The organism is Micromonospora alfalfae, assembly GCF_022230925.1.
Lineage (GTDB): Bacteria > Actinomycetota > Actinomycetes > Mycobacteriales > Micromonosporaceae > Micromonospora > Micromonospora alfalfae.
In genome coordinates this window covers 115,344-230,686 of sequence record NZ_JAKKFH010000045.1, presented here as the reverse complement: position 1 = coordinate 230,686, position 115,343 = coordinate 115,344, and the positions used below count along the sequence as shown (strand labels likewise).

Genomic DNA, 115,343 nt, shown 5'->3' with positions numbered 1-115,343 from the left:
TCGACCTCGCCCCGGTAGCGCGGCGCCGCCCGTACGTCGAGCAACGCGGCGTCGTCCGCGGCGGCCAGCGCGGCGGCCTGCCCGGCGTCGAGCACCGGGAGATCACCGGGGCGCACCACGACGTCACCGGGGGGTGGGGCGGGCGCGTCGGTGGAGACGGGCCGGCCGGCGGCCACCCAGGCCGGGTAGCCGCCGTGCAGCAGGCGTACCGGCCGGTGACCCGCCCAGCGCAGCGTCCACCAGGCCCGTGCGGCGGCCATGCCGTCGCCGCCGTCGTACACCACCACTGGGTGACCGGCGCGGACGCCGGCGGCTCGCAGCGCGGCCTGCAACGTGGCCGGGTCGGGCAACGGGTGCCGGCCGCCGGCGCCCGGCGCCCCACAGAGCGCGGTGTCCAGGTCGACGAAGACCGCCCCGGGCAGGTGGCCGGCGAGGTAGTCGTCGCGCCCGGGCGGGCCGACGAGCCGCCAGCGGACGTCGAGCAGGGTGGGCGGATCGACCTGGTCGAGTTCGGCGACGAGCCGATCGACCTCGACCAACGGCTCCTGGGTACCGGACATGGCGACCATCCAACACCATTCGCGTGGAGGGCACGCGGTTCGGCGAAGGTCACCAGCCGTTCTCCGAGGTAACATCGTGCACCGGAGGGCCGCTGACCTTATGAAGTCTCACGACCTGGTCGATACGACCGAAATGTACCTGCGCACCATCCTCGAATTGGAAGAAGAGGGGGTGCCACCGCTGCGTGCCCGGATCGCCGAGAGGCTGCAGCAGAGTGGCCCCACCGTGAGTCAGACCGTCGCCCGGATGGAGCGCGACGGCCTGCTCACAGTCGAGGGAGACCGGCACCTGACGCTCACCGCCCTGGGTCGCGGCAGCGCCGTGTCCGTGATGCGCAAGCACCGCCTCGCCGAGCTGCTGCTGGTCAACGTCATCGGAATGCCCTACGAGGAGGCCCACGAGGAGGCCTGCCGCTGGGAGCACGTGATGAGCGACGCAGTGGAGAAGCGGGTCTACGACCTGCTCAACCGGCCGACCCGTTCCCCGTACGGCAACCCGATCCCCGGGCTTCAGGAGCTGGGTTCGCCGGCGGCGGAGACCACCGAGGCCGCCGAGGGCGAGCGCAACCTGGCCTTCCCCGGCCTCTCCGGGTCGGTAGTGGTGCGCCGCATCTGCGAGAGCGTGCAGAAGGACGCCGACGTGCTGCGCCAACTCCACGCCGCGGGTGTCGACCCGGGTGCCACAGTGACAGTGGCCCAGGAGCGCGACGGGGTGTCGATCGACCGCTCCGGTGACCGGGTGCGGCTGCCCCGCGAGGTCGCTTCCCGGGTCTTCGTCGCCGCCAACTGACCAACCGGGCACCCGGGCGTCACAACGCCCGGGTGTCCACCTTTTTGGCCAACGCGGTCAGGTCGCCGGTCAGCTTCTCCACAGCCGAACGCGCACTGCCGCGGGCCGTGGTCCAACTCACAGTGGCCAGCCGTCCGTCGCCGGCCAGCCAGCCCACCTCGGCGACCGGGCCGTGCCCGCTCGCCGCGGCGGTGGTCCGCTTGTACGCCTGCTGACCCAGCCCGGTGACCTTCGCCGCCTTGTCCGGCACCACGTCCGCGCCGAAGCTGGCTTTGTCGATCGTGGTCTCGGTCACGGTGAGCGTCAACTCCGGCAATGTGGCACCTGCGGCCCGGACCACACAGGTGTGGGTGTCGCCCTGTTCACTGGCCGCCGCCACGTCGAAGCGGACCTTCACCGTCTGCTCGATCACCGCGAAGTCCAGCAGGCGGCAGGCGCCGCCCGAGGAGGCAGCCGCCACGTCAACAGCTATCGGCACCGGCGGCGGCACCGCCGCCGGTTCCGCCTCGTCGGCGCAGCCACTCACCAGCAGCCCGGCCAGCCCGGCGACCACGATCCGCCCGCGCACACTCCACCCTCTCGCCGACCGACGGCGGAAGGTGCCCGCCAAGTGTCCGTCGGACACCGTACGGGGTGTCGGTGTCGCACGGAAGTCCCCGTTTACGCCTGTTCCGAGGGTGGATCGTCCACGTACGGACAGTGCCGGCAGCCGCGCCCGCAGCACGTTCCACGGCGGGCCAGGAAATTGGCGCTGAGCACGAACAGCCCGCTCGCCGGGTCGAGGTAACCGGCCTCACCGGCGGCCAACGCGGCGGTGTGCGCGGCGAGGATCCGGGCCCGGTCGGGGTGTTCGGACGGCAGCCGGGACGGGTGCGGCTCGGTGAGCGGCCGGTCGGCCAGGGGTGGTCGCTCTCCGGTCACCGCAGCAGTCTAGGGACCGGTCGTGGTCAACCTCCCGCTGCCCGGATGCCCGACATGCCTCTGCGTCGTCGCGGCGACCGGTCGTTTCGTCGTACGGTCCGACGACGATCGGGTTCGACATCCATCGACGCATATGGAGGAGACACGGTGCGGAAGATCGTTGTGCAGATGAGCCTGTCGTTGGACGGGTTCTTCGAGGGCCCGGGTGGCGACATCGGCTGGCACCAGGTCGACGAGGAGTTGCACCAGCACTTCAACGACGTGATCGCCCCGATGGGTGGGTTCCTCAGCGGCCGGGTCAGCCACGAGCTGATGGCCTCCTACTGGCCGACCGCCGATCAGGACCCGACCGCCAGCGGCCCGGAGCGCGAGTTCGCCCGGATCTGGCGGGACATGCCGAAGATCGTCTACTCGCGCACCCTCGACCACGCCGACTGGAACGCCACAGTCGTGCGCGAGGTCGACGTCGAGCAGGTCCGCAAGCTCACCGCCGAACCGGGCGGCGACCTGGCGCTCGGCGGGGCCGACCTGGCCGCGACGTTCGCCCGGCACGACCTGATCGACGAGTACCGGATCTACGTCCACCCGGTGCTGGTCGGTAAGGGCCGCCGACTCTTCCCCGACGCCGAGACTCCGACCGGTCTGCGGCTGGTGGAGAGCCGGGTCTTCGGCAACGGGGTGGTTCTGCTCCGCCACCAGCGGGTCCGCTGACCGATGGCCACCACATTCGACGCGATCGACGGGACCATCCTCGCGTACCGGACGGTCGGGGTTGGGGATCCGCTGGTCTGCCTGCCGGGCGGGCCGATGCGTGACTCCGCGTACCTCGGTGACCTCGGCGGTCTGGGCGCGCACCGGACGCTGGTCATCCTCGATCCGCGGGGCACCGGTCGCTCGGCGGTCCCGGCTGACGTCTCGACCTGCCGCTGCGACCGCATGGTCGACGATGTGGAGGCGCTGCGCGGCCACCTGGGCCTCGACCAGCTGGATCTGCTCGGGCACTCAGCCGGCACCAACCTGGCTCTGCGGTACCTGACCCGGCACCCCGATCGGGTGGGCCGACTCGCGCTGGTGAACCCGAGCATCCGAGCGGTAGGGCTGCAGGTGACCGACGCGCAGCGCCAGGAGGTCACCGATGCCCGGGCCGGCGAGCCATGGTTTCCGGTGGCCGCCGCGGCGGTGGAGTCCATCCTCGCGGGCCGGGCCGGGCCGGGCCCGCCTCCCAGCAGGAGATCGCTCCGTTCCTGTACGGCCGGTGGGACACTGCCGCTCAGGTCCACCAGGCCGCCGAGTCCGGCCAGCGCAACGAGGAGTTGGCCGGGATCTTCAGCTCCGAAGGCGCCTTCGATCCGCCGGCCACCCGTGCGGCCCTCTCCGCCCATCGAGGCCCGGTGCTGCTGCTCGCCGGCGCTGTCGACCTGGCCGCACCGCCGGGCCTGGTGGCCCAGTTCGCCGAGCTGAGTCCACGCGCCGAGCTGGTCGTCCAGCGGGGCGCCGGGCACTACCCGTGGCTCGACGACCCCGAAGCGTTCACCGCGACGGTCGCGGCGTTCCTCGCCGGCCCGGATGGTGCTTGAGTCTCCACCGGGGGGAGACGCGAGGGTGGGGGCATGAGCGGGCAGACGTTTCACACGATCGGCGACCTGGCCCGACGGACCGGCCTGAGCGTCAAGACCATCCGGTACTACGCCGACAGCGGGGTGGTGCCGCCGACGGACCGGAGCCCGGCCGGCTACCGGCGGTACGGCAATGCGGCAGTGGCCCGGTTGGAACTGGTCCGGACGCTGCGTGACCTCGGCCTGGACCTGGCCACCATTCGGCGGGTGGTGGACCAGGAGGTATCCCTGCCCGAGGTGGCCGCCGCACACGCCGAGGCGTTGGCCGTGCAGATCCGGGTGCTGCGGCTGCGCCAGGCGGTGCTCACCGTCGCGGCGAGGCGCGGGTCGGGCCCGACCGAGGTGGACGAGCTGCACCGACTGGCCCAGCTCACCGCCCGCGAACGCGGGCAGTTGGTGGCGGACTTCCTGGACGGCGTCTTCGCCGGCCTCGGCGACCAGCCCGCGTACCGGGGTGCGGTCGTCTCGTTGACACCGGAGCTTCCCGACGATCCCGACACCGCGCAGGTCGAGGCGTGGCTGGAGCTGGCCGAGCTGAGTCGGGAGCCGGAGTTCCGGGCCCGGATGCGGCGGCTGGTGCGGCAGCACGCCGCCGACAACGACGTCCCGGGGCTGCCCCGCCCGGACGCCGTCGCGATGGTCCGGGACGCGGTGGCCCCCGCCCTCGCGGCCGGTCTCGACCCGGCCAGCCCGGACGCCGATCCGGTGGTCACAGCCGTCACCAACCGGTACGCGAACCTGCACCATCACTCCGACGAGGCCGACGTGCGTCGACGGCTGCTCGATCGGCTGGAACCGGCCAACGACCCCCGCCGGGACCGCTACATCGACCTGTTGGCGGTGCTCAACGGCTGGGCGACCGGCGACGCGACGGCGCCTGCGGTGGACTGGTTCATCCGAGCCCTGCGCGCCCGGATGCCCGAACCGGCTCGTTGAGCTGGCCGGCGTCCAACCAGCGGCCTGGTGACGTCAGCCGAACCAGGTCAGCGCCTGGCCGTGACCTCTGGCCCAGGCCAGCGGCTTTCCGTCGAGCGCGAGGACGTTGTGCAGCACGTCGCTCGGTGGGGCGGGCAACCCGTCGTACCGGAGCACCTCCGGCCCCTCGTTCGCCACCCAGTGCCCCGGCAGCTCGCGGACCAACCGGACGAACGCGTCCCGGCGCGGCTGCGGCACCTGGTAGAGCACTGACGTGTGGAAGACCACAAGCGTCGCGTCGGTCGGCGCCCGCGCGGCCAGCGCCGGCAGGTCGTCAACCAGGTCGCCGCGGACCAGCAGCGGCGGGTCGGCCGCGGCAACCGCCGCCGCCGCGCGCAGCCGGGCCCGCCGGTGGGCGTGCTCCGGCCAGATCAGGGCGTCCAACCAGGACACGTCGTCGCTGTCGGTCACGTCGAGCGGGTTGAGGTCCAGGCCGGCCCGCCACACCACCTGGGGTACGCCTGCCGGCGGTGCCAACCCGTTGGCCGCGCAGTCGAGGACCAGCTCACCGGAACCGACCCGATGGTCGCCGTAGCGGTACGCGTACCGGTCGGGGTAGAGGCAGAGCCCGGCCGACGCACCGACCTCCAGCAGGGCGAGGGGCTGCGGCAACGCGGCGAGCACCGGCAGCAGGACCGCGCACCGACCGGCCTCGTTCGTCTGGGTGGCCCGGGTGAGCATCTGCGTCTCGATGGCCGGCCAGTGCGTCATCACGTAGTCGTGGAACGCGGCCGGGTCGTCGACAGGGCCACCGAGCCAGCGGACGACGCCGAACAGCAGATTCGGCTGGCGTTTGGCCGGCGGTAGCCCGTCGAGCACTGTGAGCAGGTCGTCGTCGCGGGCCACGGCCTGCGACAGGCGCTCATACGTGGGCGACACCCCGCGCGCCTCGCGGCTGCCGAACTCGGCGTACGTCTCAGCTGTCGTCATGCCTCATCGTCGCAGCCCATTCCTCGGTATTTCAGCCCCCGTTCCCGTGCGCTGACTCACCCGCCTCGTAGAGTGCTGCGGCGGCTGGACCGTTGAGCAGCAGCTCAGCGGGGTCGCGCAGGGGCAACGGGGAGGAAAGTGTCGTGCGGGGTGACGGTGTCCGGGTACTGATCGTCGGCGGAGGTGTCGCCGGACTGGCGACGGTGGCCGCGCTACGCGAGTGGGGTGCCACTGTCGACGTGGTCGAGCGGGCATCCGGGCCGACCGACTCCGGCACCGGGATCTACCTCACCGGCAACGCGACCCGGATGCTCGACGTACTCGGTCTGGCCGAGCCGGTCTCCGACGTCTCCGTGGAGATCACCCGGCAGCGCAGCGCGAACCAGCGCGGGCGTCGCCTCTTCGACATCGACGTGGCCGCGCTGTGGCGGGGCGTCGGACCGTGCGTGTCGCTGCCCCGGGCCCACCTGCACCGGGCACTGCTCGCCGGCGTCGGCGACACCCCGATCCGCTGGGGCCGCCAGCCGGTCGCGCTCCTGCCAGAGGGCGACCGGGTCGCCGTCGAGTTCGACGACAACAGCACCGGACGGTACGACCTGGTGCTCGGCGCGGACGGGGTGAACTCGACGGTCCGCCGGCTCGCCTTCGACGGTCAGGCGGCCCGCGACCTCGGCCAGTACGCGTACCGGTGGGTCGCACCCCGCGTCGACGACGAGCCGGTCTGGTCGGTGCAGTTGGGGCGCGGTCGGCAGTTCCTGACCATCCCCATCAGCGCTGAGCACACGTACTGCTACTACAACGACGGCCCGGTGGCCGACCGGCCCGGCTGGCGCGACGAGCTTGCCGCGACGTTCACCGAGCCGGTGGCCACCATGCTCAAGGCCCTCGACTACGACGACAGCACCCTGCACGCCGGGCCGAACCAGGAGGTCGTGCTCGACTCCTGGTCCCGGGGCCCGGTGCTGCTGATCGGCGACGCCGCCCACGCCACCTCGCCGAACATGGCCCAGGGCGCGGCGATGGCCCTGGAGGACGCCGTCGTGCTCGCATCCTCGTTGGCCGCTGCCGGGTCCATCGCCGAGGCCCTGCGCGGGTACGAGGCGCGACGCCGCCCGCGTACCGACTGGGTGCTCAGCCAGACCCACCGCCGCGACAAGGCCACCGGGCTCCCGCCCGCGCTGCGCGACCTGGTGATGCGCCGCCTCGGCGAGCAGATGTTCCGCTCGAACTACGGCCCGCTGTTCGCCCAGCCCTGACCGGTCCGACGTGACCGGCCGGCCACGTCCGGGGCGGTGCCAGCGCCGCTCAGGGCAGCTGGCCCGGCCGGTCGACGATTGCGATGCGGAGTAGCGCGACAGCCGTGTGCAGGGACTCCTTGCCGTCGCGCACCACCGACCCACGGCGGCCGAGGAAGACGTGGGTGTCGCGGTCGAAGAGCAGGTCCTCGTTGCCACCGATCACACCGGGCATCCGGATCGCCACCCCATGCCGACCGGCAGCGTCCACCACGTCGCCCGATATGACGACCGCCCCGGGCTCCCGTGCCAACAGTTCGAACAGCGCCGCCAGCGATCGGGGTGGCACGTAGCCCTGGAGCATCAACCGCGCGGTGGTGTACGCCATGCTCTCGTCCCCGTAGACGGCCTCCTCATCGGCTCCTTCCGGGAGGTGCAGGTCGACCGGGTTTTCCCGAAGGTATCGAAGCAGCTCGTCCGGGTCGGTGGGCAGGTCGCCGTGGTATGCCGGCGGCTGGAACGCGTCGAGATCCTTCGTGGGATCGGTGGCATCGTTGATCCGGAGCTCCCGCAGCTCGCCCCACCCGTTCGGGTCGCTCTCCGGTCGGTAGCGTCCCTGCGTGTACGCGACTCCACCGGCCGACTGCCACAGCTGGTTCCGAATGGTCTGGTAAGGCCCGCTGGCCGGCAGGTCCCGGATCGTCGCCAGGTTTTCCGTGAAGACGTACTGATCGGGTCGGGCGGTGAGCTCCGGCTGCTGCCGGGCTGCTTCGGCCGCCAGATGGAAGATCTCCGACGCGCTGGCAGTCGGCGGCTGGTCGCCCACCCTGATCGTCTGCACCACCAGCGCACCGGCGGTCAGCGTCACCGCCAGCCCGAACGCTCCGGCCAGGCGCCAACCGTGGAGGAACCGGGCGCGGCGTCCGGCGGGACGGGCCTCCGACGCCGCCTCGGCCCGTTGGGCCACGTGTGCGGTCAGATCCCGCAGGAGCTGCTCCTCGAAACCCTGCGGCGACGGTTCGGTCTTGTTCATGGCGTCATCTCCGTCTCATCAGGCGAGGGTGGTGACCGGGCGGGCGAGCACGGCGCGGACGACGCGGCGGGCACGATGCAGGCGGACCCGAGCGGCGACAGGTGACACCCCGAGCACTGCCGCCGCCTCCGCGACGGTGAGGCCGTCCACGGCGACGAGTTCGACGAGCGTTCTGGTGCCCTCGGGTAGCTCGCGCAGCGCCCTGTGGGTGCGGCGGGCCGCCGACTCGGCGTCGATCCGCTCCTCGATGCGGGCGATGTCGTCGGGGCTCAGGTCCCGTCGCCCGGCCAGTCGGCCGGTCACCCGCAGCCGTTGAGCCGCCCGACGCCGCTCGTCGCCGATGACGTTGCGGGCCACCCCGTACAGCCAGCCGATCTGACTCCCCCGGTCCGGCCGGTAGCCGGCCGCCGACTCGATCACCGCCAGGAACACGTCGGCGGTGAGGTCGGCGGCGAGATGCGGGTCGTCGACCCGCCGCGCCACGAACCGGCCCACCGCCTCCAGGTGCCGCCGGTAGAAGACCTCGAAGGCCACCGGATCGGCTCCGATGCCGGAAATGTCGTCATCGGCTCGGCTCGGCTCATTCACAGGCCGTCCTCCCTCGTAGCCCTCACACCCCTTCTTCGTAAGGCGGAGCACGAGTGTTACCGAACCATCCCGGCGCGAGTCCGCCGGCGCTGCTGGCCCAACTGGGCAATCGCCCTGCTGATGCGGCATCATCGGATCACCGGCGACTGGCGGCACGGGGATGGTCAAACCATCGGGGAGCCTCTCGCGGGCGTCGACCGCCTGGGCGCCTGCGTCGAGGGACCGTCATGACCACAACCAGCGCATCCGCCGAGCACCACACCCCGTCCGGCACCGCCCGGCTCCTGCCGGGCGCACCGGTCGCCGAAGCCGTCCTGGCCGAGACCGCCGCCGCAGCCGCCCAGCTGCGCAGCCGCGGGATCACACCGAGCCTCGCCACCATCCTCGTCGGCGACGACGACGCCAGCGCCGGTTACATCGCCATCAAGCAGCGCCAGGCCGCCGCGCTCGGGTTCGACTCCCCGCACGCGCACCTGCCTGCCACAGTCACCCAGGCCGAACTGCACCAGACCATTGCCCGGTTCAACAACGATCCGGCCGTACACGGGCTGCTCGTGCAGTACCCAGTTCCGGGGCATCTGGACTACGACGCGGCGTTGCAGACCATCGACCCGGACAAGGACGTCGACGGCATGCATCCGCTGAACATGGGGCGTCTCGCCGTCGGCCTGCCCGGCCCGTTGCCGTGCACCCCCGCCGGCATCGAAGCCCTCCTGGCGTACTACGAGATCCCCGTCGCCGGTCGTGAGGTAGTCATCCTCGGCCGGGGCGCCACCCTGGGCCGCCCCCTGGCCATGCTGCTCGCCCAGAAGCGCCCGACCGCCAACGCCGCCGTCACCGTCGTCCACACCGGGGTGCCCGACTGGGCCCGCTACACCCGCCGCGCCGACATCCTCGTCGCCGCCGCCGGCGTACCCCGGATCGTGCAGCCTGAGCACGTCAAGCCCGGCGCCGTCGTCATCGGCGCCGGCGTCCGCTACGAAGGCCGGCGCCTCCTGCCGGACGTGGACGAAGCGTGCGCCGAGGTCGCCGGCGCCATCACGCCCCGGGTCGGCGGGGTCGGCCCGACCACAGTCGCGATGCTGTTCCGCAACGCCGTACGCGCCGCCGAGCGAGCCAGCCAGTAACCCGGCCGCCGAGATCACTTGATGCTGAGTAGCCCGGTTGTCCACAGCTACTCAGCATCAAGTGATCGAGGCGGCTTCACCTGAGAGAGTGATCATGGATACCTCTGATCACCCGATCTGGCGCAAGTCGAGCGGCACCAGCCAGAGGTCATCCCCGGAGTTCTTCTGCATGATCGACTCGGGTTGCATGAAGCCGCGGTATCCGGGCGAGATTGATACGCCGGTTTCACGGAAGTCGAGTTGATCATGCGGTGAGCGGGCAGGTCCATCGACCCTGCCACGAGCGGAACGCCGCGAGCGCGGCAGGTGATCCCTGCCGCGCTCGCGGGTGGTTCGGTGATACGCGTACGTCAGCTGCAGCCGCTGGTGGAGCCGCAGCCCTCGCAGACGTAGCAGCTACCGGCGGGGCGCATCTTCGTACCGCAGGTGAAGCAGAGCGGTGCGTCGGCGGCCTTGCCGATCACGGCCTCCAGCAGTTCGGTGCTGGAACCCACGCTCGGAGCCGGCTTGGCGGCGGCCACGTCGGCCATCTCCTGGGCCGGCTGGGCGACAGCCTCCGGCTTGGCCGGAGTCTCCACCGGAGCGGACGACGCCATCGCGGTCAGCTCGGCGCCGGTGACGCCGGCGGCCTCCGCGTCGGCCTCGGCCCGCAGCTGCGCGGCCCGCTCCGAGGCGGTGAAGATGCCCAGCTCGGCGCGGCGCTCGTAGGGCAGGAAGTCCAGCGCCAGGCGACGGAAGATGTAGTCCATCACCGAGGCCGCCATCCGCACGTCCGGGTCGTCCGTCATGCCGGCCGGCTCGAAGCGCATGTTGGTGAACTTGCTGACGAACGTCTCCAGCGGCACGCCGTACTGAAGGCCGATGCTGATGGCCACCGAGAAGGCGTCCATCACGCCGGCCAGGGTGGAGCCCTGCTTGGACATCTTCAGGAAGACCTCACCGAGGCCGTCGTCCGGGTAGGACGACGCGGTCAGGTAACCCTCGGCGCCACCGACGGAGAAGCTGACCGTCTCGGACGGGCGCTTCTTCGGCAGGCGCTTGCGCACCGGCCGGTACTCGATGACCTTCTCGACTGCGGCCGGCGCGGCCTCGACGGCGGCCGGCTCGGTGGCCTTGTTGGACTTGCCCACCGAGAGCGGCTGGCCGACCTTGCAGTTGTCCCGGTAGATCGCCAGCGCCTTGAGGCCGAGCTTCCAGCCCTCGAAGTAGATCTTCTCGATGTCCTCGACGGTGGCCGCCTCCGGCATGTTGACCGTCTTGGAGATGGCGCCGGAGACGAACGGCTGGATGGCCGCCATCATCCGCACGTGACCCATCGGGGCGATCGACCGCTCGCCCATGGCGCAGTCGAAGACCGGGTAGTGCTCCGGCTTGAGGCCGGGGGCGTCCACCACGTGGCCGTGGTCGGCGATGTGCTCGACGATCGCCTCGACCTGCTCCTCGGGGTAGCCGAGGCTGCGCAGGGCGCGCGGCACCGTCTGGTTGACGATCTGCATCGAGCCGCCGCCGACAAGCTTCTTGAACTTGACCAGCGCCAGGTCCGGCTCCACGCCGGTCGTGTCGCAGTCCATCATGAAGCCGATCGTGCCGGTCGGGGCGAGGACGCTGGCCTGCGCGTTGCGCCAACCGAACTTGTCACCGATCTTGTTGCCCTGGGTCCACTGCTTGGTCGCCTCGCGGACGATAGCGGTGGCCACCGGGCTGGTCGGCTTGATCTCGTCGTTGGCCGCGGCGTGCTTGCGCATGACCCGCTTGTGCGGCTCCGCGTTGCGGGCGTAGCCGTCGTACGGGCCGACGACGCCGGCCAGCTCGGCCGAGCGGCGGTAGGCGGTGCCGGTCATCAGCGAGGTGATCGCCGCGGCGACCGAGCGGCCCTGGTCCGAGTCGTACGGCAGGCCGGTGGCCATCAGCAGGGCACCGAGGTTGGCGTAGCCGATGCCGAGCTGCCGGTAGGCGCGGGACGTCTCACCGATCTTCTCGGTCGGGAAGTCGGCGAAGCAGATCGAGATGTCCATCGCGGTGATGACGAACTCGACGGACTTGACGAACTTCTCCACCTCGAAGCCACCGTCGGCGCGGAGGAACTTCATCAGGTTGAGCGAGGCCAGGTTGCACGAGGAGTTGTCCAGGTGCAGGTACTCCGAGCACGGGTTCGACGCGGTGATCCGCCCGGTCTCCGGGCAGGTGTGCCAGTCGTTGATCGTGTCGTCGTACTGCAGACCGGGGTCGGCGCACTCCCAGGCGGCCTGGGAGATGGAGCGGAACAGGTTCTTGGCGTCGACGGTCTCGATCACCGAGCCGTCCAGCCGGCCGCGCAGGTCGAAGCCCTTGCCGTTCTCCACCGCCGACATGAACTCGTCGGAGACCCGAACCGAGTTGTTGGCGTTCTGGTACTGCACGCTGACGATGTCGGAGCCGCCGAGGTCCATGTCGAACCCGGCGTCACGCAGCGCGCGGATCTTGTCCTCCTCGCGCGCCTTCGTGACCACGAACTCCTGGATGTCCGGGTGGTCGACGTCGATGATGACCATCTTGGCCGCCCGGCGGGTCGCACCGCCGGACTTGATGGTGCCGGCGGAGGCGTCCGCGCCGCGCATGAAGCTGACCGGGCCGGAGGCGTTGCCGCCGGAGGAGAGCAGCTCACGGGACGAGCGGATGCGCGACAGGTTGACCCCGGAGCCGGAGCCGCCCTTGAAGATCAGCCCCTCCTCCTTGTACCAGTCGAGGATCGAGTCCATCGAGTCGTCGACGGCCAGGATGAAGCAGGCGCTGACCTGCTGCGGCGACGGCGTGCCGACGTTGAACCAGACCGGCGAGTTGAAGCTGAACACCTGGTTGAGCAGCATCCAGGTCAGCTCGTGCGCGAAGACCTCGGCGTCGGCCGGGTCGGCGAAGTAGCCGTACTCCTCACCCGCGGTGCGGTAGGTGGTGACCACCCGGTCGATCAGCTGCTTGAGCGACCACTCCCGCTCCGAGGTCCCCACCGCACCCCGGAAGTACTTGGTGGTCACGATGTTGGCCGCGTTGACGCTCCACGACTCCGGGAACTCCACCCCACGCTGCTCGAAGTTGATCGAGCCGTCCCGCCAGTTCGTCATCACGACGTCACGGCGCTCCCAGGAGACCTCGTCGTACGGGTGGACCCCCTCGGTCGTCCACACCCGCTCGATCTTCAGCCCCGCGCCTGCCTTGCTTCGTGAACGGCTAGTTGTCACGCCGTCGCCCCCCTCGTCTGCGCGGTCACCCACCGCGCGTCCCAATCTCTTGAAAAACTGTGAAGATTCAGCTGGTACGGCCGGCGGCCTCAACCGCACCGGCCCGGCCCTGCTCCCGCGCTTGCGCCGCGGCCCGCAACGTCTCGATCTCGCGCTCGAAGTCGGCGAGCGAGTCGAACGAGCGGTAGACGCTGGCGAACCGCAGGTAGGCGATCTCGTCCAGGTCGCGTAGCGGACCCAGGATCGCCAGGCCCACGTCGTGGCTGGGGATCTCGGCGGCCCCCTTGGCCCGGACGGTCTCCTCCACCCGCTGCGCGAGCAGCGCGAGTGAGTCGTCGTCCACCGGCCGGCCCTGGCACGCCTTACGCACCCCGCCGATGATCTTCGTGCGACTGAACGGCTCGGTCACCCCGCTGCGCTTGACGACCGCGAGGACCGCCTCCTCGACGGTGGTGAACCGTTTGCCGCACTCCGGGCAGGACCGCCGCCGTCGGATGAGCTGGCCGTCGTCGGCCTCCCGCGAGTCGACCACCCGGGAGTCAGCGTGCCGGCAGTACGGACACCGCATTCGCCAACCTCCTAATAATGATCAACTGCGAGCACTCCGGACACCCTCGGACACGACTCACCGCGACGGTGCCATCCTCGGATGACGCCGCCGTGATCGACGTTACGGGAGTGCGGTCGGTAGTCAGACCCAACCTGTAGGCAACTTACGCCCGTGTCACTACTACATCTAGGGGTCGACCGTATGTCGCTGCGGAAGCCGGGTCAAGTTGGCCGGCGTGTCCGGCGCGTCACGGACCATCCGGTCACCCACGCACCGCACAGCGCCCGAAGACCCAACGTCACGATGCCGCCCGGGTTACCGGCCAACCGGCCGGACACGGCCGGAAAATGGTCCAGGATCGAACACCAGTGCTACCTGACGTACCATTTATCAGAACATCCGTACGACCGGAGCGCTTTTTCACCCCGACACGCCGGTGAGAGGTCGTACAGATGTTTGAAAATGACTGATCTCACCTATACGGTCATGAACAACGTGGCACCACCGCACGCACCACGAGCCGACGAGGCACCCAGCGCCGACCAGGGAGGACGGACGTGACCGAGGACCGGGCCAGCCGGCCGAAGAGCCCGCAGCAGATCACCGAGGCGGGCCCGCCAGCCACCCGACGCCGCAGCGCCGCGCGCAGCCGGACGGGTCAGCCCGCCGTGCGCCCGGTCACCCCGGTGGTCAGCACCTTCCCCGACCCGGCGACAGTCGACCTGACCGCCCGCCAACGGCGCATCCTGGAGTTCATCCGCACCTGGGTGGAGCGCCACGGCTACCCGCCGAGCGTCCGCGAGATCGGCGAGGCGGTCGGCCTGGTGTCGCCGTCCAGCGTCGCCTACCAGCTCAAGGAGTTGGAGAAGAAGGGCTTCCTGCGCCGCGACCCGAACCGGCCGCGCGCGGTGGACGTGCGCGCCCCCAGCGAGGCGATCGACGACGAGCTGTCGAGGGCACAGCGGCCGACCCCGGCGTACGTGCCGATGCTCGGTCGGATCGCCGCCGGTGGGCCGATCCTCGCCGAGCAGGCCGTGGAGGACATCTTCCCGCTCCCCCGCGAGCTGGTGGGTGAGGGCGAGGTCTTCATGCTCCAGGTCAAGGGCGATTCGATGCTCGACGCGGCGATCTGCGACGGCGACTGGGTGGTCGTCCGGCAGCAGCCGACCGCCGACTCCGGCGAGATCGTGGCCGCCATGCTCGACGGCGAGGCGACAGTGAAGACCTACCGGCGGCGCGACGGGCACGTCTGGCTGATGCCGCAGAACCCGGCCTTCGACCCGATTCCCGGCGACGACGCCACCATCATGGGCCGGGTCGTGGCGGTGCTACGCCGGATCTGACCGATCGGCGGGTGGGTGCCAACGGCGCTCACCCGCACCGCTCGTCAGGGCAAATGAGCGGCTCAGCGTCCGATCAGTAACGGTCGCCTCGGGGACCGCGACCGCCCCCGGGATACTGCCCGTACGGGTCGACGGGCGAGTCGTCGTCACGTCGCCGGCTGGGCCGCTGGCCCCGGTAGTCGGGCTCCTGCCCGCCGCGCCGGGGAGGCTCCGCCCGACCAGGCTGACCGCCGTCGCCGCCGTACACACCACCGCCAGGACGGCCACCGCCGCCCTGCGGACGACCACCGCCACCGGCCGGAGGACGGCCACCGCCGCCAGCCGGAGGACGGCCACCGCCGCCAGCCGGGGGACGACCACCGCCGCCAGCCGGGGGACGACCACCGCCATCGGCCGGGGGACGACCGCCACCACTGGCCGGGGGGCGACCGCCGCCGCCGTAAACGCCAGCACCGCCGCCGTCCGGGCGCGGCGCACCGTAGCCACCGTCAGCCGGAGCCGGCCGGCGGGCACCGCCGTACACGGCACCGCCCGCCGGGGCCGGGCCACCGCGACCCGCACCACCCGCCGGGGCCGGGCCACCGCGACCCGCACCACCCGCCGGGGCCGGGCCACCACGACCCCCACCGCCGCCGTAGACCGCGCCGCCGGCCGGCGCGGCGCCCCCGTAGACACCACCCCTGCGGTCATCGTCGGCCGGGAAGCCGTCGACGGCACGGCTTCCGCGCGGGCCGAACGGCTCACCATCCGGATCCGACAGGTCGGACGCGTCAGCGGTCGGCGGCCGGCGGCGCGCGCGAACGATGCCGAAGATCCCGGCGGCGACCAGCAGCAGGCCGATCAGCCCGACCGCCCCGACCAGGTACGTGATGTCGTCGAGGCTCAGCCCAGCGGTCCAGGACTTCGAGGCGGCCGGCTTGGCGCCGTCCTCGGCGGCCAGTGGCACGGCTGTCGACGTGGACGGGGTGTAGCCGAGGATGTCGAGCGGCTCGTCCTCGGTGAACCGGCCCGCGTCGGAGACGGTGACGAACGACTTTCCGTCCGAGGTGTAGCTGATGGCCTCGCCGAACGGGTCGGCCAGCGGCGTCACCCGCGGCTTGCCGGTGGTGAGCGCGCCCACGATGTCGCCATCGGTCACGTCGAACTCGAACGCGTCCGCGTAGGTGCGCAGGACCACCCGGGAGCCGTCCGGCGCCCGGGACGCGCCGGTGATGGCGATCCGGCCGAACGTGTTGAGGGTGTTCTCCGTCTGGGTCTTCGGCAGCGTGAGCTCGCCGGCCTTACGCATCGGCACCGGGTCGGTGTCGCCGCTCTTGAGGGCCGCCGACGGCGTGTAGATCTCCGCCTTGCCGCTGGTCACCTTGGTGATGATCAGCGGTTTCCCGTCGTCGCCGATGAGCAACGCCTCAGCGTCGTGCGGCTTGGCCTCGGGGTAGGAGAGCCGGTGCAGCGTCGGCTTGGAGCCGGTGACCGGCATCGACCAGAGCGCGACGCGGCTGCGGCGCTCCTTCGAGTCGGGGTTGTCACCGGTGTCGGCGATCCAGAGGGTGCGGCCGTCCTTGGACAGGGCGAGATCCTCGGTGTCGAACGGACCCTGCCCCGAGTAGTGGACCGGCTCCTTCGAGATCTTGCACTTGCTGTCGAGGAAGAACACCCGCTTGCGCGCCGCGACGTCGGTGCCGTCGTTGATGACGATGTAGCCACTCTTGGTGGCTACCAACCCGGAGAGCTCCCGTAGGCGCTCGTCGGTGATCGTGCATCGCTTCTGGCCAGGGTTCGCGGCGGGCGGCCCGGACGCCCCAGGGGCGGGAGCCGCTGCGGCGACTCCGGCGAGCGCCACGGTTGCCCCGAGCAGGCCGAGGGCAACCGTGACCGAGGAAACAACGCGGCGCATTCGGCCAGTGTCGCATGCCGCGCGTTTCCGGTGGATGACGCCGTGGCCGCTCAGGACCGGCTGCCGGCCGCCTGCCCCTGCCGCTCCACGTCGAAGGCCGTCAGCTCCGCCGCCAGCTCCGCACCGACGCGGACGTGCAGCAGAGTCCCCTCCGGCAGGTGCGACGTGCTGAGCACCTCTCCCGTGCGGTGCGCCCGAGCGACCAGGTCACCCCGGTCGTACGGCAGCACGACCCGGACCTCCACGGCCGGGCTCGGCAGCCGCTCCTCGATCGCCGCGCGCAGCTCGTCCATGCCCCGACCGGAGTACGCGGACACGAAGATCGCGTCCGGCCAGAGCCGCTTGAGCCGCAGCAGAGTGTCCTCGTCGGCCGCGTCGGTCTTGTTGACCACCAACAGCTCGGGGAGCCGGTCCGCGCTGACCTCGGCAAGCACCGCGTGGACCGCCCGGACCTGCTCCTCCGGATCCGGGTGGGTGCCGTCCACGACGTGCACCACCAGATCGGCCTCCGCGACCTCCTCCAGCGTCGAGCGGAACGCCTCGACGATCTGGTGCGGAAGGTGTCGGACGAAGCCGACCGTGTCGGAGAGGGTGTAGAGCCGCCCGTCCGAGGTGGTGGCCTTGCGGGTCGTCGGGTCCAGCGTGGCGAACAGCGCGTTCTCCACCAGCACGCCCGCGCCGGTCAGACGGTTGAGCAAGCTGGACTTGCCGGCGTTGGTGTAGCCGGCGATGGCGACCGCGGGCACGGCGTTGCGGGAACGCCGGGCGCGCTTGGTGACGCGTACCGTCTTCATGCTCTTGATCTCGCGACGCAGCCGGGAGATGCGGTGACGGATGCGCCGCCGGTCGGTCTCCAGCTTGGTTTCACCGGGGCCACGAACACCCACACCGCCGCCGGCGCCGCCGCCCCGGCCGGAACCACCGGTCTGCCGGGAGAGCGTCTCACCCCAACCGCGCAGTCGGGGCAGCAGGTATTGGAGCTGGGCCAGCTCGACCTGCGCCTTACCTTCCTTGCTCTTGGCGTGCTGGGCGAAGATGTCGAGGATCAGCGCGGTGCGGTCGACGACCTTGACCTTGGTGCGCTGCTCCAGGTTGCGCAGCTGCGACGGGGAAAGCTCACCGTCACAGATGACCGTGTCGGCGCCGGTGGAGAGCACCACAGCACCCAGATCGTCGACCTTGCCACGGCCGATGTACGTGGCCGGGTCGGGTCGGGTACGACGCTGGATGAGCCCTTCGAGCACCTGCGAACCGGCCGTTTCGGCCAGCGCGGCGAGCTCGGTCAGCGAATTTTCCGCGTCGGTGACGGTGCCTTCGGTCCAGACGCCCACCAGGACGACCCGCTCCAGCCGCAGCTGGCGGTATTCCACCTCGGTGACGTCGGTGAGCTCGGTTGACAGGCCCGGGACGCGTCGGAGGGACTGCCGCTCCGACAGATCCATCTCGCCGGTGGTGACGTCGTCGAGCTCGTCCTCGACGGGGACAAAGCTCTCCTGGTCTCGCAAGCGGTTCTCCTGTCCGTTTTGATAAGTAGAACGTAATCCTGACATGACACAACGCCGAACGCACCTGCTATATGCCCATGGTGAAGGTCGCCAAAAGTGGGGGCGAATGCTGGTCGGCCGCGACAACCCGGTAGAAATGCGGGCGGCGGCCGATCGGCCGCACAGCCGTTACGGAGGGATCCCGTGGCCATCACCCGACTGCCCAGCGCCGGATTTTCGATCACCATCCGGATCGCCGTCACCGCGGACGCCTCCTCGATCGGCCGGCTCACCACCTCCGTCGGCGAGGCCGGGGCGATCGTCACGGCGCTGGACGTGGTGGACTCGGACCCGACCCACGTGATCGTCGACCTGACCTGCGACACCGCCGACGCCGGCCACGCCGACCAGGTGGTCGACGCGCTGACCGCGCTGGACGGCGTGGACGTGCGCAAGGTGTCGGACCGGACGTTCCTGCTGCACCTGGGCGGCAAGATCGAGGTGACCTCGAAGGTCGCGCTGCGCAACCGCGACGAACTGTCCCGCGCGTATACCCCGGGGGTGGCCCGGGTCTGCATGGCGATCGCCGAGAACCCGGCCGACGCCCGGCGACTGACCATCAAGCGCAACACGGTCGCTGTGGTCAGCGACGGCTCGGCGGTGCTCGGTCTGGGCAACCTCGGCCCGGCCGCGTCCCTGCCGGTGATGGAGGGCAAGGCCGCGCTGTTCAAGCGCTTCGGCGGGGTGGACGCCTGGCCGGTGGTGCTCGACACCCAGGACACCGACGAGATCGTGCAGATCGTCAAGGCCATCGCGCCGGCCTACGGCGGCATCAACCTGGAGGACATCGCCGCGCCGCGCTGCTTCGAGATCGAGGCCCGGCTGCGCGAGGCGCTGGACATCCCGGTCTTCCACGACGATCAGCACGGCACCGCGATCTGCGTGCTGGCCGCGCTGACCAACGCGTTGCGGGTGGTGGGCAAGCGGCTCGAGGACGTCCGGGTGGTCGTCTCCGGAGCCGGCGCGGCCGGCACCGCGATCATGAAGCTGCTGCTGCGCCAGGGCGTCGGCGACATCATCGCGTACGACCGGGAGGGCGCCCTGCACCGCGGCCTCACCGGGCTCAACTCGGCGTGGCAGTGGCTGGCGGAGAACACCAACAAGGAGAACTACTCCGGCGACCTGCCCGGCGCGATCCGTGGCGCCGACGTGTTCATCGGGGTCAGCGCGCCGAACCTGCTCACCGGCGACGACATCGCACAGATGGCGAAGGACTCGATCGTCTTCGCCCTCGCGAACCCGGACCCGGAGGTCGACCCGCGCGAGGCGCGCAAGCACGCCGCAGTTGTCGCCACCGGCCGTTCCGACCAGCCGAACCAGATCAACAACGTGCTCGCGTTCCCTGGGGTGTTCCGCGGCATGCTGGACGCGCACGCCGAGGAGTTCACCGAGGAGATGGCCATCGCGGCCGCCCGTGCCATCGCCGACGTGGTCGGCGAAGAGAAGATCAACCCGACGGTGATCGTGCCGAGTGTCTTCGACTCCCGGGTCGCCCCGGCGGTCGCCGCCGCCGTGCGCGCCGCCGCGAACAACCCCAGCCCGCTCCCGGCCGCCGACCCCGGCCCGGCCGACCTCCCCGAGATAGCGGCAAACGCCAGCGCCACCCCGTAACCCCCACCCAGGCCCCCCGGCCCCGCCCTCTCCCCCGTCGATCATGAAGTTATTGCCGTGACACGCCGAGCTGGCTGGCAATAACTTCATGATCGACGCGGTGCACCTGGGGGGTGGGTGGGTCGGGGTGGGGGTGGCGTCAGGGGCGGAGCTTGGTTGGGTCCAGCTCGCCGGTCGCCACCAGGACGGCGGGGCCGGAGAGCCAGCAGGAGTTCTCGGTGACGGTCACCGTCAGGCGTCCGCCGGGCACGTCGACGGCTACCACTCCGGTGTCCCGGCCGAGGTCGCGCAGGGCCACCGCGCCCACCGCGCAGGCACCGGTGCCGCAGGACAGCGTCTCGGCGCTGCCGCGCTCGTACACCCGCATCACTGAGTGCTCGTCGGTGCCGTCGACCGGGTCGCCCGCCACGATGAACTCGACGTTCACCCCGCTCGGGAAAACCGTCGGGTCGAACCCGGGCGCGACGGTCAGGTCCAGCGCCGACAGCTCCACACCGGCCGGCAGGACACAGACCAGGTGCGGGTTACCGACGTCCACCACCGCACCGGTCACTGTCAACCCGCCCACGGTGGCGGCGGAGCTGTCGTACACCTGGGGTCGGCGCATCTCGACGGACACGGCGTCGCCCTCGACCAGCGCACGCACGACGCCGGCCCGGGTGGCCACCGGCAGCGCCGCGCCGGCGGGCGTGGCCAACCCGGTGTCGAGCAGGTAGCGCACGAAGACCCGGGCGCCGTTGCCGCACATCTCGGCGAACGAGCCGTCGGCGTTCCAGTAGTCCATGAACCACTCGGCCTCGCCGGCCAGACCCGCGCCGTCCGGGTGCTTGGCCGCGCGGACCACCCGCAGTACGCCGTCCGCGCCGATGCCCCGACGCCTGTCGCAGAGCGCCGCGACCAGCTCCGGGGTCAGGTCGAGCTGACCGTCCGGGTCGGGAAGGAGGACGAAGTCGTTGCCGGTGCCGTGGCCCTTGGTGAACTCCACAGCCCCATCATCGCGCAGCCGCCGGCACCAGACGCAGGGCGGCCCCGATCAGGTCTGGTTCCGCCGAGTCCAGCCAGTGGATCCGCGGGTCACGGCGGAACCAGGACCGCTGCCGGCGGACGAAGCGCCGGGTAGCCCGGACCGTCTCGTCGTGCGCCTGCGCCTCGGTCAGCTCACCGGCGAGCAGGCGCAGCACCTGCTGGTAGCCGAGCGCCCGACTCGCCGTCCGCCCCTCGGGCAGCCCGCGCCCGACCAGCTCACGGGTCTCCGGCACCAGGCCGTCGGCCCACATCCGGTCGACCCGCAGCGCGATCCGCTCGTCCAGCAGGCCGGTGTCCAGGTCGACGCCGAGTTGCACCGACGGGTAGTACGGCGTGGGTTGCGGCAGCGAGGCGGCGAACGGCGCGCCGGTCAGCTCGATCACCTCCAGGGCCCGGACGATCCGCCGGCCGTTGGCCGGCAGGATGCTCTCGGCGGCGACCGGGTCGGCGGCGCGCAGCCGCGCGTACAGCGGGGCCGGGCCAACCTCGGCCAACTCCCGTTCCAGCCGCTCCCGCAGCGCCGCGTCCGTGCCGGGGAACTCGAAGCGCTCCAGCACCGCCCGCACGTACAGGCCGGAGCCACCGACCAGCAGCGGCACCCGCCCCCGGGACAGGATGTCGTCGATGGCCGTGCGGGCCAGTCGCTGGTACTCCGCGACGCTCGCCGGCTCGGTGACCTCCCAGATGTCCAGCAGGTGATGCGGCACCCCGTCCCGCTCGGCGACTGTCAGCTTGGCGGTGCCGATGTCCATGCCCCGGTAGAGCTGCATCGAGTCGGCATTGACCACCTCCCCGTCCAGGGCATGCGCCAACGCGATGCTCAGCGCTGACTTGCCGGCCGCGGTCGGACCGACCACAGCCACCACCAGGCCCGTCACGCCCGCTCCCAGGACGCCACGAAGTAGGCCACCCCGTAGGGCACGGAGTCGTGCAGCAACTCGCCGCGCCACCCACCACCGGCCGCCCGGGCCGCGCCGGCGAGCACCTGCCACGGGGCGCGACCGGCGGCCTTCAGCTCCGTCGACACCACCGGGTCGAGGTCGAGCAGGGCGTCCAGGTCCGCGTCGGCCAGCGCCGCGGCAACCCTCTGGTCGTACGGAAGAGCGCGCGCGTCGTCGTACCCGGGTGCTTTCTCTCCCCGGCAGGCCGACCCGTCGCCGAGCACCAGCGACGCCACCCGGTCACCGGCGGCGCCGACCTCGTCGGCGAGCGCGGCCAGCTCGGCCGGACCGGCGTCGGCGGCCACCTGCACGGCGGTCACCGGCGGTCGGGTGTCATGACGGGCCAGCAACCACGCGCCGATGGTCAGGCTCAACGGCAGCACCGCGCCCCGGTCCGGTTGGTCCGGCACCAACGGCACGTCCAGATCGACACCCCAGGGCTGGAGGGAACCGGTCGCCGGGGTGCGGATCGGGCCGGTCACCGGGCCGGTGCCCAACAGCACCACAATGTCCGGATCGGTGGCCAACAGCCGGCGTACGGCGGTGTCACAGGCCGCCCGCAGATCGTCCAGCTCCGGGGCTGCGGAGCCGGCCACATCGGGCACGAGCAGGGGCGGATGCGGGCAGACGGCGGCGGCGACCAGTGGCACCCGTCCACCGTAGCGGGAATCCCCGGTGCGTCTCCGCGCCGATCCGGTCATTCGGCCCCTAGGACACCGTATGGTCACGGTCGGCGATAGGCGCTCGACGCGGACCGGGTCGGACCTGTGACAATGCCGGAAGCAACTTGGCTGCGCCGTGGCGGCGACGGGGGATCGATCCCTCGACGCCGGGAGAACGAGGATGGGCACATGAGCGACTGGACTGCCTTCGGACGGGTGGACGCGGACGGCACCGTGTACGTCAAGACCACCGAGGGAGAGCGGGTGGTCGGATCCTGGCAGGCGGGAGCACCGGAGGAGGGCCTGGCGCACTTCGCGCGTCGCTTCGCCGACCTGGTGACCGAGGTGGACCTGACCGAGGCGCGACTCAAGTCGGGTGCGGCGGACGCCGGGCACTCGTTGAGCACGATCCGGCGGATCCGTGCCACGCTGCCCGAGGCCAACGTCGTCGGCGACATCGACGCGCTGGCCACCCGCCTGGACAAGCTGGCGACCCTCGCCGAGGAGAAGGCCGGCGAAGCGCGCGCCGCCCGGGACGCCGCTCGCGGCGAAGCCCTGGCCCGCAAGACCGCGCTGGTCGAGGAGGCCGAGAAGCTGGCCGCCGAATCCACCGGGTGGAAGACAGCCGGGGACCGGCTCAAGGAGATCCTCGACGAGTGGAAGACCATCCGCGGGGTCGACAAGAAGGCCGACGGTGAGCTGTGGAAGCGGTTCGCCGCCGCCCGGGACGGCTTCACCCGCCGCCGCGGCGCCCACTTCGCCTCCCTTGACTCCCAGCGCAAGCAGGCCCAGACCGCCAAGGAGGAGCTGGTAGCCGAAGCGGAGAAGCTCTCGGACTCCACCGACTGGGCCGCCACCGCCAACCAGCTCAAAGACCTGATGACCCAGTGGAAGGCCGCGCCGCGCGCCTCCAAGGAGGCCGAGCAGAAGCTCTGGGAACGATTCCGGGGTGCGCAGGACGCCTTCTTCAGCCGGCGCAGCGAGGTCTTCTCCGCACGGGACAACGAGCAGCGCGGCAACCTTGAGCGCAAGCAGGCCCTGCTCGCCGAGGCCGAGGCGTTGGACATCGACGCCGACCCGAAGGGCGCCCAGGCCAAGCTGCGGGAGATCCAGGCCCAGTGGCACGAGGCCGGCCGGGTGCCCCGCGAGGCGGCCGCCGGGCTGGAGCGTCGACTGCGCGTCATCGACGACAAGGTCCGTGACGTGATGGACTCGGCGTGGCGCCGCACCACCAAGGAGGACAACCCGCTGCTCGCCCAGATGCGGGCGCAGGTGGCGGAGGCCGAGGACCGGCTGGCCCGGGCGCAGAGCGCCGGGGACGCACGCCGGATCAAGGAGGCTGAGCAGGCCCTCGCCTCCAAGCGGCAGTTCCTCCAACTCGCCGAGCAGGCCGGCTGAGCTGACCACGTCCGGAGCCCTCGGTCCCCAGCGGGACCGGGGGCTCCCGCGTGTCCGGCCTCAGCCCCCCGCGCCCGCCTCCAGGCGCCCCCGCCGAGCCCGCGGCCTCGCACCACCGCGTCCCACGCCACCGCGTCCCGCGCCACCGCGTCCGCGTCCGCGCCCGTGTCCAGGCCCGCGCCCGCGCCCGTCAAGGTCATGCTCGATCCTGGATGTAGTGGCATCGGCACGCCTACAGACCACTACATCAATGTTCCAGCGCGATCATGGAGGGCGCACGCGACGCAAGGCGGGCAGCGCGAGCGGGGACCGCACACCAGGCGCGCGGGGGACCGCACCAGGCACGCGGGCGAGCGGGGACCACACACCAGGCACGCGGGCGAGCGGCAGGACCCGGACGGCAGGGGCGCAGCGAGGGTCAGGTTGACGCATTGACGTGGGCTGATCAGAATGAGCGACGGAGCCAGGTAGGGCCACCGGCGCGAGGGCGACGAAGGCGGAACATCCGCCGTCGAGGGTCGCCGGTGAGCTTCCGCGAGTGACCACGTCCGCGTGACATGGGCCGTTGTGTGCTGTCCGCGTACCCCTGGGGACCGTGACGTGCCGACGGCCGCCCGCCGGCGTCGTTTCTGGACGACGTCGGACCTCCGAAGTGGAGCTCGAATTGTTCCGTCCTAAAGCTCTCGGCGGCGCGCTCACCGCGCTCGTCACCGTCGCGGCTGGCGTGTTCCTCGCCGCCGCCGTCAGCACCAGCCCGGCCGTTGCCGCCGGTACCGGTACGGGTTATCTGCACACCAGCGGCAACCAGATCGTTGACAGCACCGGTGCGACTGTCCGGTTGACCGGCATCAACTGGTTCGGCATGGAGACCGACAACAAGACCTTCCACGGGCTGTGGTCGAACAACCCGTGGCGGGGACAGCTCGACACGATGGCCCGGTTGGGTTACAACACGTTGCGGGTGCCGTACTCGAACGACGCGCTGAAGTCGGGTGCGACAGCAAGTGGGATCAACGACTTCGTCAACCCGGACCTGATCGGGCTGTCGCCGTTGCAGATCCTGGACAAGGTGATCAACTATGCCGGCAGCAAGGGCATGCGGATCATTTTGGACCGGCACCGGCCGACGGCCGCCGGGCAGTCACCGCTCTGGTACACGTCGACGGTTTCCGAGGCGACCTGGATCAACGACTGGAAGATGCTCGCCCAACGGTACGCGGGCAACCCGACGGTGATCGGCGCCGACCTGCACAACGAGCCGCACGCGGAGGGAACCAACCCGGCGGCCACCGGTGCGTGCTGGGGCTGTGGCGACACCACCCGGGACTGGCGGCTCGCCGCCGAGCGGGCCGGGAACGCCATCCTCGGTGTCCAGCCCAACTGGTTGATCTTCGTGGAGGGGGTGAGCTGCCCCAGTGGTGGCCTCTCCAACGTCTGGGACGGCGACACCAGCAACGACGAGGACTGCGGTTGGTGGGGCGGCAACCTGTCGAAGGCGGGTCAGTTCCCGGTGCGGCTGAGCGTGGCGAACCGGTTGGTCTACTCGCCGCACGAGTACGCCACCTCGGTGTACCGGCAGACCTGGTTCGACGCCCCGGACTACCCGGCGAACATGCCGGCCATCTGGGACAAGTACTTCGGTTACCTCTACAAGCAGAACATCGCCCCGATCATGATGGGCGAGTTCGGCAGCACCCTTGTCGACCCGAAGGACAAGGTGTGGCTGGAGAAGCTGATGGCGTACACCGGGACCGGGGTGACCGGGATGTCCTTCACCTACTGGTCGTGGAACCCCAACTCGGGTGACACCGGCGGTATCGCGCTTGACGACTGGACCAATGTCAACACCGCCAAGCAGGCGATCCTCCAGCCGTACCTGATCGCGCCGTCCGGTGGCGGCACCAGCGGGCCGCCGACCGGTGGGCCGACGGACCCGCCGACGGATCCGCCGGCGGGCGCCTGCACGGCCACCTACCGGCAGGTCAACGCCTGGCAGGGCGGCTTCCAGGGCGAGTTGACGGTGAAGAACACCGGCTCTGGCGCTGTGAACCCGTGGTCGGTCACCTGGAGTTGGCCGTCCGGGGTGACGTTGGGCAGTGGCTGGAACGCCACAGTCACGCAGTCCGGTACGACTGTCACGGCGGCGGCTCCGAGTCACGCCCCGTCCCTGCCGGCGGGCGGGTCGGTCACAGTGGGCTTCACCGCCAACGGCACGGCCAGCGCGCCGGGCACTGTGAAACTCAGCGGCACCGGCTGCTGATCCACCGGGACGGCCGGCACGCAGCCACCGGGACGGCCGGTGCGCAGCCACCGGGACGGCCGGTGCGCAGCTACCGGGACGGCCGGTGCGCAGCGCATCGGCCGTCCCGGCCATTTACATTCAGGGTCTTCTATGTTCTTATCGGGAAAGCGCTTGCCTCTTTGTTGGTGGGCGCGAGCGCGGGAGCCGCTTTCCTTCACGAACCTGCACTGGCGGGCCCGAGGACCACTGGTCCCGGCCGAGATTCGCCGCCCACGGGCATGGGCGTCGCGACACCTCCGTCCGCCTCACCGAAAGGAAGCAGCATGCGCACAGGACGGCGTCGAATGACGCTGATCGCCACCACGGCCGCAGCCACCGCCACACTGGTCACCGCCGGGCTGTTGACCTCCGTGTCCGCCCAGGCGGCCGCCGGCTGCCAGGTGGCCTACTCGGTCGCCAGCCAGTGGCCGGGCGGATTCACCGGCAACGTCACCGTCACCAATCTCGGCGACCCGGTCTCCGGGTGGACGCTGCGCTGGTCCTACGGGGCCGGTCAACAGGTCAGCCAGGCGTGGGGTGCCACCGCCTCGCAGAGCGGCAGCCAGGTCTCCGCCACCAACGTCGACTACAACGGCAACCTGGCGACAAACGCCAGCGCCACGTTCGGCTTCAACGCGAGTTGGAACAGCTCCAGCAACCCGGCTCCGAGCAGCTTCAGCCTGAACAACGTCGCCTGCACCGGCAGCACCGCACCGACCACGCCGCCGCCGACCGACCCGCCACCGTCGAGCACTCCCCCGCCCAGCACGCAGCCGCCGTCGACACTGGTCGGCTGGGCCACCCAGAACGGCGGCACCACCGGTGGCGGCAACGCCGCCACCACCACAGTCACCACGGCCTCCGCGCTGACCAGCGCGCTGAACGCGACCGGCGCCGCGGTGATCCGGGTGTCCGGAACGATCACCTGCTCGGGCATGCTGCGGGTCCGGTCCAACAAGACCATCCTCGGCAACTACGGCGCGACCATCGTCGGCTGCGGGCTCAACGTCAGCGGTGACCGCAACGTGATCATCCGCAACCTGACCTTCCGCAACTGGAACGACGACGCGATCAACGTGCAGGAGTCGGCCACCAACATCTGGATCGACCACAACAGCTTCAGCAACGGGTACGACGGCGCCGTCGACATCAAGCGCGGCTCGGACTTCGTCACCGTCTCGTGGAACCGGGTCTTCAGCCACGACAAGACCATGCTGCTCGGTCACAGCGACGACAACGCCAGCCAGGACGTCGGTCACCTGCGGGTGAGCTACCACCACAACTGGTTCGACGGCAGCAACCAGCGCAACCCCCGGGTGCGCTTCGGCAACCCGGTGCACGTCTACAACAACTACTACCGCGCCAACGGCGGCTACGGCGTGGCGTCCACCGAGAACGCCGGCGTGCTCGTCGAGGGCAACTACTTCGAGAACGTCGACGACCCGTACCACCTCGGTGAGGGGGATTCCGGGCCCGGCCGCCTGGTCGCCCGCAACAACCACTTCGTCAACTCACCCACCGGCCAGGCCGGCGGCAGCGTGGCCAGCATCCCGTACTCCTACCAGCTGGACACCGCGAGCAACGTCAAGTCCATCGTGACGGCGGGCGCCGGCGCCGGCAAGATCACCGTCTGACCACGGAGGGGCCCCTCGTCGAGGGGCCCCTTCCGTGCGGTCAGTGGGTGGCGCAGCCAGCGACGGGAGCGGGCGCGACCGGCGGTGCGCCGATCGTCGGCAGACCGAGCAACACCCCAGGGGTACGCGGGGAGCGACCCGCCTCGGCCGCGTCACCGGCCCGGGTGCGACGGTGCGCCACCGGCGGTCCGTCGGCGTTCAGGTGGTGCGGCGCGGCGTACGTGACAGTGGTGTGCACGATGTCCCCCGGCCGGATCTGCCCAGCGAGGGACTCCCCGTCGGCGGTCTCGGTCGCGAAGTGCACCAGTCGACCGTCGCGGGCCCGACCGGACATCCGGCCGGTCCGCTCGTCCTTGCGGCCCTCGCCGACAGCGACCAGCACCTCGACGGTCTCACCGACGAGGCGCTTGTTCTCCGCCCAGGTGATCTCCTCGACGCAGGCGATCAACCGCTCGTAGCGCTCCTGCACGACCTGCTTGGGCAACTGGTCGTCCATTGTCGCGGCGGGGGTGCCGGGCCGCTTCGAGTACTGGAAGGTGAAGGCCGAGGAGAACCGGGCCTCCCGGACCACGTCCAGGGTGCGCTGGAAGTCGGCCTCGGTCTCACCGGGGAAGCCGACGATGATGTCAGTGGTGATCGCCGCGTCCGGCATCGCCGCGCGGACCTTCTCGATGATCCCCAGGTAGCGCTCGGAGCGGTAGGACCGGCGCATCGCCCGCAGCACCTCGTCGGAGCCGGACTGCAACGGCATGTGCAGCGAGTGGCAGACGTTCGGCGTCTCGGCCATCGCCGCGATCACGTCGTCGGTGAAGTCCTTCGGGTGCGGGCTGGTGAACCGGACGCGCTCCAACCCGTCGATGTCGCCGCAGGCCCGCAGCAGCTTGCCGAACGCGTACCGGTCGCCGAACTCCACGCCGTACGAGTTGACGTTCTGCCCGAGCAGGGTCACCTCCAGCACGCCCTCGTCGACGAGCGCGCGCACCTCGGAGAGGATGTCGCCGGGGCGTCGGTCCTTCTCCTTGCCGCGCAGCGCCGGCACGATGCAGAACGTGCAGGTGTTGTTGCACCCCACCGAGATCGACACCCAGCCGGCGTACGTCGACTCGCGGCGGGTGGGCAGCGTGGACGGGAAGACGTCGAGGGACTCCAGGATCTCCACCTCGGCTGCGGCGTTGTGCCGGGCCCGCTCCAACAACACCGGCAGCGCGCCGATGTTGTGGGTGCCGAAGACCACGTCCACCCAGGGGGCCTTGCGGACGATGTCGCCCCGATCCTTCTGGGCGAGGCAGCCGCCGACCGCGATCTGCATCCCGGGGTGCTTGTCCTTCACCGGGCGCAGCCGACCGAGGTTGCCGTAGAGCCGGTTGTCCGCGTTTTCCCGCACCGCGCAGGTGTTGAAGACCACGATGTCCGGGGTGTCGTCGCCAGCCTGTGCACGCTCGTATCCCGCCTGCTCAAGCAGGCCGGAGATGCGTTCGGAGTCGTGCACGTTCATCTGGCAGCCGTACGTGACGACGTTGTAGGTCCTAGCCACCCTGTTGGTGCCCCTTCCCCTCGGGCTACCAGGGTAGCGGCCCGGTCCGGGGGGACCTCCGACCGGCATTGTCCGGTCCTGCGGCGTCGACCCGGCGACCTGGCGACCCGTGGTGAGGGTCGACGGCCCCGGCTGGCGCGCCCGACCCGGACTGGCGTCTTCGATCAGAACAGGTGCGGGTTGATCATCCGAACGATGAGCCGCTCTTCGCGCAGGTCCTGCACGCTGGGGTGCTCCGGGCCGATGACCTCGGCCAGCCGGTCCGCCACCGCCCCGACGTCCTCCACGGGAGCGCCGCCGCCGACGTGCCTCGACACCAGGGCGAGATCACCGAGGCAACGCAGCGTGTCGGGGTGGTCCGCGCCGAGCACCGCCGACAGCCGCGCGGCGGTCTCTCGCAGCAGGTCCGACGCCGACACCCGGTCATCCTCCTCGGCGAGACACACAGCGTGGTTCACCTCGGCGGCGAGGGTGTGCGGGTGGTCGGGGCCGAGCACCTTGCGCAACTCAGTGGCCGCCCGGGCAGCCGACGCACGGGCTTGCGACCTGCGGCCGAGCGCGTGCTGAGCCGCGGCGATGTTGGTCAACGTCGCCAGGGTGCACGGGTGCTCCCGGCCGAGCCGCAGACCCAACTCGTACGCCTCGGTCACCGCGTTCATCTCGGTCAGCGCCTGAGCCGCATCGCCGACGGCCAGCAGATTCGCCGCCCGGCTCGCCCGGCATGCCACAGTGCCGGGGTTGTCCGGGCCGAAGCGTTCGTCGAGTTCGCGGTACGCCGTCTCGAACATTGGCGCGGCCTCGCTGCCCCGCCCGCAGCTGTGCAGGGACACCGCCAGGTTGATCTGGGCGACGAGACTCTGGCCGTCATCCGGCCCGAGCACCTCGCAGTACGTGTCGTACACAGTGCGTAGCAGGGTGGCCGACCTCTCGTATTCGCCAGCTTCCCGCAGGTCGATGCCGAGGCGCATGGCGGAGACGAGGGTGCCCGGGTGGGTCGGGCCGAGCACCAGCCGCCGCCGTTGATGCACCTCGTCGTCCCAGCGACGGGCCGACCGGTAGTCGCCGACCAGCCGGTACGAGACGGCGAGGTCGCTTGCCGCGGTCAACGTCCGTGGGTGGTCCTCGCCGAACACCTGGAGCCAGGAGGCGTAGGTGGACCGGTTCCGTTCCAGGGCCTCGGCGTAGCGGCCGAGCGCCCGCAGGTCAGCGCCGAGGCCGCCGGCGGTCATCAGGGTGTGCGGGTGCAGCGGACCCAACAGCCGGTTCTGCTCGGCCAGCACCGCCTCGTCCAGGTCCCGGGCCTCGTTGAACCGGCCCAGGCTGCGCAGGATGTTCGCCCTGTTGAACCGCAGGTGCAGCAGTTGGCGGCCCAGCACCGACGCCTCGACCTCGTCGTGCGTGTCGCCGAGCCGAGCGGACCAGGTCTCGTCCACCTCCTGGCTCAAGGCGTCGGCCTGGTCCAGACCGCCGCGCTGCCACAGATAACACACCCGGTCGATCAGCAACTGACACACCGGCTCGTCCAGGCAGGCCAGCGCGTCGGAAACCTCCAGGTGCGGCCAGAGCATGCGCAGCCGGGCCCAGGTGGTTGGGTCGCCCACGTCGCCACGGGGCCGGGACGCGGCCAGCACCAGGTGCACCTGGTGCTGGGCAGCGGTGATCTCGTCGTCGGTCATCCGGTCGCGGACCACCGCCTGCAACAGCCGGTGCACCTGGACCCGACCGCCCTGGACGTCCAGTTTCAGCAGTGCCAGGCGGTTGATCTGCTGAACCAGGGCGCCGCGCACGAGCCGCTCCGACACCGATGGGTCGAACGGCACGAGAGCAGCCGCCATCTCGTCGCTGTAGAGGAGTTCCAGGGCGATCTCCGGGGCCAGCACCGAGCAGAGCTGCAACAGCCGGTACGCGGCGGGCGCCTGGTTCAGCAGCCGGTTCAGGGCCAGGTCCCAGGTCGCCTCGATGGAGAGGGCGGTGGGACCGTGCCGCTCGATCTGGCGCAGGTAGTCGGCGACCGCCGTGCCGGTGTCGGCGAGCCAGGCCCCCGCCGCGGCCACCGCGATCGGCAGGTCGCCGAGCGCCTCGGCCACCCGGTCCGCCTCCTCGGCGCTGATGGTGGGCACCCGCTGGGCGAGGTGCGCCACGCTCTCGGTGCGGTCGAAGACGTCCACCTGGATCGAGTTCGCCCGGTCACCCCAGGCGCGGTTGCGGGAGGTCAGCAGGACGTGCCCGGGGCCCTGCGGCAGGAAGGGCTCGATCTGGTCGAGCTCTTCGGCGTTGTCGAACACGATGAGCCACCGCTCGTACGGCTCACCGCGCCCGAGCACCTGGAGCATTGACCGGACCGTGTCGGGCAGGGTCGGCCCGGCGAGGATGCCGAGACGAGCGGCGAGGTCGGCGAGGGCGGTGTCGACGAACTGCGGCGGGTCCGCCACGATCCACCAGACCACGTCGTACGCGGCCTTGAACCGGTGGACGTATTCCAGAGCCACCTGCGTCTTACCGACGCCACCCATGCCCTGCAGAGCGACCGGCAGCACCACCGCAGTACCGCCGCTGCGCAACTGCGCGCGCAGCCGCGCCAGGTCGTCCTCCCGGCCGGTGAAGCGCGCGTTCCGGTTGGGAGCGTTGAAGACCAACGGCTCGGTGCCGGGATAACGGGCACTCCCGCCCGCCGGGCCGTCCGCCGAGGGCGGCACCGGCCGGCCGACCAGCCGCAACACCCGCTCCACGGCGGTCGTGGCGCTCACGTTGACCAGGTTGGTGGAATTCTGCGACTGGAATTCCGCCAGCGGACGAAGGTCGGCGACGTACACGGCCAGGGCGGTGGCACCGGTGCTCCGGTCCCGGTCGGGCAGAGCATTGGACGACGTCGCCAGGTAGGCCGATGAGACCACCGTCAGCGTGCGCGGGGCGGGGACGCCGACGCTGGCCGTGGGCTCCACCACCCGCAGCCCCGCCGAGTTGAGCACCCGCTCCAGCCACTCGGCCCAGATGGCGTCCTCCGGTGCGTACCGCAGCATGATCTCGTCGTCGATCGCCTCGGTGCGGCGGCGGAAACGGGCCTCCCCCCGCTCCCGCACCGACTCGTCCATCAGCGGCAGCGCGGTCACCGCGCCGTCGGTGAGAATCCCCGTCAACGTCTCGTACGCGGCCAGCAGTGACGTCGGCGAGCCGGGCGGATCACAAAACGTCGCCAGCTTCTCCTCGTACGCGTAGAACGGTCGGTACGGCACCTCCACCGCGGCCCAGTAACGCCGCCGTTCCGCCTCGGTCATGCCGGCCGGCAACCCGGCGAACCGCCGCATGGCCAGCAGGCGACCCGCCTCCGCCCGCTCCTTCTCGGCCTGGTCGACCCGCATCGGCACCGGCAGGACCCGGATGTCGCGCCGCCGGTACCGGTCCCGGACCGAGTGCGCCACCCGGGCCGCGCCGTCGATGCCCTGGTCGCTGAGGGTGAAGCAGTCGACAAGGGTGTCGGGCAGGTGCAGGGTGCAGATGTCGGCGACGTCGCTGAGCCCCGTCCGGCTGTCGATCAGGGTGAAGTCGTACTGGCGCTTCATGTCCGCCCGCATCGCCTCGAAGAACTGCGCCCCGCCCAGCCGGTTGTAGAAGTTGTCCCAATCCAGCCCGCTCACCGAGACGGCGTAGTCGCTGTTCTGCCGGCCGGCGGAGAGGAAGTCGAGACCGCCGTCGCCGGGGAAGTTCCAGCGCAGCGGGAACGTGTGCCGCCCGAGCCGGGCGTACTGCTCCATCCAGCGGTCCGGCCGCTCGTCGACCCGGGTGGTCTCCCACTCGTAGTCACGGATCATGTCGATCACGCCGCTGGCGCCCTGGATCGCCTCGGCGTCGAGGAACGGATGGAAGAAGCGGTGCAGACCGGGGGACTCGAGGTCCCAGTCGGCGACGAGCACCCGCCGGCCGCTGGCCGCCAGGATCCAGGCCACGTTGGCCAGCGCCATCGTCCGACCCGTTCCCCCCTTGAACGAGTAGAAGGTGACGACCTGGCCTTCGCGATCGTTGTTCATCGGCATGCTCCGTGGGGACGCGGTGGGCCCGGCCTGGTGTCGTACGCGCTCAGAACGGATGAGGGTCGATGATCCGGGCGACCAGGCGCCCGTCCCGCAGCGCCCGCACGCCCGGGTGGTCGGCCCCGACGACCTCGCCCAACGAGACGACCGGGGCGGCCGTCGGCGGCCGGTCGCCCACGTTCTCGCGCACGACGAGCGCCAGGTTCGCCTGGCACCGCAGGGCGTCCGGATGGCGGGAACCGGACGCGGCCAGCCAACGCTCGGCGGTTGCGCGGAGGTGATCGAGCGCGGCGTCCCGGTCCCCCTCCTCGGCGAGGCAGATCCCGAGGTTCTCCTCAGCGGCGAGGGTGTGCGGGTGGTCCGGGCCGAGCACCTCGCGCAGGGCAACGGCCGCCCGTTCGGCAGTCGCGCGAGCCTCGGCAACCCGGCCCACGGCCCGCTGCGCCACGGCGAGGTTGCTGAACGCACCGAGGGTGTGCGGATGGGTGGCCCCTAGCCGCTGCTCGTAGATCCTTGCCACCTGCGTCGCCTCGGCCACCGCGCGTTCGGTCTCGCCGAGTGCCAGCAGATTCGCGACCAGCGCCGCCTGGCAGATCAACGTTTCGGGATTGTCCCGCCCGAACTTCTCCTCGAGCACCGGGTACGCCGCGTCGAGCAGTGCGGCTGCCTCCGCCAACTGGCCCGCGCTCCGCAGCGACACCGCGAGACTGACCTGAGCGTTCAGCGTGTCCCCCGCCTCGCTGCCGATCTCCTTCAGACTGGCGAGTTGTTCGTGCACCGTGCGCAGCATCTTGGCCGAGTTGGCGTACTCACCGGCCTCCCGCAGGTCGCGTGCCAACTGGGCGGCCGAGTGCACTGTGTACGGATGTTCCGGGCCGAGCACCTGCCGGCGGAGCTGGAACACCGCCTCGTCCCGACGGCGCGCCGAGCGGAAGTCGCCCACCAGGCGATAGGAGTGTGCGAGGTTGTTGGCCGCGAAGAGCGTGCGTGGATGGTATTCGCCGAACTCCTCACTCCACGCGTCGTAGGTTTCCTGATCACGCTCGATCGCGTCGGTGTAGCGGCCGAGGGCGCGCAGATCGGCACCCAGGCTGCCGGCGGTCATCAGGGTGTGCGAATGCCTGTCACCCAGCAGCGCCCGTTGCGCTTCGTGAGTCTCCTGGTCCAGTTTGTGGGCCTCGACGTAGTGGGCGAGCGCCCGCAGCACGTTCGCACGGTTGAAGCGCAGGTGCAGCAACTGCCGACGCAACGTGGCGAGTTCCTCGGTGCCGTAGAGGCGATCCCGCCGCTTCGACCAGACCGCGTCGACCTCCTTGGCGAACGCGTTCGCCGCGTCGAGTTCTCCCTGACGCCAGAGATACCGCACCCGGTCGATCATCAGCTCCCGGACCGACTCGTCCTTGCTGCCCATCGCGCCCGAGGCCTCGATGTGCGGCCAGAGCCTGCGGAACCTGTCCCAGGTACGCGGATCGTCGGCGTCACCGCCAGGCCACGCCTTGCCCAGCACCAGGTGCGCCCGGTGTCGGGTGTCGGCGATCTCGTCCGGGGTCATTCCGCCCCGGACCACCGCCTGGAGCAACCGGTGCACCAGGATCCGTTGCTCGGACATGTTCATCGTGAGGAGCGCCGACCGGTTGATCCGCTGGACCAGCCGCCCGATCATCATGGGCTCCGACACGGCGGGATCGAACGGCGCCAACGTCTTCACCATCTCGTCGTTGTAGAGCAGACCCAGGTCTATCTCGGGGGCCAGCACCGAGCAGAGCTGCAACAGCCGGTAGGCCGCCGGGAACTGGGCGCGCAGCCGCGCCAACGAAAGATCCCAGGTGGCCTCCACGGAGAGGGCGCTGGGACCTTGCCGCTCGATCTGCTCCAGGTACGCGTCGACCGAGGTACCGGTGTCCGCCAGGTAGGCGCCGGCGGTGGCCACCGCCACCGCCAGGTCCCCGAGCGCGTCGGCGATCCGGTCCGCCTCCTGCTCGGTGAGGGTGGGCACCCGACGTTGCAGGTGGGCGACGCTCTCCTTACGGGCGAAGACGTCGACCTGGATCAGCGTGGCCCGCTCCCCCCAACCCTGGTTGCGCGAGGTGAGCAACACGTGCCCGCCGCGCGGCAGGAATCGCTTGAACGGGTCGATCTCCTCGGCGTTGTCGATCACCAACAGCCACCGCCCGGGCTCACCCCGCCCCAACGCCTCCAGCACCGCGCGTGCGTTGTCCGCCTGGTCCGGGTTGCCACCGACGCCGAGCCGGTCGGCGAAGGCCGCCAGCGACTTCTCCACGTCGGCGCCGATCGACTCCGTAGCGCCAGCGGAAATCCACAGCACCGCGTCGTAGGCGGACTTGAACCGATGCGCGTATTCCAGGGCCAGCTCGGTCTTGCCGACCCCACCCATCCCCTGCAATGCGACCGGCACGGCAACCGGTCCGGTCAGGCGTCGGCGCAGGAGGGCCAGCTCATTCTCCCGTCCGGTGAACCGCGCGTTGCGGTTCGGGGCCTCGAAGACGGCCGGCTCGGCGGCCGGGAAACGCAGGCCGCCGTCCACCTGGCCCTCGAGTCGGAGCGGTAACGGGCCCCCCACCAGCCGCAGTAGCCGCTCAGCGGCGGTCGCCGCGGTGATGTTGGCCAGTTGGGTCGAGGAGGCCACCGCGAACTCCGCGAGTGGCCGCAGATCGCTCACGTAGACCGCGAGCGGAGTGGTGTCGACGGTCGGGTCCCGCGGAGGCAACGCGGCGGGGGGCAGGGCCACGTAGGCAGGGGAGAGAATGGTCAGCGTACGGGCCGGCGGGCGGGCGCCGCTCTCGATCGGCTGGGTTCCGTCGACGACGCGAATCTGCGCCGAGCTGAGCACTTTCTCGATCCACTCCGCCCAGACCGCGTCCTCCGGTGCGTAGCGGAGCATGAGGTCGTCGCCGGGGAGCTTGTGGCGACGCCGGAAGCGGGCCTTCTCCCGCTCGCGCACCGACTCGTCCATCGGCGGCATCGCGTGCACCTCGCCGTTGGTCAACTGCGCGGTCAGCGTCTCGAACGCCGCCAGCAGCGATGTGGGCGAGCCCGGCGTGTCGCCGAAGGTCGCCAACGTCTCCTCGTACGCGTAGAAGGGCCGGTACGGCACCTCCACCGCCGCCCAGTAGCGGCGCCGATCCTCCTCCGTCATCCCGGTGGGCAGACCGGCGAAGCGGTGCATCGCGAGGGCACGCCCGGCGTCGGCTTTCTCCTTCTCCGCCTGGTCGACCCGCATCGGCACCGGCAGGATCCGAATGCCGCGGCGCGAGGGGTGCACGGCGACGGTTCTGGCGACCTGAGCGGCACCCTCGATGCCCTGGTCGCTGAGGGTGAAGCAGTCGACAAGGGTGTCCGGTAGGTGCAGGGTGCAGATGTCGGCGACGTCGCTGAGCCCCGTCCGGCTGTCGATCAAGGTGTAGTCGTACTCGCGCTTCATGTCCTCGCGGAGGGCCTCGAAGAACTGCGCACCGCCCAACCGGTGGTAGAAGGTGTCCCAGTCCAGCCCGTTCACCGAAACGGCGTAATCGTCGTTCTGCCGGCCAGCGGAGAGGAAGTTCAACCCGCCGCCGCCGGGAAACTCCCAGGCCAGGGAGAAGGCGTACCGGTTGACCCGGGCGAACTGCTCCACCCAGCCCTCCGGCCGTACCGCCTCGCGGATGGTCTCCGACTCGTAGTCCCGGATCAGGTCGACGACCCCGGCCGTGCCGCCGATCGTCGACACGTCCAGGAAGGGGTGGAAGAAGCGGTGCAGCCCTGGCGATTCCAGGTCCCAGTCGGTGACCAGCACCCGCTTGCCGTTGGCAGCGAGGATCCACGCGACGTTGGCCAGCGCCATCGTCCGGCCCGTTCCGCCCTTGAACGAGTAGAAGGTGACTATCTGACCGTCGCGCTCAGTGCTCATCGGGCATCTCCGGGGCTTCGAACGATGACGGGGTCGGGTTGCGAAGGCTGGGCGGCCGGGTAACAGGCCCCGGTGCCGGGAACACCGCGCCGTGCTTCAGGTAGAGCCGCCGGGCCTCGGTCACCACTGTCGGCATCAGACCCGCGAACTCGTCCGTCCGCCCGACCCACCGCGCTCGCGTCGCGCCCGCGTCCTGCAGCACGCCCAGGACCAGCCGCGCCAGGTCGGCGCCGCGGTGCGCGTCGCGCGGGTCGTCGGCGTCGGTCACCACGAGCGGTACCACCCACGGCGGCAGTGCCCGCGCGGCGGCGCGCAGAGCGGGTACACCGCCGGAAAGCTCGGTGAACCACGGGTCGATCAGAAGGGCGCCGGGGCGGATCTCGAGCAGGTCCCCGGCGTCGGCGAAGTCACTCGTGTGCACCGACAGTCCGAGCCGCTCGGCGATGCTCGCGGCGTACTCGGCCACCGGAAGCTCCTGCCGGGCCCCGAAGGGACGCCAGAGCCGGCTGCGCTCCGCGTACCAGGACGCCTCCCGACCCTCGGGCGGCCGGTCCCGGGTGGGTGCCAGCACCGTCACCACGAAGTCCGGGTTGGCCGCGATCCGCCGCGACACGTCGAGCGTCGGCGCCCGGGACGGACGCAGCCAGACGCGTTGGGTGGGCTCCACGATCCGCCGGGCCAGCCGCCCGAGCAGGATCTGGTACGGCTGCTGGTACGCGCCGAGCATGCAGAGCGCACGCATGCCGTTCTCGGCGTACTCGGGCACGTCCCGACCCAGATCCAGCGCCGCGTCGAGTTCGGGATGCTCCTCCCAACTGGGCACCGGGATCCAGAGGACCGGCACCACGTGGTCGGCCGGCACGACCTGGGACGCCGACTCCCCGGCCGCGCGGAGCAGCCGAGTCAGGAAGGACTCCTGCTCGCCCAGCGCCCATGATCTGCTGAAGTAGCCCGGCGAGTAGAGCGGCACGAACACCTGGGCTGCGCCGATGGCGTCCGCCAGGGCCGCCTTCACGTCGGCGCCCGGTGGGATGGACTGGTCGATGAAACCGATCTCCACGCCCGGCCGCGGGGACACCAGCCGACCCACCTCCGCCGACAGATCCGCGAAGAACCGGTCGACCCAGACGTCGGTGTCGGTGCGGGCACCCAGCAGCGGCGCCGAATGCGCGTAACTCAGGAAGAAGTAGGTCTGGCGAGTCGGCGCCCGCCCCTCGGCGGTGAGCGGCGTCATGCGGCTGCCTCCTCGGTGAAGAGCGTGCGCAGCTCATCGATGCCCGCGGGCACCAGCGGGTGGACGTGATAGGCCCGATGGATCGCCACCACCCGCTGGGCGAGACGCCACACCACCGCGCGGTACGCCTGCTCCCGTTGCATGGTCAGCAAGCCGTAGACCCCTTCCTGCTCGTACTGGCGCGCGACGGTGTTGTCATCAGGTAACGCGGTCGGCGAGAACCGTTGGATGGCACGAATGCTCGGCGGCAGCGACGCCTCGGTGGTCGGTGACCAGTTGACGGGCACGATCGCCGTCTCGTGCGCGGAGCTGCCCGGGACGCGTGGTTCGATCTGACGCCGCGCGAAGGCATGCCATTCCATGGCACACCAGGTGCTGCTGATGAACGAGCTGGACACCAGCGGAATGAACACCTGGCAGGTCCCGGCGGCGCGCAACAACTCGGGGGTCCAACGCTCACCGCCGCCCAGTGAGCTGTCCATGAATCCGGGGTCGACCCCGGTCGGCAGGCCGACCAGCTCGCTGACATGGGTGGAGAGGTCGTCGAAGAACCGCGAGAGGTATTCCTGGGGGGTGTTACCGGCGCGCCGGATCTGCGGACGTGAATAGCTCACGAAGAACAGCGGGGTTCGCGTATCAGCGACTACTACCGCTTCGCTCACCGTCGTTCCTCCGCCGTCCGGAAAGCGACCGGAGTTTCAGCCTAAGGCGTTCGTCAATGCCGAGGACAGAGTCGGTTGCCGCCTCGTCACTCTACGACGAAGGCCACTGTGGCGGGTATCGGCAGCACGCCGCACGGGTCTCTGCCGAGTCCGAGGAATCGGACGAGACCGCTGGTGTCGTACATCCGACCAATTGGCGGCTGTGCGCCCAGGTAAGGGTCCAGGGCAGGCTCTGCGGCGCTCAGCGGTGCCGCCCTCCTGGTTCACCGGCGCACCGCAAGACGGTGCACGTTGAACCAGTCGATCGCGAAGTCCACGGTGGCACGCACTGGCAGCAGGCGCGCGCTCGCCCGCCCCACCCGACCGTGCCGCACCAACGGCGTCTCGTCGAGCGTGGCACCCACCGCCGGGAAGTCCCGGTCGTCCAGGTCGAGAGCCCGGAAGTCGAGGCGGACCCGCCGCCCGTCGACAAGCCGGAAGCACTGGTAGTCGCGCAGGGGCGGCGGCACCGGAAGCCGGTACTCGGCCAGGTGCAGGGCGGTGCACGCCTCGTAGCCGAGGCCGAGCAGCAGGATCTGCCCGTCCGCCGCGTAGAGCTCGCCCATCGGTGAGCGTTCTCCCAGGTGGCAGGTGAGGTCATGGTTGTCGGTGAGCTGCCGGGCCTGCGGACCGAGCGCGGCGAACGAAGTCTGGGGGTGGTCGCTACGCACGGCACCGGGGGCACACCGGACGTACTCGGCAAGCGCCCCCATCCGCTGCGACGGGGTGGTCCGGCGGTCCCAGCCCGGCAGCGCCGCCTCGTACCGCTCGCGCTGCGCACGGTCCATCCCGGCGGTTGCCGCCAGGTGGGCCCGGGAGGTGGTCGAGTTGCCGTCGGTCTGGGTGGGCACCAGGAGCGTGCCAGCCGGGCCGAGGACGTCCCGCAGGGCACCGGCGAGGGTCGCCGGGCCGTGCGTCAACGGGCCTACCCGGCGCAGGGCACAGTGCACCAGCAGGCACGCACCAGGGCGGACGCCCAATGCCCGCAGATCATCGGCGAGGCGGAGACGGCCCAGTGTGGACGGCTGGCGCTCAGCCGGACCCTGCACGGGTTTCCTCCAGTGCGTGGCGCAGCCGGCCGACGAACCGCTCACCGGCCGCGGTGAGCGACCGGCTGGCCAGCAGCGCGTCCGCACCGTCCCGGGTCCACGCCAGGAACTGGGCCGCGTTCGCCGACGCGTCGCCAGGGTCGGCGGCCGCCCGGGACTGCCAGACCTGGGTGATGGCGAGGTGGGCGTAGACGCCCTGCAGGACGCCCTCCGGTGGCCGCAGGTCGGGGCGCCACGGCACCCGGATCTGGGCGCCCTGGCCCGGTTCGACAAGGTCGTACAGGTCGAGAACCGCCCCCAGCTTCGCGTGCTGCCACTCGTGCACGAGCAGCACCGCCATCGTCTCCGGGTCGGAGTGGGGGGTGACGGCGACAGCGCCGAACGCGTGCCGGGCGGTGGCACTTCGCAGGGGTCGCGCCGGGTCGGGCGCCAGTGGAACGACGGCACGCAGGCCGCCGTCGAGCGCCGCCGCGTGCGCCGGCACGTCCCGGTGCACGACCCGCCAGGCCTCGGCCAGGGTACGGCCCAACGCGCGTGCCGCCGGACCGTCCAGGCGGGACTGGACCGGCTGGCCGTAGCAGTCGCGGTACGGGTCACCGTCCTCAAGGAGCAGCCGGCCACCGGGCACCGGCACGTCGCGGGTCGGAAACCATCCGGTCGACGGCGGCGCCATCGGATCGAGGAGCACCGTCTGCTCGACCGACCCACCCCGGACCCGGAACTCGCCGGGTCGGACGGTCACCTCGGCGCTCTCCCCCAGACCGGGCAGCACCAGGCTGCCGAGCGCGGGAAACGTGATCGTGTCGGCCTGTACCGGCACGTGCAACGCGGCCGGGACGCCGGCCCGCAGCGCCGCGGCGATGGCCAGCGCCGGCAGTGGGTCGACTGCCGCGCCGAGGCCGGGCGGGGCCGACGAGTGAAGGCGACGCACCAGCCCCGGCCGGACGAAGGGGTGCGCCAGGATCGCGCGGACCGCCTCCGACGCCGACTGGTCGAGGTGCACGAGCAGTTCCCAGGCGGGCGTGCTGCCGGATCCGTCCCGGGAGGCCGCCAGCAGCGCCCGGGTGATGGAGAGCTGGGTGGCGGCGAGCAGCGCGAGCGTCGACGCAGACCCGTGCCCGGTCGCCAGGTCGTCCAGCAACTCGTCGACGGGCGAGGTGGTCGACCCGTCGGCCGGGACCGTTGGGGTGGGCGGCGGGTAGGCGTCCACCGTGTCGATCAGGCGCAGCAGGTCGGCGCAGTACACCGAGGGGTTGTCGAAGCCGGAGCCGGTCCGCCACCGGTGCGCGTACAGGCCACCGCCGCACCTGTCGACCACCCGGCAGGCCCGACAGGTCGCGCAGAGCCCGGCCACGCCGTCCTGCCGTACCGCGACCCCGGGGTGCCGCGTGACCTCGTCCACCGAGTGGTCGAACACGTCGAAACCGGTGCCGGCCGCGCCGTGGTACGCGGTCTTCAGTGAGTCGACCTGCTCCCAGGTCCCGTCCGCCTCGACGACCAGGACATCGGCTGGTGCGAGGCCGAACGCCTCGGTGCCGCTGCCACCCGGGCGCAGCGCCTCGAACATCCGGATCGACATCGGCCGACCGTCGTCCACCCACCGCCGGTGAATCCGCCCCAGCCAGTCCGCGTACGGGGTGGGCTCGGGGCCTGGACGCTCCGGCGGATGGTCCCAGGTGGCGTGGGGCAGCAACAGGTCGACGCGGGGCGGGCTCTCGGCCAGCAGCGCCTCGTACACCAGGTCGGGATCGTTGCGGACGTCGATCGTGCAGAGGATGCCGGCGTAGCTGGCGCGGTGCTCCGGCCGACGGAGCAGGGCCAGCGCCCGCCGGACGTGGTCGTGACTGCTCCCGCCGTGGGCGAAGACCCGGTGGCGGTCATTTGCGGCCCGGTCGCCGTCGAAGGACACACCGACCCGCACGTCGAACTCGACGAACAACCGGCACAGTTCCTCGTCGAGCAGCACGCCGTTGGTCTGCATGCGCAGGTCGAGTCGCGTCCACTGGGTGATCGCCGCGCGCAGTTCGGCCATCACCTCCCGTAATCCCGCGGCCCCCAGCAGCAACGGCTCACCTCCGTGCAGCACCACGTGCACGACCGGCAACTCGTGCTCGCGGGCATGCTCGGCGATCCGCTGTGCGACCGCCCGAACCGTGGCCAGCGGCATCCGCACCGGTCGACCACGCCAGGTCTGGTCGGCGTGCTGGTAGACGTAGCAGTGGTCGCAGCTGAGGTCGCACCGGCTGTGAACCTTCAGCACGAACTGGCTGATCCGTCGGCATGACCCGCCCGCTGCGGAGGGACCGCACCGACAGCCCGCCATTCAGATGGCCGAGTTGAAGGCGGCCACGGGCACCGTGCCGGAGGGCACCAGCTCATCCGCGACGACATGCCGCCGGACCGCCTCGACCAGATCAGCGTGCGTGACGGCGAGCAGGTCCAGCGGGGTGTCCAGGCTCCGTGTGAAGTCGGCCAGGCCCGGACGGGATGGGCGGGTGGATGCGTTGTCCACAATGATTCTCCGGGTCCCGCGGACACGCCACGGGAGGTGTGATGGACGGCCCGAGGGCCCTGACGCGCCACCAGAATAGGCAACAGCCCCAACGATGTCATCGTTGGTCAAGTAGCGCACCAACCGAGGAGGAACTCACATGTGCCGGAGCATCAAGACACTGCGTGAGCCGTTCACCCCGCAGGTGACCGACGCGGACGTCGAGGCGGCAGCGTTGCAGTACGTCCGGAAGATCTCTGGTTTCCGGGCGCCCGCCGCGCACAACGCTGCCGCGTTCGACGCCGCAGTGGCAGCAGTGGCCGAGGCGACGCGCACCCTGCTCGACCAACTGGTGGTGCGGGGCGCCGGATCGGGCACCACCGACCGGTCGGCCACCGCCGCCAGCTGATCGTCGCTGACCGGCACGGCACCCGGCCGGGCCTGACCCTGGAGAGGGTCAGGCCGCGGCGAGCGCCGGAGCGACAGTGTCGGGTGCCCAGCGTGAGCGGTGGCACTGCGACCAGCCCCGGCAACCCGGGTCACCCAGCGAGCAGAGCCGCAGCCTGCTGAACACCTCACCGTCCTCGGTGTCCCGCACGTCGAAGTGCACCGGACGGACCGTGCCGTCCGGAGCGACGAGCAGGTGCCGGCCCGCGTCGAGCGTGTCGTCGCGCAACAGGCAGTTGCGGCCCAGCAATCGGGCCAGTGCGGCGATGCTCGCGTGCTCGGAGAGCTCCTCGGGCACTCCGTAGCAGTCCACCACCGTCGCGAATTCGCCCGGCGCCTGCCAGACGTCACACACCACCGCGTACGCCGGCAGCCGCGCCGGGTCGGCCACCGCCAGCGGCATCACCACCCGACCAAGCGCCTCCGCCAGCGCCGGGTAGACCTCCACGGGTTGAGCCCCGTCGATTCTCCAGTTCCACAGCTCGGTCATTCCGCCTCCTCGCTGCGTTCGTCCCCACCGGCCTCCGGATCGGGCCTTACACACGATGGTGGGGGGCATTTGACCCCAGCCGGGCGCAAGTTACCGGTCTGTGACCATTCCGGGCAAAATTTCCCTGAGCGGCATTGCTCGGAGTAGCGGGAAGGTGACAGTTTATCGGGTACCGTGCGCCATCCCCACCACCGCCACCGCGTGTCCCGCCGCCTGTCGGCCGCCCCCGGTCAGCGCAGGACGACCAGGTGCTCCCCGCGGGGCAGCAGCTCGCCCACCACCGGAGCGCCGGGCACCTCGCCGGCGACCAGCAGGCCACCGGAGGTCTGCGCGTCGGCCAGCAGCAGCCGCTCCGCCTCGTCCGCCGCGCCGAAGTCTGTCCACGGGGTCACCCACTCCAGGTTGCGTCGGCTGCCACCGCTGACGAACCCGTCGCGCAGCGCCTCCCGGGCACCGGCCAGATAGGGCACCCGGGCGGTGTCGATGGCCACAGTGACCTGGCTGGCCCGGGCCAGCTTCGAGGCGTGCCCGAGCAGCCCGAACCCGGTCACGTCGGTGCCGCACCGAACGCCGGCGGCGACAGCCGCGTGGGCGGCCTCCCGATTGAGCGCGCTCATCGTGGCCACCGCCTCCGGGAAGCTCTCCCCGGTCGCCTTGTGCCGGGTGTTCAGCACACCCACCCCGAGCGGTTTGGTCAGCGACAACGGCACCCCGGCCCGTCCGGCGTCGAGGGTGATCAGCTCCTCCGGTCGGACCGTGCCGGTGACCGCGAGACCGTACTTCGGGCCGTCGTCGTCCACGCTGTGCCCGCCGGCCAGGTGACAGCCGGCCTCCCGCGCCACGTCCTGGCCGCCGCGCAGCACCTCACGGGCCAGCTCCAGCGGCAGCACGTCCCGAGGCCAGCAGAGCAGGTTGAGCGCCACCAGCGGGGTGCCGCCCATCGCGTACACGTCGGAGAGCGCGTTGGCCGCGGCGATCCGACCCCAGTCATAGGCGTCGTCGACCACCGGGGTGAAGAAGTCGGCGGTGCTGACCAGGCCGGTGCGCTCGTCAAGGCGCACCACCGCCGCGTCGTCGCCGTGGTCCAGCCCGACCAGCAACTCGGCAGTGCCGGTCGCCGGGCCGAGACCGGCCACCATGATCTCCAGCTCGCCCGGGGGAATCTTGCAGGCGCAGCCACCGCCGCGGGCGTACTTGGTCAACCGTACGGGTTCGGTCATCCACCCATGATCGCGACAACGCGCCACGATCACCACCGTCACGACCCATCCGGTGACCAAAATCGGACGCACCCGAACGATCGTGACCGGTGTTACCGCTCCGTGACCCGCTGGGTTGCGTTCTGCCACATCAGGCCGCCTACAGTGGCCGCACCGGGGGTCAACCGACCCCGATCCGGGAGACGACAGGGGACGGTGGACGACGTGACGACGGGCGAACCGCTCATCGTGCTGGACGCGGTCAACAAGTGGTTCGGGCCGCTGCACGTGCTGGACGACGTCTCACTGTCGGTGGGTCGGGGCGAGGTGGTCGTGGTGATCGGCCCGTCCGGCTCCGGCAAGTCGACGCTGTGCCGCGCGATCAACCGACTGGAACCGATCAACTCGGGCACCATCACCTTCGACGGTCAGCCGCTGCCGGCCGAGGGCAAGCCCCTCGCGAAGCTGCGCAGCGAGGTGGGCATGGTGTTCCAGTCCTTCAACCTCTTCGCGCACAAGACCATCCTGGAGAACGTCACCCTCGGCCCGATCAAGGTCCGCAAGGAGAAGCCGGCCGCCGCCCGCGAGCGCGGCCTGGCCCTGCTCGACCGGGTCGGCATCGCCAACCAGGCGGACAAGTTCCCGGCCCAGCTCTCCGGCGGCCAGCAGCAGCGGGCGGCCATCGCCCGGGCCCTGGCCATGCAGCCCAAGGCGATGCTCTTCGACGAGCCGACCAGCGCGCTGGACCCGGAGATGGTCGGCGAGGTGCTCGACGTGATGACGTCGCTGGCCAGCGACGGCATGACGATGGTCGTGGTGACCCACGAGATGGGCTTCGCCCGGCACGCGGCCAACCGGGTCATCTTCATGGCCGACGGCAAGCTCGTCGAGGACGCCTCCCCGGCGGAGTTCTTCGACAACCCACGCAGCGATCGGGCGAAGGACTTCCTCTCCAAGATCCTCACGCACTAGGCGTCCGTAGTGGAGCGTGCCGCACCTCGGTGGGCTCCGTTGAAGAAGGAGAAGAGTATGCGTATGAAGAGCGTGGCGGCGGTCGCCATGATGGCCTCCCTCGCCCTGTCGGCCGCCGCGTGCGGCAAGGAGGGTGAGCCGACCCCGAGCGCGGGCGGCAGTGCCTCCGGTGCCGCCCAAGGGGACAACTGCAAGAGCTCCGGCGCGACCTTCACCCCGAAGACGGACGCCGCCGTCGCTGGCAGCCCGACCTTCGAGAAGATCAAGGCGGCCGGCAAGGTCTCCATCGGCGTCAAGTTCGACCAGCCGAACCTCGGCTACAAGGACGCCCAGGGCAAGCGGTGCGGCTTCGACATCGAGATCGCCCAGTACGTGGCGAGCACGCTGGGCATCGACCCGGCGAAGATCGAGTACAAGGAGATCGCGTCGGCCAACCGGGAGACCGCGATCAAGGGTGGTGAGGTCGACTACTACGTCGGCACCTACTCGATCACCGACAAGCGCAAGAACGACATCTCGTTCGCTGGCCCGTACTTCGTTGCCGGCCAGGACCTGCTGGTCCGTAAGGACGAGTCGTCGATCACCGGCAAGGACACCCTCAAGGGCAAGAAGGTCTGCTCGGCCACCGGCTCGACCCCGATCCAGAAGATCCGCGACGAGGGTCTGACCGAGCCGGACAACATCGTCGAGTTCAAGACCTACTCCGAGTGCGTCTCGCAGTTGCTCGACAAGAAGGTCGACGCCGTCACCACCGACGACGCCATCCTCAAGGGCTACGCGGCGCAGAGTCCGACCGAGCTGAAGGTGGTCGGCCAGCCGTTCAGCACCGAGAAGTACGGCATCGGCCTGCCCAAGGACGACAAGGCGCTGCGCGACTACGTCAACAACCAGATCGAGGCGTCGTTCAGCAACGGCACCTGGCAGAAGATCTACGACGGCACGCTCGGCCTGTCCGGCTCGGCGGGCACCCCGCCCGCCCTCGAGCGGTACTGACCGACCGGCTCGAAACGAGTTGCGGCGCCGGGCGGGGCTCGTCCCCGTCCGGCGCCCGTCCGAGGACTGAGAGCGAGGCATGGGCGAGTTCTTCCGCGTACTGACGGACAACGGGCAACTGTTCGTTGACGGATTCACCAACGCCGTCAAACTTTTCCTGATCGCCGCGGTCGGCAGCCTCGTCCTCGGCACGCTGCTCGGCGCGATGCGGGTCTCCCCCGTGCCAGCGCTGCGCGCGTTCGGCGCCACGTACGTCAACCTGGTGCGCAACACCCCTCTGACGCTGGTCTTCGCGTTCCTCGTGTTCGCGGTGCCGAAGCTCGACGTCAACATCGAGTACTTCTCCAGCGCTGCCGTCGCGCTGACCGTCTACACCTCCGCCTTCGTGTGCGAGGTGATCCGCTCCGGCGTGAACACCGTCGCCGCGGGGCAGGCCGAGGCGGCCCGCGCGCTGGGCATGACCTTCGGTCAGGTGCTCACCCTCATCGTGCTGCCACAGGCGCTGCGGGCGATGGTCCCGCCGATGATGAGCGTGTTCATCGCGATGCTGAAGAACACCACGATCGCCGCCGGCTTCTCGGTGCTGGAGGCCGGCGCGATCCCCGCGTACATGGCCGAACGAGGCGAGCCGCAGTTCGCCGTCCTGCTCTGGATCACCATCGGCTTCCTGATCTTGATCCTGCCGCTGGTGGCGTTGCAGCGGTTCCTGGAGCGCAAGTGGAGGGTCGCCCGATGAACGAGCATGCGAACCCCACGGTCGCGAACGGAAGGTGGCTGAGTTGAGCCAGGCGTCGATCCTCTACGACCTGCCCGGGCCTCGGGCCAAGCGGCGTAACGCGATCCTGGGCGTCGCCTCCACGGTCGGCATCATCGCTCTCATCGCCTTCATCGGCTACAAGTTCGCCGACACCGGTCAGTTCGAGGCCCGCAAGTGGGAGCAGTTCCAGTACGCCTCGGTGCAACGCGAACTGCTCGGGGGCCTGGGGGCAACGCTCAAGGCGGCCGGCATCGCCGCAGTCCTGGCGCTGATCTTCGGCGCGTTCTTCGCCAGTGCCCGACTGAGCGACAAGTGGTACCTGCGTAGCCCGGCGACCTTCGTGGTCGAGCTGTTCCGGGCGATCCCGCTGCTCATCCTGATCTTCTTCGGGTACTACGTTCCGTTGCAGTACGGCTGGTCGATCGACAAGCTGTGGGCGCTGGTCATCGGGCTGATGCTCTACAACGGCTCGGTGCTCGCGGAGATCTTCCGGGCCGGCATCAACGCGGTGCCGTACGGGCAGACCGAGGGCGCGTACGCGATCGGTATGCGGAAGAACCAGGTGCTGCGGCTGATCCTGCTGCCGCAGGCCGTCCGCTCGATGCTCCCGGCGATTGTCAGTCAGCTCGTCGTGCTACTCAAGGACACCGCGCTCGGCTTCATCATCACGTACCCCGAGCTGCTCTTCGTGGGTAAGCAGATCGGCGGCCGGTTGCCGTTCGGGCTGCCGTACGTGCCGACGTACCTGATCGTGGCGGCGATCTACATCGCCATCTGCGGCGCGCTGTCGGCCCTGGCCTGGTGGTTGCAGAAGCGGATGGGCCGCAGCCGGCGGACGGCGGCGAAGGTGCTGCCCGCCCAGAACGCCGGCGAGGACGCCGCCCGGATGATCTGACCGGCCCACCGTACGCGTGATCGACTCGAGTTTCTCAATATCGGGGTGCTCCGTCCTTGGGGGCACCCCGATATTGCTGATTCGTGGTGATCAGGCTGGTCAGCTGGCGATCCCGGTGACCTCGGGACCTCGGGACCTCGGGACCTCGGGGAGGTCACTTCCTATTCGATCTACTTGGTCAGGTCGCGGGAGAGCACGGCCGCCCCGATGTCGTCCACGTCGGACACCCGGATCTTCCGGGCGGCCCGCATTACGACGTCCACGATGAATACTTCCCGTGCATCCGAAGACTTGTCACGGCCACTGAGCCTTCCCGAGTAACGGTTGGTGGCGTTGTGTGATCACGTCGTGCGGCCGTGGTCGATGTGGAGCAGGACCAGGGCTGCGGCGGTGATCCGGCCGATGCTCCAGGGACACGGCCACCCGTCCGGAGCAGTGCTGTTCTACACGTTCCCCCCGTGGTTGTCGTGCTTGCCCGACTGCCACAGATCCACCCCTGGCGTCGGCCCGGTGGCGCGGCGCCGATCGGTCTCGATCAGTGTGGCCGTCGATGCTGACGTGGGCGTAGCCAGCCATCTTCGCGGCCAGCAACACCGAGTGCAGACCGGGCGCCTGGGCGGCGAGCACGGTGAGGCCCTCAAGCAGGTACGCGCACCCGGTCGGCCGGCTGATCGTGTTGTCCTTGGCCAGTTGCGAGATGCGGGTGCCGTCGACCATCCACCGGATCACCAGGGCAGCCTGCTTGAAACAGCCCAACGACCGGGTCCCGGCGCGGGTGGCCAGCCGCTGCCCTTCGACGTGCGGAAGGCCGGACAGGAACGAGACGGTCGCCTCGCGTACGGGCAGGATGGCGGTGTATATGAATTCGCAGCGACGCAGAACCTCGATGACGGTGATCCCGGGAAGGACTACCTTCATAGCGAGGTTCTGCGTCTTTTCATTGCACCGCGACAGATCCGGCCGCGTCTGGACCGCCAACCACGTCGGCCACTCCAAGAAAGGTGATGACTACGTGTTGATACAGGGAGTCGCGAAACCTTCCCTGGTAGTCATTCCGAGGGTCGCAGCGAATGCCTGGTTGCAGTACTTCCGACCATTAGAGCCAGCAGTGCTTACACTCGAAATGCACGACTTGCCTCTTCCGCATCCAGTCTCATGCGTTGTCACAATTCCGCCGACCTGGGCGGTCGCGATTCTGGCGCGACTGGTGTAGCCAAGTTGCTCACCCGAACATGTGACCCTAGTAGAGGCCTCGATGTAGCCGTTCCACGTTTGGCCGATCCAGGCCCAGCCGGCGCATTTACCGGTATCGAGCGGTGAAACCTCCACCGAGAAGTTCGAGGAAGCTTGAACGCGATAATCTGGGTCGGCGGCCGCCCCGGCCGCCAGCGCGGGGGAAGCCGGGACCATCATTAGAACAGTAGCCGCGAAAATTGCCGAGAGCAGCGGACGGAGGCGCCGAAAATTGCTCTTGTGAATTTTCATCCTGCAACCCTATGTGCAATATTTATTGCCGTCAAGGGCAGCGACGATGTGACTGTCTCGGTGAAAAGCTTGCCGAGCCGACTCCTTGCAGGTCAGGCGAGTTTCACGAGTCTTGAAAATCGATGAGGCCGGGGCCTGAGGTGCGACAGCATTTAACCAAGGCCCAATGCGTCGACCAGGAGACCGACCTATTCTGTTTCCCCCTCCACGATTCTGCTCAGGCTGCACCGCTGCCCATGCCGCACCCCGCAAGTGCGGGAGATCCTCGTCCTGCACCACATCCGACAATCGCCACGCGCCGTAGAAACCGCGCAGTCTCAGATGCGCCCGGTGAACCGTCGTCGACACAGCGAAGCGGTCAGCGGGCGATCTCGGTGACCCGGGACTCGCGGACCACTGTGACCCGGATCTGACCCGGGTAGGTCAGCTCCTCCTCGATCTGCTTGGCCACGTCGCGGGCCAGCACTGCCGCCCCGATGTCGTCGACGTCGTCCGGCTTGACCATCACCCGGATCTCGCGGCCGGCCTGCATGGCGAAGACCTTGTCCACGCCGAGCTTGCCGGCGGCGATCTCCTCGATCCGCTCCAGCCGCTTGACGTACGCCTCCAGGCTCTCCCGGCGCGCGCCCGGCCGCCCACCCGAGCAGGCGTCGGAAGCCTGGGTGAGCACGGCCTCGATGGTCTGCGGGGGCACCTCGTTGTGGTGCGCCTCGATGGCGTGCACCACGTCCTCGTGCTCGCCGTACTTGCGGGCCAGGTCCGCGCCGATGATGGCGTGGCTGCCCTCCACCTCGTGGGTGAGCGCCTTGCCGATGTCGTGCAGGAACGCCGACCGTTTGATGATGGGCACGTCCAACCGCAGCTCGGCGGCCATGATGCCGGCGATGTGGGCGGTCTCGACCAGGTGCTTGAGCACGTTCTGCCCGTACGAGGTGCGGTAGCGCAGCCGGCCGAGCAGGGTCACCAGCTCCGGGTGGATCTCGGTGATCCCGACCTCGACCAGGGCGTCCTCGGCGGCGCGGAGGCAGAGCTGCTCCACCTCCTGCCGGGCCAGGTCGTAGACCTCCTCGATCCGGTGCGGGTGGATGCGCCCGTCCAGGACCAGCTTCTCCAGGGTCACCCGGCCCACCTCGCGACGGACCGGGTCGAAGCAGGAGAGCAGCACCGCCTCGGGGGTGTCGTCGATGATCAGGTTGACGCCGGTCACCGACTCGAAGGCGCGGATGTTGCGTCCCTCCCGGCCGATGATCCGCCCCTTCATCTCGTCACCGGGCAGGTGCAGGACGCTGACCACGCTCTCCGCGGTCTGTTCGCTGGCGACCCGCTGGATCGCGTCCACCACTATGTGCCGGGCCCGCTGCTCGGCGGTGTTGCGCGCGTCGGACTCGATGTCCCGCACGAGCAGCGCCGCTTCCCTCTTGGCAGACGTCTCGATGGCCTCGACCAGCTCCATTCGGGCGGAGTCGGCGGTGAGCCCGGCGACCCGCTCCAGCTCCCGGCGGCGCAGCTCCTCCGACTCGGTCAGCTCGGCCTCCCGCTGGGAGAGCGCGGCCTCCCGGCCGGCGAGGGCGGCCTTCGCGGCGGTGAGCTGCCGCTCCCGCTCGGCGAACCGCTCCACCTCCTCGGTGTGCATCCGCTCCCGCTCGTCCATCCGAGCGGCCCGACGTTCCACCTCGGCGGCCTGCTCCCGGGTGGTGGCGGCGAGCACCGCGACCTCCCGCTCGCCGCTGCGCCGGGCTGCCGTCCGCAACTGTTCGGCGTCCGCCTCGGCCTGCTTGTGGGCGCGTTCCAGAACGGTGTCCGCCTCGGCCCGGGCGTCGTCGAGGACCCGACGCGCCTCGGCGCGGGCTGCCTTCGCCTCGGCCTTCGCCGCCGCCGCCTCGGTACGGGCCGCTGCGGCCGCTGACTTCGCCACGTCGATGGTGCTGTTCGCCTCGTCGGCTGCGGTCCGCAGGGCGGCGAGGGACTGCTCCTGGCGGTCCTTCTCGGCGATGAAGGCGGGATCCTCCGGAGCCGGCGCGGCGCCCACCCGGCGCAGTGTCCGGATGCCGACCAGCACGGCCCCGATCACCACCACCGCGAGGACGAGGACGGCCGCGAGGAGCACGACGTCGAACGCGTTCATGCCGGGACCCCGTCGGGTCTACCGATGAACCTGTGCCGCCGCCCCGCCATGGCCGCCTCCCCTAACGTCGAGACCGCAGCGACCGTGCCGGGGGCACACTCCTGCGGCTGTGGACGCCCGACCGGAGCGGCTGGCCGTGGGTAGCTTTCTCCGCCGGCGGTGCCCGTGGGCAGCGTCGGCGACCGGGTGCAGTTGTCGCAGCGTTCCGGACCGGCCAGTCCGGATCTGCCGCCAAAGGCCGCGGAGTCGGCCAAAGTGATGCTGTTCTGTTACGCGATCTATGTTGTGCGCTTAGCCTGCGCTGGTCGGGCAATGTGAGCCTGTATGGCGAGGCTAGGTCGCCGGGGGTGCTCTGGTCAAGGACTCATGATCAAACCCCCCGAACGGAGAGAAGTTGAACCGTCACCGCGTGCTGATATCACGCCGGACAGGAAGGGACAAACTCCGCGAGGTGTGCCGCCCCCTGGACGTGTCGGGCCTGCTCAGCGCCGTTCAGGCGGCCGTCAGCCACTGCGACGACCGAGCAAGGTGTGACTGATCCGTCTCACCAGAGGTCAGCTGGCTCCGACCGCCACCGCCGCCGCGACCAGCGCCGCGTTGTCCGCGGCGGGTGAGCCGTCCGGCAGACACAGAGTGTCCTCAAGCCCGATTCGGGTGCCCAGACCCCGGCGTACCGCCTCGGCGAGGACCGGCCAGGTCGCCGGACCCTCGCCGTGCAACAGCACCGACGGCGCGCCCGCCGGCAGCGCGGCGAGAATCCGGGAGGCGTCCGCCAACGCGACAGCCACGTCCTCGGCCATGCACTCGACCAGAACCCGCCCGGCCGGCACCCGCCACCGCCGGTACGCCGCTACCGCGTCGAGCGTCCACAGCCCCGCCTCGACGAGCACACCGCGCCCGTGCAGGGCGGCCGCGACCGCCTCGGCACCGGGCTCGTGCACGTTGACCGAAGCGAAGTCGGGCAGCACCGGCCAGGCCCGGACGGCGGCCACGCGGGCAGCCGGATCCGGCGTGATCCAGGCGCCGGTGCTCACCCCGACCGGCAGCCCCGGCCGAGCGGCACGGATCGCGGTCAGCGCGTCGGCGATCACCGCCGGCCGCAGCGACTCGGCGCCGGCCTCGTCGCGGGGATGGACGTGCACGGCCGCGACGCCGAGCGTCGCGCAGCGGGCCGCATCGGCGGCCAACTCCGCCGCCGTGAGCGGCACTGCCGGATGGGCCTCCCGGCCGTGCCCACCGTTCAGACATGCCTTCAACATCGGGCCCGCACCTCCATCGGGAGTCGCAGCGGACCGCTCACTCGACCAGACGGTTGTCGCGCTCCAACTCGCCCTCGGCGTCGGCGAGCGCATCGGCGTCGATCTGCTCGGCGAACTCGGCCGCCTCGGCGCTCTGCGCGGCGAGGGCGTCCTTCACCGCCCGGATGGCCACACCAGGCGGGTAGCCCTTGCGGGCCAGCATGCCCACCAGCCGGCGGAAGACCGCGTCCGGCTCGCCCCGGGCCGTGCGCAGCTTGCGCTCCACCAGGCCACGGGCGGTGTCCGCCTCGGTCTCCTCGTCCAGCTCATCCAACGCCTCGGTGGCCACCTCGCCGTCCACGCCCTTGCGGCGCAGCTCGTTGGCGAGCGCCCGGCGAGCGAGGCCGCGCCCGGCGTGCCGACTGGACACCCAGGCCCGGGCGAACGCGGCGTCGTCGATGATGCCGACCTCGTCATACCGGTCGAGCACCTCGGCCGAGACCTCCTCGGAGATGCCCCGCTTGGCCAACGCCCCGGCCAGCTCGGCCCGGGTGCGGGGCCGGACGGCAAGCTGGCGCAGGCAGATCTCGCGGGCCAACTCGGACTCGTCGCGCGGAGGGGCCGGAGACTCGACGGTGTCGGCCTCCTCGGACCGACCTCGGCGGCCTCGTCGAGGGCGGGGCGCATCGGTGGCGTCGCCCGTACGAGGCGGACTGGCATCCCAGCCCCGCCCCGTACGAGCGCGTCGTCCTGCCATGGGTCAGCGACCGGTCAGAAGTCGACCGGCGGCAGCTCCGGGCCACCGGCGGCGTCACCCGCGCCGACCCCGACGCCGAGCTTCTCCAGGATCTTCTTCTCGATCTCGGCGGCCACGTCCGGGTTTTCCTTCAGGAACTCCCGGGCCTTCTCCTTGCCCTGGCCGAGCTGGTCGCCGTCGTACGTGTACCACGCTCCGGACTTGCGGATGATCGCCTGCTCCACGCCGACGTCGATCAGCGAGCCCTCACGCGAGATGCCCTTGCCGTACATGATGTCGAACTCGGCCTGCTTGAACGGCGCGGCGACCTTGTTCTTCACGACCTTGACCCGGGTGCGGTTACCGACCACGTCGGTGCCGTCCTTGAGGCTCTCGATGCGTCGCACGTCGAGCCGGACCGAGGCGTAGAACTTCAGCGCCCGACCACCGGTGGTGGTCTCCGGGCTGCCGAACATGACGCCGATCTTTTCCCGCAGCTGGTTGATGAAGATCGCCGTGGTGCCGGTGTTGCTGAGCACACCGGTGATCTTCCGGAGCGCCTGGCTCATCAGCCGGGCCTGGAGGCCCACGTGGCTGTCGCCCATCTCGCCCTCGATCTCGGCGCGTGGCACCAGGGCCGCCACCGAGTCGATCACGATGATGTCCAGAGCGCCGGAGCGGATCAGCATGTCCGCGATCTCCAGCGCCTGCTCGCCGGTGTCCGGCTGGGAGACCAGCATCGCGTCGGTGTCGACGCCGAGGGCCTTCGCGTACTCCGGGTCGAGCGCGTGCTCGGCGTCGATGAAGGCGGCGATGCCGCCGTTGCGCTGGGCGTTGGCCACCGCGTGCAGTGCCACGGTGGTCTTACCGCTGGACTCGGGGCCGTAGATCTCGACCACCCGGCCACGGGGCAGGCCGCCAATGCCGAGGGCCACGTCGAGCGCGATGGAGCCGGTCGGAATGATTGCGGTCTGGACGACCGGCCGGTCACCCAGCCGCATCACCGAGCCCTTGCCGAATTGCTTGTCAATCTGAGCGAGAGCAAGGTCGAGTGCCTTCTCCCGGTCAGGCCCTGCTGCCATGGTTGCCACCCCTGCCTTCGCCGGCGTCTTTGCTGAGCTTCGCGTCACGCGGACACGCTAGGCGCTAGGTCCGACAGAAAACCAGCCGACGGGCCGCGAGCTGTGGACGAGCACCCCGCTGTGGACAATAGCCGAACAGGTGTACGACTAGACAAGCGACACGCGGAACCGGCGAAAAGGCTGCTCAGCGTAGTCGAGCGGGCACCCGGTCGGGGTACGCGGCGCACACCGCCCGCCACACCACGTGCGTCTGCTCCCCCGATGCCAGGGCCTGCTCGATGGTCCGCCCGCCGAGCTGGGACAGCACCTGATCGCGGGCGATGCTGGCCGCATAGCCGGGCCCGAACGCCTCGTCCAGCCGCGTCCAGAAATCGGTCAGCCGCACAGTGATCAGCCCTCCTCGTCCGGTGCCCCGGTCGGCACCGGGCGCAACGCTAGCGCCACCAGGGGCACCGCCGCGACCGCCGCGAGCAGGGTGAGCACGGGATATCCGGCGAACTGCATGACAAACCCGCTGACCACTGCGGCGCCGGCCCCGGCCAACCCCATGATCAGGTCGGACAGCCCCTGGACGCTCGGCCGCACCTCCGCCGCCACCGACTCGGACAGCAGGGTCGAGCCGGCCACCATCGTCCCCGACCAGCCCAACCCGAGCAGAACCAGACCGACCGAGAGTCGAGGCGTGTGATGCCCGGCGGTGCCGGCGACAGCGCAGGCGGCCAGCAGCAGCCCGACCCCACCGAGGATCACCGCCCGTCGACCGAACCGGTCGGTGAGCCACCCGACCACCGGGGAGAACGCGTACATGCCGGCGATGTGCAGGCTCAGCACGATGCCGACCAGCCGCAACACGTCGGCGTCGGCGTGCGACTCACCGAGCCGGACCGGAGTCATCGCCATCACCGCCACCATCACCAGGTGACCCACCGCCACGGCGGCGATGCCGAGTCGGGCGGCGGGCTGTCCGCGTACCACCGACCAGGCCGCACGCATCCCGGCGCCGCGCGGCGCGCGGCGCGCGACCGGCACGGTGGCCGGGGTCGCGCCGCCACCTGCCGCCGGCGCCTCGGCCGCCACCGCTGTCGCCGTCGCATCGGCGGCCGGCGGCACATCGGCGGCCGGTGCGTCGGCCGCCGCGAGCCGCCGCGCCGTGAGCAGCGGGTCGGGCCGGAGCAACCCGAGGAGTACGACGGCAGCCAGCACGAACGCTGCCGCGCTGAACGCGAACGGGCCGGCCAGCGGGGGCAACCCCCAGCCGGTGGTGACCCGGTCGGCCAGCGCGGCGAAGTTCGGCGCGGCCACCGCACCGATGGTGGTGGCCCAGACGATCAGGGAGAGCTGCCGCCCCCGGCGGGCCGGCTCGGCGAGATCCACCGCCGTGTAACGGGCCTGGAGATTCGCTGCGGTGCCCCCGCCGAAGAGCAGCATGCCGAGGAAGAGCAGCGGCACCCAGCGGGTGGCAGCGGCCAGCACCACCAGCAGGCCACCGACGGCGCCTACCGCGTACGCCAGCACCAGACCCGGCCGGCGGCCGTGCCGCGCCATGATGCGGGTGACCGGGACGGCGAGCAGCGCGGCGCCGACCACCCCGGCGCTCTGCGCGACACCGGCCACCGCGGTCCCGGCGATCCGGGCCGCGAGCAGCGCGCCCACGGCGATGCCGATGGTCACACCGACCCCGCCGATGATCTGGGTGGTGAAGAGCAGCCGCAGGGTACGCCGCTGGATCGACGCGACGTCGGGTCGGGCTGCGGTACGCGGCGCGGTCAGGTCGGTCGCCATCGGCGCTCCTGTCGGAAGGGGTGCCTCATCCTCGCGCACCCGCACCGACCAGCGGCAGTGGGTTTCGCCGGAACGGGGTCGCCCACACCCATGTGCCGGGTGAGCGGCGCTGTTGACCACCGTCAAGGACGTGTTCAGCGGGATCACGGCGGGCGGCTGAGCCGTTCTATCCAGGCGATCCTGGTGTTTCCGGTGGGTTGGGAGCGTCCAGCAGGGATGCCAGCCGACCGATCCGAGTCAGTGTGAGCGCGGCGACGGCCGCACTGACGGCGGCGACCACGCCGAAGATCACCGCGAAGCCCTCGTTGTCGGCGGCGAGCAGAGCCAGCAGGATCAGCCCGAGGGAGATGCCCAGGACGGACAGCAGCGCCGCCCAGGTGGCCCGCCGCTGCCCGGCGAGATAGCCGGGCAGGTCGGCCCGTACCGTGTCGTCCTCGGGCACGGCGCCGGTGCGCACTGCCTGGCGCAACGGGTACCCCTCGGGATCCTGCCGGGCCTCGCCCACCGCGCGCTGCCCCAGATAGATCGAGGGGCCGATCCATACGGTGTTCAGAGCGGCGCCCAGTACGGCCTCGACAAGTGACTCCTGTCGGTCGAAGAGCCAGCGCAGCGGCAGCCCGATGAGCACCGTCATCGGCACCCAGTACACGGCCATGAGCTGCAAACCGGTCGCCCGCTCGAAGAACCGCCTCACTCCCCCGCGACGCCCGGCGGCGGCCACGGCCGGCGCATCCGCACGACGCTCCACATTGTCTACGCCCATCGACCCCCGTTACCCACGCACGCGATCCGCGACGCACTGTCAATCTTGGACAGTTTCCGTCATCGGCTGACGGAAAGTGTCCAAGATCTGAACAGGTCACTGCGGCGCGCACTGCCGCTCGCGGGTCGCCGGTCAGCCGGGCAGGGCGCGGGTGACGACGGTGAGGTCGGCGACCAGGCCCTCGTACGCCTTGTCCTGGTCGTCGGCCCGCAGGACGGCGGACGGGTGGATGGTGGCCAGCAGCCGAGCCTGCGGCGCGTCGGCCCGCTTTCCGGCGTTGTCCACCGGCACCTGTTCGAAGTCCGCGGGGTGTTGGGCCGACTCCGGCCAGGGCAGCAGCTCGCCCCGCTGCCGGGTGACCCGGAAGGACGGGCCGAGCAGCGCCTTGGCGGCGGTAGCGCCGAGCACCACCACGACCTCCGGACGCAGCCGGGCGAACTCGGCGACCAACCAGGGGCGGCAGGCGGTGATGTGCACCTGGTTCGGGGTCTGGTGGATCCGCCGCTTGCCGCGCAGCTCAAAGCGGAAGTGTTTTACGGCATTGGTGAGGTAGAGGTGACCCGGGTCCAGCCCGGCGTCGTCGACCGCGCGGCGCAGCAGGCGTCCGGCCGGGCCGACGAAGGGCAGCCCCTTCTGGTCCTCCATGTCGCCGGGCTGCTCGCCGACCAGCACCACGCGGGCGCTCTCGTCGCCGCGACCGAAGACCGTCTGCGAGGCGTCCCGGTACAGCTCGCAGCCCCGGCAGGCGCCGGCGGCGGTACGCAGGTCGTCGATGGTGTCGGCGTCGGGCGGGATGAACCGCTGGGCGCCCGGAGCGCTCCCGGTCTGCTCGGCCATGCCGACTGTTATATACCCGTTCGATGCTCGCCGCCGGATACGCCCCGGCACCCCGGCCACGACGCGTCAGTACCCGTTTCCGCCTCCGTCGCCGCCGGACGCGATCGCGATCAGCACGATGATGACGATGATGATCGCCACCGCCACCGCGATCCAGATCCCCTTACGAGCCCCACCAGAAGCCATGTCCCCCACCTCCGGGCGCCCGCATACCCGTCCCCGCCGCCCCGAATCCCCGCGATCTTGCACTTTCTGCCCGGACCAATATGCACAGGTCCGACATTCGGCCAACACAAACTGCAAGATCGCGGGGGGCGGGGGGCGGGGGCGGGGGCGCGGGGGCGCGGGGGCGCGGGGGCGCGGGGGCGCGGGGGCGCGGGGGCGCGGGGGCGCGGGGGGGGTTAGGTGGGGAAGCCCTGGGAGGGGGGTGGGTTTTCGGCTTGGGCCAGGGCCGCCGCCAAGGGGGCCAGGTCGGCGGCGTCCAGGGAGCTGACTGTGATGCGCAGGGCGGGCGGGGCGGCGATCCGGTAGAGCGCGCCGGGGGCCACCGCCCAACCCGCGTCGCGGAGCGCGGTCACCGTGCTGGTCTCGTCCGCGACCGGCAGCCAGACGTTGATGCCGCTGCGACCGTGTGCGGTCAGGCCGTGCTCGGCCAGCGCGGCGAGCAACCCATCGCGGCGCTGCTCGTAGCTCTGCGCCGCCCGCTGCACCAACTCGGTGACCGCCGGGTCCCGCCACAGGGCGAGTACCAGGCGTTGCAGCACCGTGGAGACCCAGCCGGCGCCGACCCGGGTACGGCCGCTCACCCGGGCCACTGTCGTCTCGTCGCCGACCAGCACCGCCATCCGCAGGTCCGGGCCGAAGGGCTTGCTCACCGAACGGAGGAAGGCCCAACTCGCTGTCGCACCGGCGAGCGGGTGCAGGGGTACGCGGGCCAGTTCGGCCGCGTGGTCGTCCTCGATCAGCAGCAGGTCCCGTCGGCCGGCGAGCAGTGTCCGCAGCGCCTCGGCGCGGGCCGCGGAGACGGCGGCGCCGGTCGGATTTTGCGCCCGGCTGGTGACGATCAGCGCCCGCGCTCCGGCGGCGAGCGCCGCGGCCACCCCGGCGACCAGCGGCCCCTCGTCGTCCAGTGGTACGCCGATCGGGCGCAGGCCCAGCGCGGCGACCAGGTCGAGCAGGTTGGCCCAGCCCGGGTCCTCGACCGCCACCGCGTCGCCGGGGCGCAGGTGGGCGCCGAGCAACCGCTCGATGCCGTCCAGCGCACCGCCGGTGAGCGTCAACTCCCCGGCCGGTACGCCGTCGGCGCGCAGCCGGGCACGGGCCACCTCGGCCAGTTCGGGCAGCACTCCGGCATCGGAGTAACCGACCGAAGGGCCGTTCTCGATGGCGAGCGCCGCCAGGTGCGGGCCCAGCGGGGGCAGCAGACGGGGGTCGGGTTCACCCCGGGACAGGTCTCGGGCACCGGGCAACGGTGGGGGGCGCAGCGCGGAGCGGCGGGCGGCCACCGGCGGGCGGGGGCGTACCCGGGTGCCGTGCCGACCGGCGGTGGCGAGCAGGCCGCGCTGGCGCAACTCCCGGTAGGCGCGGGCGACGGTGGCGGGGCTGACCCCCAACTCGGCGGCGAGTGCCCGCACGGGCGGCAGCGCGGCCCCCGGTGACAGGGCGCCGGTACGGATGCCCGACTCGATGCTGGCCGAAATCTCGACGGCTGTCGTACCGGTGAGCTGATAGCGTGCTGACACAAATAAGAGATTGTACTAGAACAAAGGGGCGCGCGCATGTATCCACCCACCGCCCGGACCACACCCCACCGCTCCCGCGACAAGATGAGCTACGACCAGGCCGCCGCCCACGCCCTGCTCGACGAGGCGTACGACTGCGCGCTCAGCTTCACAGTCGACGGCCAGCCACGGGTGCTGCCCACCCTGCACGTCCGCATCGGCGACACGCTCTACCTGCACGGCTCCACCGGCAGTCGGCCGCTGCTCGCCGCCCGGGGCGACGACGGGTTGCCGGTCTGCGTCGCGGTGACACTGCTCGACGGGCTCGTCTACGCCCGCTCCCAGTTCCACCACAGCGCCAACTACCGCTCGGTCGTCGCGCACGGCACCGCCCGACTGGTCACCGACGAGCGGGAGAAGCTCGCCATGCTCACCGCGCTGGTCGAGAAGGTCGGCGCGGGACGCAGCACCGCCACCCGTCCGCCCAGCCGTCGCGAACTGGCCGAGACCGCCGTACTGGCACTGCCACTGCGCGAGGTGTCCGTCCGGGCGCGCACCGGCGGCGTCCGCGAGGACGAGGCCGACCTGGACCTGCCGCACTGGGCCGGCGTACTGCCGCTGCGACTGACCGCCGGGGCGCCCGAGCCGGACGCCGGAGTCACCGCGCCGCTGCCGGCATACCTGCGCACGCCCCGCACGCCCTGGCACGACCCGGTGCAGCTGCACGGCGAGCACGTTCGGCTGGAGCCGCTGGAGCTGGCCCACACCGACGAGTTGCACGCCGCCACAGCGGACCCCGTGGTGTGGCGGCACCTCAGCGTCGCGCCGCCCACCGCCCCCGCCGAAACGGCCGAGGTGATCGGCACCGCCCTGGCCGCCCAGCACCGGGGCGAACGGGTGGCCTGGGTGCAGCGGTGCGCCACGACCGGGGCGGTGGTGGGCAGCACCTCCTACTACGACATCGACCCGGAGCGGCGGGCGGTGGCCATCGGGCACACCTTCCTCGGCCGGCAGTGGTGGCGTACCGGAATCAACACCGAGGCCAAGCTGCTGCTGCTCAGCCGGGCCTTCGACGACCTGGGCGCGGTACGGGTCGCCTGGCACACCGACATCCGCAACGTCCGCTCCCAGGCGGCCATCGAACGGCTCGGCGCGACCCGGGAAGGGGTGCTGCGGATGCACCGGCAACGCCCGGACGGCTCCTGGCGGGACACCGTGCAGTACGCGATGACAGTCGACGAGTGGCCGAACGCACAGGCCAGGCTGCGAGAAAGACTTCTGCGGACGGCACCGGTGGCGTGATGATGGCGGGCGTGCTGGGGATCACCGACATCTGGACGTACGTGCTGGGCACCGTGGCCATCATCCTGCTGCCCGGGCCGAACTCACTCTTCGTGCTCTCCACGGCGGCCAAGCGGGGCGTCGCGGTCGGCTACCGGGCCGCCGGAGGCGTGTTCGTCGGCGACGGGGTGCTGATGTTCCTCTCCGCCGCCGGGGTGGCGTCGCTGCTCAAGGCGTACCCGCCGCTGTTCATGGTGATCAAGTACGCCGGTGCCGCGTACCTCGGTTATGTAGGGGTGACCATGCTGCTCGGCGCCGTGCGGCGCTGGCGCGACCGCAACGACCCGAGCACGCCGCGGCTCATCGACGCCGCGGAGCCGGCGGCGATGCGCAGCCCGTTCCGCAAGGCGCTGGTGATCAGCCTGCTGAACCCGAAGGCGATCCTGTTCTTCATCTCGTTCTTCATCCAGTTCGTCGACCCCGGCTACGCCTGGCCGGCGCTGTCGTTCCTGCTGCTCGGGCTGATCGCGCAGGTGACCAGCGCGCTCTACCTGACCGCGTTGATCTTCGCGGGCACCTTCCTGGCCGCCCAGTTCCGCCAACGCCGCCGCCTGGCGGCGGGTGGCACCACGGCCGTGGCAGCCCTGTTCCTGGCCTTCAGCCTCAAGCTGGCCACCGCCAGCGCCGGCTAACCCCCACCCCGCCGGCCAGCCCGCCGCGATCTTGCACTTTCGGTCGTCGAAACGCGCACTCTGAGCTGGTTTGTCGCCGCAGAAACTGCAAGATCGCGGGGGTGGGAGGGCGGGGGCGCGGGTGGGGGTGGGGTGGGGGTGGGGTTAGGTGCCGTCGCCGCCGGAGCCGCCGCCTCCCACGCCCGCGCCGCCGGCGGTGCCGCCCAGGCCGTAGCCCGGGCGGATCGGCTCGTCGGGATGGCGGCTGACGTGGGCGGACCCGGTGATCTGCGCGGACCAGTCGGCGTGCGCGGCCGCGGCGGCGTGCCGGTTGATCGCCTGGCGGATCCAGCCGTCGACGGTGGCGACCCAGTCCCGCCGGTCGGCGTCCTCGTGCCAGATCCGGAACCGGCTGATGCTCTGGTGGGTGATTCCGGCCAGCGCCAGCCGGCGATCCATCCAGAGGATCGCCTCCAGGCCCGCCGAGTTGGTCACGAAGATCACTTCCAGCTCGGTGATCGGGCCGGCGTAGAGCGGCCCCACCCAGTAACCCCAGCGTTGGTGCAACGGCAGGGTGTGCTCCACCCCCGGCAACCCGCCCTCCTGCAACCCGGACTGGCGGATCATGAAGCCCAGCGTGTCCAGCGCCGCCAGCACGTGCTGCTGGGTGGGGATCGGATGCACGAACACCGGCACCATCGCCCCCTGGTCGAGGTCGGGGTCGAGCGACACTTCGGTCCGCAGGCCCATCCGCAGGCTCAGCAGCGGCACCCCGCCGAAGGTGGTCACCGGGGTCTCCCACGGCAGCGGGAACGCGAAGTCGACGGCCCGCCGCCGACCGGCCGGTACGACGAACCGGCCGGCGATCGGCAGGTGGTGAAACTGCATGAGACGTCGGGCCGCGGCCGGATCGTCCGGCTCGACAGTGGTGACGAGGCCAAGTCGGATGTGCCGCACCAGCACGTCCTCCGGGCCGGCCGCGAGGGTCACCCGCCCGGGCAGGCGCAGGCCCGGGCGGGTACTCGGGTTGGGCAGCGTGGTCTGCACGGAGAGCCCGGTGCCACCGGATTCCGGTGACACTCCCGTCAGCCGCACCGCGCGCCCCCTCCCGGGACGGGGCCCCGCCGGCCCCACCAGGCGCGCCTACCCGGTCGGGGTCGGCTCAAGCCCGCCGCCGGGGCGAGCGTTGACCCGGCCGCACTTCATCAGTGCGGCCGGGTCGGCAGGTCAGCGCAACCGACGCCCGCGCGGAACCGTGTCGGTCTCGTCGTCGAACTCCCCGATGACCTCCTCGAGGAGGTCCTCCAGGGCCACGAACCCGATCGGCCGGGCCGGGCCACCGCCATTGCGGACCAGCGCGAGCTGCGACTGCCGGGCCCGCATCGCCGCCACCGCCTCGGTGACCGAGGACGTCGCCGGCAGGGTGAACGCGGGGGTCATCAGCTCCCCGGCGGTGGCGACCCGGCCGGTGGTCACCACCCGTACCGCCTCCCGCACGTGCACGAGCCCGCACACGTCGCCCGCCTCGTCGAGTACCGCGAGCCGGGATCGGCCGCTGCCCCGGCTGACCTCTTCGATCCGCTCGGCCGGGTCGTCCCGGCGGACGGTGACCATGGTCGAGAACGGTTCCATCACCTGCGCCACCGAGGTGCCCTGCAACTCCAGCATGCTGGTCAGCAGTTGGTGCTGCTCGGCGCCGAGCAGCCCGTGCTCTCGGGACTGCTCCAGCAGGATCCGCAGCTCGTCCGGGCCGTGCACCTGGGCGAGCTGGTCCTGCTGATTGACGCCGAACAGCCGCAGGATCGCGTTGGCCAGGGCGTTCAGCGCGGAGAGCACCGGCCGGGAAACCCGGGCGAAGGCGCGGAACGGCAACGCGAGCAGCGTCGCCGAGCGCTCCGCGTCGGTGATCGCCCACGACTTCGGTGCCATCTCCCCCACCACCAGGTGCAGGAAGGTCACCACCCCGAGGGCGAAGACCAGGGCGATCAGGTGACTGGCCGCGTCCGGTATGCCCACCGCGTGCAGCAGGGGGCTGAGCAGGTGCTCGATCGCCGGCTCGGCCAGCGCGCCGAGACCCAGTGTGCACAACGTGATGCCGAGCTGCGCGCCGGCCAGCATCAGCGACAACTCGCGGACGCCGTCCAGCGCGGCGCGTGCCGCCCGGCCACCGTTCGCCGCCGCCTGCTCCAGGCGGTAGCGCTTGCTGGCCACCAGGGCGAACTCGGCGGCCACGAAGAACCCGTTCAGCGCCAGCAGGATCACCGAACTGAACAGTGCGATCCCGGGGCTCATGCGGTCACCTCGGGTTTGGTCAGCTGCAACCGCACCGAGTCGGCCACGTGCCGGTCCACGGCCAGCACCTCGACCAACGCCCGGGGCTCCATCTCGTTGTCCTCGCCGTCCGCACCCTCCGGCTGCAGGCTGATCTCCAGCCGGTCACCGACCTCGGGCACCCGGCCCAGCTCCCGCATCACCAACCCGGACAGGGTGTCGTACTCGGGGGCCTCGGGCAGGGCGATGCCGGTGCTGTCGGCGACCTCGTCGATCCGCCAGCGGGCCGGCACCACCCAGGACCCGTCGTCCTGCCGGGCCGGTGCCCGCTCCGGTGGGTCGTCCTCGTCGCGGATCGGGCCGACCAGCTCCTCGGCGATGTCCTCCAGCGTGATGACACCGGCGAAGCCGCCGTACTCGTCGACCACGCACGCCATCTGCCGGTGCCCGGACCGCAGGCGGTCGAGCACCGTCGGCAGGGGCAACGTCTCCGGCACGAGCAGCGGCGGCCCGGCCACCGCGCTCACCGGGGTGGTGGCCCGCTCCGCCGGGGGTACGCCGAGCACGTCGGCGATGCCGACGATGCCGAGCAGGTCGTCGACGCCCTCCGCACCGCGTACCGGGAAGCGGGAGTGGCCGGTGTCCAGCAGCTCGACCACCCGGCTCACCGGTTCGTGCCCCCGGACGGTGTGCACGTCGACGCGCGGCACCATGGCCTCGCCGGCTGTCAGTTCGCGGAAGTCCAGACCTCGGTCGAGCAGCGTGGACATCTCGGCATCGAGGCTGCCCTCCTCGCGGGACTCGGCGATGATCTGTTCCAGGTCCGCCGGGGTGGCGCCGCTGGGCAGTTCCTCGATCGGCTCGATGCCGATGCGGCGCAGCAGCCGGACCGAGGCCCGGTCGAAGAGCCGGATCAGCGGCCCGGCGACGGCGAGGTAGATCAGGGTGGAGCGGCTCAGCGCCCGGGCCAGTTGTTCGGCCCGGGCGATGGCCAGGTTCTTCGGGGCCAGCTCACCGAGGACCATCTGCACGATGGTGGCGATGACCAGGGCCAGCGCCACCGACAGCGGCAGGCTGACCGCCTCGCTGACGCCGGCCACGCCGAGCAGGTCGGCGAGACCACCGCCCAGGTACGGCTCGGCGACGTAGCCGACCAGCAGCGCGGTGACGGTGATGCCGAGTTGGGCACCGGAGAGCATGAAGGAGAGGCGGCTGGTGACGGTAAGGGCCCGGGCGGCGGCCTGATCGCCGTCATCGGCGAGCTGGCGCAGCTTGCCCCGGTCCACTGCCACGTAGCCGAACTCCTGCGCCACGAAGTAGCCGGTGGCGGCAGTGAGAATGGTGATCAGAAGGAGACCAACGACGATCAACACGGGTCGCTCAGGGCTCCCGGGGTCGTCGGTACGGGGATATGCCGGGCACGACCCGGCTGGCTACTGCTGCCCTCCTGGGCAGAAGAGTCGATCATGCCGTCATTTTATCGGCGCTGCCTGGGACTCCGCTGGGGGTGGGCCGAAGGAGCGCAACGTCCGGTTCAGCGGACGCCTCCAGCGTCCCGCCGGGTCGGCAGGCCCGGCCCGTGGCGGTCGTCACGCCGGGCCCGCCGACCCGCTGCCTGGTCCGCGTTCGGCCAGCTCATCGGCGTCGAGCAGACTCCGGTCGAGCCGCCCCGACCGGTACGCGGCCCGCCCGATCATCTGCGCGGCCACCGGCGCGGTCGCCAACTGGAAGACAGCCACCAGCAGGATCATTCCCAGGTCGGCCGGGGACCGCAGCCGCAACGCGATGCCCAGCAGCAACAGGAGCACCCCCAGCACCTGCGGCTTGGTGGCCGCGTGCATCCGGGACAGCGCGTCCGGGAAACGCAGTACGCCGATCCCGGCGGCCAGGGCGAGCAGCGCGCCGGCCACCAGACAACCGGCGCCGAGCCAGTCCGCGATCGTCGCGATCACTGCTGCTCCCGGACGGCGAAGCGGACCAGCGACACCGAGCCCACGAAGCCGAGCAGGGAGAGCACCACCAGCACGGGCAGCGTGGTGGCGTGCCGGTTGACCGCCGCCTCGGCGCCCACCGCGCCGACCATCGTGGCGAGCAGCATGTCCGCGGCGATCACCCGGTCCACCAGCGACGGGCCACGGTAGAGACGGGCCAGCGCGAGGAGCGCGGTGACCGACAGCAGTGCGGTGAGGACGACGGCCAGGAAGGTGGTCACGGGCGGGTTCCCTTCTCGGGTGAGGTGACGTCAAGTCGGCGCAGCTCGCTGGTGGAGCCGACCGCGCGGACGATCCGCCGCTCGACGGCGAGCGCGCGGGCCCGGGCCACGCCGAGGTCGGCGGGGCCGTGGGTGTCCAGGACGTGCAGGTAGAGCGTTCCGGAGTCCCGGTCCACCTCGAGGATCAACGTGCCCGGCACCAACGAGACCACCTCGGCGGTGAGCGCCAGGTTCAGGTCGGTGGCCACCCGCAACCGGACCGCGATGATCGCCCCACGCGGTCGGTAGCCGGGCTGCACGGCGATCCGGGCGATGTGCAGGCTCGCGCTGACAAGCTCGACGGCGAACCGGCCCGCGAACGCCAGCAGCGGCCACGGTCGCAACCGGCCACCGAAGCTGACCGCCGGCAGCGGGTAGAACACCAGCACGGCCGCACCCACCAGCAGGCCACCGACCAGGTTGGCCCAGTTGATGTCGCCCCAGAGCAGGTTCCAGACCACCACCAGCCACCCGAGCGCCACCGCCTGGTCCCGCCAGCGCCCGAGCCGGCCCCGCCCCACCACCGCGGGCCCGGGGGCGTCGGGAGCCGGCTCCGGGGAGCCCGTCACGGCACACCGTCCGGCAGCACGGCACGGACGTACGGGGTGCGCAGCCGCAGGTCCGCGGCAGCGTCGGCGGTGACGTCGAAGAGCGGACCGGCCAGCACTGTCAACGCCAGCCCGATGGCGACCAGGGCAACTGTGGCGCCGACCATCAGCCGCGGCAACTGAACGACCGGCTTGCTGGTGGCCAGCCGGGGCGAGCGCCAGAAGGCGATGTTCCACACCCGGGACGCCACGTACAGGGTGAGCAGGCTGGTCAGCGTCCCGGCCGCGACCAGCACCCCGGGCAGCGGCCCGCCGGCGGCCACCCCGGCCTGGAGCAGACCGAGCTTGCCGAGAAAGCCGGAGAACGGTGGCACTCCGGCGAGGTTCATGGCCGGGATGAAGAAGAGCACACCCAGCAGCGGCGCCACCCGGGCCAGCCCTCCGATACGACGCAGGTCGGTGCTGCCGGCACGTTCCTCGACCAGCCCAGCGACGAGGAACAGCGTGGTCTGGATGGTGATGTGGTGCACCACGTAGAAGATCGCGCCGGAGAGGCCGGCGGCGGTGCTCAACGCCACCCCGAAGATCATGTAGCCGATGTGACTGACCAGTGTGAACGAGAAGAGTCGCTTCAGGTCGGACTGGGCCACCGCACCGAGGATGCCGATCACCATGGTCAGTCCGGCGACGACCATGAGCAGGATGTGGGCACGCCCACCGGGAAACAGCAACGTCTCGGTACGGATGATCGCGTAGACACCCACCTTGGTGAGCAGACCCGCGAAGACGGCGGTGACCGGGGCCGGCGCGGTGGGGTAGCTGTCCGGCAGCCAGGCCGACAGGGGGAAGACCGCCGCCTTGACCGCGAAGGCCAGTAGCAGCATCAACTCCAGGGCCAGTCGGACACCGTCGGGCAGGTCGTCGAGACGCTGGGCGAGCTGGGCGAGATTGAGCGTGCCGGTGGCCGCGTACACCAGACCCACCGAGGTCAGGAAGATCATCGAGGAGAGGATGCTGACCACCACGTACGTCGACCCGGTCCGGATCCGGGTCTCGGTGCCCCCCAAGGTGATCAGCACGAAGCTCGCGGCCAGCAGGATCTCGAACCCGACGAAGAGGTTGAACAGGTCACCAGCCAGGAACGCGTTGGTGACGCCGGCGGTGAGCACCAGGTACGTCGGGTGGAAGATCGACACCGGCGAGCTCTCGCTGGTATCGCTGCGACCCTGGCCGATCGAGTAGAACAGCACGCAGAGGGTCACCGCCGAGGAGACCACCAGCATCAGCGCGGCCAGTTGATCGGCCACCAGGACGATGCCGACCGGCGCCGGCCATCCACCGACCGCCACCACCACCGGCCCGTGCCGGTACGCCTGCACCAGCAGCAGCACCGCCACCGTGAGCGTGCCGCTCAGGCACAACACACTGATCGCGCGCTGGAGTCGGGGCTTCCCGGCCAGCAGCAGGGTCAGCGCCGCACCGAGCAGCGGCACCACCACCGGCAGTGGCACCAGGGCGCGCATCACGACTCGTCCCCGCGTCGTAACCGGCGGCGGGCCGGCTCGGGATCGACCTGCTCCGGATCGCCGTTCGGGCCCTCCCCACCGCGATCGACAGCACCCACCTCGTTGCGCCCGGCCCGCCGGATGATCTGCCGGTCCTCCAGGTCGTCGGGCACCTCGTCGTCGCCGGAGAGATACCAGCTGCGGTACGCCACAGCGAGCAGGAACGCGGTGAACCCGAAGGTGATCACAATGGAGGTCAACACCATCGCCTGCGGCAGCGGGTCGCTCATCCGGTCCACCGGACCGGTGCCGACGACCGGCGCCCCGCCCGACCGCCCGCCCAACAGGATCAACAGGTTCACCCCGTTGCCGAGCATGACCACCCCGAGCAGGATCCGGGTCAGGCTGCGCTCCAACAGCAGGATCACACCGCACCCGACCAGCACCGCGACGGCCAGCACCAGCACCAACGTCGGCCCCGCACCGCTCCGCGTCACAGCGCCACCCCTGTTCGCGACCGCGGGGCTCGCAAACGCGGCTCACTCCTCGCGCTCACCGCGCCACTCCTGTTCGCGACCGCGGGGCTCGCAAACCCGGCTCACTCCTCGCGCTCACCGCGCCACCCCTGTTCGCGACTGCGGGGCTCGCAAACCCGGCTCACTCCTCGCGCTCACCGCGCCACCCCTGTTCGCGACCGCGGGGCTCGCAAACCCGGCTCACTCCTCGCGCTCACGCCCGGTCCCCCTTGTCGACGGCCAACCCGCCGGCAGCTGTGCCGGTGGCCTCGATGTGCCGGTCCACCTCGGCACCGAGGCTGCGCAGAATGTCCAGCACCAACCCGATCACGACCAGGTAGACGCCGATGTCGAAGAAGAGCGACGTGACCAGATGGGCGTCGCCGATCAGTGGCAGGGCCCGATCGACCTTCGCGCTCTCCAGCACCGACCCGCCAACCAGCAGCGCCACCACGCCACTGCCGACAGCCATGGCCAGCCCGGCGCCGAGAATCGCGCCGGCGCCGATCGGGGCCGCCTCGGTCAGCTCGTACCGGCCGCCAGCCAGATAGCGCACCACCAGGGCGAGACCCGCCACCAGCCCGCCGGCGAACCCGCCACCCGGCGCGTTGTGCCCGGAGAAGAGCAGGAACAGCGAGAACAACACGACGGTGTGGAAGATCAGCCGGGTGACCACCTCCAACACGATCGAGCGGCGCTCCTCGTAGAGGGTCGGACCACCGCGCAGCCAGACCGGCCGGCCGCGTCCACCCTCCCCCTGCTCGGAACCGGGCCGGCGCGGCCGCGGCCCGGTGCGGGAGCGCTCGAAGATCAGGCTGGCCACCCCGGTCGCGGCCACCACCAGCACCGCCAGCTCGCCCATCGTGTCCCAGGCCCTGATGTCGACAAGGGTCACGTTGACCACGTTACGGCCGTACCCGTGCGCCACCGCCAGGTCGGGGAAGGCTGCGGAGATGTCCGGTGCCCGCCGTGCGCCGACGGCGGTGAGGGCCAACCCGGCGGCCACCAGCCCCGCCGCCACCCCGATCACCCGACGGGCCCAGCGGGTACGGCGCAGCGGACGGGCCGAGAACCGCTCCGGCAGGCGACGGAGCACCAGCACGAAGACCGCGATCGTCGACGTTTCCACCAGAAACTGGGTGAGCGCCAGATCGGGCGCTCCGTGCAGCACGAACAACATCGCCGTGCCGTAGCCGGTCATGCCCACCAGCAGCATCGCGGTCAGCCGGCGACGGGCGCCGACCGCCAGCACCGCCGCCACCGTGATCACCACGACGACCACCGGTTGCAGCGCGCTGTCCCAGAGCGGAATCCGCGCCCGCCAGGGGCTGGCGGAGAACATCGCCGCGCCCGGCACCAGCACCAGGGTGACCAGGATGATGCCCAGATACTGCGGCAGTGAGCCGCGCTGGGTCGCGCTGGTGACCTCGATGGCCAGCCGGTCGAACCGGCCGATGACCCACTCGTACCCCTGGTTTCCCCGCACCGGCGATCGGAGCCGGGCCAGCACCAGGGTGAGCGGCCCGCGCACGGCGAAGAGCAGGCCGCCGCCGACGAGCGCCAGCACTGACAGGCCGAGCGCTGGGGTCGGCCCGGCCCAGAGCGCCAGGTGCGCGTCGACCCCGCCGAGCAGATCGGCGTACGGGCGCAGCAGGTCGTCGAGCACGCTCGCGGCCGGACCGGCGAGCAGACCGACACCGGCGAGCACCGCAGGCGGGACCAGCAGCGACGCGGCGATCGGCCCCGGCGGGACCGGCGCCACACCGGGCCGGTCGGCGAACGCACCCCAGAGGAAGCGGGCGCTGTACGCGACGGTGAGCACCGTCCCGGCGACCAGACCGGTGAGGAGCAGTGGCTGGTCGGTGAACGCCCCGAACACCGCCTCCTTGGCCACGAAGCCGACCAGCGGCGGCACACCGGCCATCGACGCCGCGGCCAGCACGGCGACCACGAACAGCGGCCGGGACCAGTGCCGTAGCCCGGACAGCTCGCGCAGGTCACGGGTGCCGGCACCGTGGTCGATGATGCCGACGACAAGGAACAGCGCCGCCTTGAACAGGGCGTGCGCCAGCAGCATCGCGGTGCCGGCCAGCGCGGCGTCCGGTGTCCCCGAGCCGGTCACCGCGACCAGCAGACCGAGCTGACTGACAGTCCCGTACGCCAGCAGCAGCTTGAGGTCGGTCTGGCGCAGCGCGGCCCACCCGCCGAGCAGCATGGTCGCCACGCCGGCGACCTGCACCACCGGCCGCCACGGGCCGACAGTGGCGAGCGTCGGCGCGAGCAGCCCGACCAGGTAGACGCCGGCCTTGACCATGGCGGCGGCGTGCAGGTAGGCGCTGACCGGCGTGGGTGCCGCCATCGCCACCGGCAGCCACGAGCTGAACGGCAGCACCGCCGACTTGGACAGCGCACCGGCCAGGATCAGCAGCACGGCGCCCACCAGGTACCCGCCGCCGGGCAGAGGCTGCGCGCTGATCTGCGACCAGCGGTAGGTGCCGGCGTGCTCGCCCAGCATGATGAAGCCGACCAGCATGGCGAGGCCGCCCAGCGTGGTGACTGTCAACGCCTGCGCCGCCGCCCAGCGACTGGACCGCCGTTCGGTGCTGTGCCCGATCAGCAGGTACGAGAAGATCGTGGTCAGCTCCCAGCCGACGTAGAGCAGCAGCAGGTCGTCAGCGAAGACCAGGACGAGCATCGCGCCCGCGAACGCGACCAGGACCGCGGCGAACTGCGCCAGCCCGATGGAACCGGCACCGAAGTAGCGGGCGCTGTAAACCAGCACCAGCGCGCCGACGCCGCCGATCAGCAGCGTCATCAGCCAGGACAGCGTGGTGAGCCGGAACGCGATGTCGAGGCCCAACTGCCGGATCCACGGGTACGTCTCGACCACCGCCCCACCGTCGGCGACGGCCGGGGTGCGAGCCACCGCCCAGCAGAACGCGGCGGCCGGCGCGAGCGCCAGCGGGTAGCACGCGCGCGGACCCCACCAGCGGACGAGCACGGGCGCGGCGAGGGCCGCCACGAGATGGAGGACGAGCAGTACCAGCACCTGCGCTCCCGATCGACATGGCCGACGCCCGTGGCAGCGGTGGCGCCTAGCAGCGATCAGACGCCAGTTCCTCCCCCGCCGGGCGGTTTTGCCAGAATTCGCCCGCCAACCCCGTAGCGCGCCTCAACCCCACCCCGGACTCGCAACCTCTCCGCCTGCGTGACTCGCAACCTCCCCGCCTGCGCCGATCTTGCAGTTTCGGCTGTCGAGACGCACGTAATGCCCCCTATGCGGCGACAGCAAGTGCAAGATCGCGGGGAACGAGCAGCCCGACCCCGTCGATCATGGAGTTGTGGTGCCTGGCTTGGTGTCTTACGGGGTATTTGTCCCCCACCACAACTCCATGATCGACCGGGCGAGGCGGGGCGGGGCGAGGCGAGGCGAGGCGAGGTGGGCGCGGTGGGGCCTCGTCAGGGCAGGAGGGCGTTGTTGAGGGGTTGCGCGTCGTCGGGGATGGGGCGGTCGCGGCGTAGCTCGGCCAGCAGGTCGAGGCGGCCGAGTTGGCGGGCGACCCGGTCGACCACCCGCTCGGCGGCGGTCAGCGACCGCACCGACAGCAGGCGGCCACGGCTCTCGCGACGCAGCACGAAGTAGTGCACGGCAACGCGGACCTGACCCCGGTCGGCGGCGCTGGCCTGGGCGGTGCAGAGAACCATCTCGCGCAGACAGTGGGCGAGACGTTCGGCGAGCTCGAGCTCGGGGCCGTGCAGACCGGCGCGGAGCGCGGCGAGGTGGCTGTCGACCTTGCGAATCAGCACGTCGGTGCCCGGTTCGACAGTGCGCTGCTCACCGGCCATCAGATCACCTCACCCCGGTTCGCGTTGCGAGTGAAGTTACTTTATGTTGCTCCTCAGAAGCAAGCAGTTAAGTGAGACTTAACGTATTAAGCGCACGTTCCACGCTTTTTGCCTCTTGCTGGCTCATTCCGTCGTGAGGTCGCTCGTGGATGTCGGACCGGCGGGGCACGATGGACCGGTGACCGGGGCAGAGGCAGACGCCGGCGCGGTGCTGGCCGGGTTCGGTCCGGCCACCCGCGCCTGGTTCGACAACGCCTTCGCCGCCCCGACCGCCGCGCAGACCGGCGCCTGGCGGTCGGTCGCCGCTGGCCGCAACGCGCTGGTGGTGGCGCCCACCGGCTCGGGCAAGACGCTCGCGGCCTTTCTCTGGTCACTGGACCGACTCGCCCGCGAGCCAGCACCGGCCGAGGCCCGCCAACGGTGCCGCGTGCTCTACGTCAGCCCGCTCAAGGCTCTCGCCGTCGACGTGGAGCGCAACCTGCGCGCCCCGCTGGCCGGCATCCGGCAGGCGGCCACCCGGTTGGGCGTCGCACCGCCCGACATCACCGTCGGCATGCGCACCGGCGACACGCCCGCCGACGAGCGCCGAGCTTTCGCCCGCACTCCGCCGGACATCCTCATCACCACCCCCGAGTCGCTGTTCCTGCTACTCACGTCCGCGGCTCGCGACTCGCTGCGCGGCGTCCAGACGGTGATCGTCGACGAGGTGCACGCGGTGGCCGGCAGCAAACGCGGCGCCCACCTCGCCCTCTCCCTCGAACGCCTCGACGAGTTGCTGCCCGCCCCGGCACAGCGCATCGGCCTCTCGGCCACCGTCCGGCCGATCGACGCCTGCGCGCAGTTCCTCGGCGGCGCCCGCCCGGTCGACGTGGTGCAGCCGGCCACCCCGAAGACCATCGAGGTCAGCGTGCAGGTCCCGGTGGAGGACATGACCCGCCTGGACGAGCAGGAGCAGCCACCGGAGGACGACCTCGGCGGCCCCGGGCCTCGCCGGGCGTCGATCTGGCCGGCCGTGGAGGAGCGGGTCTTCACGCTCATCGGGCAGCACCGCTCGACAATCGTCTTCACCAACTCCCGGCGCAGTGCCGAGCGACTGTGCGCCCGGCTCAACGAGCTTGCCGCCGAGGCGGTGGCCGCATCCGCGTCGGGCGAGGGCGCGATCGGCGTACCGGAGGGGTTGCCGACCGGCGACGACCCGGCGGGCGACGGTGACCCGGCGTCCGGCGCGCAGAGCTGGGGTGGCCCCGCCGGTCCGGTGCGCAACCGGCCGCCGGCCGAGGTGATGGCCCAGTCCGGCGCGGCCACCGGCGCGGCGCCCGTGATCGCGCGCGCCCACCACGGCAGCGTCTCCCGGGAGGAACGCAAGCACATCGAGGAGGCGCTCAAGTCCGGCCAGCTCCCGGCTGTGGTGGCCACCTCCAGCCTGGAGCTCGGCATCGACATGGGCGCGGTCGACCTGGTGGTGCAGATCGAGGCGCCGCCCAGCGTGGCCGCCGGCCTGCAACGGGTCGGCCGGGCCGGGCACCAGGTGGGCGCGGTCTCGCGGGGGGTGGTCTTCCCCAAGCACCGCGGCGACCTGCTCTCCTGCGCGGTGGTCGCCGAGCGGATGACCGCCGGCGCGATCGAGGAGCTGCACTACCCGCGCAACCCCCTGGACGTGCTGGCCCAGCAGATCGTCGCGATGGTGGCGCTGGAGCCGTGGCCGCTCGGCGACCTGGCGGTGCTGGTCCGCCGGGCCGCGCCCTTCGCCGAGCTTCCCGACTCGGCGCTGCACGCAGTGCTCGACATGCTCTCCGGCCGCTACCCGTCCACGGCGTTCGCCGAGCTGCGTCCCCGGCTGGTCTGGGACCGGGCCACCGACCTGCTCACCGGCCGCCAGGGAGCGCAACGCCTCGCGGTGACCAGCGGCGGAACGATCCCCGACCGGGGCCTGTTCGGGGTGTTCCTGGCCGGCGCCGAGCGGGCCGCCCGGGTCGGCGAGCTGGACGAGGAGATGGTCTACGAGTCCCGGGTCGGCGACGTCTTCCTGCTCGGCTCGTCCTCCTGGCGGATCGAGGAGATCACTCCGGACCGGGTGCTGGTGTCGCCCGCTCCGGGCCAGGCCGCACGCATGCCGTTCTGGAAGGGCGACCAGCTGGGCCGGCCGGTGGAGCTGGGCCGGGCCATCGGCGCCCGGGTGCGCGCTCTGCTGCGCCAGACCGACGAGGCGGCCCTGGCCGCGCTGCGCGACGGCGGGTTGGACGACTGGGCCGCCCGCAACCTGATGGCCTACCTGCGCGACCAGCGGGAGGCGACCCGCTCGCTTCCCGACGACCGCACGGTAGTGGTCGAGCGGTTCCGCGACGAGCTCGGTGACTGGCGGCTGGCCGTGCACAGCGTGCTCGGTGCCCGGGTCAACGGACCCTGGGCCCTCGCTGTGGGCCGCCGGCTGGCCGAGCGGTACGGGGTCGACGCGCAGGTGATGCCCTCCGACGACGGCATCGTGGTGCGTCTTCCGGACACCGCCGACGAGCCGCCCGGCGCCGACGTGGTGGTCTTCGAGCCCGACGAGATCACCCAGCTCGTGGAGGAGTCGGTCGGCACCTCCGCCCTCTTCGCCGCCCGTTTCCGGGAGTGCGCCGCCCGGTCGCTGCTGCTGCCGCGTCGCGACCCGCGCCGCCGCCAACCGCTCTGGCAGCAACGGCAACGCGCCGCGCAACTGCTCGACGTCGCCCGCGAGTACGCGGACTTCCCGGTCACCCTGGAGGCCGCTCGGGAGTGCCTCCAGGACGTCTTCGACCAACCCGCGCTGGCCGGGTTGATGCGCGACCTGGCCACCCGCAAGGTGCGGCTGGTCGAGGTGGAGACCAGCGCGCCGTCGCCGTTCGCGCGGTCGCTGCTCTTCGGCTACGTCGGCGCGTTCCTCTACGAGGGCGACGCCCCGCTGGCCGAGCGCCGCGCCGCCGCACTCGCCCTCGACTCCACGCTCCTCGGCGAGCTGCTCGGCCGGGTTGACCTGCGGGAGCTGCTCGACCCGGCGGTGCTCACCGAGACCGACCGGCAGCTGCGGTGGCTTACCGATCAGCGCCGCCCCCGCGACGCCGAGGACGTCGTCGAGCTGCTGCGGGTGCTCGGTGACCTGAGCGACGCCGAGTTGACCGAGCGGGGTGTGCCGCAGACGTGGCTCAGCGAGCTGGAGGCCACCCGCCGGGTGCTGCGGGTCCGAATCGCGGGCGAGCAGCGCTGGGTGGGCGTCGAGGACGCCGCCCGCCTGCGCGACGCCCTCGGCGTGGCACTGCCGATGGGGGTGGCCGAGGCTTACCTCGCCCCGGTGGCCGACCCGTTCGGCGACCTGGTCGCCCGCTACGCCCGCACCCACGGGCCGTTCGCCGCGGCCAGCTGCGCGGCCCGGTTCGGGCTCGGGGTCTTCGTGGTCGAGCAGGCGCTGCGCCGGCTCGGCGCCACCGGGCGGGTGGTGTCCGGTGAGTTCACTCCGGATTCCGCCGGCGCTCAATGGTGCGACGCCGAGGTGCTGCGGATGCTGCGCCGCCGCTCGCTGGCGGCGCTGCGCCGGGAGATCGAGCCGGTGCCGCCCCGGGCCCTCGCCACGTTCCTGCCGCGCTGGCAGCAGGTCGGCTCGTCCGCCCGAGGTGTGGAGGCGCTCGCCGCCACTGTGGAGCAGTTGCAGGGCACTGCGGTGCCGGCGTCCGCGCTGGAGCGGTTGGTGCTGCCCGCCCGGGTCGCGGACTACTCCCCCGCCCAGCTCGACGAGCTGTGCGCCAGCGGGGAGGTGCTCTGGGCGGGGTCGGGTGCGATCTCCGGGGGCGACGGCTGGGTCACCCTGGCGTACGCGGACGCCGCGCCGCTGCTGCTCCCGCCGCCCGACGAGGCGTTGACCCGTACCCCGCTGCACGACGCGGTGCTCGACGCGCTCGGCGACGGGCAGGCGCTCTTCTTCCGCCCGCTGGCCGACCGGGTCGGGTCGACCGACGACGCCGCGTTGACCGCTGTGATCTGGGATCTGGTCTGGGCGGGGCACCTCAGCAACGACACCCTCGCCCCGCTGCGCGCGGTGCTCGGTGCCGGCGGCGCGCACCGCTCCCGGCCGTCCGCGCCCCGCACCCGTTACCGGCGGCCCGGTCGGGTGGCGCTGCCGACCCGGGGTGGCCCGCCGACAGTCGCCGGCCGCTGGTCGCGTCTCCCGGATCGGGACCTCGACCCGACCCGGCGCGCCGCCGCGCTCGCCGACCTGCTGCTGGAGCGGCACGGGGTGGTCACCCGGGGCGCGGTGATGGCCGAGCAGGTGGTCGGCGGGTTCTCGGCGGTCTACCCGGTGCTGTCGGCGCTGGAGGAGCGCGGCGCGGCCCGCCGGGGTTACTTCGTCGAAGGGCTCGGGGCGGCGCAGTTCGCCGTACCCGGTGCGGTGGACCGGCTGCGCGCGCTGGCCGAGCCGACCGACGGCGCCCGGGGTCGGGGCGCGGTGGCTACTGTGCTCGCCGCGACCGACCCGGCCAACCCGTACGGCGCGGCGCTGCCCTGGCCGGAACGGGTGATCGACTCCGGCGACGGTGCCACCCCGGCGACCGGGCACCGGGCCGGCCGCAAGGCGGGTGCCCTGGTGGTGCAGGTCGGTGGTGACCTCGTCCTCTACGTCGAACGCGGCGGCCGAACGCTGCTGTCCTTCACCGACGACACCGACACGCTCGGTGCGGCCGGCAAGGCGCTCGCCGACGCCGTCCACTCCGGGGCGTTGGGCGCGATGTCGGTGGAGCGGGCCGACGGCGAGGCGGTGCACTCGTCGCCGCTGCGGGACGCGTTGACCGCCGCCGGCTTCCGGGCCACCCCCCGCGGCCTGCGCCTGCGCGGCTGACCAGTCGGTTACGGCCCCCCTGGCGACCGGGCTTGCGCGGCCGCCGAGGGCAAAGCCGCACAGAGCCTGATGTCTGTGAGTCATCACGATGACTCACAGACATCACAGTCAATAGAACAGCACGTCTCGGTCACGCCGACGCGTCAGCGCTCAGTGCAGGTCGTTGAGCACCTTCTCGTAGCGCGGGCGGTCGGCGGCCGGGGTCTTCGCCTCCAGGTAGTTCAGCACCACAGCGCCACGCCGGTACGACTGGCCACCCCAGGTCTCCGCGATGTCGCTGGCGCTGGTCTCGTCCGGGAAGACGTAGACGGTGACGGCGTCGGTGGCCATCAGCTCGGAACAACCCAGGCCGAGGCCGTCCGGCCCACAGTCGACCGAGCGGTCCTTCGGGCGCGGCACCTTCAGGCCGGCGGCCCGGAAAGCGTCGACTACCTGCTTCGCGCCGGGCGCAGCGGCCGGGCGCTTGGGCAGCACCACCGGCGGCGGGCTGGCCGGCCGCCGCTGCGTCGTGCCCTGCGCGGCGGCGGAGGGCGGGGTCGCGCCGTCGGCACTGGGTGCGGTTTGGGGCGTCGGCAGGCCGGTCGGGGCCGCCTCGGACGAGACGGACGGGTTCGCGGTCGGGCTGCCGTCGTCGTCACTGCCACAACCGGCGCTGAGGGCGACGGCGACCAGCAGGATTCCGACTGCGGGGAGGTTCCGAGTTGTCACCAGGGCAGTCTGCCCAACGTCCTCCGGCGGCGGGAGGGGCCGGTCGGCCACTGCGCTGTCCCGTATCCGCCAGCACGCCGCTGTTCTACTAGCCTGCGGGCATGTCCGCAGTGCCCTGGATCTCGCTGACCACCGACTACGGCCTCACCGACGGCTTCGTGGCCGCCTGCCACGGGGTCGTCGCCCGGATCGCGCCGGCCGCCCGGGTGATCGACGTGACCCATCTGGTGCCGCCGGCGGACGTCCGGCGCGGTGCCGCCGTGCTGGCGCAGACAGTGCCGTACCTGCCGGTGGGAGTGCACGTGGCGGTGGTCGATCCGGGAGTGGGCACCGCCCGACGGGGAGTCGCGCTGGCCACCCCGGGCGGGTTGCTGGTCGGCCCGGACAACGGGTTGCTGCTGGACGCGGCCACCGCGCTCGGTGGGGTGACCGACGCGGTCGAGCTGACCGGGTCGCGCTGGCTGGCCCCCCGGGTGTCCGACACGTTCCACGGTCGCGACGTCTTCGCGCCGGTGGCGGCCCGGCTGGCGCTCGGCGCGCCGCTGGCCGACGCGGGCCCGCCGGTCGACCCGGCCGGGTTGGTGCGACTTCCGACTCCGACGGTGACCCGGGACGCGGAGGGCTTCACCGCAGAGGTGCTGACCGTGGACCACTTCGGCAACGTCCAACTGGCCGCGCCAGCCGGGCTGCTCGATCCGCTGCCGGCCACGCTCCGGGTGGGCCCGCCGGGGCCGGTGCCGGCCCTTGTGGCGGTGCACGGGCGGACCTTCGGCGACGCCCCGGCCGGTGGCCTGGTGGCGTACGTCGATTCGGCCGGCCTGGTCGCTGTCGCTGTCAACGGCGGGCGAGCCGCGGACCTCCTCGCGACCTCCCCGGGGGACCTCCTGCGGGTATCGGGCTGATGTTCGACTGTGGAATGCTTCTCCGGTGGGTGAGCATGTGGTTCCTGTGGGCTGTCCCTGCTGTGCATCCCGGACCGGCGGGGGGACCTGCCCCGTCTGTTTCTGGACCGACGACGGCCAGACCGACGCCGACGCCGACGCCGTGCGGGGCGGCCCCAACGGCGACCTGAGCCTCACGCACGCCCGTCTCAACTACGCCGTCTACGGTGCCAGCCACCCGCGCTACCAGGACATGGTGCGCACGGCTCGCCCCGACGAGCGCCCCTGACGTCGACGGGGCGCCCGACGGGGTGAGCGTGGCTCAGCAGACCGGCACGCTTCCGCCGTACACGCTGGAGATGTACGCGTGGCTGACGTACTGGCCACTGGTGAGACGGTTCCAGCGGGTGGTGGTCCGGTAGGGGCCGGCAACCGACTGACCGGTGACGTAGCACTGGATCGGCACGTGGGCCAGCCGGGCGGCGAGGCCACGCGTCGCGTACGACGTGCTGGCCCCGGTGCGGATGTTGAGCGGGCCGTCACCGACCACGCCGCGCGGCCCGCCTCCGGTCCACAGGTAGGCGACGTCCACCCAGGCGTTGGTGGTCAGCCGCAACCCGTCCCAGAACGTGCCGTCGGCCAGGTCGATCCCGGCCGGGTTGAGCACGGTTCGCCCGAACTGGTCCCGTCCGCCGTTGTAGCCGGACTGGTACGCGGCCTGCGCCTCGGGCCGGCCCTGCGGCAGGTTCTTCCAGTTCTCCCGGACCGATGAGGGGTTCCAGTAGTCGTCGCGGGTGTTCCACGGCCCGACGTCCCAGACCGGGGCGTACTCGCAGCGGGAGCCGCTCGTGGTGCAGACCCGCACCGTGTAGTCACCGGTGTTGAGCGGGGAAAGGCCGCGCCGCGACGGCAGCGCCGCGAAGTGGTCCCGGGGTTGCACGGTACGGCCGTTGGCGGTCAGTTCACCCACCAGCCCGATGCGGGTGGCGTACACCCGGTAGGTGCGGCCGGGCGTGGCGGCGGAGACGGCGGCGTTCGCGTCGGCGGTGAGCTGCACACGCCGTACCGTCGCCGTGGCGCCGCCATCGGGGGCGGTGAGCACCACCCGGGTCTGCACCCGGCTGACCGGCCGGTCGAAGACCGCGCCGGTGGTGGCCGCCCGCCACTCCGTCCAGCCGGCGGCCCGCCAGCCGCGGACCTGCGCCTCCACTGTCGCCCCGGCCGGAACCGCGGCGTTGATCTCGGCACGGACCCGGGTGGCCGGCCGGGCGAGGGTGCGGGGAGCGGTCAGCAGCATCCCCTCGGCTACCGCGCTGTGCGGGCTGCGGGCGCCGCGCCCGTTGGACCGGGCCTCCCGCAGGCGGAGGCCGGCGCTGGTACGCCGGACGTTGACATCGTCGCCGTCGACGATGGTGAGGTCGGCGCTCCACAGTTCGTCGCCGGGTGCCGCGGCGACGAGGGTGACCGGAGCGCCGCCGGGCGCGGCCGGAGCAGGGCCGGTCGCGGGTAGGAGCGCTGCGGTGAGCAGGAGGGCGAGGGTGGCGATGAGGGCGACGGATGGGATACGACAAGAGGGTCGCGTCATGGGCATTCTCCTCAGAACCCCCTGACCTTCGCATGTCAGGAGATCATGAGGAACCTGAGTACAAATAGCGACACATGCGAATCTTGCTCGAAAGAGGGAGGATGGCAGAGTGCCCGAAGGCGACACAGTCTGGAACACCGCGCGCGTGCTGCACCGTGCGCTCGCCGGCGCGCGGATCACCGGCAGTGACTTCCGGGTGCCACAACTGGCGACCACGGACCTCACCAACTGGACCGTCCGCGAGTCGGCCAGCCGGGGCAAGCACCTGCTGCTGCGGCTCGACGCCCCGACCCAGGAGCACTGGACCCTGCACTCCCACCTGCGGATGGACGGCGCCTGGCGGGCGTACGCCCCAGGGGAACGCTGGAGCGGCCGGCCCGCGCACCTGATCCGGGTGGTGCTGCGCAGCCCCGGCGCCGTCGCGGTCGGCTACCACCTGCACGAGGTGACCCTGGTGCCGACGTCGGAGGAGGACCAGCTGGTCGGCCACCTCGGCCCCGACCTGCTCGGCTCCGACTGGGACCCGGCCGAGGCGGTCCGTCGGCTCGCCGAGCACCCGGAGCAGACAATCGGCGAGGCGCTGCTCGACCAGCGCAACCTGGCCGGCGTGGGCAACCTCTACAAGTGCGAGGTGCTGTTCCTGCGGGGCGTGTCACCGTGGACCCCGGTCGGCGGAGTGCCCGACCTGCCGGGCCTGGTGGCCCTCGCACAGCGGCTGCTCGCCGCCAACCGGGGCCGGTGGACGCAGAGCAGCACCGGCTCCCTGCACCGGGGGCAGACCAGTTACGTGTACGGCCGCCGCGCCCAGCCCTGCCGCCGTTGCGGCACCGCGATCCGCAAGGAGGAGCTGGGCGAACGGGTCACCTACTGGTGCCCGGTCTGCCAGCCCGAGCGTCCGGGTCCGTCGTCATCCGACTGACCAGGCTCCCGCCAGACGGGATCCATGGCAGAAACGGACGATTGGGTAATTCCTAACCGGCCGTCGGAGTCGCATGCTGCGGTTGAGCGCTCACCGACCGTCAGCAGAGTGCCGAGGTCCCCCACGCCGGGGTGGCGGCCCTCGCGCCCCGAACCGGGGAGAGTCATGGCGATGTTCCGCAGACTCCGCTCCACCTTCTTCGAGCGGACCACCCGCGACACCGAGGCCGACGGCCGGGCGGCGTCCGTGCCGACCCCGCGTACCGCCGAGGAGGCCGTTGTCACGCCGAGCCTGGACCCGGCCGTCGTGCCCCGCTACTTCGGTCCGGTGCCGAACTTCGCGTACAGCCCCCGCCCGACGCGCGGCCCCGACGGGCAGGTGGTGGCCGGAACCGGGCTGCGCAAGTTCGTCGACCCACTGCCCGTCCCGGGCCAGCCAGGCCACGGAGACCTCGGCAGCCACCTGCCGGTGGCGGTGCCGGACACCATCAGCTATCCGGGCTGCGACTACTACGAGATCGGCCTACAGGAGTACGCCCAGCGGCTGCACCGGGACCTGCCGGTCACCCGGCTGCGCGGCTACCGGCAACTCAACCTGGGCACCGACCCGGCCGGACACAACACTGTGGCGCCTCCGGAGCGACAGTGGCACCTCGGGCCGATGATCTACGCCCGTCGAGGTCGACCGGTCCGGGTGAAGTTCATCAACCAGCTCCCCACCGGTCGGTCCGGCGAGCTGTTCCTGCCTGTCGACGACACCATCGAGGGGGCCGGTCCGGGCCCACTGGACGGACCGGCGCCGTACCCGCAGAACCGGGCCGTGCTGCACCTGGCCGGGGCGCAGACCGGCTGGACCAGCGCGGGCAACCCGGGGCAGTGGATCACCCCGGCCGGGGAGATCACCCCGTACCCGACCGGCCCCGGCCTGGCCCACGTGCCGGACATGCCGGCGCCCGGCGCCGGCGCCACCACTCTCTACTTCCCGAACGAGCAGAGCGGCCGGCTGCTGTGGTTCCACGACAACACCCTCGGCCTGGCCCGGCTCACCGTCTACGGCGGACAGCTCGCGCTCTACCTGCTCACCGACCCGGCCGAGGACCAGCTCGTCGCCGACGCGGTGCTGCCGGCCGACCAGGTGCCGTTGGTGATCGAGGACAAGACGTTCGTTCCGGACGACACCCAGCTCGCCGCCGAGGACCCCACCTGGGACCGGGAACGCTGGGGCGCCCTCGGCAGCCTCTGGCACCCGCACGTCTACCAACCCCGGCAGAACCCGTACCGGTCCGGCGGACGCAACCCCACCGGGCGGTGGGACTACGGACCCTGGTCCCGCAACTCCGCCCCGGCCGACGCCCACGCCGACGCCCACGCCGACGGCTGGGTGCCGAACCCGTATTACGATCCGGTCGGCGCGCCGGACGAGCCGCCGCTGAGCCCCGGCGTACCGCACCCGTCCGCAGTTCCCGAGGCGTACGGCGACACCCCGTTCGTCAACGGCGTCGCCTACCCGTACCTGGAGGTGCGGCCACGCGCGTACCGGTTCCGGATCCTCAACGCCTGCCTGGACCGCAGCCTCAACCTCCAGCTCTACCGCGCCCGCTCCGACGCGGCGATGTGGACGGCCGACGGCACGCTCGCCGACCCCGACGCCGGTGAGGTGCCGATGGTGCCCGCCGCGCGGGCGGCGGACCGTCCGGCGGGGTGGCCGACCGACGGACGCGACGGCGGTGTGCCGGACCCGCGCGCCGCCGGCCCGGAGTTCATCCAGATCGGGAACGAGGCGGGCCTCCTGCCGGCGCCGGTGGTGCTGCCGAACCAACCGATCGGCTACCGCTACGACCGGCTCGACCCGACAGTGTTGAACGTCGACGGGCACACGGTGCTGCTCGCCCCGGGCGAACGCGCCGACGTGCTCGTCGACTTCTCCGCCGTGCCCCCGGGCAGCACGCTGATCCTCTACAACGACGCCCCGGCCCCGCTGCCCGGCTTCGACAGTCGCTACGACCAGCACACCGACGCCCCGGACCGCAGCGCCGAGGGCGGCCCGCCCGCCACCGAACCGGGGTACGGCCCGAACACCCGCACAGTGCTCCAGTTCCGGGTCACCGGGACGCCCGAGCCGCCGTACGACCTGGGCCGGCTGCGCGAACGGCTGCCAGTGGCGTACGCGGCCAGCCAGCGTCCGCCGATCGTCCCGCAGCCGGCGTACGACCCGGCGTTCGGCACCCGGACCCCGGCGCAGACGACGGTGCCGGTGCACGCCACCACAGTGACGTTCACGCCGACGGCCGGAACCGGCCCGGTGACAGTGCCGATCGCTGTGAAGACCGCACAGCAGATCGTCGAACCGGACCACGGCCGGTCGGCGGGCCGGCTCGGCGTCGGGCACCCACACGCCGGGCCGCTCAACCCGACGACGCTGCCGCTCGGTGCGACCGACCCGGTCACCGAGGTGCTCTTCGCCACCGACCCCGCCGTGCCGGTGGGCTCCCCCACCGACGGCACGCAGCTCTGGCGGATCAGCGGCAACGTCCGGCAGACCGAGCCGTTGCATATCGCCGGCTGCGACGTGCAGGTGATCAACCGGGTTGGCTGGGACGGCACGCTGCGACTCCCGCACGGCACGGAGCTGGGCTGGAAGGGAGTCGTCCGGGTCAACCCGCGGGAGGACGTGGTGGTGGCGCTGCGCCCGGTCGCGCCGACGCTGCCGTTCAAGCTGGGGGACAGCGTCCGGCTGCTCGACCCCTGCCGCCGGGCCGGAGCGCGGACCGGGTCGACGCCGGTCAGCCCGATCGACGGTCGACCGGCCACTGTGGTCAACCAACTGGTCAACCTGGGCTGGGAGTACCGCTGGCACAGTCAGCTCGCCGGCCACCGCGACGGCGGGATGAGCAGGCCGCTGGTGCTGCGGGTGACGCCGAAGGCGCCGACCGGGCTGACCGCCACACCGGTGTCCGGCTCGGCCACCGCGCTACCGGCGATCGCGCTTGCCTGGACCAGCAACGGCGGGCGACCGCCAGCCACCAGCCACGTGTTGCAACGGGCCACCGACGCCACCTTCGGCGGCGAGGTCACCACGATCACCGTCGCGGCCGCCGCCACCCGCTACACCGACGCGACAGTGACCCCCGGGGTGACCTACCACTACCGGATCCGGGCGGAGAACGCGGTCAGCTACTCGTCCTGGTCGAACGGGGTACCCGCATCGGTGCACCTGGCCGCGCCGAGCGGTCTGGTCGCGACGCTCCCGCCAGCCGCGCCGCTGCGCGTGGCGCTGCGCTGGACGAACCGCTCGTTCGCCACCGGCATCGACGTGCAGCGGGCCACCAACCCGACGTTCACCAGCGGCCCGGGCACCACGGCGATCGGGGTCGGCGACAGTCACCTGGACGCGGCAGTGGCACCTGACACCACGTACTACTACCGGGTGCGGACCACCTACCTGGGCTCCGCCTCGGCGTGGTCGACAGTCGCCACTGTGACCTCGCCGCCCGCGCCGGGAACCCCCGGCGGGGTGAGCGCCACCGCCAGCGCACCGGGGCCGGACACCGCGACGGTGATCCTGGCCTGGGAGGCGAGCACACCGGGCGGCCCTGGGTCCGGGTTCATCGTGCAGCGGGCACTCGACCCGGCCTTCGAGCAGGCGACGGCCACCTTCACGGTGACCGGGCGCGGCTTCACCAACACGGGGTTGGCCCGGGGCGTGACGTACCACTACCGGATCCGGTCGTTCAACGTCGTGGGCACCTCGCCGTACACCGGCCCGGTCCTGGTGACGACACCACCGTGACCGGCGGGGGTCCGCGGGGCGTGCGCTGTCAGCGCGTCGGCGCGCGCAGCGGGGTGCCGACGGCCCGCAGCTCGGCAAGTGCCCCGGCGACCCCGTGCAGCAGGTCTGTCGCCTCGGTGAGCCGGTCGGCGGCCGGGTGGGCGGTCTCCGGTCGGGAGTCCTCGGCCAGGTAGCCGGCGGCGGCGACCACAAGCCGTTCGTACGCGGCCACCCCGCCCTCCAGTTGAGCGGTCAGCGCGGCGTGCGCCTCGGCCAGCGAGGGCCGGGCGTCGGCCGGGGCCAGCCGCAGCGCGCGTTCGACGCTGGCCACCCGCGCGGCCAGGTCGCGCAGCGAGCGGTCGGCGGCGGCGGCCTCCAGGACCGCCGGCTCGGCCAGCCCGGTGAGCCGGGGGGCCATCCCGGCCAGGGTGAGCGCCGCCCGGTCCAGTCGGGCCCACTGCTCCCCGGCGCTGGTGCCGCGCAGCGCGATCCGGGAACGGACCCGGCGTACCTCGGCGAGCACGCCCGGGCCGACCGGCAGCCGCTCGACGGCGGCGATCAGTCGGGCCCGTGACCGGGCCGCCGCTTCGGCCGGGTCGAGAGCGGGGGGCGCCGGCTGGGCGGCCAGGGCGCGCACGTCGATCCAGCGCCAGGCGGCGAGCGCCACCGCGCTGCCCGCGGCGCCGGCCCAGGCCGCGTCGGGCAGACCAAGGCCGGCGTACGGAGTCAGCACCACCGCCGCGCCGCTGAGCCCACCGGCCAGCACGCTCCACCGTCGGGCCGACCGGCGAAGCCGGCCCAGCCTCCGGAAGTACCGGGTCCGCTCGTCTGCCACAGTGACCCCCTCGATCCGGTCGTTCAGCCGGCGGCGGTCGGGTCGCCGGTGCCCCGCTCGCGAGCCATGCTGGCGCGCAGTTCGTCAAGCCGGGCGGCGGCCGTCGGGTCGTTGGCCGGGCCGGTCTTCTCGGCCTGCGGCACGGCCGGTCGCTGGGCCGCGCCGCCGAGCTGCTCCCCCGCCATGCTGGACCGGATCTGCTCCAGCCGGGCGGAGCCGGCCGAGTCGATGGTGGCCTTCTGAATCTCCAACATACGGCCCTCGACGGAGTTGCCGGCCAGTTCGGCGCGACCCATCGCGTTGGCGTACCGCCGCTCGATGCGGTCGCGCACCTCGTCCAGCGACGGGGTGTTGGTGGGCGCGGTCAGCGACGACATCGACTCCAGCGAGCGGGCCACCGTCTCCTGCATCTTGGCCTGCTCCAGCTGGCTGAGCAGCTTGGTGCGCTCGGCGAGCTTCTGCTGGAGGATCATCGAGTTGTTCTCGACCGCTCGGCGGGCCTGGGCGGCGGCGCCCAGCGCCTGGTCGTGCAGGGTCTTCAGGTCCTCGGTGGCCTGCTCGGCGGAGACGAGTTGGCTGGCCAGCGTCTGCGCGGACTGCTCGAACCGCACCGCCTCGGCCTCGTCGCCCTTGGCCCGGGCCTGGTCGGAGAGCACCAGGGCCTGCCGGGCGTTGCCCTGCAACCGCTCGACCTCGGTCATCTGCCGGGACAGCTTCATCTCCAGCTGACGCTGGTTGCCGATCACCGCGGCAGCCTGCTGGACCAGCGCCTGGTGCTGCCGCTGGGCATCCTCGATGGCCTGCTGGATCTGCACCTTGGGATCGGCATGCTCATCGATCTTCGCACCGAAGAGCGCCATCAGGTAGTTCCAACCCTTGACGAACGGGTTCGCCATCTCCGCGGTATCCCCTCAGTAGCGTCGCTCCACCACGGCCGGGCCGGCTGGACCGGCTGACCGTGACCGGCAGGTCTCCATCGTCCCAGCCGAACGCCAGTGAGGCATCCGTACCGGGCGGTCGACAGCACCGGCGGCTCCTGCGAGCAACCCTACGCGGCCGGGGCCACCCCGCCCATGGTCAACTGGATCGGCGGCTCAGGCCGCGCAGACCACATCCCGGTCGCGCTCGGTCGGGCGGACCCGGGTGCTGCGCAGGGTGGCCTTGAGCGGCGAGTCCTGGCGGACCGAGACAGCGACAGTGCCGTTGGAGGTGACCTGACGGACACCCCGGTTGGTGCTCTTGGCTGCGGCGTCGGCCGGCTCGTCCTGCATCGAGACGAGCACCCCGGGCATCTGCTCGGCGAGCGCCACAGTGTCGCTCACCTCACGCAGCAGCTCGGAGAGGCGGGCACCGAGGGCGTCGCAGATCGCGGCGAGCAGCTCGCTCGACGGCTCCTTGTGCCCGCGTTCAATCTCGGAGAGGTAGCCGAGGCTGACGTTCGCGGCGGTGGAGACCTCACGCAGCGTGCGCTGCTGGCCCTGCCGACGCGCTCGCAGTGCGTCACCGATCACCCGGCGTAGCAGGATCATCGCACCTCCCCCTGAGGGATACCTCGCGCCCGCCGCTGGGCGGCCGGTCGCGGCGGACCGCGCCGACCCCGAACGTCGGAGCCTTCCCGCAACCGTACCCGTTGCGGGCCCGGGCGACATCCCGCCCCGCCCGTCGGTTCGTCGGGACGGGCTCACCGGGGCGCGCCGCCGCCCATTTCCGCAGCGCGCCGAATGGTCCCGCCCGCAGTTCCGGCCCGGGTCCCGGCCTGTGTGGTTCTGGCCCTGGCGTTCACGGGGTCGCGTCAACCAGTCGCTCGGCGAGCAGCCGGAGCGCCTCGACCACGGCCGCCGCGCGGACGTGGTCCCGCCCGCCGCCCAGGTCGAGCTGCCGGACCGCCCCGCCGTTCGGGCCGGCGACCGCGACGTAGACGAGGCCCACGGGCTTCCCGTCCTGCGGCTCGGGGCCGGCGACTCCGGTGGTGGCCAGCCCCCAGTCCGCGCCGCACCGCTGCCGGCCGCCCTCGGCGAGCGCCGCCGCCACGTCCGGGTCCACCGGCCCCCGCTCAGACAGCAGGTCAGCGGGTACGCCGGCCAGTGTCGCCTTCAGCTCGGTGGCGTACACCACGAGGCCACCCCGGTAGATCCCGCTGACCCCGGCGATGTTCACGATCGAAGCGGCGAGCGACCCGCCGGTGAGCGATTCGACAGTGGCCAGGGTTTCGTGCCGCTCGGCCAGCCGGTGCACGACCCCTGCCGCCGCACTGCCCACCTCAGCCCCGTCCACCTCAGCACCACCCACCGCAGCACCACCCACGCCGCCACCGTCCGCCGACACCCCAGCCCCCATGCGCCAGTTCCTTCCCCACCCATCAACCCCCAACCCCAACCCCCAACCCCGACCCAAGCGCGTCGATCATGAAGTTAGCGTCACGACACGCCGCTGCGGAGGGCAATAACTTCATGATCAACGGCGGGGTGGGCGGGGCCTGGGGGCCTGGGGGGGGTACGGGGGTTAGCGGGGGCGGCGGAGGCGGAGGGCTTGGGCTATGTAGTCGAAGCCGGTGGCGACAGTGACCAGTACGGCGGCGGCCATGATCCAGGGGCCGACGGTGGCGAGCGCGGCCGGCATCGGCCAGAGGTACCAGGCGATGGCGAGGATCTGGAGCGCGGTCTTGACCTTGCCCCCTCGGCTGGCGGCGATGACGCCGTGCCGGATCACCCAGAACCGCAGCCCGGTGATGCCCAGCTCGCGGACGAGAATCAGCGCGGTGACCCACCAGGGCAGTTGGTCGTACCAGGAGAGCAGCACCAGCGCCGCGCCGGTCAGCGCCTTGTCGGCGATCGGGTCGGCCACCTTGCCCACCGACGTGACCAGCCCGAAGCGGCGGGCGATCCAGCCGTCCACCAGGTCGGTCGCCGAGGCAACGGCGAAGATCAGGCAGGCTGCCATCCGCCAACCGGCGTGGGTCATCCCGGACATGATCACCGAGGCGGCGAAGACCGGCACCAGCACCAGCCGCAGGGCGGTCAACGCGTTCGCCGCGTTGACGACCGGCACCACTGCCACCACCCGGCCCGGCGTCGACTCCGTCGCCCCGGTCACCGCCGCACTCCGCTCGGGCCGCCGTGGCGTTCCCGGCACCGCACCACCTGGGTCCCCCGCTCCGCTCGGGCCCGCCGTCACCGTGCCGCGCCGGGCGCCGCCGAGATCATCTCATCCGGCACAGCGAGCAGGTCCACCCCTTCGGTGCCGGTCACCGTTGCGCGCACCAGATCGCCAGGGCGCAGCGCGGCCAGGTCGACCCCACCCTCGGCCGGGGCGACCAGGGTGGTGGAACCGTCCACCTCCGGCGCCTGGTGGGCCGCCCGGCCCTCCACGACGCCGTCCTCGATCGTGTCGACAAGCACCTCGACCGTCGAGCCGAGCCGGTCTTCGGCCCGCTGCGAGCAGAGCTCGTCGGCGAGGGCGCTGAGCCGGTCGTAGCGCCGCTTGATCGTCGCAGCGGAGACCTTGCCGGGCAGGCCGGCAGCCTCGGTGCCGTCCTCGTCGCTGTAGTCGAACATGCCGATCGCGTCGAGCCGGGCCTCGGTCAGGAACCGGACCAGCTCGTCGACGTCGGCGCGGGTCTCGCCGGGGAAACCGACGATGAAGTTGCTCCGGGCGCCCGCGTCCGGGGCCAGGGCGCGGGCACTCGCCAGCAGCTCCAGGAACCGGTCGGTGGAGCCGAAACGCCGCATCCGGCGCAGCACCGGCTCGCTGGAGTGCTGGAACGACAGGTCGAAGTACGGTGCCACGCCCGGGGTGGTGGCGATCGCCTCGATCAGCCCGGGCCGGGTCTCGGCCGGCTGGAGGTAGCTGGCCCGCACCCGGACGATGCCGGTCACCGCGGCGAGCTGGGGCAGCAGCTTCTCCAGGGCGCGCGGGTCACCCAGGTCCTTGCCGTAGGAGGTGGAGTTCTCGCTGACCAGCACCAGCTCCCGTACGCCGGTCTTGGCCAGCCACTCCGCCTCGGCGAGCAGCTCGTCCGGGGTACGCGAGACGAAGGCCCCCCGGAAGGCCGGGATGGCGCAGAACGCGCAGCGGCGGTCGCAGCCGCTGGCCAGCTTCAGCGAGGCCACCGGACCGGTGTCGAGCCGTCGGCGCAGCACCTGACGGAGGTGTGCCGGGGTGTGCTCGTCGGTGTCGACGACGGTGCGGGTCACAGTGCCGTGGCCGGGCAGCGAGACACCGCTGTCGCGGCGCTGCACAGGGGTCAGCGGCAGCAGCTCGCGCCGGTCCCGTGGGGTGTGCGCGGTGATCTGCTCGCCGGCGACGACAGCGTTCAGCCGCGCGGCGATGTCGGGGTAGTCGTCGAAGCTCAGCACCGCCTGGGCCTCGGGCAGGCTGTCGGCCAACTCCCGGCCGTACCGCTCGGCCATGCAGCCCGCGGCCACCACCTTGGCGCCCGTTCCGGCGGCGGCGAGCAGGGTCTGGATCGAGTCCTGCTTGGCCTTCTCCACGAAACCGCAGGTGTTGACGACCACCACGTCGGCGCCCTCGCCGTCGGTGGTCACCTGCCAGCCGTCGGCGTGCAGGCGGGCGGCCAGCTCCTCCGAGTCGACCTCGTTGCGGGCACAGCCCAGGGTCAGCAGGGCGACGCGACGGCCCTCGGCGTGGTCAGCGGGAGAAGGAGAGGTGGCAGACACCATCCGAGGGTACCGGGCCGGTCGGGTAAGCCCACGCACGCGGGCTGCGGCGGAGACTGTCGACACGGAGGCGAACGTCATTCCGGTCAGCGCGCCTCGGCGCCAACCCGGGTGAGCGCGTCCAGCAGGAACACCTCGGTGCCGGCCAGGCCGGTGGAGCAGAAGACGGAGATCTGGTCCGCGGTGGTCCGGCCGGGAACCGCGCCGGCCAGGATGCCGCCCAGGTCGCGCAACCGCCCGGCGTACGGGGGTGAGGCGGCGAGCATCGGCGGCTGGTAGTCCGCCGCCTGGGCCGGTGAATCGGTGACCAGCAGGTCGGCGGTGTCCAGCAGGTCGGTGCCGAACTCGCTGCGGTCGCGCTGCTTGAAGCCGACAGCGTTGACGTGCGTTCCGGGGCTGAGGTCGGCGGCGCAGAGCACCGGGGTCGGGCTGGTGGTCGCCAGCACCACCAGGTCCCGCCCGGCGACGGCCACGCCCGGGTCGGCCACCGCACGGGCCGGCACCCCCAGTTCGGCACGGACCCGGGCCGCGAAGGCCTCCCGGCGAGCGGCCGAGCGGCTGTGCACCACCACCTCACGCAGCGGGCGGACCGCGGCGGTGGCCCAGACCTGGGTCCATGCCTGCCGGCCGGAGCCGATCACCCCGAGGGTGGCGGCGTCGGGACGGGCCAGCGCGTCGACAGCGAGGCCCCCCAACCCTCCGGTACGACGGGAGCCCAACTCCTCGCCGACGGCGACCGCCCGGATCGCCCCGGTCCGGGCGTCGTGCAGCACCACCAACTGCTCGCCCTGCGGGTGACCGAAGGTGTCGTACGAGCGGAAGCCGTACCACTCGCCGACCAGGTGCCCGGCGGTGAGCACCATCCGTCCGCCGCTCAGCGGTGCGGCGGCCCGGGGCGGCGCGATCAGGCGGCCCTCGTACGCGGCCAGGAGGGCGGCGCGCATGGCGTCGACAGTGGTGGCGGCGTCCAGCGCGGCGGCGACCTCGGGGTCGGCGTAGAGCATGGTCATGCTGGCGATACTGCAAGTTGAAGTCAAGTGGAGGTCAACGGACCGTGGTGATGGTCACCTCCCCGCCACCGGGGCCGGTGCTAGCGTCGGCACCAGTGGCCGGATGCTCGTGGCCGCTCCGGACGAGTGGTGGGCGTACCCGGTCAGGCCAAGACGCCCCGCGTGACGTGCAGACTCGACTCGTCCCGGCGCGGAAGCCCGGGCGCTTCCGGTGAGGTGAAGCGATGGCCTGGCTCGTACTGGTGATCTCGGGACTGTTGGAGACAGCCTGGGCGATCGCCCTGGACCGCAGCGCCGGTTTCAGCCGGCTGGTCCCGTCGGTGGTGTTCGTGGTGACCCTGCTGCTGAGCATGGCCGGGCTGTCGTACGCGCTCCGGGACATTCCCGTCGGCACCGGCTACGCGGTCTGGGTCGGCATCGGCGCCGTCGGCACCGCGTTGATCGGGATGCTGGCCCTCGGCGAGTCGGCGAGCCTGCCCCGAATTCTCTGTCTCCTGCTGGTGGTCGCCGGTGTGATCGGGTTGAAGATCTTCCACTGAGGCGCCCCGCCGGGCAGGCGTGGCGAGCACCCACAGTGGGTAGTGATCGATTCGTCACGACAGGCTCTCACCCGGAGGAAGACATGGCCGACATGCCGAGCACCGCCCGTCCCCGCAGCAACGCCGCCCGCATCCTCACCATCGTGGGCTTCGTCTTCGCGGTCCTGGCCCTGCTGCTCAACCCGGTCATCTTCGGAGTGCTCGGCGTCATCGCTGGCGTCGTCGGCGCGGTGCTCGGTGACAAGCCGCTGGGCTGGTACGCCGCCGCGGCCAGCGTCGTCGCCGCGATCATCAGCCTGGTGATCCTCGGCGCTCTGATCAGCAACTGACCGCTCCCCCGTCGCGGGCCCGCCGGATCCCGGCGGGCCCGTCGCGCGTCCAGGGTCGAGCGCCGGTCAGTCCACGTCGCCGCGCAGGCCGGCCAGGACCTCGTCCAGCTCGTCCGGCTTGACCAGCACGTCGCGCGCCTTCGACCCCTCGGACGGACCGACCACCCCCCGGGTCTCCATCAGGTCCATCAGGCGGCCCGCCTTGGCGAAACCGACCCGCAGCTTGCGTTGCAGCATCGAGGTCGAGCCGAACTGCGAGGTGACCACCAGCTCCACCGCCTGCACCAACAGGTCCAGGTCGTCGCCGATGTCCTCGTCGATCTTCTTCTTGTTCTCCTGTGCCGGGGCCAGCACGTCCTTGCGGAACTCCGGCTCACGCTGGTCCTTGCAGAACTTCACCACGTCGGCGATCTCGCGCTCGGTGACCCACGCGCCCTGGATCCGAACCGGCTTGGAGGCGCCCATCGGCAGGAAGAGCCCGTCACCACGGCCGAGCAGCTTCTCCGCGCCCGGTTGGTCGAGGATGACCCGGGAGTCCGCGAGGGAGGAGGTGGCGAAGGCCAGCCGGGACGGCACGTTCGCCTTGATCAGACCGGTCACCACGTCGACCGAGGGACGCTGGGTGGCCAGCACCAGGTGGATGCCCGCGGCCCGGGCCAACTGGGTGATCCGGACGACGGAGTCCTCCACGTCGCGCGGCGCGACCATCATCAGGTCGGCCAGCTCGTCCACGATCACCAACAGGTACGGGTACGGACGCATCTCGCGCTCGCTGCCCGGCGGAGCCGTGATCTCGCCGTTGCGGACCTTGCGGTTGAAGTCGTCGATGTGCCGGACCCCGTTGGCGGCGAGGTCGTCGTAGCGCATGTCCATCTCGCGGACCACCCAGTCCAGCGAGTCGGCCGCCTTCTTGGCGTTGGTCACGATGGGGGTGACCAGGTGCGGGATGCCCTCGTAGCCGGTCATCTCGACCCGCTTCGGGTCGATCAGCAGCAGCCGCACCTCGTCCGGGGTGGCCCGGGTGAGGATGGACACCAGCAGGGTGTTGAGGCAGCTCGACTTGCCCGCGCCGGTGGCACCGGCGATCAGGATGTGCGGCATCTTGGCGAGGTTGGCCACCACGTAGCCGCCCTCGATGTCCTTGCCGAGCGCCACGACCATCGGGTGGTGGTCGCTTGTCGCCGCGCGCGAGCGCAGCACGTCGCCGAGGGCGACGTTCTCCGGGTCGGTGTTCGGGATCTCCACGCCGACAGCGCTCTTGCCCGGGATCGGACTGAGGATCCGTACGTCCGGTGACTTCACCGCGTACGCGATGTTGCGGGACAGCTGAGTGATCCGCTCGACCTTGACGCCGTGCCCCAGCTCCACCTCGTAGCGGGTGACGGTCGGACCACGGGTGAAGCCGGTGACCGCGGCGTCCACATCGAACTGGTCGAACACGCCGGTCAGAGCGGCGATCACCTCGTCGTTCGCCTTGCTGCGGGTCTTCGCGGCGGCCCCGGCGCTGAGCATGTTGGCCGGCGGCAGGGTGTAGTCCCCGGAAAGCCCGGTCAACGCGAGCTGCTCGGCACGGGTCGGGGCGGGCGAGTGCTCCGGCGGCTCGACCGACGGCTTCCGGCTCGCCGGCACCTTCGCCGGAGACTTGCGCGGCAGCACCATGGTTTCCTGGAGGTCCGCGCCGTCGACGTCCTCGAAGTCGTCCGGGTCCAGTGGCGGGGGCATCCGCTTCGCCGGTCGCTTGCGCGCCGGCTTGACGGCCACCTCGTCCGCCTCCTCATCCGCCTCCGGTGCGCCCACCAGCCCACCGGCGAGCAGGCCCAGCCTCTCCGGGATCTTGTTGATCGGCGTCGCGGTCACCACGAGCAGGCCGAAGAGCAGCAGCAGGACGAGCAACGGCACCGCCACCCAGGCGGTGACCGCCCGCTCCAGCAGCCCACCGACGCCCGCGCCGACCAGACCGCCGGCGAAGTCCCGCTCCAGCGGGTCGGCCGGGTCCTGACCGATCTGGAGCAGCGCGGCGGTCGACACCAGCAGCGAACCCCAACCGATCAGCCCACGGCCCCGGTGCTCCGGATCGGCCGGCTGACGCATCAGCCGCCACGCCCCGATCATCAGCAGCACCGGTACGACAACCGAGATCGCGCCCAGGAACAGCCGGATCGTGTCGGCCAGTCGCGTGCCCACCGGCCCCGCTCCGGACAGCCAGAGCGCCACGGCGCTGAGCAGGGCGAGCCCGAACATGAGCAGCCCGGCACCATCCCGGCGGTGCTCCGGGTCGAGGTCGCGGGCCGAGGCGGCCTGCCGGCCAGCGGCGCGCACCGCCCAGCCCATCCCGTGCGCCAGCCCCATCCACAGTGCACCGACCGCACGGCCGACGTAGACCGCCGGGCCGGGCCGGGGCGGCGTGGTGCGACGTCGGACCGGTGCCCGGGTGTTCTTCTTCGCCGGCTGACGGGCACGACTGTTGGTGCCACCGCGCGGCGACGCGCCGCGCCGCCGGCTCGCCTGAGAGGTACGGCCCGCCATAGAGTCACGGTAACGGTGGGGCCGGGCAGATCCCCGCTTTTCCGGGTCGTGTCCGCGCGTCGTAACACGAACCCCACCGCCGGTCGTGATATCCGCCTCAGAAGGGATGCCCCATGGCGTCGCCGGAAATCGATGGCGATCCGGACGATCCGCTGGCCGGGCACCCTGGCGCGCTGCGTCCGCTGACCGGCGAACTGGTCGCCGCGGTGCTCGCTGCCCGGGGCCGGTCCGTCGGCCCGACCCCGGACGGCGATCTGGTGGGCACCTTCGACGACAACCTGATCTGGTTCCTCCGCGTCGGCGGGGACGGGGAGCTGCTCCAGATCCGCACAATGGTCGATCCGACCTTCGGCATCGAACGGGTGCCCGACCTGTACGCGTTCTGCAACTCCTGGAACCACGACCGGCTCTGGCCCAAGGCGTTCGTCCACGTCGCCGACGACGGCCGGGCCCGGGTGTACGGAGAGGTGATCACCGACCTGGAACGCGGCGTGACCCCACACCAGCTCGATCAACTGCTCGACTGTGGCATCTCCACCGGCTGCCAGCTGTCCGTGGCGGTCCGTCGACTGCCCGGCGCGGTGCCGTCGTGACCGGCCGGGACGACGTCACCGGCAGCCGCACCGGCACGCCACCCACCGGCTCCGGTGACCGCCTCGCGCGGGGCCGCGTACCGGCGCTGGAGGCCGCGCTCGCCGAGGCCCGGGACCTCCCCGACGGCCCGGCCCGGCAGGTGGCCCTGGAGCGGCTCGCCGAACGCGCCGACGCGGCCGGCGACGTCCGGTCCGGGATGGACGCGCGGTTCGCGCTGATCGAGGCGTACCTGCTGCACGGGGAGCGGTGGCGTCTGGTCGAGCCGGTCCGGCGCTGCCGGGCCGCCGCCGACCACCGACCCGACCTGCTCAGCGAGACGGAGACCGGGCTGCTGCTGCGTTACCAGCGGTACGCGGTCGAGGCGCTGCTCGGCACCCCCCGGGTCGGACTGGACCAGACGCGGTCCCTGCTGCACGACCTTGCCCACCGCGTCGGCGCGGACGGCCCGGACACACCGACCGTCGCGGAGCTGCACTGCCGGATCGCCGATCACCTGGGCGACGAGCCCACCGCCCGGCACTGGTACGAGCGATGGTCCGGAAAACGGCCGGGACCGGCCGGCGGCTGCCCGGGCTGCGCCTCGGCCCGGCGTGCCGAACTGCTGGCCGGCTGGGGCGAGTGGCGTGCCGCGGTCACCGAGCTCGGGGAGACCGACGGCGACCCGCGGTCCTGCACCGACCAGCCCGAGCGGGACCTGGTCGCCGGTCTGCTGCCGGCACTGCGCACCGGCGAGCCGGCGCGGGCGGCGACGGCGCACGTGCGGGCGTACCGCCGGCACCGCCGGGAGCGCGCGGCGTTCCCGCACCTCGCCGCGCACCTGCGATTCTGCGCGCTGGGCGGGCACCTGGAGCGCGGGCTGGCCATTCTGGTCGAGCAGTTGCCCCGGTTGGACCGGCCGACCGACGACCTCGCCGCCATGGAGTTCGCCGCCGCCGGGGCACTGGTCTGCGGGTTGGCAGCCGACGCGGGGCTGGGCGGGCGGACGATGCCCCGACCGGCGTACGGCGAGCGGACGGCCACCGAGTTGGACGTCGCCACGCTCGGGGCGCTGCTGCTCGGGGTGGCCAACGAGTTGGCCGGCAGCTTCGACGCGCGCAACGGCACGGGGCACCACTCCGGACGGATGGCCGCCTGGCTGGCCGAACGCCCGCTCGCGGCGCCGGTCCCGCTGCCCACCGACGACGAACCTGACGGGCCCGACGACGATCGGGCCGACGTCCAGGCCGACGCCGACGCCGAGCCCGAGCTGGGCGAACGCGAGTTGTCCGCGCTCTCCCTCGCCATGATCACCGGGATCCTGGACGGGCGCGGCGACCGGTACCTGGTGGACGAGGGCGAGACAGTTGTCGGCCACTGGGAGGGGACGGTGATCCAGTTCCGGCGGGCCGGTGAGCGCGGCGAGGTGCTGCACGCCCGCGCCATGGCCAACCGCCGGCTACCGGCGGCCCGCCGCGCCGAGGCGTACGCCTTCTGCAACGCCTGGAACCACGACCGGCTGCTGCCCAAGGCGTACGCGCACGACCTCGGCGACGAGTTGGTGCTGGCCGGCGATGTGGCGACCGACCTGGCGCACGGGGTCGCCCCGGCGCAGTTGCGGATCCTCATGGACGCGGCCATCGCCACCGGCATCGCGTACGCCGAAGCGGTCGCCGCGCTGCCCTGATTCGCCAGTGGCGTCAACGGTTGCAGTTGCCGCGCGACTGCACGACATCCGACAGCTCGCAACCGGGAGAGCGGCACCGGGGTGATATCGCCGTCAGCCCACCGCAACCCCTCGGGAGTCGTCATGAACCGCCCGCTCCGCTCCGGCATTATCGGTGCCGCCGTGCTCGCCCTGTCCGCCCTCGCCACCCCGACCGTTGCCGGTGCCGCCCCTGCGAACCCGACCGTCTCGCCGAGCACGACGGCCGGGAGCGCCGCGCCGACGATCCTGGCCCGGGGCGACATCGTCTTCCTCGGCGGCGACCCGTGGCACCCGTCGGGTCCGCTGGAGGTCAAGGTCGTCAACGAGGGTGCGACAGCGGCGAAGGGCTTCTTCGTGCTCCGACTGCCACAGGATGCCGACCTGACCGCGGGCGGCGACTGCCGGGCCGGCGACGGTGCGCCGAGGACCTGGGTCTGCGGCGGCGCGGAACTGCCCGCCGGGGGCGATCGGACGTACCGCATGACGGTGACCTCATCGGCTGCGCAGCCGGTCTTCGGGGTGACCGAGTGGGGTTCCGTCGCCGGTCAGGACGCCACCGGCCGCGCCGACCGACCCACCGACTTCCGGATCAACTGGCCGGACCGCACGACGCTGCGGCTACGGGCCACCGCCGGCCCGGTCGTCGACGGTGCCGCGACCATCCGGGTCCTGGTCACGAACACCGGCACGTTCGACATCGGCGGGTACTCGTTGAACGTCGCCACCCCGGACGGTGTGCGGGTGACCGCACCGGGGTGCTCCGACAGCGGCCGGATGAACGGTGTGGGCTGCGAGATCCTGCGCGAGCGCCGCCTCGCCGACGGCGCCACGGACAGCTTCGACGTACGGATGGCGGCCACCGGCGGCACGAAGAACGTTCGCCTCTGGCTCGCGCCCACCAACCGGTACACCAACCCGGACACCTCGGTGACGCTCCGCCTGACCGGCGGCGGATCCGGAGGCGGCGGCGTGGCAACCACCGCGCCACCGGCCGACCCGACCACGCCAGCGACCACGGCACCGGCCACGCCCGCCGTGGAGGCGACGGAACTGCCGCGCACCGGCACGACCACCATCGTGTACGGCCTGATCGGCGTGTCGCTGCTGGCCCTCGGCGGCGGACTGCTGCTCCTGCGACGCCGGCTCCAGCGCGGCTGACCCGCAACGGCGAGCCCGATCGGGAACCGGCGATGCCCGCCCGCACCTCGTGTGCGGACGGGCATCGTGACGCGTGCGGTCAGACCTCGACGACTGTGGGCACGATCATCGGCCGACGACGGTACTTGTCGTTGACCCACCGCCCCACCGTCCGCCGGACGATCTGCTGAAGCTGGTGCGGGTCGGTGATGCCGTCCGCCGCGGCCCGGTTGAGCGCCTCGGTGACCAGCGGCACCACCGGGTTGAACGCCTCCGGGTCCTCGGAGAAACCCTTCGCGGAGAGCGTCGGGCCGGCGACCACCTTGCCGGTGACCGAGTCGACGACCACGGTGGTGGCGATGAAGCCGCCGTCACCGAGGATCCGCCGTTCGGTGAGCAGCGACTCGCTGACGTCACCGACGGCGAGGCCGTCCACGTAGACGTACCGGCTCTTCACGTGCCCGACCAGGCTGGCACGGCCCTCGACCAGGTCGACCACGTCGCCGTCCTCGCAGAGCACCACCCGATCGGCGGCGACCCCGGATTCGATGCCGAGCCGGGCGTGGGCGCGCAGGTGACGCCACTCGCCGTGCACGGGCATCAGGTTGCTGGGCCGGACCACGTTGAGCAGGTAGAGCAGTTCCCCGGCGGGGGCGTGCCCGGAGACGTGCACCTTGGCCACGTCCTTGTGCACGACCACCGCGCCGGCCCGCGCGAGCCGGTTGATCACCCGGTAGACCGAGGTCTCGTTGCCGGGCACCAGTGAGGAGGCCAGCACGACCGTGTCACCGGGGGCGATCGTGATGTGCCGGTGGTCGCCGCTGGCCATCCGGCCCAGCGCGCTCATCGGCTCACCCTGTGAACCGGTGGACATCAACACGATCTGCTCCGGCGGCAGCGTGGTCGCCTCCTCGATCCCGATGACCAGGCCGGCCGGGATGTTGAGCAGGCCGAGGTCCCGGGCGATGCCCATGTTGCGGACCATGGACCGGCCGATCAGCGCGACCTTGCGGCCGTGCTCGGCTGCGGAGTCGAAGACCTGCTGCACGCGGTGCACGTGCGAGGCGAACGAGGCCACGATGATCCGGCCCTTGGCCTTCGCGAAGATCGAGTCGAGCACCGGGCCGATCTCCCGCTCGGGGGTGACGAAGCCGGGGATCTCCGCGTTGGTGGAGTCGGAGAGCAGCAGGTCGACGCCTTCGGCGCCGAGCCGGGCGAAACCGGCCAGGTCGGTGATCCGGCCGTCCAGCGGCAGCTGGTCCATCTTGAAGTCGCCGGTGTGCAGCACCAGGCCGGCGGGGGTGCGGATGGCCACCGCGAGGGCGTCCGGGATCGAGTGGTTGACGGCGAAGAACTCACACTCGAACGGGCCGAGCCGCTCACGGCCGCCCTCCCGCACGGTCAGCGTGTACGGCTGGATCCGCCGCTCGGCCAACTTCGCCTCGACCAGGGCGAGGGTGAACTGTGAGCCGACCAGCGGGATGTCGGGCTTGTGGGCGAGCAGGTACGGCACCGCGCCGATGTGGTCCTCGTGGCCGTGCGTCAGCACGATCGCCTGGACGTCGGCGAGCCGGTCCAGGATCGGGCCGAAGTCGGGCAGGATCAGGTCCACACCGGGCTGTTCGACGTCGGGGAAGAGCACCCCGCAGTCGACGATCAGCAACTTGCCGTCGTACTCGAAGACGGTCATGTTCCGGCCGATGGCGCCGAGCCCGCCGAGCGGGATGATCCGCAGGCCGCCCTCCGGCAGCGGCGGGGGTAGTTCCGCCTCGATGTGCGCCTCGGTCACGCGTCCACCTCGTTCTGCGACGCCGTTACTCGACGTCCATCGTGTCGTTCGTTCATTCGGGCAGCTCCAGGCCCGCTGCCGCGAAGTCCGCGCGCAGCTGGGCGATCTCGTCGTCGGTGGCGTCCACGAGCGGGGGTCGCACCGGGCCGGCTGGCAGGCCCAGCGACGCTAGGCCCGCCTTCACCAGGATCGCGCCCTGGGTACGGAAGATGCCGGTGAACAGCGGCAGCAGCCGCCGGTGCAGGGCCAGCGCGGCCGGCATGTCCCCCGCGTCGTACGCCTCGATCATCTGTGCGGTCAGCGCCCCGGTGAAGTGTGTCGAGGTGCCGACCACGCCCACGCTGCCGACGGCCAGCGCCGGCAGGATGAGGGCGTCCTCGCCGCTGTAGAAGGCGAGGCTGGTCCGGCTGGTGACCCAACTGGTGGCGGTCAGGTCGCCCTTGGCGTCCTTGACCGCGACGATCCGACCGTGTTCGGCGAGCCGGACCAACGTCTCGGTGTCGATCGGCACGCCGGAGCGGTGCGGAATGTCGTACAGCATCACCGGCAGGCCGGTGGCGTCGGCCACCGCGGTGAAGTGGCGCAGCAACCCGCTCTGCGGCGGCTTGTTGTAGTACGGGGTGACCACCAACAGGCCGTGCGCGCCCGCCTTCTCGGCGGCGGCGGCCAGCTCGATGGTGTGCCGGGTGTCGTTGGTGCCAACGCCCGCGACCACCTTGGCACGGTCACCGACGGCCTCCACCACAGCCCGGATCAGGTGTTCCTTCTCCGCGTCGGTGGTGGTCGGCGACTCACCGGTGGTGCCGTTGACCACCAGCGCGTCGTTGCCCTGCTCGTCGACCAGGTGGCTGGCCAGCCGGGCGACGCCGTCGAGATCGAGGGAACCGTCCGGGGTGAACGGGGTCACCATGGCTGTGAGAAGCCGGCCGAAGGGGCGGGACGCCGGGCGGGACGCGGCGTCGAGGTGGTCGTGCGTCATACCCTCCAACCTAGCGGACGACCAGCCGGGGCCCGCCGGGGAAGGGCTCAGGACGCCTCGTGCGGGCTGGCCGCCACGTCGGTGCCGTCCGGCAGCGTGGTGATCGCGAAGTCGGCGAACACGTTCGGGGCGACCCCCTGGAGCTGGCGCAGGCACTCCACGGCCAGCTCACGGATCTCCACGTCGGCGTGCTCGGTGGCGCGCATCGCGATGAAGTGCCGCCAGGCCCGGTAGTTGCCGGAGACCACGATCCGGGTCTCGGTGGCGTTGGGCAGCACCGCGCGGGCCGCCTGCCGGGCCTGCTTGCGGCGCAGCGTCGGGTTCGGCTCGTGGGAGAAGCGCTGCTCGAGGCCCTCCAGCAACTCGGTGTACGCCCGAACGCTCGCCTCGGCGGCCTCCACGAACTTCTTGTGCAGCTCGGGGTCGTCGGCGATGACGGCCGGCTCGACCATTGCCGCGTCCCGCTCCGGGACGTAGCGCTGCGACAGCTGGGAGTACGAGAAGTGCCGGTGCCGGATCAGCTCGTGGGTGAACGAGCGGGACACCCCCGTGAAGTAGAAGGTGACCGACCCGTGCTCCAGCACCGAGAGGTGCCCGACCTCGAGGATGTGCGCCAGGTAGCCGGCGTTGGTGGCGGTCGCCGGGTTCGGCTTCTTCCACGACTGGTAGCAGGCCCGACCGGCGAATTCGGCCAGCGCTTGGCCGCCCTCAGCGTCGGTCGACCACGGCACGTCGTCCGGGGCCGCGAATTGGGTCCACGCGATCAACTTGACCTGGGGCTGCACCATGTCCGGCATTCCTGGGACTTTAGTGGTGGGGTGCCGCCCAACCCAACTCAGGCGCGCCCCGTGCAATGTCGATCACTCAGACAGCCCAGAACCCGCCGCCGCCCCGGGGCGTTGTCCGAGGCGGGGCCCGAGGTCTGGGTCTGGGTCTGGGTCTGGGTCTGGGTCTGGGGTCTGGGTCCGGGTCCGGGTCCGCGGTCTGGGTCCAGGTCCAGGTCCAGGTCCAGGTCCAGGTCCAGGTCCAGGTCCAGGTCCAGGTCCAGGTCCAGGTCCAGGTCCAGGTCCAGGTCCAGGTCCAGGTCCAGGTCCAGGTCCAGGTCCAGGTCCAGGTCCAGGTCCAGGTCCAGGTCCAGGTCCAGGTCCAGGTCCAGGTCCGAGGCCGAGCATCGTCATCGAGGTCGGGGCGGAGAGTTCCATTGGCGTCCTTTGGAGCTGAATCGTTGGCGACATCAGCCCCGGCGGGTGGGCCACCGAAGCCGGCAAGCGAGTCCCGAGCACCGCTCGGCCCCCAAGCGACCCGAGCGCGCCGAGCGATCGGGGCTCGAACGAGCCGAGCGACCCGAACGAGCCGAACGACCGGGCCCCGGCGGCCTCGGCAGCCGCCTCCGCTCGCAAGATCGCACAACATCATGGAAGTAGTGGCATCCGTCGCGCCCGACCCCACTACATCCAGGATCGAGCGCGATCTTGGGGCGAGGAGCGTCGGGCCGCCGTGCGCCGCAGACGCGGCTGTGCGGCTGTGCAGCTGCTCGGTGGGTGATCGACACGGGCTCCTGAAAGTCGCGCTATCCGGGTCGGATGGATGGTCCGATTTTCCGGATGCCGAGTCGATCATGGGTGGTGGGCGCGCTGAAGGAGTCCCCCTGATGTCGTAAACGAATCAGGTCCAAAGGACGCCCGAACAGCGCCATCCGCCCGAGCCCCGCCATCCGCCCGAGCCCCGGCATCCGCGCAGCGGCGCGTCCGGGCAGCGACGCGGCGGACGGGGACGCGGTCAGACGTAGAGCGAGGTGAACGGCGCCCAGGGCAGGTTGCGTAGCACCGAGAAGGCCAGCCACGCGGCCAGGAAACCGCCGATGACCTTCGAGCTGATCCGTAGCTCGGGCAGTCGCCAACCGAACGCCTGGTTTCCCGCCCAGGCCACGAAGAGGTACGCGAGGAACGGCAGCGCGAAGACGAACAGGAAGTGGTGCCGGGCGGCGGCCGGCAGGTCGCCGTGCAGCACGTACCAGAGCGCGCGGGTGCCACCGCAGCCCGGGCAGTCCAGCCCGGTGGTCAACTTGAGCAGGCAGGTGGGCGCTGCGTCCGGGTCGGCGTAGGTCGGGTTGCTGAGCAGCGCGTAACTCATGCCGATGGCGACGCAGCCGACTGCGGCCAGCGGCACTGCCCAGCGCGGGGAACGTTCGTAGAGTCGCAACACGAACCGGGTGAGCCGGTCCGGCTCAGGCGTCGGGTAGCCGCCTGGCGGGGTGGTCGGCCAACCCTCCGGACCCGAGCCGCCGGGACCGAAACCGCCGGGACCCGCGCCGGCGGGAACGAAACCGCCGGGATCCGAGCCGGCGGGACCCGTTCCACCGTCGGCCGGCGCCGTGTGGACCGCGCCGGGGGCGGGGTGCGGCTGGTCGACCGGTCCGGGAGCGCTCGTCACGCGCTCACGGTACACCGGACACGCCGGCCAACGCGGCGGTGAGCGGACCGGCCAGATCGCCGGCCGCTGGTGGGGCCACCGCGTCCAGGCCGAGCCAGCCGGCGAGGCGGTACAGCTCGGCGGCGAGCGCGACGGCGGTCTCCCCCGGGTCGGCGCCGGGTTCGAGCCAGGCGGCCGGCACCAGCAGCACCCCGGCCTTCCGGTCGGCCTTCAGGTCGACCCGGGCGGTGAACCGGTCGCCCTGCAGGAACGGCAGCACGTAGTAGCCGTAGACCCGCTGTGGCGCCGGGACGTAGATCTCGATCCGGTAGCTGAAGTTGAACAGTCGCTCGGTGCGGGCACGTTCCCAGATCAGCGGATCGAAGGGGCTGACCAGTGTGTTGCCCCGCACCCAGCGGGGCAGCCGGGCGGACGTGTGCAGCCAGGCCGGCTGCCGCCAGCCCGACACGGTGACCGGCACCAGCTCACCGGCCTCGGCCAGCTCCGCGACGGCCTGCCGGGCGCCGGCCAGCGGCAACCGGAAGTAGTCGCGCAGCTCTGGCTCGGCGGCGACCCCGAGGGACCGCGCGGCGAGGGAAACCAGCGTCCGGTACGCCTCGGCGTCGGTGGGTGTGGGCTCGGCCAGCACTGCTGCGGGCAGCACCCGCTCGGGCAGGTCGTAGCGGCGGGCGAAGGAGGTGCTGCGCTCGGCGGCGGTCACCTCCCCGGCCCAGAACAGGAACTCCAACGCCCGCTTGACCGCCGACCAGTTCCAACCCCAGTTGCCGGTTTCGCGGGGAGCGTCGTGCTCGATCTCGGCGGCGGTCAGCGGCCCCCGGGCGGCCACTTCGTCCCGCACCCAGGCGACCAGCTCAGGCTGCTCCTGGGCGATCCGCCGCATGCCGCCCCAGGATTCGCTGTGCGCGCGGGCCATCCGCCAGCGCAGCGTCGGGTGCAGTTCCACCGGGACCAGCGACGCCTCATGGCCCCAGTATTCGAACAGCTCACGCGGGCGTCGGTAGGCGGCCTGGTCGAGCAACGTGGTCGGGTAGGGCCCGAGCCGGCTGTAGAGCGGCAGGTAGTGCGCCCGTTGCAGCACGTTGACCGAGTCCATCTGGATCAACCCGACCCGGCCCAGCACGCGACGCAGGTGCCGGCGGGTGGGCACGCCCGTCGGCGCCGGGTCGGCGAAGCCCTGGGCGGCGAGCGCCACGCGGCGGGCCTGGGCGAGCGAGAGCGATTCCGGTGCGGTCATCGTCGGCGACATTAATTCATCGGTACGACGCCGGTGCGGGAAGCTGGACGTGACGACCAACGGGGCATAGAACGGTGCAATGCTGACCATCCGTCGGGAGGAGCCGGACGACGCCGAGGCGGTCGCCCGGGTACACGTGCACGGCTGGCAGGCGGGCTACGCCGGCTTCATGCCGGACGAGGTGCTCGGTCGGCTCAACGTGGTGGCCTGGGCGCAGCGTCGTCGCGACGTCGGCACCGCCGATCCGGAACACCCGTTCACCACAGTGCTCGGCGAGGTGGACGGGTTGGTAGTGGGCTTCACCACCTTCGGGCCGTACCGTCGCAACCAGGATCGGGACGACCTGGACCCGACGGTCGGCGAGGTGGTGGCGCTCTACGTGGAGCCGGCCCACTGGGGTGACGGGACCGCGGCGGCGTTGCTGGACGCGGCCCGGAGCGGGCTCACCGAGCGGGGTTGGGCCGGCTACCGGGCGTGGGTGCTGGCGGACAACCGGCGGGCCCGGCGTTTCTGCGAGCGCGTCGGCCTGTCACCGGACGGTGAGCGGTCGACCTACCAGGTGCCGCTGGCCGGTGGGGGCCTGCCGGTCGGGCTGGTCGAGCTGCGGTACGCCGGACGCCTCGACCGCTGACCCGTTCGGGGTCAGCCACCGGCGGATCGGCAGGAAGGCCAGCAACGCGAGACTGACCCACACGTAGGCGTTGCTGCCCAGGAAGCCGTCGACGCCGGTGAAGTCCTTCTCCCAGAGCCAGACGGTCCGGCTGATCAGCACCGCGTACCCGATGGTCGCGGCGGCCAGCAGGACCTGCCGTCGGCGGCCGGCCGGCGCGGCCATCGCGTTGTCGACAAGCAGGATCAGGGCGGGCAGCAGCCAGACCAGGTGGTGCACCCAGGTGACCGGGCTGACCAGGCACATCACCGCGCCGGTCAGCGCCAGGCCGGTGGCCTCGTCGCCGGCCACGACGGCGGCCCGGGAGCGCCAGGCCCAGAGTGCCAGGGTGCCGAGCACGAGCAGCAGCCACAGCACTGTGCTCGGGTGCTCCGGGTCGAGCCGGGCGACCACCCCGCGCAGCGACTGGTTGGAGACGAAGGCCAGTTCGCCCACCCGCCCGGTGTTCCACAGCGCCTCGGTCCAGAACTCCCGGGACGCGTCAGGGAAGAGCGCGGCGGCCAGCAGCGACACACCGCCGGCCGTGCCGCTGGCGGTGAGCGCCGCCCGCCACCGCCCGGTCACCAGCAGGTAGACGATGAACACGCCAGGGGTCAGTTTGATCGCCGTGGCGAGGCCGATGCCCACACCGGCCCACCGGTTTCCGGCCGGCAGCAGCCGCAGCAGATCCACCGCCACCAGGAAGAGCAGCAGCGTGTTGACCTGGCCGAAGTTGACAGTCTCCCGCATCGGTTCGAACGCGGCGGCCAGGCAGAGCGCCACGGCGAGGGCGAACCACCGGGTCCAGCCGGCGCGGCGGGCGATCGGGTCGACCAGCCACCAGATCAGCACCGCTGTGGTGGCCACGCTGGCGAGCACGCTCACCACGATCGCGGCCGTCCACGGCAGGTACGCCATCGGCAGCATCACCAGCGCGGCGAACGGCGGATAGGTGAAGCCGTACTGGGTGCCCGGCTTGAGGTAGTCGTAGATCTCCCCGCCGTCGTGCACCCACCAGGTCAACGCGCCGTAGTAGACCTTCAGGTCGAAGAACCCGTGCCGGACGGCGGCGACGGCGAGGAACCCGGTGACCGCCGCGGCGAGCACCACCACCCCGACGACCTGCGCGGTTGTCCTGTTGGCACCCTGCGCCACCGTCGTCTCCCTCGCCCTGCGTAGGCTTCCGTCCCATGGCTCTCGGGTACGTCCGCCCGGCGCGTCCCGAGGACGCCGGCGAGATCGCACGCATCCAGCTCGCGACCTGGCGGGTCGCGTACCGCCGGATCCTTCCTCGGCATGTGCTCGACAACCTGGACGAGGCGTTCCTCGCCCGGCGGTGGAGCGCCGCGGTGCTGGAGCCGCCCTCGGGCGCGCACCGGGTGCTGGTCGCCGTCGAACAGGCCGAGCAATCGTATCTGGTGGGGTTCGCCGCCTCCGGCCCGGCCGACGGCGAGGCGTTGGCCCCGGGTGAGCCGGCCGAGGCGCTCGGCCCGGACGTGGCGGCGGTGACCGACCTGCTGGTGGAGCCGCGGTGGGGCCGGCGGGGGCACGGCAGTCGGCTACTCGCCGCCGCCGTCGACCTGTGGCGGGAGGACGGGATGAGTCGGGCGGTGGCCTGGGCGTTCGAGGGTGACGAGGCGACCCGGAAGTTCCTGACCAGCACCGGTTGGGAGCTCGACGGGGCGGCCCGGGCGCTGGACGTCGACGACATGCTGGTGCCTCAGGTGCGCCTGCACGTGGCCGTTCCGGCCGAGAAGGTCGAGTGACAGGTGCGGCGGTCCCGAGGTCGGGGCCGCCGCACCGACCGGGTCAGCCCTTGTCGGAGCCGTCGTTGGCGTCGCGGACGAAGTACCGCTGGAACACCACGAAGATGATCGCCACCGGGATGGTGGCCAGCAGCGCGGCGCCGAGCTTGAGCGGGTACTGGGTGCCCTTGCCGAGCGAGCCGCTGACCAGGTCGGCCAACCCGCGCGGCAGGGTGAACAGGTCCGGGTCCTGCACCGACACCAGGCTGTGCGGGAACTCGTTCCAGGAGCCCTGGAACGACAGGATGGTGAGGGTGATCAGCGCCGGTTTCGCCATCGGCAGCACCACCGACCAGAAGGTACGGAAGATGCTCGCCCCGTCGATCCGGGCAGCCTCCTCGACACTCACCGGAATCGATTCGAAGAACTGTTTCATGATGAACACGCCCGCCGCGTCGGCCAGCAGCGGCACCACCAGACCGGCGTAGCTGTTGTAGAGCCCGAGTTGGTTGAGCACCAGGAACTTCGGGATCAGCAGCACCACCCCGGGGACCGCCATCACCGCGATGACGGCGGCGAAGAGTCCGCCCCGGCCGCGGAACCGCAGCCGGGCCAGCGCGTACCCGGCGAGCGAGTCGAAGAAGACCCGGCCGATGGTGACCAGCACCGTCACCAGCAGCGAGTTGCCCAGCCACAGCGGGAAGTTGGTGCCGGCGAAGATCCGTTCGAAGCCGGCCAGCGTGAGCGGGTCCGGGAACGGTGAGAGCGGGTTCGCCGCGGCGTCGGGCTCGGTCTTGAGCGCGTTGCCGATCTGGATGACGAACGGGTAGAGGAACACCAGCCCGAAGAAGACCAGGGTGGCGTACCCCAGGAAGCGGGTGGCCAGGGTGCGGGCCGTGCGCTGGTGACGCCGGGCGGGCGTCGCCGCCGGGTGGTCGGTGAGCACTGCCATCTCAGGACCCTTCCGGTACGCGCCGACGCCGCCAGCCGCGGCGCGGCCGGTCGGTGTTCCGCTCGGCCAGCGCCCGGCGCTGGATCAGTGTGAGCACGATGATGATCAGGAACAGCACGAACGAGATGGCCGCGCCGGAGCCGTAGTCGAAGTCCCGGAAGGCGGTCCGGTACGACAGGTACGCCGGGGTGAGCGTGGTCTTGGCCGGGTCGCCCTGGCTCATCACGTACACCTGGTCGAAGACCTGCCAGGAGCCGATCATGCCGAGGGTGAGCACCAGGAACATGGTGGGCCTGATCATCGGCAGGGTGACGTACCGGAAGCGCTGCCATCGGGACGCGCCGTCGAGGGTGCTCGCCTCGTCCAGGGTTACCGGCACGTTCTGCAACCCGGCCAGGAACATCAGCATGAAGGTGCCGGAGGTGGTCCAGACAACCAACGTGATGATCGAGATCATCGCCACGCTCGGGCCGGCCAACCAGTCCCACCAGGTCAACCCGAACGGGCCGCCGTCGGCCAGTGCCGCCGGTGGCGAGTCGACGCCGACCGCGCCGAACAACAGGTGCAGCACCCCCCGGGAGTCGGCGAACCACTCCGGGCCGTCGATCCCGACGAAGCCGAGCAGCGAGTTCACCGCGCCGGAGTTGGCGAAGAGGAACAGGAACACCACGCTGATCGCGACCGAGCTGGTCACCGAGGGGAAGTAGAAGGCGCTGCGGAAGAAGCTCTTGCCTTTGAGCATCCGGTTGTTGACTACCAACGCCAGCCCGAGCGCGAGCACCGTCTGCGCCGGCACCACTATCGCCACGTAGTAGATGTTGTTGCGGATGCTGGTCATGAAGTCGCGGCGGGCCAGCCCGTCCTCGGTGAACAACTGGGTGTAGTTGTGCCCGCCAACGAACGGGACGTCGCCGGTGAAGGGGCTGCCCTGGCCGTTCCAGTCGGTCAGGCTGACCCAGAGCGCCATCAGGATCGGCAGCAGCAGGAACAACCCCAGGATGACGATCACTGGCGCGACGAAGAGCCAGCCGGCGAGGTTCTCGTTGCTCCGGATGCCGCCCCTGCGTCGGCGCGGGCCGCCCCCGCCCGCGGTCGCCTCGGCGGTCAGTGTCTCGGTTGCCATCTTCCCTCCCTTCCTCTCTCGGGCCGACGTGCGGCGGGGGCCCCGGTGCTCGCCGGGGCCCCCGCCGTCACCTCAGCTGCCGCCGAGCGCCGCCTTGGCGTTCTTGTCGAAGCTCTGCAGCACGGTCTTCGGGTCGCCGTTGGCCAACCCCTGCAGACCGGTGTCGAGGTCCTTGAGAACGCTGTCCATCTTCGGGGCGTTCACCGGGCCCTGGGCGTACGCGGCGCCGTCGATGAACACCTTGTCCGCCGGGAAGGCGGCGGTGTACTGGTCGCGGGCCGACTGGCGGGACGGCATCACACCGAACGCCTTTGCGAAGGTCATCTGCTGCTCACCGCTGGTCATCGCCTCGACGAACTTGATCGCCTGGTCCTTGTACCTGCTCTTCGCGGCGATGCCCCAGCACTGGGTGAAGGAGAGGGTGCCCTGCCCCTTGGGGCCGGCCGGCAGCGCCACGACCTTGTACTTCACGTTCGGGAAGTCGTTCTGCAGAGCACCCTTGATCCAGTTGCCCTCGATGGTCATCACGGCCTTGCCCTTGCCGAACGCCTCACCGGACCAGCCGGCGTCGAGCTGCTTCGGGTACTTGGCCAGTCCGGTGCTGAGCATGGTCTTGACGTACTGGAGGGCGGCGAGGTTCTCCGGGGTGTCCGCTGTGGGCTGCTTGCCGTCCTTGCTGACCAGCCAGCCGCCGTTCTGCACCATGAAGGCGCCGATCCGGTCCCGGGTGTCACCGAGCGCCAACGGGACCTGGCCCTTGGCCTTGATCTTCTGGGCGACGGCGGTGAGCTGCTCCCAGGTCGTCGGCACGTCGGCGTCGGTCAGCCCGGCCCTGGTCCACAGGTCGGTGTTGATCTGCAGGGCCAGTGTCGAGAAGTCCTTGGGCGCGCAGTAGAGCTTGCCGTCGTACGTGAAGGCGGTGCGCAGGCTCTCGTAGAAGTCGCCCGAGTTGCTGACCTTGTCGCCGTACGGCTCCAGGGCGCCGACGCTGGCGTAGTTGGCGAACTGGGCCGCGTCCACGTAGAAGACGTCCGGCGGGGTGCCGCCGGCGAGCGCCTGACCGAGTTGCTGGGTGAGGTCCTGCGCCGGGGTGACCGTCGCGGTGTTGCCGGAGCTGCCGGCCCATTTCGCGGCGGCGTCCTGCACGGCCTTGGTCTCGGCCTCGCCGGACGAGCCGATCAGGATCTGCAGGCTGGCCGGGCCGCTGGACTGGGCGGTGTCGCCGGAGGAGTCGTCGAAGCCGCTGCCGCAGGCGGCGGAGCCGAGGAGGGCGACGGCGGCGAGGCCGGCCACCGCTGCCCGGGTGATTGTTCGGGGTGCCATGGTTTCTCCTGGTGGGGGGTGGGACTACGCGGTGTGCCGCAGTGCCAGCGAGGGCTGGAGCAGCACGGGGGTGGGGGTCTCGTGGTCGCCGTCGAGGACCCCGGTGAGCAGGTCCACGCAGCGGGCGGCGGCGTCGCCGAGCGGTTGGCTGACGCTGGTCAGCCCGACCGCGGCGGCCACCGGTGTGTCGTCGAAGCCGATCACCGCCACCGGCGGGTCGATGCCGCGGATCGCCTGGAGAGCGCCGAGGGCGAGCGAGTCGCTGGCGCAGACCACGGCGCTCGGCGCCACCGCGAGGAGCAGGTCACGCATCAGACGTTCGCCCTCGGCGATGCCGTCCTCGGTCTCCCGGTGCAGCCCGGTCGGGTCGACGCCGGCGGCACGCAGGGCGTCGCGCCAGCCGGCCCGCCGGTCGTCGCCGACGCCGGAGCCTTCCGGCCAGCCGATGAAGGCGATCCGCCGGTGGCCGGCGTCGAGCAGACGTCGGGTGGCCTGGGCGGTGCCGGCAGCGCCGTCCACGTCCACCCAGGGGTGCGCGTCGAGCGCGTCCCATGGGCGACCGAAGGTCACGAACGGCACGTCCCGGTCGGCGAGCCATTCGGTACGCGGGTCGCCGTACTTCGTGCCCACCAGCACGAACGCGTCCAACTCGTAGGTGCCGAGCAGGTCGCCGTAGGTGGCGATCTCCCGGTCGTCGTCGGTGGCGGTGTAGAGCAGGACCCGGTAGCCGGCGGCGTCGGCGGTCTCGGTGAGGCCGTGCAGGAAGCGGTCGAGCACGGAGCCGTTGATGCCGTCGCGGGTCGGGTCGATCCGGGCGGCGATGAGGCGGGACCGGCCGGTGCGCATCTGTCGGGCGGCCTGGTTGGCCCGGTAGCCGAGCGCGTTGATCGCGTCCTCGACCCGCTGACGGGTCTCCTGCCGCACGATGTGCGGGGCGTTGAGCACGTTGGACACCGTCTGCCGGCTGACTCGGGCGTGCCGGGCCACCGTCGCGATGGTCACCTTTTCGGCCACTTAATCCCTCTCGCCGTCTTGAACGATCCAATTTGGATAAGGCAGGATTGGATCGTTCAAGTTTCTGGAATGTTTCGCACTTTGCACCGCCAGGGGCGCGTTGTCAAGATGGCCGCCCCGCACCCCGAGGATCTGGAGCCACACCGTGATCGAACGCCAGCTGCAACCCCTCCTGCACGAGCTGGTCGGGGTGGTCCTCGCCCCGACCAGCGCGCTGGGGGACGCGACCGGGCAGATCCGCCCGACCGGCGTCCAGGGCGTCTTCCACGCCGACGCCCGGGTGCTCTCCCGCGCCGAGCTGCGGATCGACGAGCGGGAGCTCGAAGGGCTGGCCCGCGGCGACGACGGCCCGCACGGCGCACACTTCGTGAGCCTGGCCCGCTGGCTCGGTGACCCCACGCCCGACCCCACCGTCCGCGTCGACCGGCTCCGGCGGGCCACCCGCAACGGCCTCACCGAGGAACTGCGGATCGTCTCCACCGCCACTGTCGGCGTACGGGCCACCGTCACCGTCGACCTCGGCTGCGACCTGGCACCCATCGAGGTCGTCAAGTCCGGTGGGGCCACCGACGCGCTGCCGGCAACGACCGCTCGGCCCGGCACGCTCACCTGGTCGGGCACCGGGATCACCGTCACCGTCACCGCGCCGGGCGCCGACGTGCGCGCCGACGGCGAGCGGGCCACCACGCCCCGGCTGGCCTGGCCGGTCGACCTGCCGCCCGGCGGCGAGACCGTGCTGCGCTGGCAGTTGAGCGTCGACGACCCGCGCGCCGTCGTCGTCGGCCCGACCGGCGAGCCCGAGTGGTCCCGCCCCGAGGTGAGCGCCGACGACCGACGGCTGACCCGACTGCTCGACCGCAGCCTGGACGACCTGCGCGGCCTGCGACTGGCCGAGACCGGCGCACCAGGTGACGTGTTCCTCGGCGCCGGGGTGCCCTGGTTCCTCACCCTGTTCGGCCGGGACAGCCTCTGGGCCGCAAGGATGATGCTGCCGCTCGGCACCGACCTGGCCGCCGGCACCCTGCGCGTGCTCGCCCGTCGGCAGGGCACCCGCGTCGACCCGGCGACCGGCGAGGCCCCCGGCAAGATCCTGCACGAGCTGCGCCGCCACGCGTTCGCCCTGCCCGACAACGGCCTGCGCCTTCCACCGGCGTACTACGGCACCGTCGACGCCACAATGCTCTGGGTGAACCTCCTGCACGACGCGTGGCGTTGGGGAATGCCCGCCGAGCAGATCGAGCCCCTGCTGCCGCACCTGGAGGCGGCGCTGCACTGGCTCGGCGAGCACGCCGACCCGGACGGCGACGGACTGGTCGAGTACATCGACACCACCGGACACGGCCTGTCCAACCAGGGCTGGAAGGACTCCGGCGACGCCGTCCGCTTCCACGACGGGTCCCTGGCCACCGCGCCGATCGTGCTGGCCGAGGTGCAGGGGTACGCGCACGAGGCCGCGGTGAACGGCGCCGCCCTGCTGGACGCCTTTGGCCGCCCGGGCGCCGACCGCTGGCGCGAGCACGCCGCCGCGCTGGTCGGCCGGTTCCGCAAGAGCTTCTGGGTCGACGGTCGCCACGGCCCGCAACCCGCGCTGGCCCTCGACCGCGACAAACGCCCGGTCGACTCGCTGACCAGCAACATCGGCCATCTGCTCGGCACCGGCCTGCTCGACCGGGACGAGGAGGCCCAGGTAGCGCGCCTGCTCACCACCGAAACGATGTCCGCCGGGTTCGGGCTACGCACCATGTCCAGCGACGACGCCGGATTCAGCCCGTTGTCGTACCACTGTGGCTCGATCTGGACCCACGACACCGCCATCGTGCTCGGCGGGCTGGCCCGGGCCGGGCACCGCGAGGCCGCGCTCGGTCTGGCCGAGGGGCTGCTCAGCGCGGCCGAGGCGTTCGACTACCGGATGCCGGAGCTGTACGGCGGCGACGACCGGGCGCAGGTGAGCCGCCCGGTGCCGTACCCGGCGTCGTGTCGACCGCAGGCGTGGGCCGCGACGGGCGCGGTGCTGCTGCTCCAGGCCGCCGCTGGGCTCTACCCGGACGTACCGGGCGGCACGGTGCGACTGGCACCCCTGGCGGGAGCAGAGCTCGGCGCCGTGGCGGTCGACGGCCTCCGCGTGGCCAACGCCCCGGTGCACGTCACTGTCGACCGCACTGGCGAAGCCACAGTCACCGGCCTCCCCACCCCACTGACCGCAACCCCGACCCTCCCCACCCAACGCCACCCCAAAACCCCAACCCGCCTCCCCTAACCACTCCCCCCACCCCACCCCACCCCACCCCCGCCGGTCGATCATGGAGTTGTGGTGGGCGTCAGCACCCACAACTCCATGATCGACGTGGGCCAGGCCCGGTGAACCCCGCGATCTTGCGGTTTCGGTTGCCGGTATGGGGGGGTATGCCCTTTATGTTGGGACAGGAAGTGCAAGATCGCGGGGGTCAGGGGGTTCGTTCTGCGATCAGCTCGTCGTCGTCCACGGCGCCGGTGGGGTGGAAGCCCAGGGAGGTGTAGAGGGCGGCGGCTGGGGTGTTGTCGGGGTGGTACGACAGGCGGACCGGGGGGTTGCCGGCTCGGGCCGCCAGCCAGGGGGCCAGCGTCTGCACAGTGGCCCGGCCGACGCCCTGGCCCTGCTCTGCGGCGTCGATCAGCATCCCGCCGATCCAGTGCGAACCGTCGTCGTCCACGCCCCACATGACGTGCCCGACGACGGTCTCGTCGGCGTACACCGCGAGCGAGTTCCACACCTCGGAGCGAGTGCTCAGAAGCAGATAGCGCGCGCCCAGCGCGGCCACGAACCGGCGCTGGTCGTCGCGCGGGGCGACGTCGGC

The 115,343-nt window shown here is 71.6% G+C and carries 95 protein-coding genes, 2 pseudogenes and 2 riboswitches (2 of these 99 cut by a window edge); of the genes and pseudogenes, 32 read left to right on the top strand and 65 right to left on the bottom strand.

What is annotated here, in order from left to right; genetic code table 11:
• On the bottom strand, positions 1 to 560 hold the 5' portion of the coding sequence (locus MED01_RS30030) for a sulfurtransferase (RefSeq protein ID WP_238671836.1). The gene continues 301 nt to the left of window position 1, outside the view; 560 of the gene's 861 nt are visible here — the first part of the coding sequence; it begins with the start codon at positions 558 to 560; the stop codon falls past the left edge of the window.
• 100 nt (positions 561 to 660) lie between these two features.
• On the opposite strand from MED01_RS30030, the gene MED01_RS30025 reads away from it, so the two are divergent.
• Positions 661 to 1,350 (top strand): iron-dependent transcriptional repressor DtxR, encoded by a 690-nt coding sequence (locus MED01_RS30025; protein WP_091400569.1) that lies wholly within the window; start codon positions 661 to 663, stop codon positions 1,348 to 1,350.
• Between the two features lie 19 nt (positions 1,351 to 1,369).
• On the opposite strand, the gene MED01_RS30020 is transcribed toward MED01_RS30025, so the two are convergent.
• Positions 1,370 to 1,918 (bottom strand): hypothetical protein, encoded by a 549-nt coding sequence (locus tag MED01_RS30020; RefSeq protein ID WP_238671835.1) that lies wholly within the window; start codon positions 1,916 to 1,918, stop codon positions 1,370 to 1,372.
• A 92-nt stretch (positions 1,919 to 2,010) separates the two neighbouring features.
• A complete protein-coding gene (locus tag MED01_RS30015; protein ID WP_238671834.1) occupies positions 2,011 to 2,271 on the bottom strand; it encodes a DUF5522 domain-containing protein in 261 nt (86 codons plus the stop codon).
• A 147-nt stretch (positions 2,272 to 2,418) separates the two neighbouring features.
• On the opposite strand from MED01_RS30015, the gene MED01_RS30010 reads away from it, so the two are divergent.
• The 4 genes and pseudogenes from MED01_RS30010 to MED01_RS30000 all read left to right on the top strand — a co-directional run bounded on the left by MED01_RS30010 (position 2,419) and on the right by MED01_RS30000 (position 4,823).
• Positions 2,419 to 2,982 carry a dihydrofolate reductase family protein gene (locus MED01_RS30010; protein WP_238671833.1) on the top strand — a complete coding sequence of 188 codons (564 nt, stop codon included), beginning with the start codon at positions 2,419 to 2,421 and terminating at the stop codon, positions 2,980 to 2,982.
• Positions 2,983 to 2,985: 3 nt separating this feature from the next.
• Positions 2,986 to 3,303, top strand: a pseudogene (locus tag MED01_RS36225) (alpha/beta fold hydrolase); the annotation flags it as partial.
• Between the two features lie 122 nt (positions 3,304 to 3,425).
• Positions 3,426 to 3,848, top strand: coding sequence for an alpha/beta fold hydrolase (locus MED01_RS36220; protein WP_308193578.1), 423 nt, complete (start codon positions 3,426 to 3,428; stop codon positions 3,846 to 3,848).
• A gap of 33 nt (positions 3,849 to 3,881) precedes the next feature.
• Positions 3,882 to 4,823 carry a MerR family transcriptional regulator gene (locus MED01_RS30000; protein WP_238671832.1) on the top strand — a complete coding sequence of 314 codons (942 nt, stop codon included), beginning with the start codon at positions 3,882 to 3,884 and terminating at the stop codon, positions 4,821 to 4,823.
• Between the two features lie 33 nt (positions 4,824 to 4,856).
• Here the strand turns inward: MED01_RS30000 and MED01_RS29995 are convergent, their stop codons facing one another.
• Positions 4,857 to 5,792, bottom strand: a complete 936-nt coding sequence (locus MED01_RS29995) for a DUF2332 domain-containing protein (RefSeq protein ID WP_238671831.1) — start codon at positions 5,790 to 5,792, stop codon at positions 4,857 to 4,859.
• Between the two features lie 143 nt (positions 5,793 to 5,935).
• On the opposite strand from MED01_RS29995, the gene MED01_RS29990 reads away from it, so the two are divergent.
• Positions 5,936 to 7,048, top strand: a complete 1,113-nt coding sequence (locus tag MED01_RS29990; protein ID WP_238671830.1) for an FAD-dependent monooxygenase — start codon at positions 5,936 to 5,938, stop codon at positions 7,046 to 7,048.
• A 49-nt stretch (positions 7,049 to 7,097) separates the two neighbouring features.
• Here the strand turns inward: MED01_RS29990 and MED01_RS29985 are convergent, their stop codons facing one another.
• Both MED01_RS29985 and MED01_RS29980 read right to left on the bottom strand, forming a co-directional pair.
• A complete protein-coding gene (locus MED01_RS29985) occupies positions 7,098 to 8,060 on the bottom strand; it encodes a CU044_5270 family protein (RefSeq protein WP_238671829.1) in 963 nt (320 codons plus the stop codon).
• Positions 8,061 to 8,078: 18 nt separating this feature from the next.
• Positions 8,079 to 8,648 (bottom strand): RNA polymerase sigma factor, encoded by a 570-nt coding sequence (locus tag MED01_RS29980; RefSeq protein ID WP_238671828.1) that lies wholly within the window; start codon positions 8,646 to 8,648, stop codon positions 8,079 to 8,081.
• Positions 8,649 to 8,780: 132 nt separating this feature from the next.
• A riboswitch (ZMP/ZTP riboswitch) is annotated at positions 8,781 to 8,862 on the top strand.
• A 13-nt stretch (positions 8,863 to 8,875) separates the two neighbouring features.
• On the opposite strand from MED01_RS29980, the gene MED01_RS29975 reads away from it, so the two are divergent.
• Entirely contained in the window at positions 8,876 to 9,775 is a 900-nt protein-coding gene (locus tag MED01_RS29975) for a bifunctional 5,10-methylenetetrahydrofolate dehydrogenase/5,10-methenyltetrahydrofolate cyclohydrolase (RefSeq protein ID WP_238671827.1), read from the top strand.
• 350 nt (positions 9,776 to 10,125) lie between these two features.
• On the opposite strand, the gene MED01_RS29970 is transcribed toward MED01_RS29975, so the two are convergent.
• Positions 10,126 to 13,023, bottom strand: a complete 2,898-nt coding sequence (locus MED01_RS29970; protein ID WP_238671826.1) for a vitamin B12-dependent ribonucleotide reductase — start codon at positions 13,021 to 13,023, stop codon at positions 10,126 to 10,128.
• Between the two features lie 34 nt (positions 13,024 to 13,057).
• Positions 13,058 to 13,558: a transcriptional regulator NrdR gene (nrdR, locus tag MED01_RS29965; RefSeq protein ID WP_238671825.1), complete on the bottom strand. Its 501-nt coding sequence runs from the start codon at positions 13,556 to 13,558 to the stop codon at positions 13,058 to 13,060.
• A gap of 539 nt (positions 13,559 to 14,097) precedes the next feature.
• On the opposite strand from nrdR, the gene lexA reads away from it, so the two are divergent.
• On the top strand, positions 14,098 to 14,883 hold the full coding sequence (gene lexA, locus MED01_RS29960; protein ID WP_121654997.1) for a transcriptional repressor LexA: 786 nt from the start codon (positions 14,098 to 14,100) through the stop codon (positions 14,881 to 14,883).
• Between the two features lie 73 nt (positions 14,884 to 14,956).
• Here the strand turns inward: lexA and MED01_RS29955 are convergent, their stop codons facing one another.
• Positions 14,957 to 16,777, bottom strand: coding sequence for a hypothetical protein (locus tag MED01_RS29955; RefSeq protein WP_238671824.1), 1,821 nt, complete (start codon positions 16,775 to 16,777; stop codon positions 14,957 to 14,959).
• A 50-nt stretch (positions 16,778 to 16,827) separates the two neighbouring features.
• Positions 16,828 to 18,282, bottom strand: coding sequence for a GTPase HflX (hflX, locus tag MED01_RS29945; protein WP_238671823.1), 1,455 nt, complete (start codon positions 18,280 to 18,282; stop codon positions 16,828 to 16,830).
• Between the two features lie 183 nt (positions 18,283 to 18,465).
• Here hflX and MED01_RS29940 point away from each other — a divergent pair, with 183 nt between their 5' ends.
• Positions 18,466 to 19,932 (top strand): NAD-dependent malic enzyme, encoded by a 1,467-nt coding sequence (locus tag MED01_RS29940; RefSeq protein ID WP_238671822.1) that lies wholly within the window; start codon positions 18,466 to 18,468, stop codon positions 19,930 to 19,932.
• A 139-nt stretch (positions 19,933 to 20,071) separates the two neighbouring features.
• Here MED01_RS29940 and dapF read toward each other — a convergent pair whose 3' ends face one another.
• From dapF to MED01_RS29925, 3 genes are read right to left on the bottom strand one after another with little or no spacing between them, the layout of a single operon-like run.
• Positions 20,072 to 20,917: a diaminopimelate epimerase gene (gene dapF, locus MED01_RS29935; protein ID WP_238671821.1), complete on the bottom strand. Its 846-nt coding sequence runs from the start codon at positions 20,915 to 20,917 to the stop codon at positions 20,072 to 20,074.
• A 7-nt stretch (positions 20,918 to 20,924) separates the two neighbouring features.
• Positions 20,925 to 21,848 carry a tRNA (adenosine(37)-N6)-dimethylallyltransferase MiaA gene (miaA, locus tag MED01_RS29930; RefSeq protein WP_372493756.1) on the bottom strand — a complete coding sequence of 308 codons (924 nt, stop codon included), beginning with the start codon at positions 21,846 to 21,848 and terminating at the stop codon, positions 20,925 to 20,927.
• The gene (locus MED01_RS29925) at positions 21,833 to 22,600 is read right to left on the bottom strand and encodes a class III extradiol ring-cleavage dioxygenase family protein (protein WP_238671819.1); all 768 of its coding nucleotides are present in this window, start codon (positions 22,598 to 22,600) and stop codon (positions 21,833 to 21,835) included. Before MED01_RS29925 ends, miaA begins: the two co-directional genes overlap by 16 nt.
• Positions 22,601 to 22,750: 150 nt before the next feature.
• On the opposite strand from MED01_RS29925, the gene MED01_RS29920 reads away from it, so the two are divergent.
• The 3 genes from MED01_RS29920 (at position 22,751) to MED01_RS29910 (ending at position 27,874) form a co-directional block, all read left to right on the top strand.
• Complete coding sequence (locus MED01_RS29920) at positions 22,751 to 23,959, top strand: DUF349 domain-containing protein (RefSeq protein ID WP_238671818.1); 1,209 nt, start codon at positions 22,751 to 22,753, stop codon at positions 23,957 to 23,959.
• 664 nt (positions 23,960 to 24,623) lie between these two features.
• On the top strand, positions 24,624 to 26,219 hold the full coding sequence (locus tag MED01_RS29915; protein WP_238671974.1) for a cellulase family glycosylhydrolase: 1,596 nt from the start codon (positions 24,624 to 24,626) through the stop codon (positions 26,217 to 26,219).
• 305 nt (positions 26,220 to 26,524) lie between these two features.
• A complete protein-coding gene (locus MED01_RS29910) occupies positions 26,525 to 27,874 on the top strand; it encodes a pectate lyase family protein (protein WP_238671817.1) in 1,350 nt (449 codons plus the stop codon).
• A gap of 40 nt (positions 27,875 to 27,914) precedes the next feature.
• Here MED01_RS29910 and miaB read toward each other — a convergent pair whose 3' ends face one another.
• The 8 genes from miaB to MED01_RS29870 form a co-directional block, all read right to left on the bottom strand.
• Entirely contained in the window at positions 27,915 to 29,408 is a 1,494-nt protein-coding gene (gene miaB, locus MED01_RS29905) for a tRNA (N6-isopentenyl adenosine(37)-C2)-methylthiotransferase MiaB (RefSeq protein WP_308193577.1), read from the bottom strand.
• Positions 29,409 to 29,572: 164 nt separating this feature from the next.
• The gene (gene fxsT / locus MED01_RS29900; RefSeq protein ID WP_238671816.1) at positions 29,573 to 33,433 is read right to left on the bottom strand and encodes an FxSxx-COOH system tetratricopeptide repeat protein; all 3,861 of its coding nucleotides are present in this window, start codon (positions 33,431 to 33,433) and stop codon (positions 29,573 to 29,575) included.
• Between the two features lie 49 nt (positions 33,434 to 33,482).
• Positions 33,483 to 37,343 carry an FxSxx-COOH system tetratricopeptide repeat protein gene (gene fxsT / locus MED01_RS29895; protein WP_238671815.1) on the bottom strand — a complete coding sequence of 1,287 codons (3,861 nt, stop codon included), beginning with the start codon at positions 37,341 to 37,343 and terminating at the stop codon, positions 33,483 to 33,485.
• On the bottom strand, positions 37,333 to 38,577 hold the full coding sequence (locus MED01_RS29890) for a TIR-like protein FxsC (RefSeq protein ID WP_238671814.1): 1,245 nt from the start codon (positions 38,575 to 38,577) through the stop codon (positions 37,333 to 37,335). The genes fxsT (MED01_RS29895) and MED01_RS29890 overlap by 11 nt, the downstream gene beginning before the upstream one ends.
• Entirely contained in the window at positions 38,574 to 39,239 is a 666-nt protein-coding gene (locus tag MED01_RS29885) for a TIR-like protein FxsC (RefSeq protein ID WP_238671813.1), read from the bottom strand. The genes MED01_RS29890 and MED01_RS29885 overlap by 4 nt, the downstream gene beginning before the upstream one ends.
• Positions 39,240 to 39,502: 263 nt before the next feature.
• The gene (locus MED01_RS29880) at positions 39,503 to 40,327 is read right to left on the bottom strand and encodes an AAC(3) family N-acetyltransferase (protein ID WP_238671812.1); all 825 of its coding nucleotides are present in this window, start codon (positions 40,325 to 40,327) and stop codon (positions 39,503 to 39,505) included.
• The gene (locus tag MED01_RS29875; protein WP_238671811.1) at positions 40,311 to 42,587 is read right to left on the bottom strand and encodes an FxsB family cyclophane-forming radical SAM/SPASM peptide maturase; all 2,277 of its coding nucleotides are present in this window, start codon (positions 42,585 to 42,587) and stop codon (positions 40,311 to 40,313) included. The genes MED01_RS29880 and MED01_RS29875 overlap by 17 nt, the downstream gene beginning before the upstream one ends.
• Positions 42,588 to 42,650: 63 nt before the next feature.
• Complete coding sequence (locus MED01_RS29870) at positions 42,651 to 42,839, bottom strand: hypothetical protein (protein ID WP_238671810.1); 189 nt, start codon at positions 42,837 to 42,839, stop codon at positions 42,651 to 42,653.
• 139 nt (positions 42,840 to 42,978) lie between these two features.
• On the opposite strand from MED01_RS29870, the gene MED01_RS29865 reads away from it, so the two are divergent.
• A complete protein-coding gene (locus tag MED01_RS29865) occupies positions 42,979 to 43,227 on the top strand; it encodes a DUF2277 family protein (RefSeq protein WP_112676127.1) in 249 nt (82 codons plus the stop codon).
• A 48-nt stretch (positions 43,228 to 43,275) separates the two neighbouring features.
• On the opposite strand, the gene MED01_RS29860 is transcribed toward MED01_RS29865, so the two are convergent.
• Complete coding sequence (locus MED01_RS29860; RefSeq protein WP_238671809.1) at positions 43,276 to 43,755, bottom strand: hypothetical protein; 480 nt, start codon at positions 43,753 to 43,755, stop codon at positions 43,276 to 43,278.
• Positions 43,756 to 43,985: 230 nt separating this feature from the next.
• Positions 43,986 to 44,975, bottom strand: a complete 990-nt coding sequence (gene selD / locus MED01_RS29855) for a selenide, water dikinase SelD (protein ID WP_238671808.1) — start codon at positions 44,973 to 44,975, stop codon at positions 43,986 to 43,988.
• A 195-nt stretch (positions 44,976 to 45,170) separates the two neighbouring features.
• Here selD and MED01_RS29850 point away from each other — a divergent pair, with 195 nt between their 5' ends.
• The 4 genes from MED01_RS29850 (at position 45,171) to MED01_RS29835 (ending at position 48,571) form a co-directional block, all read left to right on the top strand.
• Complete coding sequence (locus MED01_RS29850) at positions 45,171 to 45,926, top strand: amino acid ABC transporter ATP-binding protein (protein ID WP_238671807.1); 756 nt, start codon at positions 45,171 to 45,173, stop codon at positions 45,924 to 45,926.
• Between the two features lie 57 nt (positions 45,927 to 45,983).
• Positions 45,984 to 46,919 (top strand): glutamate ABC transporter substrate-binding protein, encoded by a 936-nt coding sequence (locus MED01_RS29845; protein WP_238671806.1) that lies wholly within the window; start codon positions 45,984 to 45,986, stop codon positions 46,917 to 46,919.
• A 79-nt stretch (positions 46,920 to 46,998) separates the two neighbouring features.
• Entirely contained in the window at positions 46,999 to 47,655 is a 657-nt protein-coding gene (locus MED01_RS29840; protein WP_238671805.1) for an amino acid ABC transporter permease, read from the top strand.
• Between the two features lie 43 nt (positions 47,656 to 47,698).
• A complete protein-coding gene (locus MED01_RS29835) occupies positions 47,699 to 48,571 on the top strand; it encodes an amino acid ABC transporter permease (protein WP_238671804.1) in 873 nt (290 codons plus the stop codon).
• 446 nt (positions 48,572 to 49,017) lie between these two features.
• Here the strand turns inward: MED01_RS29835 and MED01_RS29830 are convergent.
• From MED01_RS29830 to MED01_RS29785, 10 genes and pseudogenes are all read right to left on the bottom strand, one after another.
• Positions 49,018 to 49,489, bottom strand: a pseudogene (locus tag MED01_RS29830) (hypothetical protein); the annotation flags it as partial.
• Between the two features lie 925 nt (positions 49,490 to 50,414).
• Complete coding sequence (rny, locus tag MED01_RS29825) at positions 50,415 to 52,181, bottom strand: ribonuclease Y (protein WP_238671803.1); 1,767 nt, start codon at positions 52,179 to 52,181, stop codon at positions 50,415 to 50,417.
• A 554-nt stretch (positions 52,182 to 52,735) separates the two neighbouring features.
• Complete coding sequence (locus MED01_RS29820; RefSeq protein ID WP_238671802.1) at positions 52,736 to 53,440, bottom strand: 3-keto-5-aminohexanoate cleavage protein; 705 nt, start codon at positions 53,438 to 53,440, stop codon at positions 52,736 to 52,738.
• A gap of 37 nt (positions 53,441 to 53,477) precedes the next feature.
• Positions 53,478 to 54,176, bottom strand: a complete 699-nt coding sequence (locus MED01_RS29815; RefSeq protein ID WP_238671801.1) for a regulatory protein RecX — start codon at positions 54,174 to 54,176, stop codon at positions 53,478 to 53,480.
• 14 nt (positions 54,177 to 54,190) lie between these two features.
• On the bottom strand, positions 54,191 to 55,237 hold the full coding sequence (gene recA, locus MED01_RS29810) for a recombinase RecA (protein WP_007456801.1): 1,047 nt from the start codon (positions 55,235 to 55,237) through the stop codon (positions 54,191 to 54,193).
• 184 nt (positions 55,238 to 55,421) lie between these two features.
• Positions 55,422 to 55,622, bottom strand: coding sequence for a DUF3046 domain-containing protein (locus tag MED01_RS29805; protein WP_030489422.1), 201 nt, complete (start codon positions 55,620 to 55,622; stop codon positions 55,422 to 55,424).
• Positions 55,623 to 55,627: 5 nt separating this feature from the next.
• Positions 55,628 to 57,019, bottom strand: coding sequence for an MFS transporter (locus MED01_RS29800; RefSeq protein WP_238671800.1), 1,392 nt, complete (start codon positions 57,017 to 57,019; stop codon positions 55,628 to 55,630).
• 166 nt (positions 57,020 to 57,185) lie between these two features.
• Entirely contained in the window at positions 57,186 to 57,782 is a 597-nt protein-coding gene (locus MED01_RS29795) for a hypothetical protein (RefSeq protein WP_238671799.1), read from the bottom strand.
• Positions 57,783 to 57,914: 132 nt separating this feature from the next.
• On the bottom strand, positions 57,915 to 58,619 hold the full coding sequence (locus MED01_RS29790) for a UdgX family uracil-DNA binding protein (RefSeq protein ID WP_238671798.1): 705 nt from the start codon (positions 58,617 to 58,619) through the stop codon (positions 57,915 to 57,917).
• A 401-nt stretch (positions 58,620 to 59,020) separates the two neighbouring features.
• Positions 59,021 to 60,361, bottom strand: coding sequence for an aminotransferase class I/II-fold pyridoxal phosphate-dependent enzyme (locus MED01_RS29785; protein WP_238671797.1), 1,341 nt, complete (start codon positions 60,359 to 60,361; stop codon positions 59,021 to 59,023).
• A gap of 36 nt (positions 60,362 to 60,397) precedes the next feature.
• Here MED01_RS29785 and MED01_RS29780 point away from each other — a divergent pair, with 36 nt between their 5' ends.
• A complete protein-coding gene (locus tag MED01_RS29780; protein ID WP_238671796.1) occupies positions 60,398 to 61,642 on the top strand; it encodes a bifunctional pyridoxamine 5'-phosphate oxidase family protein/GNAT family N-acetyltransferase in 1,245 nt (414 codons plus the stop codon).
• Positions 61,642 to 62,313 (top strand): leucine efflux protein LeuE, encoded by a 672-nt coding sequence (gene leuE, locus MED01_RS29775; RefSeq protein WP_091400492.1) that lies wholly within the window; start codon positions 61,642 to 61,644, stop codon positions 62,311 to 62,313. The genes MED01_RS29780 and leuE overlap by 1 nt, the downstream gene beginning before the upstream one ends.
• Positions 62,314 to 62,457: 144 nt before the next feature.
• On the opposite strand, the gene MED01_RS29770 is transcribed toward leuE, so the two are convergent.
• The 10 genes from MED01_RS29770 to MED01_RS29725 all read right to left on the bottom strand — a co-directional run bounded on the left by MED01_RS29770 (position 62,458) and on the right by MED01_RS29725 (position 73,228).
• Positions 62,458 to 63,387 carry a sporulation protein gene (locus MED01_RS29770; protein WP_238671795.1) on the bottom strand — a complete coding sequence of 310 codons (930 nt, stop codon included), beginning with the start codon at positions 63,385 to 63,387 and terminating at the stop codon, positions 62,458 to 62,460.
• Positions 63,388 to 63,519: 132 nt separating this feature from the next.
• Positions 63,520 to 64,584 carry a hemolysin family protein gene (locus MED01_RS29765; RefSeq protein ID WP_238671794.1) on the bottom strand — a complete coding sequence of 355 codons (1,065 nt, stop codon included), beginning with the start codon at positions 64,582 to 64,584 and terminating at the stop codon, positions 63,520 to 63,522.
• Complete coding sequence (locus tag MED01_RS29760; RefSeq protein WP_238671793.1) at positions 64,581 to 65,936, bottom strand: hemolysin family protein; 1,356 nt, start codon at positions 65,934 to 65,936, stop codon at positions 64,581 to 64,583. Before MED01_RS29760 ends, MED01_RS29765 begins: the two co-directional genes overlap by 4 nt.
• Before the next feature lie 216 nt (positions 65,937 to 66,152).
• A complete protein-coding gene (gene mnhG, locus MED01_RS29755; protein WP_238671972.1) occupies positions 66,153 to 66,512 on the bottom strand; it encodes a monovalent cation/H(+) antiporter subunit G in 360 nt (119 codons plus the stop codon).
• Positions 66,512 to 66,775: an MrpF/PhaF family protein gene (locus tag MED01_RS29750; RefSeq protein ID WP_030489433.1), complete on the bottom strand. Its 264-nt coding sequence runs from the start codon at positions 66,773 to 66,775 to the stop codon at positions 66,512 to 66,514. Before MED01_RS29750 ends, mnhG begins: the two co-directional genes overlap by 1 nt.
• Complete coding sequence (locus tag MED01_RS29745; protein ID WP_238671792.1) at positions 66,772 to 67,383, bottom strand: Na+/H+ antiporter subunit E; 612 nt, start codon at positions 67,381 to 67,383, stop codon at positions 66,772 to 66,774. Before MED01_RS29745 ends, MED01_RS29750 begins: the two co-directional genes overlap by 4 nt.
• Positions 67,380 to 68,885, bottom strand: coding sequence for a Na+/H+ antiporter subunit D (locus MED01_RS29740; RefSeq protein ID WP_238671791.1), 1,506 nt, complete (start codon positions 68,883 to 68,885; stop codon positions 67,380 to 67,382). Before MED01_RS29740 ends, MED01_RS29745 begins: the two co-directional genes overlap by 4 nt.
• Positions 68,885 to 69,364, bottom strand: a complete 480-nt coding sequence (locus MED01_RS29735; protein WP_238671790.1) for a Na(+)/H(+) antiporter subunit C — start codon at positions 69,362 to 69,364, stop codon at positions 68,885 to 68,887. The genes MED01_RS29740 and MED01_RS29735 overlap by 1 nt, the downstream gene beginning before the upstream one ends.
• A 232-nt stretch (positions 69,365 to 69,596) precedes the next feature.
• Positions 69,597 to 72,431, bottom strand: coding sequence for a Na+/H+ antiporter subunit A (locus MED01_RS29730; protein WP_238671789.1), 2,835 nt, complete (start codon positions 72,429 to 72,431; stop codon positions 69,597 to 69,599).
• 410 nt (positions 72,432 to 72,841) lie between these two features.
• Positions 72,842 to 73,228 carry a hypothetical protein gene (locus MED01_RS29725; protein ID WP_238671788.1) on the bottom strand — a complete coding sequence of 129 codons (387 nt, stop codon included), beginning with the start codon at positions 73,226 to 73,228 and terminating at the stop codon, positions 72,842 to 72,844.
• Between the two features lie 178 nt (positions 73,229 to 73,406).
• On the opposite strand from MED01_RS29725, the gene MED01_RS29720 reads away from it, so the two are divergent.
• Positions 73,407 to 78,077, top strand: a complete 4,671-nt coding sequence (locus MED01_RS29720) for an Lhr family helicase (RefSeq protein ID WP_238671787.1) — start codon at positions 73,407 to 73,409, stop codon at positions 78,075 to 78,077.
• A gap of 150 nt (positions 78,078 to 78,227) precedes the next feature.
• Here MED01_RS29720 and MED01_RS29715 read toward each other — a convergent pair whose 3' ends face one another.
• Positions 78,228 to 78,785, bottom strand: a complete 558-nt coding sequence (locus MED01_RS29715; protein ID WP_238671786.1) for a hypothetical protein — start codon at positions 78,783 to 78,785, stop codon at positions 78,228 to 78,230.
• A gap of 101 nt (positions 78,786 to 78,886) precedes the next feature.
• Here MED01_RS29715 and MED01_RS29710 point away from each other — a divergent pair, with 101 nt between their 5' ends.
• Together MED01_RS29710 and MED01_RS29705 are read left to right on the top strand one after the other, a co-directional pair.
• Entirely contained in the window at positions 78,887 to 79,687 is an 801-nt protein-coding gene (locus MED01_RS29710; RefSeq protein WP_238671785.1) for an SAM hydrolase/SAM-dependent halogenase family protein, read from the top strand.
• Between the two features lie 25 nt (positions 79,688 to 79,712).
• Positions 79,713 to 79,955: a CPCC family cysteine-rich protein gene (locus tag MED01_RS29705; RefSeq protein ID WP_238671784.1), complete on the top strand. Its 243-nt coding sequence runs from the start codon at positions 79,713 to 79,715 to the stop codon at positions 79,953 to 79,955.
• 33 nt (positions 79,956 to 79,988) lie between these two features.
• Here MED01_RS29705 and MED01_RS29700 read toward each other — a convergent pair whose 3' ends face one another.
• Positions 79,989 to 81,251, bottom strand: coding sequence for a DUF8814 domain-containing protein (locus tag MED01_RS29700; protein ID WP_238671783.1), 1,263 nt, complete (start codon positions 81,249 to 81,251; stop codon positions 79,989 to 79,991).
• Positions 81,252 to 81,360: 109 nt separating this feature from the next.
• Between MED01_RS29700 and MED01_RS29695 the strand changes: the two genes are divergently transcribed.
• Entirely contained in the window at positions 81,361 to 82,170 is an 810-nt protein-coding gene (locus tag MED01_RS29695; RefSeq protein ID WP_238671782.1) for a DNA-formamidopyrimidine glycosylase family protein, read from the top strand.
• Between the two features lie 165 nt (positions 82,171 to 82,335).
• Complete coding sequence (locus MED01_RS29690; protein ID WP_238671781.1) at positions 82,336 to 85,959, top strand: hypothetical protein; 3,624 nt, start codon at positions 82,336 to 82,338, stop codon at positions 85,957 to 85,959.
• Positions 85,960 to 85,987: 28 nt separating this feature from the next.
• Here the strand turns inward: MED01_RS29690 and pspM are convergent, their stop codons facing one another.
• The 7 genes from pspM to MED01_RS29655 all read right to left on the bottom strand — a co-directional run bounded on the left by pspM (position 85,988) and on the right by MED01_RS29655 (position 92,459).
• Positions 85,988 to 86,773 carry a phage shock envelope stress response protein PspM gene (gene pspM / locus MED01_RS29685; RefSeq protein WP_238671780.1) on the bottom strand — a complete coding sequence of 262 codons (786 nt, stop codon included), beginning with the start codon at positions 86,771 to 86,773 and terminating at the stop codon, positions 85,988 to 85,990.
• Positions 86,774 to 86,796: 23 nt separating this feature from the next.
• A complete protein-coding gene (locus tag MED01_RS29680; RefSeq protein ID WP_112586609.1) occupies positions 86,797 to 87,669 on the bottom strand; it encodes a PspA/IM30 family protein in 873 nt (290 codons plus the stop codon).
• Between the two features lie 198 nt (positions 87,670 to 87,867).
• Positions 87,868 to 88,302 carry a helix-turn-helix domain-containing protein gene (locus MED01_RS29675; protein WP_238671779.1) on the bottom strand — a complete coding sequence of 145 codons (435 nt, stop codon included), beginning with the start codon at positions 88,300 to 88,302 and terminating at the stop codon, positions 87,868 to 87,870.
• A 250-nt stretch (positions 88,303 to 88,552) separates the two neighbouring features.
• Positions 88,553 to 89,110: a CinA family protein gene (locus MED01_RS29670; protein ID WP_274526443.1), complete on the bottom strand. Its 558-nt coding sequence runs from the start codon at positions 89,108 to 89,110 to the stop codon at positions 88,553 to 88,555.
• Positions 89,111 to 89,275: 165 nt separating this feature from the next.
• Entirely contained in the window at positions 89,276 to 89,866 is a 591-nt protein-coding gene (pgsA, locus tag MED01_RS29665; RefSeq protein WP_238671778.1) for a CDP-diacylglycerol--glycerol-3-phosphate 3-phosphatidyltransferase, read from the bottom strand.
• A 77-nt stretch (positions 89,867 to 89,943) separates the two neighbouring features.
• On the bottom strand, positions 89,944 to 91,452 hold the full coding sequence (rimO, locus tag MED01_RS29660; RefSeq protein ID WP_238671777.1) for a 30S ribosomal protein S12 methylthiotransferase RimO: 1,509 nt from the start codon (positions 91,450 to 91,452) through the stop codon (positions 89,944 to 89,946).
• An 83-nt stretch (positions 91,453 to 91,535) separates the two neighbouring features.
• Positions 91,536 to 92,459, bottom strand: a complete 924-nt coding sequence (locus MED01_RS29655) for an ornithine cyclodeaminase family protein (RefSeq protein WP_238671776.1) — start codon at positions 92,457 to 92,459, stop codon at positions 91,536 to 91,538.
• 92 nt (positions 92,460 to 92,551) lie between these two features.
• A riboswitch (guanidine-III (ykkC-III) riboswitch) is annotated at positions 92,552 to 92,622 on the top strand.
• A gap of 61 nt (positions 92,623 to 92,683) precedes the next feature.
• Between MED01_RS29655 and sugE the strand changes: the two genes are divergently transcribed.
• Together sugE and MED01_RS29645 are read left to right on the top strand one after the other, a co-directional pair.
• The gene (sugE, locus tag MED01_RS29650) at positions 92,684 to 92,998 is read left to right on the top strand and encodes a quaternary ammonium compound efflux SMR transporter SugE (RefSeq protein WP_238671775.1); all 315 of its coding nucleotides are present in this window, start codon (positions 92,684 to 92,686) and stop codon (positions 92,996 to 92,998) included.
• Between the two features lie 83 nt (positions 92,999 to 93,081).
• Positions 93,082 to 93,327 (top strand): hypothetical protein, encoded by a 246-nt coding sequence (locus MED01_RS29645; protein ID WP_238671774.1) that lies wholly within the window; start codon positions 93,082 to 93,084, stop codon positions 93,325 to 93,327.
• 66 nt (positions 93,328 to 93,393) lie between these two features.
• On the opposite strand, the gene MED01_RS29640 is transcribed toward MED01_RS29645, so the two are convergent.
• The gene (locus MED01_RS29640; RefSeq protein WP_238671773.1) at positions 93,394 to 95,853 is read right to left on the bottom strand and encodes an FtsK/SpoIIIE family DNA translocase; all 2,460 of its coding nucleotides are present in this window, start codon (positions 95,851 to 95,853) and stop codon (positions 93,394 to 93,396) included.
• Between the two features lie 113 nt (positions 95,854 to 95,966).
• On the opposite strand from MED01_RS29640, the gene MED01_RS29635 reads away from it, so the two are divergent.
• From MED01_RS29635 to MED01_RS35905, 3 genes are all read left to right on the top strand, one after another.
• Positions 95,967 to 96,446: a YbjN domain-containing protein gene (locus MED01_RS29635; RefSeq protein ID WP_238671772.1), complete on the top strand. Its 480-nt coding sequence runs from the start codon at positions 95,967 to 95,969 to the stop codon at positions 96,444 to 96,446.
• Between the two features lie 86 nt (positions 96,447 to 96,532).
• Positions 96,533 to 98,110, top strand: a complete 1,578-nt coding sequence (locus MED01_RS29630) for a type III secretion system chaperone family protein (RefSeq protein ID WP_238671970.1) — start codon at positions 96,533 to 96,535, stop codon at positions 98,108 to 98,110.
• Between the two features lie 123 nt (positions 98,111 to 98,233).
• Positions 98,234 to 99,289, top strand: coding sequence for an LPXTG cell wall anchor domain-containing protein (locus tag MED01_RS35905; protein WP_274526442.1), 1,056 nt, complete (start codon positions 98,234 to 98,236; stop codon positions 99,287 to 99,289).
• Positions 99,290 to 99,368: 79 nt separating this feature from the next.
• Here MED01_RS35905 and MED01_RS29620 read toward each other — a convergent pair whose 3' ends face one another.
• The 6 genes from MED01_RS29620 to MED01_RS29600 all read right to left on the bottom strand — a co-directional run bounded on the left by MED01_RS29620 (position 99,369) and on the right by MED01_RS29600 (position 105,703).
• Positions 99,369 to 101,057, bottom strand: coding sequence for a ribonuclease J (locus MED01_RS29620; protein WP_112586590.1), 1,689 nt, complete (start codon positions 101,055 to 101,057; stop codon positions 99,369 to 99,371).
• 52 nt (positions 101,058 to 101,109) lie between these two features.
• Positions 101,110 to 102,036 carry a 4-hydroxy-tetrahydrodipicolinate synthase gene (gene dapA, locus MED01_RS29615; RefSeq protein WP_238671771.1) on the bottom strand — a complete coding sequence of 309 codons (927 nt, stop codon included), beginning with the start codon at positions 102,034 to 102,036 and terminating at the stop codon, positions 101,110 to 101,112.
• A gap of 47 nt (positions 102,037 to 102,083) precedes the next feature.
• Positions 102,084 to 102,824, bottom strand: coding sequence for an FAD-dependent thymidylate synthase (thyX, locus tag MED01_RS29610; protein WP_238671968.1), 741 nt, complete (start codon positions 102,822 to 102,824; stop codon positions 102,084 to 102,086).
• Positions 102,825 to 102,896: 72 nt separating this feature from the next.
• On the bottom strand, positions 102,897 to 103,238 hold the full coding sequence (locus MED01_RS36400) for a hypothetical protein (protein ID WP_372493748.1): 342 nt from the start codon (positions 103,236 to 103,238) through the stop codon (positions 102,897 to 102,899).
• Positions 103,239 to 103,815: 577 nt separating this feature from the next.
• Positions 103,816 to 104,469, bottom strand: coding sequence for a DUF2752 domain-containing protein (locus tag MED01_RS29605; RefSeq protein WP_238671770.1), 654 nt, complete (start codon positions 104,467 to 104,469; stop codon positions 103,816 to 103,818).
• Positions 104,470 to 104,473: 4 nt separating this feature from the next.
• Entirely contained in the window at positions 104,474 to 105,703 is a 1,230-nt protein-coding gene (locus MED01_RS29600; protein ID WP_238671769.1) for a winged helix-turn-helix domain-containing protein, read from the bottom strand.
• Between the two features lie 79 nt (positions 105,704 to 105,782).
• Between MED01_RS29600 and MED01_RS29595 the strand changes: the two genes are divergently transcribed.
• Positions 105,783 to 106,334, top strand: coding sequence for a GNAT family N-acetyltransferase (locus MED01_RS29595; protein ID WP_238671768.1), 552 nt, complete (start codon positions 105,783 to 105,785; stop codon positions 106,332 to 106,334).
• Here MED01_RS29595 and MED01_RS29590 read toward each other — a convergent pair.
• Positions 106,233 to 107,507, bottom strand: a complete 1,275-nt coding sequence (locus MED01_RS29590; RefSeq protein ID WP_238671767.1) for a glycosyltransferase 87 family protein — start codon at positions 107,505 to 107,507, stop codon at positions 106,233 to 106,235. The two genes, MED01_RS29595 and MED01_RS29590, sit on opposite strands and share 102 nt — an antisense overlap.
• Before the next feature lie 35 nt (positions 107,508 to 107,542).
• Here MED01_RS29590 and MED01_RS29585 point away from each other — a divergent pair, with 35 nt between their 5' ends.
• Positions 107,543 to 108,118: a GNAT family N-acetyltransferase gene (locus tag MED01_RS29585; RefSeq protein WP_238671766.1), complete on the top strand. Its 576-nt coding sequence runs from the start codon at positions 107,543 to 107,545 to the stop codon at positions 108,116 to 108,118.
• Positions 108,119 to 108,161: 43 nt separating this feature from the next.
• Here the strand turns inward: MED01_RS29585 and MED01_RS29580 are convergent, their stop codons facing one another.
• The 4 genes from MED01_RS29580 to MED01_RS29565 form a co-directional block, all read right to left on the bottom strand.
• Positions 108,162 to 109,049, bottom strand: coding sequence for a carbohydrate ABC transporter permease (locus MED01_RS29580; RefSeq protein WP_238671765.1), 888 nt, complete (start codon positions 109,047 to 109,049; stop codon positions 108,162 to 108,164).
• A gap of 1 nt (position 109,050) precedes the next feature.
• Positions 109,051 to 110,172 carry a carbohydrate ABC transporter permease gene (locus tag MED01_RS29575; protein WP_238671764.1) on the bottom strand — a complete coding sequence of 374 codons (1,122 nt, stop codon included), beginning with the start codon at positions 110,170 to 110,172 and terminating at the stop codon, positions 109,051 to 109,053.
• A 72-nt stretch (positions 110,173 to 110,244) separates the two neighbouring features.
• A complete protein-coding gene (locus tag MED01_RS29570; RefSeq protein ID WP_238671763.1) occupies positions 110,245 to 111,495 on the bottom strand; it encodes a sugar ABC transporter substrate-binding protein in 1,251 nt (416 codons plus the stop codon).
• Between the two features lie 24 nt (positions 111,496 to 111,519).
• A complete protein-coding gene (locus MED01_RS29565) occupies positions 111,520 to 112,509 on the bottom strand; it encodes a LacI family DNA-binding transcriptional regulator (protein WP_238671762.1) in 990 nt (329 codons plus the stop codon).
• Positions 112,510 to 112,654: 145 nt separating this feature from the next.
• Here MED01_RS29565 and MED01_RS29560 point away from each other — a divergent pair, with 145 nt between their 5' ends.
• Positions 112,655 to 114,766, top strand: a complete 2,112-nt coding sequence (locus MED01_RS29560; protein WP_238671761.1) for an amylo-alpha-1,6-glucosidase — start codon at positions 112,655 to 112,657, stop codon at positions 114,764 to 114,766.
• A gap of 187 nt (positions 114,767 to 114,953) precedes the next feature.
• On the opposite strand, the gene MED01_RS29555 is transcribed toward MED01_RS29560, so the two are convergent.
• Positions 114,954 to 115,343, bottom strand: partial view of a GNAT family N-acetyltransferase gene (locus tag MED01_RS29555; RefSeq protein WP_238671760.1) — the 3' portion only. Its footprint extends 81 nt past the window's final position; 390 of the gene's 471 nt are visible here — the last part of the coding sequence; its start codon lies off the right edge, out of view; its stop codon occupies positions 114,954 to 114,956.

Bases quoted from the DNA above. Each gene is read 5' to 3' on its own strand.
- thyX (WP_238671968.1), bottom strand. From the start codon at position 102,824: ATGGTGCAGCCCCAGGTCAAGTTGATCGCGTGGACCCAATTCGCGGCC.
- dapA (WP_238671771.1), bottom strand. From the start codon at position 102,036: ATGACGCACGACCACCTCGACGCCGCGTCCCGCCCGGCGTCCCGCCCC.
- MED01_RS29600 (WP_238671769.1), bottom strand. From the start codon at position 105,703: ATGACCGCACCGGAATCGCTCTCGCTCGCCCAGGCCCGCCGCGTGGCG.
- MED01_RS29865 (WP_112676127.1), top strand. From the start codon at position 42,979: ATGTGCCGGAGCATCAAGACACTGCGTGAGCCGTTCACCCCGCAGGTG.
- leuE (WP_091400492.1), top strand. From the start codon at position 61,642: ATGATGGCGGGCGTGCTGGGGATCACCGACATCTGGACGTACGTGCTG.
- MED01_RS29640 (WP_238671773.1), bottom strand. From the start codon at position 95,853: ATGGCGGGCCGTACCTCTCAGGCGAGCCGGCGGCGCGGCGCGTCGCCG.
- MED01_RS29780 (WP_238671796.1), top strand. From the start codon at position 60,398: ATGTATCCACCCACCGCCCGGACCACACCCCACCGCTCCCGCGACAAG.
- MED01_RS29845 (WP_238671806.1), top strand. From the start codon at position 45,984: ATGCGTATGAAGAGCGTGGCGGCGGTCGCCATGATGGCCTCCCTCGCC.
- MED01_RS36220 (WP_308193578.1), top strand. From the start codon at position 3,426: ATGGTTTCCGGTGGCCGCCGCGGCGGTGGAGTCCATCCTCGCGGGCCG.
- MED01_RS29925 (WP_238671819.1), bottom strand. From the start codon at position 22,600: ATGACCGGATCGGCGCGGAGACGCACCGGGGATTCCCGCTACGGTGGA.
- MED01_RS29890 (WP_238671814.1), bottom strand. From the start codon at position 38,577: ATGACGCCGCTCACCGCCGAGGGGCGGGCGCCGACTCGCCAGACCTAC.
- rimO (WP_238671777.1), bottom strand. From the start codon at position 91,452: ATGGTGTCTGCCACCTCTCCTTCTCCCGCTGACCACGCCGAGGGCCGT.
- MED01_RS29955 (WP_238671824.1), bottom strand. From the start codon at position 16,777: ATGCGCCGCGTTGTTTCCTCGGTCACGGTTGCCCTCGGCCTGCTCGGG.
- recA (WP_007456801.1), bottom strand. From the start codon at position 55,237: ATGGCAGCAGGGCCTGACCGGGAGAAGGCACTCGACCTTGCTCTCGCT.
- MED01_RS29645 (WP_238671774.1), top strand. From the start codon at position 93,082: ATGGCCGACATGCCGAGCACCGCCCGTCCCCGCAGCAACGCCGCCCGC.
- MED01_RS29985 (WP_238671829.1), bottom strand. From the start codon at position 8,060: ATGAACAAGACCGAACCGTCGCCGCAGGGTTTCGAGGAGCAGCTCCTG.
- MED01_RS29700 (WP_238671783.1), bottom strand. From the start codon at position 81,251: ATGACGCGACCCTCTTGTCGTATCCCATCCGTCGCCCTCATCGCCACC.
- sugE (WP_238671775.1), top strand. From the start codon at position 92,684: ATGGCCTGGCTCGTACTGGTGATCTCGGGACTGTTGGAGACAGCCTGG.
- MED01_RS29800 (WP_238671800.1), bottom strand. From the start codon at position 57,019: ATGGCGACCGACCTGACCGCGCCGCGTACCGCAGCCCGACCCGACGTC.
- MED01_RS29675 (WP_238671779.1), bottom strand. From the start codon at position 88,302: ATGATCCTGCTACGCCGGGTGATCGGTGACGCACTGCGAGCGCGTCGG.
- MED01_RS29575 (WP_238671764.1), bottom strand. From the start codon at position 110,172: ATGGCAACCGAGACACTGACCGCCGAGGCGACCGCGGGCGGGGGCGGC.
- MED01_RS29595 (WP_238671768.1), top strand. From the start codon at position 105,783: ATGCTGACCATCCGTCGGGAGGAGCCGGACGACGCCGAGGCGGTCGCC.
- MED01_RS35905 (WP_274526442.1), top strand. From the start codon at position 98,234: ATGAACCGCCCGCTCCGCTCCGGCATTATCGGTGCCGCCGTGCTCGCC.
- MED01_RS29635 (WP_238671772.1), top strand. From the start codon at position 95,967: ATGGCGTCGCCGGAAATCGATGGCGATCCGGACGATCCGCTGGCCGGG.
- MED01_RS29765 (WP_238671794.1), bottom strand. From the start codon at position 64,584: ATGAGCCCCGGGATCGCACTGTTCAGTTCGGTGATCCTGCTGGCGCTG.
- MED01_RS29820 (WP_238671802.1), bottom strand. From the start codon at position 53,440: ATGTTGAAGGCATGTCTGAACGGTGGGCACGGCCGGGAGGCCCATCCG.
- MED01_RS29670 (WP_274526443.1), bottom strand. From the start codon at position 89,110: ATGGGGGCTGGGGTGTCGGCGGACGGTGGCGGCGTGGGTGGTGCTGCG.
- MED01_RS29690 (WP_238671781.1), top strand. From the start codon at position 82,336: ATGGCGATGTTCCGCAGACTCCGCTCCACCTTCTTCGAGCGGACCACC.
- MED01_RS29910 (WP_238671817.1), top strand. From the start codon at position 26,525: ATGCGCACAGGACGGCGTCGAATGACGCTGATCGCCACCACGGCCGCA.
- MED01_RS29975 (WP_238671827.1), top strand. From the start codon at position 8,876: ATGACCACAACCAGCGCATCCGCCGAGCACCACACCCCGTCCGGCACC.
- MED01_RS30025 (WP_091400569.1), top strand. From the start codon at position 661: ATGAAGTCTCACGACCTGGTCGATACGACCGAAATGTACCTGCGCACC.
- MED01_RS29920 (WP_238671818.1), top strand. From the start codon at position 22,751: ATGAGCGACTGGACTGCCTTCGGACGGGTGGACGCGGACGGCACCGTG.
- MED01_RS29580 (WP_238671765.1), bottom strand. From the start codon at position 109,049: ATGGCAGTGCTCACCGACCACCCGGCGGCGACGCCCGCCCGGCGTCAC.
- selD (WP_238671808.1), bottom strand. From the start codon at position 44,975: ATGACCGAACCCGTACGGTTGACCAAGTACGCCCGCGGCGGTGGCTGC.
- fxsT (WP_238671816.1), bottom strand. From the start codon at position 33,433: ATGAACAACGATCGCGAAGGCCAGGTCGTCACCTTCTACTCGTTCAAG.
- MED01_RS29740 (WP_238671791.1), bottom strand. From the start codon at position 68,885: ATGCGCGCCCTGGTGCCACTGCCGGTGGTGGTGCCGCTGCTCGGTGCG.
- MED01_RS29995 (WP_238671831.1), bottom strand. From the start codon at position 5,792: ATGACGACAGCTGAGACGTACGCCGAGTTCGGCAGCCGCGAGGCGCGC.
- MED01_RS29840 (WP_238671805.1), top strand. From the start codon at position 46,999: ATGGGCGAGTTCTTCCGCGTACTGACGGACAACGGGCAACTGTTCGTT.
- MED01_RS29570 (WP_238671763.1), bottom strand. From the start codon at position 111,495: ATGGCACCCCGAACAATCACCCGGGCAGCGGTGGCCGGCCTCGCCGCC.
- MED01_RS29790 (WP_238671798.1), bottom strand. From the start codon at position 58,619: ATGGCCGAGCAGACCGGGAGCGCTCCGGGCGCCCAGCGGTTCATCCCG.
- MED01_RS29585 (WP_238671766.1), top strand. From the start codon at position 107,543: ATGGCTCTCGGGTACGTCCGCCCGGCGCGTCCCGAGGACGCCGGCGAG.
- MED01_RS36400 (WP_372493748.1), bottom strand. From the start codon at position 103,238: ATGGAACTCTCCGCCCCGACCTCGATGACGATGCTCGGCCTCGGACCT.
- MED01_RS29710 (WP_238671785.1), top strand. From the start codon at position 78,887: ATGTCCGCAGTGCCCTGGATCTCGCTGACCACCGACTACGGCCTCACC.
- MED01_RS29815 (WP_238671801.1), bottom strand. From the start codon at position 54,176: ATGGCAGGACGACGCGCTCGTACGGGGCGGGGCTGGGATGCCAGTCCG.
- rny (WP_238671803.1), bottom strand. From the start codon at position 52,181: ATGAACGCGTTCGACGTCGTGCTCCTCGCGGCCGTCCTCGTCCTCGCG.
- MED01_RS30000 (WP_238671832.1), top strand. From the start codon at position 3,882: ATGAGCGGGCAGACGTTTCACACGATCGGCGACCTGGCCCGACGGACC.
- MED01_RS29680 (WP_112586609.1), bottom strand. From the start codon at position 87,669: ATGGCGAACCCGTTCGTCAAGGGTTGGAACTACCTGATGGCGCTCTTC.
- MED01_RS29725 (WP_238671788.1), bottom strand. From the start codon at position 73,228: ATGGCCGGTGAGCAGCGCACTGTCGAACCGGGCACCGACGTGCTGATT.
- MED01_RS29655 (WP_238671776.1), bottom strand. From the start codon at position 92,459: ATGACCATGCTCTACGCCGACCCCGAGGTCGCCGCCGCGCTGGACGCC.
- MED01_RS29860 (WP_238671809.1), bottom strand. From the start codon at position 43,755: ATGACCGAGCTGTGGAACTGGAGAATCGACGGGGCTCAACCCGTGGAG.
- MED01_RS29795 (WP_238671799.1), bottom strand. From the start codon at position 57,782: ATGGGCGTAGACAATGTGGAGCGTCGTGCGGATGCGCCGGCCGTGGCC.
- fxsT (WP_238671815.1), bottom strand. From the start codon at position 37,343: ATGAGCACTGAGCGCGACGGTCAGATAGTCACCTTCTACTCGTTCAAG.
- nrdR (WP_238671825.1), bottom strand. From the start codon at position 13,558: ATGCGGTGTCCGTACTGCCGGCACGCTGACTCCCGGGTGGTCGACTCG.